Here is a 111,312-nt window from a genome sequence, read left to right as displayed (position 1 = left end):
GACGTCCTCGTCGACATCGCGACGCTGACCGGCGCGATCAAGGTGTCGCTCGGCGCGATGCTGTACGGCGGCCTGTTCGCGACCGACGACGCGCTCGCGGACAACCTCGCCGACGCCGGCCGGATCTCCGGCGAGGAGCTCTGGCGGATGCCGCTGCCGGCCGAGTACGAGGACCTGATCGCGACCCCGGTCGCGGACTCGGTGAACAGCTCGAAGGGCCCGGGGTCGATCACCGCCGCCCTGTTCCTGAAGGCGTTCGCGGGCGACGTCCCGTGGGCGCACCTGGACCTGTCGTCGATCGCCGAGTCGCCGTCCGAGAACTTCGAGTACTCGACCGGCGCGACCGGCGCGGGCGCCCGCCTGCTCAGCACCTGGCTGTCCTCCGCCGCGCCGGCCTCGGGAATCATCTGAAGCGCGCGCAGAGGAAGTCGACGATCCGGTCGCGGGCCGGTTTCGCCTGCGGGACCAGGCCGGGCATGCTGATGAAGGCGTGCCCGGCCCTGTCGTGTTCGCTGACCTCGACCGGGGAGCCCGCCGCGCGTAACTGGTCGGCGTACACCCGGCCGTGGTCCGCGACGGGGTCGAGGGCCGGGATCACGATCAGCGTCGGCGGCAGGCCGCCCAGGTCGTCGGCGTACCGGGGTGACAGCTGCCGGGGATCGGTGCCTTCCGGTACGGCGAGGCGGCGGAAGAACTCGAGGCCCTCCCGGGTGAGCGTGGGCGTCTCCGGGTACTGCGCGACCGAGTCGTAGTCGAGCGCCGTCGAGGTCACGTCGACGCACGGGTTGACCAGCACCTGCGCCCGCAACGACAGGCCGGCGTCCCGGGCCCGGAGCGCGGAGAGCGCGGCGACCATCGACCCGGCGCTCTCGCCGGCGACCGCGACGCGGGTCGGGTCGACACCCCAGTCCGCGGCGTGCTGGAACACGTGCCGTAGGACGTCCCAGCCGTCGTCGACGATCGCGGCGAGCGGCGTGTCGTGGTCCATCAACCGGTGCTCCACGGACACCACGACCGCCGACGCGCGGGCGGCCAGGTGGCTGTTGATCCAGTCGCACTGCACCGCCGTACCGACGTAACCGCCGCCGTGGACGTGCAGCACGAGCGGGAGCTTGGTCCGGTTGGCCGGGCGGTACACCCGGACCCGGAGCGTGCGGTCGGCGAGCTGGACCTGTTGCCAGCTGATCGTGACGCCGCTGTGCGGGAAGCCCGTCAGCAGGTGCGCGAACCGGGAGGTGACGATCCGGTGCGCGGCCTCGCCGAAGGCGGCCAGGTCCGCGGGCGACATCGTGCGGTAGTCGGGCTCCTTGCGGAGCGAGTAGACCAGGCGGACGCCCAGCGGCGGCCGGTGCGGCTGGTCTGTCGGCGTAGTGGCGGCGGTCTTGAGCATCGGGCACCGTCCTGCGGTTTCGCTACGATTAGTATCGATACCGAAGGTAGCATAACTAGGTAGGGTGGGCCCATGGCTTCCAGCACCCGGCCGCCCGGCCGGCCCCGGTCCAGCGTCGACGCGGAGGTGTTCGCGGCGACGCTGCGGACGATCGACGAGCTCGGGTACACCCGGGCCACGGTCGACCGGATCGCCGCCGCGACCGGGATCGCGAAGACGACGATCTACCGCCGCTGGCCGTCGAAGGGCGCACTGGTCACGGCGACGCTGGTGGACTCGTTCGGCCCGTTGCCGCTGACCGGGAAGGACCGCGACGCGGACGTCGCCGCCGCGATCCGGTACGGCGTCCGCGCGGTCGCCGAGCCGGGGGTGGCCGCGGCGTTCGCCGGGGTGTTCACCGACGCGATCGGGGATCCGGCGCTCCGGGAGATCCTCGCCACCCAACTGCAGGACCCGTACCGGAAGGTCCTGATGGAGGCCCTCGGGCTGTCCGAGCAGCGGGTGCTGTTCGTGATCGACGTGGTGATCGGGACGCTGCTGCACCGGATGGGCATGACCGGCGAGCCGATGGTCGAGGCGGACGTCCAGGACCTCATCCGGATGCTCCAACGCGAACTCCGCTAGCTTTTCGGAGCTTTTCCGTCGCTCAGCGCCGGAAAAGTTCCGGGAAGCGGGTGTTCAGACCGTGTCCAGCTCGGCGACCGCGTCCGCCGGGAGGACGAGGTCGCGGGCGGCGACGTTCTCGCGGAGGTGGTCGAGCGAGGACGTGCCGGGGATGACGACGCTCGTGCTGGAGCGCTGCAGCAGCCAGGCGAGCGCGACCTGCTGCGGCGTGGCGTCCAGCCGGGCCGCGACCTTCGCGAGCGTCTCCGACTGCAGCGGGCTGAACCCGCCGAGCGGGAAGAACGAGGCGAACGCGATGGTGTGCTCCGCGCAGTACTCGACGATGTCGTCGTCCTCGCGGTTGACCAGGTTGTAGAGGTTCTGCACGGTGACGAACGGCGCGATCGCCGCCGCCTCCTGGAGCTGCGGCATCGTCACCGCGCTCAGCCCGAGATGCCTGATCAGCCCCTCCTGCTGGAGCTCGGCGAGCACGGTGTAGGGCTCGGCGATCGAGTCGTGGTTGGGCTCCTCGCGGGCCGCGGTCCGCAGGTTCACCACGTCGAGTACGTCGAGACCGAGGTGCTCGAGGTTCTCGTGGACCTGCCGCCTGAGGTCGTCCGGTTCGAGGGCCACGTCCCAGGACGCGTCCGGGCCGCGCCGGGCGCCGACCTTGGTGACCAGGTGCAGGCCTTCCGGGTACGGGTGCAGCGCCTCCTTGATGATCTCGTTGACCACGGCCGGGCCGTAGAAGTCGCTGGTGTCGATGTGGGTGACGCCGAGCGCGACGGCCTCCCGCAGTACGGCGATCGCCTGGTCGCGGTCCTTCGGCGGCCCGAAGACGCCGGGGCCGGCCAGCTGCATAGCGCCGTACCCCATCCGGGTGATGGTGAGGTCGTCGGCGAGGGTGATGGTTGAGTTCGTCATGTCTCCACTGTTCGTCGGCGGGCGCGGAACAGGGAGTACCCCGTCGTTCCTGGTAGTGACAGGGCACAGGCTGTCACGGCGCAGCCGGTCTACCGTGGAGGCATGGAGAACGCGCTGGGCGACTACCTGCGGGCGCGGCGCGAACAGGTCCGGCCCGAGGAGGTGGGGATCCGCAGCGTCGGCCTCCGCCGGGTGCCCGGGTTGCGCCGCGAAGAGGTCGCGATGCTCGCCGGGATCAGTTCGGACTACTACCTCCGCCTCGAGCAGGGCCGGGACCGCAACCCGTCGGTGCAGGTCCTCGACGCGCTGGCCGACGTACTGCGGCTGGACGCGGACGCGCGGGACTACCTCCTCAGCCTGCTGCAGCCGGTACGGCGGGAGCCTCGCGCGGAGCTCGCGCCGGAGAGCATCGTCGAGCTGATCGACGGCTGGCCGAACAACCCGGCGTACGTGCAGAACAAGTACACCGACGTGCTGGCGGTGAACGCGCTCTGCGCGGCGCTCTCGCCCAACTACCGGGTCGGCGTCAACCTGCTGACCGCGGTCCTGCTCGATCCGCGCGAACGCGAGCTGCGCCGGGACTGGGAGGACCTGTCCGAGGAGGGCGTCGCGGTACTGCGCTCCGAGCTCGGGCCGAACGTCGACGATCCGCGGCTGAAGGAACTGGTCGGCGAGCTCTCGGTCCGCAGCGAACGGTTCCGTCAGCTGTGGGCGCGGCACGAGGTCCGCCCGCGCCGCGGCCGCCTCAGCCGGCTGACCCATCCGGAGGTCGGCGACCTCGACCTGCGCTCGGACAAGCTGACCGTGGGCGGCACCGACAACGTGACGCTGGTCGTCTTCCACGCCGTCCCCGGATCGCGCGACGCGGAGTCCCTCGCCCTCCTCGGAAGCCTGGTCGCCCGGCTGGGAGACGTGCCTAGGCCTGCCGAGCGAAGGCCCGAATGATCTCCGGGTACGCCGCGAACGCCGTACCGGTGTGGTCGACCGCGCCCATCGAGTGCACCGTCACGTCGCCGCCGCGCCGCCTGAGCGAGGTCGCGCACGAGTCCGCGTTGGCGGCTACGACGTCGGTGTCCTTCGTCCCGCTGTACAGGTGTACCGGAACCCGCGGCGTCCAGTCCTGGCAGACCTGATCGGCCGCTTGGATCGCCCGCAGCAGCCGCCCGGTCGGGTGCTGCAGCCGCGCGGCGAACTCCGGCGTGAACAGCTTCCCCGGCGACCCCGGCAGCCCGGCGACGATCTCCTCGTCGCTGTGCGACCCGTCGAACAACCCCTCGACGGTCGACGCGTACGGCGCCTGGAACGCCTGCCGCGGGTCGTCGTACAGGCCGACCGTCCGGTTCCACGCGGTCACGAGGTACGCCAGGTAGAACGTCGCGGTCGGCGGGATGACGCGCCCGTCGAAGGCGGCCGGCAGTTCCTCGCCGAGCAGGTCGTACGGACCCGCCACCGCGCGCAGCGCCCCGAGCCGGAACGGGCCCACCTCGCCGCGGCTCAACGCCCGGCCGAACGCGAGCGACGCCCGGCCGCCCTGCGAGAAGCCGGTGACCAGAACGTCCCGCTTGAACGCCACGCCGTGCTGCGCCGCGAACCTACGTGCCGCGAGCAGGAGATCCGCCGAGGCCGACGTCTCGGTCTTCGTGTCGAGGTACGGGTGCGGGCCCGGGCCGAGCCCGAGGCCGAGGTAGTCCGGTGCCACCCCGACCAGCCCCTGCCCGGCGAACAGCGCCGTGACCAGGCGATCCGTCGACGTCGGGTCGACCGACGCCGGGGCGGCCTTGGTCGCGTTCGTGCCGTGCAGGTACTCCGCGACGGTCAGCGCACCCTTGCGGCCGTCCGGAAGCACGACGATCCCGCTGGCCGTTGTCGGGCGGCCGTGGGCGTCGGTGGTGCGATAGATCAGCCGGTACGCCGTGACGGCGTACGACGACTTCGGTGCGCCGGGGAAGTCCGCTGCCACCGCGTCGAGCTGAGCTGGTGTCAGGTGGGCGATCGGGGTTGCCGAGGTACGAACAACTGTGCTCTGCGGAGGGTGCCCAACCGCGCCGAACGCAGCGACTGGGTAGGTGAACAACGCAGCGGCGGCGAGGGTAGCGGCGAGGGTCTTGGTCAGGCGTGACGTCATAGACCAAGCCAACTGCCGCACGCCGCCGCGCAGAATGGTGTGAGATCCCGGGCGTGGGTGGGGTTATGCCTACCTGAGCAGGTTGTTGTACAGCTCCACCGTGCGCTGCGCTACCGCGTCCCAGCCGAACTGGGAGACCGCGCGCTCGCGTCCGGCCTTGCCCATCGCCGCGGCGCGGGCCGGGTCGTCGACGAGGGCGTTGATCCCGTCCGCGAGCTCGCGTTCGAACGTGTCGGTGTCGTTCTCGTCGTACGGCACCAGGATGCCGGTCACGCCGTCGTCGACCACCTCGGGGATGCCGCCGACCGCGCTCGCGACGACCGCGGTCTCGCAGGCCATCGCCTCCAGGTTGACGATCCCGAGCGGCTCGTAGATCGACGGGCAGCAGAACGCCAGCGCGTGCGTGAGGACCTGGCGGACCTCCTCGCGCGGCAGCATCTCGGACACCACGAACACGCCGTCGCGCGCCATCCGCAGGTCCTCGATCAGCGCGTCGGTCTCCGCCTTCAGCTCGACCGTGTCGGCCGCGCCGGCGAGCAGCACGAGCTGCACGGACGGGTCCAGCCGCAGGCCCGCGCGGAGCAGGTGCGGCACGCCCTTCTGCCGGGTGATCCGGCCGACGAACGTCACGTACGGCCGGTCCAGGTCGACGCCGAGCCGCTCCAGGACAGTCGTCGACGGATCCGGGTGGTAGAAGTCGGCGTCGATGCCGTTCGAGATCACGTGCACCCGGGACGGATCGATCGACGGGTAGCAGTCCAGTACGTCGTCCCGCATCCCGCGGCTGACCGCGACGACGGCGTCGGCCGCCTCGTACGCCGTCCGCTCCGCCCAGCTGGACAGCCGGTACCCGCCGCCGAGCTGCTCGGCCTTCCACGGACGCCGAGGCTCCAGCGAGTGCGCCGTCACCACGTGCGGTACGTCGTACAGCAGCTTGGCCCAGTGGCCGGCCATGTTCGCGTACCAGGTGTGCGAGTGCACGAGCTGCGCGTCCCCGACCGCCGCGGTCATGGTCAGGTCGGTGGAGAGGATCCGCAGCGCGGCGTTCGCGGTGGGGATCCGCGGGTCGTCCTCGGAGTGCGCGGTCGCGCCTTGCCGGGGCTCGCCCATGCAGTGCACGTCCACGTCGATCAGCCGGCGTAGCTCGCGGACCAGGAAGTCCACGTGCACCCCGGCCCCGCCGTACACGTCCGGAGGAAACTCACGCGTCAGGATGGCGACCTTCACAATCTCCGACCATAGGTCATCAGGCCACCTGTGTCGGCACCCAGAAGCGCAGCTTTCCGTGTCGTTCGTCTTCCAGTTCGCCACCAGCTGCCTCGATCACCTTGCGCGAGGCGGTGTTGTCCACATCGCAGGTGACCAGTGCCGGGTCGATTCCGAGGGCGGCCGCGATCGGGAGTGATTGGGCGAGCATCTGGGTTGCGTACCCCTTCCGGCGCGCGGACGCCCGGACCCAGTACCCGATGTGGCCCCCGACCTCGGTGAGCGCGGGCGTCAGGTCGTGACGGATCGACAGCCGGCCGAGCAGCTCGACGCCGTCGACGAACCACAGCACGGTCTGGTGCACGATGCCGGGCGGAAGCACGGTCTCCGGCTCGGCCTCCCGCCGGATCGCCTCCACCAGGTACCGGAACGCGGCCGGATCCGCGGCCCGTTCCCGGGTCCACAGCTCGTCGTCCTCGGCGACCGACTTCGGCCCGAGCCAGTACAGGTCCTCCGGGGCGAGCTCGTCCCAGGCCTCGAGGAACGAACGGTGAACGGCAACGGTCGGAACGACGAGCATCGGCATCTTTACAGTGTCGCGACACTCGCAACCGCTTATGCACCGGGGCGTCCGGAGCTAAGGTGCGGACATGGCAAAGGCGCCCAGAGTTCTCGGAATCGTGCTGGCCGGCGGCGAGGGGAAGCGGCTGATGCCGCTCACGGCGGACCGGGCCAAACCGGCCGTGCCGTTCGGCGGCAGTTATCGGCTGATCGACTTCGTGCTGTCGAATTTGGTCAATGCCGGCTATCGAAATCTCTGCGTGCTGACCCAGTACAAGTCGCACTCGCTCGACCGGCACGTCACGCTGACCTGGCGGATGTCGACGTTCCTCGGCAACTACGTGACCTGCGTCCCGGCGCAGCAGCGGCTCGGTCCGCAGTGGTACCAGGGCAGCGCGGACGCGATCTACCAGTCGATGAACCTGATCAACGACGCGGACCCGGAGTACATCGTGGTCTTCGGCGCCGACCACGTGTACCGGATGGACGCCTCCCAGATGGTCGCCGCGCACATCGAGCGCGGGAACGGCGTCACGGTGGCCGGCATCCGGGTGCCGCGGGTGGAGGCGACCGAGTTCGGCGTGATCAAGACCGCCGCGGACGGGCACCTGATCGAGGAGTTCCTGGAGAAGCCGGCCGACCCGCCCGGGCTGCCGGACTCGCCGGACGAGACGTTCGCGTCGATGGGCAACTACGTGTTCACCCGCGACGTGCTGGTCGAGGCCCTCCGCAAGGACGCCGCCAACCCGGCCTCCCGGCACGACATGGGCGGCGACATCGTCCCCATGCTCGTTGCCGAGGGCAAGGCGGGGGTGTACGACTTCCAGGAGAACGACGTACCGGGGGCGCTGGACCGGGACCGTTCGTACTGGCGGGACGTCGGGTCGCTGGACTCGTACCACGAGGCGCACATGGACCTGGTGTCGATCCAGCCGGTGTTCAACCTGTACAACAACGAGTGGCCGATCTTCACCTCGCACCCGCAGCTGCCGGGCGCGAAGTTCACCGACGACGCGACCGTCGGCGAGTCGATCGTCTGCCAGGGCTCGATCGTGTCCGGTGCGCACGTCGACCACTCGGTGCTCGGGTCGAACGTGGTCGTCAACGCCGGTTCCGACCTGCAGAACTGCGTGATCATGGACAACTGCAAGATCGGCCGCGACGTCGTGCTGAAGAACGTCATCCTGGACAAGAACATCGTGGTCCCGGACGGTACCGAGATCGGCGTCGACCCGGACTACGACCGGCAGCGCGGGTTCACGGTCTCCAAAGGCGGCGTGACCGTGCTCGGCAAGGGGCAGGTGATCCCGTCGGCCGTCGCCCCGGCCGCGACGGAGGTCGCTGAAGCGTGACGCTGTCCGAGGCGGGTGCGCTGGAACTCGATGCGGCCGACCCGGGGCATCGGGAGCTCTTCGACGTACCGCCGGCGCAGGGCGGGAAGTACCCCGAGGTGGCGTACTTCGCCGGGAACTCGCTCGGCCTGCGCCCGAAGGCGACCCGGACCGAGCTGCTCGAGGACCTGGACGCGTGGGCCGCGCTCGGCGTCGAGGGGCACCTGGACGCGGCGCGGCCGTGGCTGCCGTACCACGAGCTGCTGACCGGTCCCGCCGCGCGCCTGGTCGGTGCGCTGCCGAGCGAGACGGTCGTGATGAACTCGCTGACCGTCAACCTGCACCTGCTGATGGTGTCGTTCTACCGGCCGACCCGGTCGCGGCACCGGATCGTGATCGAGGACGCGGCCTTCCCGTCGGACAGTTACGCCGTACGGTCGCAGGTCCGGTTCCACGGGTACGACCCGGAGGACGCGGTGATCCGGCTGCGGCCGCGGCCCGGGGAGGACAGCCTGCGGACGGCGGACGTGGTCGAGCAGCTGGGCGGCGACGTGGCGCTCGTCCTGCTCGGCGGGGTGAACTACCTGACCGGCGAGTTGATGGACATCCCCACGATCACGAAGGCCGGTCACCTGGCCGGCGCGGTGGTCGGGTGGGATCTCGCGCACGCGGCCGGGAACGTGCCGTTGTCCCTGCACGACTGGGATGTGGACTTCGCGGCGTGGTGCTCGTACAAGTACCTGAACGCCGGGCCGGGCGCGTTGGCCGGGGCGTTCGTGCACGAGCGGCATCTCGGTGCGGACATGCCGCGGTTCGAGGGGTGGTGGAGCACGGAGGCCTCGACCCGGTTCGAGATGCGGCCGGAGGCGCGGCCGCCGGCGACCGCGGACGCGTGGCAGGTGTCGAACCCGCCGATCTTCTCGATGAGCCCGGTGCGGACGTCGCTGGAGCTGTTCGACAAGGTCGGTATCGGCGTACTGCGGGAGCGGAGCCTGCGGTTGACCGGGTGCCTCTCGGAGTTGCTGACGGGATTCGAGGTGATCACCCCGGCGGATCCGGCGCGGCACGGTGCGCAGTTGTCGGTGCGGGTCCCGGGCGGTGCCGGCGCGTTGTCGCGGCGGCTACGGTTCGAGTACGGCGTGATCGCGGACGCGCGCGAGCCCGACGTCCTGCGGCTCGCGCCGGTGCCGCTCTACTCGACGTACCACGACTGCTGGCGCGCGGCCGCCGCACTGACCGAGGTGATGGAATGAAGGTCGCGATCGTCGGAGCCGGGCTGACCGGGTCGCTGCTCGCCTGCTACCTGGCGCGGCGCGGGCTGTCGGTGACGCTGTACGAACGGCGGCCGGATCCGCGGGTGGCCGAGGTCGAACGCGGGCGGTCGATCAACCTGGCGATCTCCGAGCGCGGGCTGGACGCGCTGCGGCGGATCGGGCTGGTCGACCAGGTGATGGCGGACGCGCTGCCGATGAAGGGCCGGATGATCCATCCGGTCAGCGGACCGCTGGACTTCCAGGCGTACTCGGCGTCCGGGGAGCGGGCGATCAACTCGATCAGCCGGGGCGTTCTGAACAACGCGCTGCTGTCCGCGGCGGCGGCCGCCGACGGCGTGACGGTGGAGTTCGAGCACCGGTTGGTGGAGCTCGACTCGGCCGCCGGCGAGCTGGTCTTCGCGACGCCTGCGGGGAAGGTGTCGGCGTCGGCCGATGTGGTGCTCGGTGCCGACGGTGCGGGGTCCGCCGTTCGGGAGCAATTGCTTGCCGAGGGCGTCGTTGCGGAGAACGTGGAGTTCCTGGACTACGGGTACAAGGAGCTGTCGATCCCGAGCGCAGGTGGGGAGTTCGCGCTGGATCCGGGCGCGTTGCACATCTGGCCGCGCGGTACGTCGATGATGATCGCGCTGCCGAACCCGGACCGCTCGTTCACCTGCACGCTCTTCTGGCCGGCCGGGTCCTTCGACGCGCTGACCAGCACCGACGGGATCTCGGCGCATTTCCGGGAGAACTATCCCGATCTGTTGCCGTTGGCCCCTGATCTGGTCGACGACTACCTGAACAATCCGGTCGGCGTCCTGGGCACGGTCCACACCCTGCCGTGGCAGGCGCACGGCCGTACCGCGCTGCTCGGCGACGCGGCGCACGCGATCGTCCCGTTCTACGGCCAGGGTGCGAACTGCGCGTTCGAAGACGTCGTCGAACTCGACCGCTGTCTCGACGACACCGGCGGCTCCTGGGCCCGGGCACTTCCGCTCTTCGAGGCCCGCCGCCGGGAGAACACCGAGGCGATCGCGGAGATGGCCCTCGCGAACTTCGTGGAGATGCGCGACAAGGTGGCGTCCCCCGTCTTCAGGTTGCAGAAACAACTCGAGCACACCCTCGAACGCCTCCTCCCCGGCAGGTACGTCTCCCGCTACGAGTTGGTCTCCTTCACCACCACCCCCTACGCCGAGGTCCAGCACCGGGTCCGCCGCCAGCATCAGGCGCTGGGGGTGGGCGCGGCGGCCGCGGCGGGTGTACTGCTGGGACTCGCCCGGAGGCGACGGAAATGAGCCTGTGGTCGCCTGACCTGCTGACCGGGCAACCGGCGTCCGTCGGGGTGCTGCGGCATTTCGTGGACGGGGCGTTCGTGGAGAGTACGGCGCGGTTCGCGAAGGTTTCGCCGGTGACGGGGGAGCAGATCTTCGAGGTGTGTGAGGCCGACGCGGGGACCGTGGACGCGGCGGTGGACGCCGCACGGGCGGCGTTGAAGGGCCCGTGGGGGCGGATGAGCGAGCAGGAGCGGGCCGTCGTGCTGCGGCGGGTCGCGGACGGGCTCGAGCGGCGGTTCGAGGAGCTGGTGGCGGCGGAGGTCGGGGACACCGGGAAGTCGATCGGCCAGGCGCGGACGTTGGACATCCCGCGCGGTGCGGCGAACTTCCGGGCGTTCGCCGACTTCGCGACCACGGTGCCGACCGAGTCGTACACCACGACGCTCCCGGACGGACGGCGCGCGCTGAACTACGCCGTACGGAAACCCGTCGGTGTCGTCGCGATCGTCGTACCGTGGAACCTGCCGTTGCTGCTGCTCACCTGGAAGGTCGCCCCGGCGCTTGCCTGCGGCAACACCGTGGTCGTGAAGCCCTCCGAGGAGACCCCGTCCTCGGCGACCGTACTCGCCGAAGTGATGGCGGACGCCGGCGTACCGAACGGCGTCTTCAACCTCGTCCACGGCTTCGGGCCGTCCTCGGCAGGCGAGTACCTGACCAGGCATCCCGGCGTCGACGCGATCACCTTCACCGGCGAGTCCGCGACCGGCACCGCGATCGCCAAGGTCGCCGCGGACCGCGTGAAGGCCGTCTCGTTCGAGCTGGGCGGCAAGAACGCCGGCCTGATCTTCGCCGACGCCGACCTGGACGCGGCCGTCGAGGGCTCCGTCCGCTCGGTCTTCACCAACGGCGGCCAGGTCTGCCTGTGCACCGAACGCCTGTACGTCGAACGCCCGGTCTTCGATGCCTTCACGTCTCGCCTCGCGGCACGCGCCGCCGAACTCACGTACGGCTGGCCCGCCGACGAGGCCACGACCAACATGCCGCTGATCTCGAAACAGCACCGCGACAAGGTCCTCTCGTACTACGACCTGGCCCGTCGCGAAGGTGCCGACGTACTCACGGGCGGCGGCGTACCGACGTTCGGCGACGCCCGCGACGGCGGCTTCTACGTGCAGCCGACCGTCGTCACCGGCCTGCCCGCCGACGCCCGCACGAATCGGGAAGAGATCTTCGGCCCGATCTGTCACGTCGCGCCTTTCGACTCCGAGGCGGAAGCGTTCGCCCTCGCGAACGACTCCGACTACGGTCTCGCCGCCACCGTCTGGACCCGCGACGTGGGCCGCGCCCACCGGGCCGGCGCCGCCCTCGACGTCGGCCTGTGCTGGGTCAACACGTGGTTCCTGCGCGACCTGCGGACGCCGTTCGGCGGGGTGAAGCTGTCCGGTGTCGGACGGGAAGGCGGGCGGCATTCGGTGGACTTCTACACCGAGACCACGAACGTCTGCGTGGAGCTGTCATGACCCTCGTGCCCGGGAAAGCCACGCCTAGAGGCAGGTTCCCGCATGTGCGGGTGAGCGGTGGGTTCGCGTTCGTGTCGGGGACGTCGAGCCGGCGGCCGGACAACTCGATCGCCGGGGCCTCGGTGGACTCGCTCGGGACCGTGTCGCTGGACATCCGGGTGCAGACGCGGGCCGTGCTGGACAACATCCGGGACATCCTCGGCGCCGTCGGCGCGGGGCTCGAGGATCTGGTCAGCGTGACGACGTACCTGGTGTCGATGAACGACTTCGGGGGGTACAACGAGGTGTACGGCGAATTCTTCGACGAGTCCGGGCCGGCCCGGACCACCGTCGCGGTCCATCAGCTGCCGCATCCCCAGCTGCTGATCGAGATCCAAGCGGTTGCGGCGATCCCGCAGCCTTCGAAGGAGGAGTAGGGCATGGCGAACCTGAAGTCGACGAACTTTCCGCAGTGGATCGAGGACAACAAGCACCTGCTCAAGCCGCCGGTCGGCAACAAGCAGATGTTCCCGACCGGGGACGACTTCATCACGATGGTGGTCGGCGGCCCGAACCAGCGCACCGACTTCCACGTCGACCCGTACGAAGAGTTCTTCTACCAGATCTCGGGTGAGCTCAAGGTCAACGTGATGACCGACGACGGCCCGGCGACGGTCGCGGTGAACGCCGGCGAGATGTGGGTACTGCCGCGGAACATGCCGCACTCGCCGCAGCGCGGCCCGAACTCGATCGGCCTGGTGATCGAACGGGTCCGGGAGCAGGGCACGCTGGAGAAGTTCCGCTGGTACTGCGCGAACTGCAACGGCATCGTGCACGAGGTCGAGCTGCAGGTGAACGACATCGTCGAGGACCTGCCGCCGGTGTTCAAGGCGTTCTACGACAGCGAGGAGGCCCGCACCTGCCCGAACTGCGGCACGGTGCACCCGGGTAAATGACGGTCGACGTCCACACCCATCTGGTCCCGCACGGCTGGCCGGATCTCGCCGCGGCCTGCGGCGGGGACGGCTGGCCGTGGCTGCGGATCGACTCCGAGCGGGCCGCGATGATCATGGTCGGTTCGACCGAGTTCCGGCCGATCGGACCGCAGGCCTGGGATCCGGCGGTCCGGCGTACCGACATGGATGCCGACGGCATCGATCTGCAGGTGGTGTCGCCGACGCCGGTGTTCTTCTCCTACGAGCGACCCGCCGCGCAGGCGGTCAAGCTCGCCGAGATCTTCAACGACCTGACGCTGGAGACGCTCGCCGGCGATCAGCGGTTCGTGCCGTTCTGCCAGGTGCCGTTGCAGGACCCGGACCTGGCCTGTGCCGAGCTGGACCGGGCCCGCGCGGCCGGGCACGTAGGCGTGGAGATCGGCAACCACGTCGGTGACAAGGACCTCGACGACGCCGGGATCGTTGCCTTCCTCAAGCACTGCGCGGAGACCGGCACGCCGGTCCTCGTGCATCCGTGGGACATGCCGGGCGGCCCGCGGCTGGACCGCTGGATGGCGCGCTGGCTGACCGGGATGCCCGCCGAGACGCACCTGTCGCTGCTGGCGATGATCCTCGGCGGGGCCTTCGACGCGCTGCCCCGATCACTGCGGATCTGTTTCGCGCACGGGGGCGGGAGTTTCGCGTTCTGGCTCGGCCGGCTGGAGAACGCCTGGCACCGGCGCGGCGACATCGTCCGCGGTTGCTCGGAGCACCCACCGTCGGCGTACCTGGACCGGATCCTGGTCGACACGGTCGTGTTCGAATCAGCGCCATTGCGGCTACTTGTCGATACCTTGGGGGAAGACCGCGTTCTGGTCGGCAGTGACTATCCCTATCCACTGGGTGAGCGGCCGGTCGGGGAGGTGGTACGGAAGTCCGGCTTCCTGACCGCGGAGCAGCAGCACAAACTGATGACGGCCAACGCCCTGCGCTACCTCGGGAGGTCTGGATGAGTGAGGACCGGTCGGTACTGTCGCGCAAGGCGCCCGATCCCGATCAGGAGCTGCGGTACGGCGACCACGAGGACCAGGTGATCGACTACTGGCACGCCAAGGACTACCGGCCACTCGTGGTGTTCATCCACGGCGGGTTCTGGCGGCCGGAGTACGACCGAGTGCACGCCCGCTCACTAGGCGCCGCCCTGTCCGACCAGGGCTGGCCCGTGCTACTGCTGGAGTACCGCCGTCAGCCTGGCAACCCGGACGCGGCCACAGCTGACATCCGTACGGCGTTGGACGCGCTACCGGACCTGGTGGACGTCCAGGCGGGGTACGTGCTCATGGGCCACTCCGCAGGCGGCCAGTTGGCGCTCTGGGCCGCGGCCACGCTCAACCCGGTCCGCCTCCGCGGTGTGCTCGCCCTGGCACCGGTAGCCGACCTGCTGATGGCCGACCAGCAGAAACTCGACAAGGGCGCCGTACAGGACTTCATCGGCGCCGGAGTCCGCAACGACCTGGATCCGGTCCACCTCCCCGCACCGATAGCCCCGGTCACCCTCATCCACGGTGTCAACGACTCGGTAGTCCCCATCTCCCTCACCGAGTCGTACTACAGCGCCCACCCCACGTCCCACCTCCACCGCGTCGAACACTGCGGCCACTACGAACTGATAGACCCCCAGTCCGACCCCTGGCACGAAGTAACCACCGAACTGACCCGCCTGACCAGCTGAGCGGAGCTACTTCAGGCGCTTGGCGGCGGTGAGCAGGCCTTCGGAGGTGGGGAGGAGGGCGGAGACCAGGGTGTCGTCGTCGCGGACGGCGCGGATCAGGTCCCGGAGGGCCATCGTGTCGGCGTCGCGGTGAGCGGGATCGGCGACCTTGCCGCCGGTGAGGACGCCGGCGAAGGCGACCGTGCCGCCGGGGCGGAGCAGGCGGAGGGCCTCGTGCAGGTACGCCGTGTTCTCGCGGCGGTCGGCGTCGCAGAACACCAGGTCGTAGTGGCCGTCGGTGAGCCGGGTGACGACGTCCAGGCCGGCGCCGGCGATCAGCCGGAACCGGTTCGACGCGACGCCCGCGTCCAGGAACGTCTTGCGGGCGAGCCGCTGGTTCTCGGCGTCGATGTCGACCGTGGTCAGGGTGCCGTCGGAGCGCATCCCGCGGAGCAGCGCGAGACCGGAGACGCCGGTGCCGGTGCCGATCTCGACGACCGCCTTCGCACCCGCACCCGCGGCGAGCAGGCTCAGCGCGGCGGCCGTGCCCGGCCCGATCGGGACGACACCGCTGTCCGAGGCGCTCGCCCGCGCACCGGTGACGACCTCGTCCTCACCGGTGTAGTCCTCGGCGTAAGCCCAGGACGTCGGGTCGATGCCGGTGGCGATGGCGTCCTCCCAGTGGTCGGCTGCGTGATGTGCGGCTGCTGTACCCATGCTGAACCGAAGCCTAGCGGTTGGAGGTGCGCTTTCCGTGCTGCACGCGCGGAGGCTGCGCACTCCTGCTCATAACAACCTTGCCCTGATCAGATATGATCGTCTCATCGAGACGTGGCTCACCTGGTGAGGGAGGTGTGTTGAGTTGAGGTCAGGCCCGGATGACGTCGATGCCGGCTTCCTTGAAGACGGCCAGCTGGCTCTCGTCGGCCTGGGCGTCGGTGACCAGGGTGTCGATCTCGCTCAGCTCGCAGATCCGGGCGAAGGCGCGCTGCCCGAGCTTGGAGGAGTCGGCGACCACGACGACCTTCGCGGCCCGGCTGACGATCAGCTGGTTGATGTTCGCCTCGCCCTCGTGATGGGCGGTGGCGCCGGTCTCGTCGATGCCGTCGACGCCGATGAACGCGATGTCCAGCGACAGGTCGGACAAGATCCGGTGCGACAGCGGCCCGATCATCTCGTAGGACTGCGGCCGGGCGACGCCGCCGGTCAGCACCATCTTCACGTGCGGCCGGACGATCAGCTCGTTGGCGATGTTCAGCGCGTTGGTCACCAGCGTGAAGGCCGGCTCCCCGTGCTCCGCGGACAGCTCCGGCCGGGTGGCCAGCGTCCGCGCCACCTCGGAGATCGTGGTCCCGCCGTTCATCCCGATCACCATGCCGCGGCGGACCAGCGTGGCCGCCGCCTGCGCGATCCGCTGCTTCTCGGACGCGAAACGCGCAGTCTTGTAGCGCAGCGGCAGGTCGTACGACACCGCGTTGGCCACCGCGCCGCCGCGGGTCCGGGTGAGGAGTTGCTGCTTGCCGAGATGGTCCAGGTCACGCCTGATCGTGGCCGCGGACACGTGCAGCTGCTCGGCGAGCTCGTCGACGTCGATGGCGCCCTTCTCGGCGAGCGATTCGAGCAAGGTGTTGAGGCGTTCATAACGCTTCACCCGGGGCTCCTCCTTCACACAATCGGTCAGCCGGGTGGCGGCTGGTTGGCACCATTCGATCACGTTCGAGCAGTTTCGACCATGACAAGTGCGGAGACGACATGACCCAAACGCCATTCGTGAGCAGTGAGATCGCCACTCAGCCGGAGCTCTGGCGACAGGTCTCGGAGGGTTTCGCGCAGTACGGCAGCGCACTTCCGAAGGCCGGACAGCGGGTCGCCGCGGTCGGCTGCGGTACGTCGTGGTTCATGGCGATGGCGTACGCCGCGCTGCGCGAGGACCTCGGCCAGGGCGAGACCGACGCGTTCGCCGGATCCGAGTTCCCGGCGGACCGGAGGTACGACGCGGTCGTGGTGATCAGCCGCTCCGGTACGACCACCGAAGTACTCGACCTGATCCGTGCCACCGACCTGCCGACCGTGGCGATCACCGCGACCGCCGGGTCGCCGATCTTCGACCTTGCCGACCAGACCATCCTGCTGGACTTCGCCGACGAGCAGTCCGTCGTACAGACCCGGTTCGCGACCACGACGCTGGCGCTGCTCCGCGCGTCGCTCGGCGAGGACCTGTCGAAGGCCGCCGCGGACGCTCAGACCGCGTTGACCCTCGACGTCGACGACCTCGCGAAGCTCGAGCAGGTCACGTACGTCGGCACCCGCTGGACCGTGGGTCTGGCGCACGAGGCCGCGCTGAAGCAGCGGGAGGCCGCGTCGGCGTGGACCGAGGCGTACCCGGCGATGGACTACCGGCACGGCCCGATCGCGATCGCGCAGCCCGGCCGCGGTGTCTGGATCTTCGGCGAGGCCCCGGCCGGCCTGGTCGACGACGTCGCCGCCACCGGCGCGACGATCGTGCAGCACCCCGAGCTGGACCCGATGGCGTCCCTGGTGGTCGCCCAGCGGGTCGCCGTCGCCAAGTCACTCGCCCTCGGCCTGAACCCGGACCAGCCGCGCAGCCTGACCCGCTCGGTCATCCTCGACGATCAGCAGTAGATCCTCCCGAACAACGCGAACAGCGTCGCCGCCGGATCGGTGTTCGGCAGCGGGTTGTACGACAGCGTCGCGTGTTTCGTCGTGCCGTGCAGCGAGTACGTCGTGTACCCGAGCAGCTCGCCGCTGTGGCCCTCGACCGCCTTGCCGCACGGTAGGTGGAAGCGCTGCAGTCCGAGCCCGTAGTCGAAGAGCGGGGTTGCGGAAACGTAGCCCCGCATCTCGCCGAGCGTCCTGGCGGTGAGCAGCCGCCCGCCGAGCAGTGCGTCGAAGAACCTGTTCAGATCGCCGGTCGTGGCGATCATCTCGCCCGCGGCGCCGTCGAGGGACGGGTTCATCAGCGTCGCGTCGACCAGCCTGCCGTCGACCTCGGCGTACCCGCGGGCGTGCGGTACCGGGAGACCGGGGCGATCGCCGGGAACGCTGGTCCGCGTCAACCGCAGCGGATCGAGGATGCGGCGGCGGACCTCCACGCCGTACGGCTGTCCGGTCAGCTTCTCGATCAGCAGGCCGGCGATCACGTAGTTGGTGTTGGAGTAGTGCCAGCCCCCTCCCGGCTTGAAGTACGGCTGATGCTGGAACGCGACCGCGAGCAACTCCTCCGGCTCGTAGTGCCGGAACCGGTCCGCGCCGCGCCAGCGGTTCGTCGAGTAGCCGGCGTCGTGGGCGTAGTCGTAGATGCCGCTGGTGTGGTTGAGCAATTGCCGGACGGTGATGCGGCCACCGTCGGGCACCAGGCCAGGCAGGTAGCGGTCGATCGGTTCGTCGAGCCGCACCCGGCCCTCGTCGACGAGTTGCAGTACGACGGTGGCGACGAACGTCTTGGTGACGCTGCCGATCCGGAAGTACCCCGACGGTACGGCGGCACCTGCCGCGGCCCGCGTCCCGTCGACGGCGAGCAGGGCGGACGACGCTGCTCCGTCGTCGACGAGCCGGTGGAGTTCGGCGTCCGGGAAATTGGTGCCGGAGGCAATCATCACGGTGGTCAGGGTGGCGGCGAGTACGTTCATGCCAGGAGGTTATGGGCGCGCTAAGCCCTGCCGACAGGGGGCTTTCCACCGGATCGACCGGGGGACAACCCCACCTTCGACAGGCCGCCGAGGAGTGCCGCGACGACCAGGCCGAGGCCGGCGACGACGAGCGCGAGACGTGTCCCGGTTGCCGGGACCAGCAGTCCGGCGGCGGCCTGGCCGAGGGCGGAGGTGCCGACGCGGAGACTGGCCGCGGTGGTGCTCACCCGGCCCTGGAGGTCCGGCGGGCTGTACTGCTGCCGCGCCGCGAACATGGCCGGCAGGGTGGGACCTTCGGCGAGGCCCGCGGTGACGGCGAGGGCAATCAGCACAGCGAAGGACGCGGCGAGCGACCACGTGCTGAGGACCAGCCCGTACGCCGCGACCGACAGCATTACGACGTACTCCGGGCGCAGCTTCAACCGGCTGAGCAGGAGCGCCGTGGTGACGCTGCCGAGCTCGACCGCCGTCCAGAGGTAGCCGGCGGCGGATCGGGGCTGTCCGAGGGACGGCATGTGCAACGGCAGCGCGATCAGCAGGATGCCCGTGCAGCCCATCAGGAGGGTGGTCGTCACGGTCGAGGCGCGCAACGGCGGCGTCCGCGCGAGGTGCCGGAGGCCGCCGATCACCGACGCGAGGAACGGCTCGCCCGAGGCGCCGACGGGCGGGAGCGCCGGCAGGCGGGTGATCGCGACGATGCTCAGCACGGCGGCGCCGACGATCACCACCACGGCCGCGTCGACCGAGACGGCAGCGGCCAAGGTGGCCGCGGTGGCGGGTCCGGCGATCGCGGCCGCGCTGAAGCTGACGGACTCGAAGGCGTTCGCCCGGGCCAGGCGCTGTGGGCTGAACAGGCTCGGCAGCATGCTCGTGAAGCCGCCGCTGACCATCGGCAGCGTCGCGCCGGCGACTGCGGCCAGCGCCGGGGCGATCCAGTCGGGACCGCGCCCGACGGTCGTCAGCAGGACGAGCATGACGGCGGCGAGCGTCGCCTGGTTGACGGCCAGCGCGCTGCGGCGGTGCGGCGTACGGTCCAGCCAGGCACCGAGCAGGGGACCGGTGACGATCGCGGGGAGTGCGTACGCGGCACCGGTGAGGCCGGCGAGGGCCGGGCTGTCGGTACGGTCGAGGACCAGCAGCACGAGCGTGAACGCGACCATCTCGTCGGCGAACCGGGCCAGCGTCGCCGCCAGGTAGTAACTGGGCACGCCGACCTCCAAGTAACGCAATAAGGAGTGTTACGCGTTACAATAACAAAAGCGTTACGGGAGGAGTCCAGTGGAAATTCAGTCCCCGGACCGGCTGATCCGGCTGGCCGTCGACTTGGTGAACACCCGCACCCGGGAGCCCGAGGCACTGACCTCGACGGCCGAGCTTCGGGACTTCCTGCTCGGGCACGGTGAGCCGGAGCCGGTCGAGGTCGATGCGCGTGACCTCGAGCAGGTCCGAGCGGTGCGGGAGCGCTTACGTCCGGTCTTCGAGGCGGCCCCGGATGCCGCGACGCGGGTGCTGAACGGGGTGCTGGAGGAGTACGCCGTACGCCCGTACCTGTCGGATCACGACGGCTCGCCGTGGCATCTGCACGTCGCGGAGCCGGAAGCTTCCTGGGCGGAGTGGCTCGCGGCGACGACGGCTCTCGGATTGGCCACGTTCGCGGCCGGCCACGGGTTCGAGGCGCTCGGGGTCTGTGCCGCAGCGGACTGCGAGCGGGTCTTCGCCAACGCGGCCGAACGGCGCCCTCGACGTTTCTGCACTCCCCGCTGCGCCACCCGCACCCGGGTCGCGACTCATCGCGCCCGTCGGACCTGATCGAACCCAAATCGTTGCGAAAGCAGTTTCGCCTGAGGTCTGGTGTTTGCGAAAGCGCTTGCGCTACCGTGCGGAAACGGTCGGCCTGCTGACCGACATCCCCGCAGAGGAGTTCCGATGAACAGGTTTGCAATCCGTTGTGCTGCAGGGCTTTCCGTGCCGTTCCTGCTCGTGGCCTGCTCGAGTGCGCCGTCCTCGGGCGGTGATTCCGGTACCGGGTCGAGCCCGGGCGGACAGGTCACGATCACGGTCGGTGACCGGCCGCCGAGTTCCGACCCGGAGAACCGCAAGCAGTTCGACTCGCGGGTGGCCGGCTTCGAGAAGGCCAACCCGGACATCAAGCTGAAGCCGGTCGAGACGATCTGGGACGCGACCACGTTCCAGGCGCAGGCCGCCGGCGGGCAGCTCCCCGACGTACTGAACGTGCCGTTCACCGAGCCGCAGGGCATGATCGCCCGCAAGCAGGTCGCCGACCTGACCAAGGTGCTCAAGGACGACGGTCTGCTGGACCAGCTGAACCCGAACGTGCTGAAGATCGCCCAGGACCAGTCCGGCAACGTGTTCGCGGTGCCGACCGCGGCGTACTCGGTCGGCCTGGTCTACAACCGCGACCTGTTCACGAAGGCCGGGCTGGACCCGAACAAGCCGCCGGCGACCTGGGACGAGGTCCGCGCGGACGCCAAGCTGATCGCGCAGAAGACCGGTCAGGCCGGCTATGCGCAGATGACCACGAAGAACACCGGCGGCTGGATGTTCACCACCCAGACGTACGCGTTCGGCGGGTCGATCGAGAACGCGGACGGCAGCAAGGCGACGTTCGACGACGCCCCGTCGAAGGCCGCGCTGCAGGCGCTGCACGACATGAAGTGGGTCGACAAGTCGATGGGTCAGGCAGTGCTCTACGACATCGACGGCATCTCCAAGGCGTTCGCGGCCGGCAAGATCGGGATGTACATGTCCGCCCCGGACGCGTACCACACGCTCGTCGACATCAACGGCCTGAAGCCGTCCGCACTCGGCGTCGGCCCGATGCCGCAGCAGGACGGCGACCACGGCACGCTGTCCGGTGGCAGTGTGCAGATCGTCAGCCCGAGCGCCACCGACGCCGAGAAGGCCGCGGCGATCAAGTGGATCCGGTTCAACTACCTGAACAAGTACGTCGACGAGACCGCCGCGGTGACCAGCGCCAAGAACGGCGTGGCGGCGAAGCTCCCGGTCGGCGTACCGGGGCTGCCGGTGGTCGCGGCCGACCAGTACTCGAAGTACCAGTCCTGGATCAAGCCGTACGTCAACGTCCCGCTGGAGAACTTCGCGCCGTACACGAAGGTGGCGGCCGGCCAGAAGATCATCGCCGAGCCGCCGGTGAAGGCTCAGGAGGTGTACGCCGCGCTCGACCCGGTCGTGCAGACCGTACTGGGCAACGAGAAGGCCGACATCTCCGGGCTGCTCAGCAAGGCCGCGGCCACCGTGGACGCGAAGCTCGGGCGCTGAGTTGCTCCGCCGTCTACGCAACGGAGTACCGGCAGTGCTGTTCGCACTGCCGGTGCTCCTGGTCTTCCTGGTCTTCTCGTGGGGCCCGATCGTCAAGGGTCTGGTGATGAGCCTGCAGCAGACCAACCTGGTCGATCCGGTCAAGTGGGTCGGGCTGGAGAACTTCAAGTACGTGCTGACCGACCCTGGTGTCGGTCAGGCGTCCTTGAACACGCTCTGGTTCACCTTGCTGGCCTTGCTGTTCGGCTTCCCGGTGCCGGTGCTGCTGGCGATGTTCCTGTCCGAGCTGCGTGGCAAGTCGTGGCTGTACACCACGCTGGCGTATCTGCCGGTCATCACGCCGCCTGTGGTCGCCATCCTGCTCTGGCGGTTCTTCTACGACCCTTCGTCGACAGGCATGTTCAACAGCATCCTCGGCACCGTGGGGCTCGGGCCGTACCCGTGGCTGGACAGTCCGTCGTCGGCGATGCCGTCGATCGTGCTGGAGGCCACCTGGGCCGGTGCCGGCAACGCAGTGATCATCTACCTGGCCGCACTGACGTCGGTACGCGCCGACCTCTACGAGGCGGCCGAGCTGGACGGTGCCGGAGTCGTACGCCGGGTGTGGCACGTCATGCTGCCGCACCTGCGGGGCGTACTGCTGTTGATGCTCCTGCTGCAGGTGATCGGGACGATGCAGCTGTTCACCGAGCCACTGCTCTTCACCGGTGGCGGACCACAGGGGTCGACGATGACGATTCTGTTGCTCATCTACAACTACGCCTTCGTCAACGGGGACTACGGCGCGGCCACCGCGTTGAGCGTCCTCCTGGCGCTGGCACTCGCCGTACTGTCGGCTGTGTTCCAGCTGGCGACCCGTGGTTGGAGCACCGAGTGAGTGACGAGCGCGGCGCGCTGTCGGATGCGGACCGCAAGCTCACACACATCAGGGTGCCGTTCGTGATCGGACAGGTCGTCGTACTGCTCGGACTCCTCGTTGCCGGGCTGGGGCCGATGCTGTGGTTGCTCAAGGCAGCTATCTCGCCGACACAGGACAGCGTCCGCTCTCCGCTCGGCTGGTTCCCGTCCGGGCGCGTGGAGTGGCAGAACCTCGCTACCGCGTGGCAACAGGGCCACATCGGCTACTACCTCACCAACACCGCCTACATCGCAGCAGGTACGGCGGTTGTGTCGCTGATCGTCTGTACGACGGCCGGCTACGTGCTGAGCGTGTTACGACCGCGTTGGGGTGTGCTGTTGTCCGCACTGATCCTGGCAACGCTGTTCGTCCCGCACATCGTCTCGCTCGTCCCGCTGTACCTGACCGTGCTGAAGCTGCCCCTTGTGCACACCAACATCACCAACACGTTCTGGGCGGTGTGGCTGCCACCGGCGGCCAGTGCGTTCAACGTGCTGGTCGTGAAGCGGTTCTTCGACAGCATTCCCCGTGAGTACTTCGAAGCGGCGCGCATCGACGGCGCCGGGTCGGTCCGGGTGTTCACGTCGATCGTGCTCCCGCTGTCGCGGCCGATCCTCGGTGTGGTCGTGCTGCTCAGCATCATCTCCTCGTGGAAGGACTACCTGTGGCCCCTGCTGGTGCTGACGAATCCGGATCTGCAGCCGGTCTCGGTGGCGTTGCCCAAGATCGCCAAGGTGACGGAGCTCAACATCCAGTTGGCGGGGCTGTTCCTGGCGCTGCTGATCCCGGTGCTGCTGTTCCTGGTCTTCCAGCGAGCATTTCTGCGTGGCGTGGGCCTGTCTGGGGGAATCAAGGCGTGAAACGTGTTTTGGTCACCGGTGCCGACGGCTCGATCGGCCGTGCCGCGGTCATCGGCCTGCAGCAGGCCGGGTACGACGTGACCGGCCTGTCGCTGCGCTACGACCACACCAGTACGGCGGACCGTCCACTGGTCGGTGATGCGCGGTCGGCGACGGACGTGGCCGCCGCGCTCGACGGTGTGGACGCAGTACTGCACCTGGCGGCCATTCCGCATCCCAGTCTCGGTACGCCGGAGGAGGTGTTCGAGAACAACGTGGCGGCGACGTTCAACGTGCTGGCGCAAGCAGGGCAGCAGACGATACGCCGGGCCGTGATAGCGAGCAGCATCAACGCGTTCGGCGTACCGATGAACGTGAACGACGTGACACCGGCGTACTACCCGCTGGACGAGGAGGTGGAGGCTGACATCGCCGACGCGTACTCCTTGTCCAAAAGCGTCGACGAGCAGAGCGCACGGATGGCCTGGAGGCGTTGGGGGACCAACGTGATCGCCTTACGGTTCCCGCTGGTCAAGAGTCGCGAGGAGCTGTTCAAGTTCGCGGCCGCGGCTGACCGGGACCCGTCGATCATGGCCCGGGAGGGTTGGGCGTACCTGGACCTGCGGGACGGCGTACGGGCGATCATCGCCGCGCTGGAGTCACCCGTGGCCGGGGCACATGTGGTGGGCCTGGCAGCCGACGACATCCTGATCGACCGGCCCACCGACGAACTGCTGCGCGAGTACGCGCCGACCGTGCCGTTGCGCCGGCCTGTCCAGGGACGTGACTCGCTCGTCGACACCAGCCGGGCGCGCGAGCTGCTGGGATTCGTCCCGCGGCACTCGATCCACGATCAGACGGTGTCGGCCATGACCACGTGAGGTTCGACGTACTCGACGCCGGGCTCGAGGTCGCCCTCGAGGAGGCGGTTGGCGACGCGGCGGCCGATCTCCTCGAGACCGACGTCGATCGTGGTCAGGTGCCGGGTGCCGCGCTGGTCGTGCATCAGGCTCTCCCAGTTGTCGACGCCGATCAGTGCGACGTCGCCGGGCACCTGCCGGCCGCTGGCCCGGATGACCCGTTCGACGCCGCGGCCGATCGCGTCGCTGCCGCAGAAGATCGCGTCCACGTCCGGCACCTCGGTCAGCAGGTCGGTCGCCGCCTGCTCGCCCCACTCCTCACGCCAGCGGCCGAAACGGACCGGTGCCGCCCACTCGAGTCCGGCCTCGGCGAGCAGCTGCTCGGCGCCCTCGGCGCGGCGCTGCGCCGCCATGTCGTGCGGCTCCGCGGTGAGGTGCGCGATCCGGCGCCGGCCGTTCGACAGCAGGTGGCTGATCGCCAGCCGCCCGATCGCGTGGTCGTCGGCGGTGATCGTGGTGTCCCGCGGATCCTCGGGGACCGTGAACGCGTTGATCACCGGAACGTCGAACCGGCTGGTGAACGACGGGGTACGGAACGACGTACTGGTTCCGATCACGATCACCCCGTCGATCCGGCGGGCCCGGAGCTGCAGGATGCTCTCGTTGACGTCGTGCTGCTCCTCCATCCGGGCGTCGTACAGCAGGATCGCCTGCTCCTTCGCGCCCAGCTCGGTGGCAGCGGTGGCCAGCACCACCCGGGTGAACGGGTTCGACGCGCGGTGCGTGAGCACGCCGATGGTCTGGCTGCGCCCGCGGGCGAACGAGCGGGCGAGCGCGTTGTGCCGGAAGCCGAGCCGGTCCGCCGTCACCCGCACGTGCTCGCGGGTGGCGTCGGAGATCCGGTCGGTGCCGTTCAGCGCCTTGGACGCCGTCGACAGCGAGACTCCGGCCGCGGCGGCCACATCGGACAACGTGATCACCTGGTCGGCCATCTTCCCATCGTAGTCAGCTCCGAGCCGTTGACACGGGGCGCGCCGGGGATCAAGGTGTGATGTGCGAAACCGCTTTCGCTCACCCGAGAGGAGCATTCGATGACCCGTCGCCGCACCGGCGCAGTCAGTCTGCTCACGGCCGGCCTGCTGCTGGCCGCCGTACTTCAGTCACCCGCCCGCGCCGCGACCGCCGCCGCGCCGACCCTCACCATCACGCCGACCACGGTCGGCAACACGTTCACCGTCGGCCAGCAGGTGAAGCTGGGCTTCAGCACCGACGCGGCCACTGTCAACTGGACGGTCCGGAACGCCGACGGCACCGAGGTCGCCAAGGGCTCCGCCGCTGCGTCCGCACTGAACGGCCAGCTGCCCCTGTCGATCAGTACTCCCGGCTGGTACCAGACCGACCTCAGGGCGATCGCCGCGGACGGTACGACGACGCTCGGCGGCACGGACTTCGCCGTACTGACACCGCACGACTTCTCCACGTCGACCGACACCCGGATCGGTACGGCGACAGCGTTGGGGTTCGGGGGAGTCGCCAACCCCGGGCTGGACGCCGTACCGCTGCTGGCGAACGGTGGCATCTCCACTGCGCGCGACGAGGCCTTCTGGGCGGCCGCCGAGACCACCAAGGGCGTCATCCAGTTCCCGCAGAACGTCAAGAACTACAAGGCCGCGCTGGACGCGAACCACGTCGACTTCCTGAACATCCTCGACTACGGCAACCCGCTCTACTACCCGGACGAGGCGCCGTCGACCGACGAGCAGCGGGACGCGTTCGCGCGGTACGCCGTCGCGGCCGTCGACGAGTTCGGGACCGAGCACACGACGTACGAGCTGTGGAACGAGTGGAACCTGCGCGACCCGAACGGCGCGGCCAAGGCCAGCCCGGAGAACTACGTCGCGCTGCTGAAGACCGTGAGTGCAGCGGTACGGGCGAAGCACCCGGACGTGAAGCTGACTGGTCCGTCGCTGGCGGTCATCAACGACTGGCAGGGCTGGTTCACCAAGTTCGCCGACCTCGGCGGGCTGGACTACGTGGACGCGGTCACCATCCACCCGTACGTGCAGCCGCTGGACCCCGAGGCCTCTGTGGCGTACGTGAACACCATCCGCAGCATCATGGCGGCGCACGGCTCCACCAAGCCGATCTACATCACCGAGCAGGGCTGGGCGACCGGTACGAACCCCAGCGCGGTGTCGGAGCCCGCCCAGGCACGTGACCTGATCCGCGGCCAGTTGCTGGCCTACGGCAACGGTGTGGCGCGCTACAGCTCCTACAACTTCATGGACTCCGGCAACGACCCGTCCAACGTCGAGCACCGGTTCGGCATGGTGCGCAACCGGCTCGACGCCCGCGGTGCGCTGGTGCCCAAGCCGTCGTACGTCGCCACCGCCGTCCTGGCCAGGCAGATCGACGAGCTGCCGCTGACCGGGCAGACCCGGTTCGGCACCAACGGGTACGACGTGGCGTTCAACGCCGGCGGAGGACAGAGCGTGCATGCGGTCTGGTCGACGACGCCAGGGCTGGTGAACCTGGCGGCACCTGCCGGTTCACAGGTCCAGATCACCAGCTTGTACGGCGAGACGTCCACGCTGACGGCTGACGCCGGCGGGCACGTGTGGGTGAGTGCCGGGCCGGACCCGTTCTACGCGCGCGGTGCTATCAGCGGTGTGGCGCCGTCCAATCGCTTCGCGTTGTCGGTGGGCCCGGAGATCGCCGGCGACGCGCCCACGGGGACGCTGACGTTCAGCAACCCGGATGCTGTTGCGCACTCGTTCACTGTCGCGGCTGGTGGGGCTGAGACGAGTGGGTCGGCCGCTGCTGGTGCTACTGCGACCGCTGCGGTCAGCTACCCGGCGCAGGACTCGACCGGAGCTCGCACGTACCGGGCAACAGTCAGCGTTGACGGGCAGGCCGTCGCGCTTGTGTCCACGACCGGTGTGGCGAAGCCACCGTTGTCTGTGACTGGCTCACACGTGTTGAACGGCAGTGGAAAGGACCTGCTGCGGTTCCGGGTCACCAACGCTTCCTCGCATGCGATTCCGATCGCAGGGCTGGACTGGGCGTCTGGTACGGCGTCCGGGACGTTGCTGGCCGATGGCACGATCGCTCCGAATGCCACGCAGGAGGTGGACGTGCCGATCACCCTGACAGGCAATTCCAGCTGGTCCGCGAGCGTCAGGCGCGTCGGAGAGGCGGATGTTCGCGCCGCTGGTGTGCTGAAGCCCGTGACGGCGCCAACGGTCGCCAGCCGGTACACCGTGAAGCTGGACGGGACGATCGACTCGGTGGTGGCTTCTCAGCCGGCGATTGCGCTGGACGGGACCGGTACGCCGCCCGTTACCGGCTGGGGCGGTCCTAGCGACCTGTCGGGGAAGCTGTGGCTCACGCACGACGACGAGAACCTGTACCTGTCTGCTCAGGTCACCGACGACGTGTTCTCGCAGCCCAACCGCGGCGGGAACATCTGGGGCGGGGACGGCATCCAGCTCGGCATGACAGCCGGTGCGCCAGGTGAGGCCAACGCGGCACAGGAGATCGGTGTCGCGTTGACGGATGCCGGTCCGGTCGACACCTGGCGCTGGACGCCGACCAGCCAGACCGGTGTACCGCCGGGCGTCGTGGCCAAGGTCGTGCGGGACGAGGCCGCGCACACCACGACGTACGAGCTTGCGGTGCCGTGGAGCACGCTCGGGTTCGCGGCCAAGGACCGGCTGCTGTCGGCGACGGTCGTCGTGAACGAGAACGACGGTACCGGCCGCCGCGGCTGGCTGAGCTGGGGCAAGGGGGTCGCGGAGACCAAGAACCCTGCTCTGTTCAACGCAATTCGCCTAGACCCGGTTGCCGCCCGGTAACCGCCCATTGACTCGGCGTAGGTGCCCTGGAACCGCTGCCTGAGGGGCACCTGCGCCGAGCTCGACCCGCACGCCTAGGATCGGTGCTGGGAAACGGGAGGAGGGCGAGTTGAGTCACACCGTGCTGGCCGAGCTGGTGGCCAACGTGTTGAAGGTCACGGCCAAGGCCGGGGACACGGTGCGGCCCGATGACACCCTGGTCATCCTGGAGTCCATGAAGATGGAGATCCCGGTGCTGGCCGAGGTGGCCGGTACCGTCGCCGAACTGAGGGTCGCCGAGGGCGAAGTGGTCCGCGACGGCGATCCGATTGCCGTGATAGACGAGAAGTGATTCAACCGAAATGCCGTCCTGCGCGTCTTTACAGGTGAAGCCGGTGGCCGGGAACTTCCGGTTGCGGCGCCGCGTTGAGCCGTCGTACGAACAAACCAGGGTCCGACCCGGGTTTTCCCGACGTGCGCAGAGGACGGTGACCGCGGCACCATGGCCTTCACGCTCATTGCCGAGAGGACCCAGGGAGGCGTCGCGGTGAAGCCGTTCGACACCCCGACCATGCCCGCGCCGGACGTGCTGCCGTCCTGGGACGAGATCGTCCGCACACACTCGGCCCGCGTCTACCGCCTGGCGTACCGCCTGACCGGTAACAAGCACGACGCCGAGGACCTCACCCAGGAGGTCTTCGTCCGGGTCTTCCGCTCGCTGTCGTCGTACACGCCGGGCACCTTCGAGGGCTGGCTGTACCGGATCACGACGAACCTGTTCCTGGACGGCGCCCGCCGCAAGCAGCGGATCCGCTTCGACGGCCTGCCCGAGGACGCCCACGACCGGCTGCCGGCCAAGGGCGAGGGGCCGGCCGAGAAGCTGGACTCCGACCTGTTCGACCACGACGTACAGGACGCGCTCGACGCGCTGCCCGAGGACTTCCGCGCCGCCGTCGTGCTGTGCGACATCGAGGGCATGACGTACGACGAGATCGCGGACGTCCTGGACGTGAAGCTCGGCACCGTCCGGAGCCGGATCCACCGCGGCCGGTCGATGCTGCGCAAGCACCTGGAGCACCGGGCCCCGCGGTCCGGCCAGACCCGCGTCGGCGGGCCGCCCACCGACGGACAGTTCGACGGGGGTGACCTCGGATGACGCACCCGCTGGACAAGCTGAGCGCCGTCGTCGACGGTGAGCTCGACCACGACTCCCGGGACAAGGTCCTCAGCCACCTGGTCGGCTGCGACACCTGCCGTGCCGAGGTGGACGCGCAGCGCCGGCTGAAGGCACGGATGGCCGCGCTGGAGACGCCGGACGCGCCGACCGACCTGATGCAGCGCCTGATGGGCGTCTCCTCGTTCTCGACCGAGCCGCGCGAGGAGGTCCGCCCGGTGCTCACCCCGGCGGTCAGCCTGTTCCCGCAGCGGTCGGCGTTCCCGGCCGGGCGGTCGGGTGGCACCCGGCCGGGGACCACCCGCTCACGCTCCCGCCGCCGCACCGGCGTGCTGGGGGCAGCCGGCTCTGCCGCCGCCGTGGCCTCCCTGCTGGGTACGGCGTTCGTCGTCGGCGACCCGTCCCGCTCGGAGCAACCGCCGGCGCTGCAGCCGCCGGTCGCGAGCTTCTCCTCCGACCACGCGACCACGTCCGGCGGAGCGCCGTTCGCGGACCCGGTCGCCCTGATGAGCACGTACAGCCCGACGGGGTATGCCGGGCTGGGCTCGACGCTGCGGCCGGTGGCCCTCTCAGGGCGCTGACCTGTGAGCCTCTCCCGGCTCGCCATTCTGGTCAGCACCGCCCTGATCGGTCTCGGCCTGCCCACGTCCGCCGCCGCCGTACCCGAGGTCTCCAAGGCCGATTCGCCCACTGCGGTCAGCTGGCTGCGCAGAGCGGCCGCCGCGCCGAACCACGTCTCGTACCACGGCACTCAGATCATCACCTCCTGGGGACCGCAGGGTGCCAGCTCGGCGATGTTCGACATCGTGCACGCGGCGTCGCAGGGGTCCGAGATCAGCGTGCTCGGGTCGTCCGCGCCCGGAGCGAAGGCGTTCGTGCAGCGGGCCACGACCACGGACGCCGCGATCGACGGCGGGCCGCTGGCGTTGCTGCAGTCGACGTACCAGCTGGTCGACAAGTGCTGCACCGACCTGATCGGCCGGGCCGCGATCCTCGTCGAGGCGCTCCGGGAGGACCAGACGCTGGCCGCCCGGTTCTGGATCGACAAGGCCACCGGGCTGTTGCTGCAGCGGCAGCTGTTCAGCGCGGACGGCAAGACGATGGTGCGGGCGACCGTGTTCACCGAGCTGGAGATCGAGAGCTCGGAGTTCCTCGGGCACCTGCCGCCGATGCTGCCCAGCGGTGTCGAGTCGGTCGGCATGGGCAAGGTCGACGACCTGCGCTCCGCGGGGTGGGTGTGCGCACCGGACCTGCCCGCCGCGCTGAAGCTGTACGACGTGCACCAGGACACCGCCAACGGGTCCCTGCAGTTCTCGTACTCCGACGGGCTGTTCAACGTGTCCGTGTTCGAGCAGCGCGGCGCTCTGGATCCGTCCGCTGTGCAGGGGTACAGCACGACTGACAGCCCGGGGGTCTACCTGCGGTACGGGATGCCGTCGTACGTGGTCTGGTCGTCCGGGGGCATCGTCTACACGCTGATCGGTGACCTGCCGCCGGACCAGCTCGGACAGGTGGTCAGGTCGTTCCCGCACGACCTGCCGGAGAGGCTGTCCGCGATCCAGCGGCTGGGGACCGGGCTGGCGAAAATCGCGACCTGGCTCACTCCGATGGGTGCACTGTCCGCGAAGCTGGGATAATCAGATCTGGAAGCACCTCCGGTTATCCCCGGGCAGGGCTTCCGACCGACGACCACGACGAAGACGTGAGGCGGGGACCGTCAATGAGCGACGACGCCGAGCCGACAGTTCCGAACCCGGCAACCGCGGAACCAACCGCACCCCTGCCGGTCACCCCTGCCTCCGCAGACCCCCTCGCCAACGCCCCTCGCCCCGCAGCAGGCGGCCCCGCCGCCCCCGGCTCGCCGTTGTCGGCGTCGGCGCCGCCCGCGCCTGGGGTGGGGGCGATGCCTCTTCAGGCTCCGGGGTCGGATGCGGCCTATCGGCAGACGATGGGTGGACGGTCCACCACACAACGTAGTTTCGGGCGGCCGGAGCCGCAGCAGGGCGGTTTCCGCCCGCTGTACCAGGGACAGGCCTGGCCGACCGAGCAGCCGCCGTACCGTCCCGCGTACCTCCCGCCGCCACCGGCCGACTGGCACCAGCAGCAGGCCCGCTCGTACACGTCCGAGCCGCCGAAGGTGAACCGCGTCATCACGATCGCCGCGCTGGTCGCCCTCGTCATCGGCGTCCTCGCCGGCGCCGGCGCCGCCACCGCGGTGGTCGCCCTGGACGGCAACAACGCCCCGATCGCCCAGCAGCCCGACCCGCCGATCGGCACCGGCGCCGACCCGCGGATCAAGACCGGCTCGGTGTCCGCGGTCGCCGCCACCCTGCTGCCGAGCGTCGTCCAGTTGAAGGTGCAGGGCGCGGACAACTCCAACGCGACCGGCTCCGGCTTCGTGATCGACAACCTCGGCCACATCCTGACCAACAACCACGTGGTCGAGTCCGCGGCCAAGGGCGGCTCGATCCAGGTCGTCACCAACGACAACAAGACCGCGACCGCGCGGCTGGTCGGCCGTTCCCCGGCGTACGACCTGGCTGTCGTCCAGGTGGCCGGGCTGACCGCGCCGTCGGTGCAGTTCGGCCGCTCGGAGGCGGCGATCGTCGGGCAGGACGTGGTCGCGATCGGCTCGCCGCTCGGGCTGGCCGGCACCGTCACCTCGGGCATCATCTCGGCGAAGAACCGCCCGGTGACGACCGGCGACGACACAGGCCAGGCGTCGTCGTACATCAGCGCGCTGCAGACCGACGCGGCGATCAACCCGGGCAACTCAGGCGGTCCGCTGGTCGACATGAACGCGCGGGTGATCGGCATCAACTCCGCGATCGCCACGGTCGCCGGCGCGGGCGAGGGACAGAGCGGCAGCATCGGGCTCGGGTTCGCGATCCCGATCGACCAGGCCCGGCGGACCGCGCAGCAGATCATCGCCACCGGTCAGGCGTCGTACCCGGTGATCGGGGCCAGCGTCGACATGACGTTCGAGGGCGGCGGCCGGGTCAGCGCGGTGACGCCGCGTTCGCCGGCCGCGAAGGCCGGGCTGCGGGTCGGCGACGTGATCACCGCGATCAACAACCAGGCGGTGGACAGCGCCGAGGTACTGATCGTGGCGATCCGCACCCATCAGCCGGGGGAGGCGGTCCGACTCGCGTACGAGCGCGCCGGACGGTCCCGCACGGTTACGCTCACTCTCGGCCAGCAGATCGGCTGAGCGGACGTTTGAGGCGCCACAGCCGGTCTGGGGATAGGCTGGCCCGGGAACGTACGGAGAGGTGAGGACATGTTCGGCATCGGACCGCTGGAACTGGTCGTGATCGCGATCGTCGCCGTACTCGTCTTCGGACCGGACCGGCTCCCGGAGTTCGCCCGGACGGCGGGCCGCCTGCTGCGCCAGGTCCGGCAGATGGTCAACAACGCGCAGAACGACCTGCGCAGCGAGCTCGGCCCGGAGTACGCCGACCTCGAGCTCCAGGACCTGAACCCGAAGAACTTCGTCCGCAAGCACCTGCTCGACCCGATCGAGGACGAGGTCAAGTCCGTCACCGAGATGAGCAGCGACGACACCCCCCAACGCCTCCCGGCCGGCGCCAAGCCCCCGTTCGACCCCGAGTCGACCTGATCACCTCCGCCGGAACAGCAGTCCGGTAGCGATCGCACCCGCTACGGCGGGCAGGAGGGCGAGCAGGCCCCAGAGCGGCGGGTACGGGTGGACGCCGTACTCCGATGCCGCGAGCAGCGTGATGCCCAGCGAGGCCGTCAGCAGTACGACGAGTACGCCGACGCCGGCCGCGATCAGGCGGTGTGAGGGGGCCAGCCCCGCGACGAGCAGCCAGAGCAGGGCGTTGACGACGGCAACGCCGTACAGCGCGCCGTAGAGGGCGCCCTCGGACGCGTGCTTGCCGTACGCCGCGTACCCGCCCGACGCGTGCTCGAACAGGCTGCGGCTGCCGGTCTGGTCGACGATCGCGATCACGGCGACCAGGACCGAGAGGCCGACGGCGATCAGCGCTGTGCGCTTTTCTGAAAGTGACTGTCTCATGCAAGTGACTGTACGAACGGCAGTGGCGCACGGTCAAGAGTTTTAGACAGTCACTTGCTGAAGCGCGGAACTGTCTCTAGGGTCGGGGCATGGCTACCGGTCTGCGGGAACGCTGGCGTGTGAAGGCGCGGCGGACGATCCAGGAGCGTGCGCTCGACCTGTTCGACGAGCGCGGGTTCGGCGCGGTGACGATCGAGGAGATCGCTGCCGCGGCCGAGGTGTCGCCGTCGTCGGTGTACCGGTACTTCGGCACCAAGGAAGGGCTGATCGTCGCCGACGAGTTCGACACGATGAGCGAGGAGGCGCTGCGGGAGCTGTTCGACCCGGCGGACCCGGTCGGGACGATGACCCGGATCGTCCGCGACTACGAGGCCGTCCCAACCGACGGCAGCCCGGACGACCGCGAGCCGATCCCGTGGCGGCGGATCCGGTACTTCTTCAGCGAGCCGTCCGTGCGGACCGCGTTCTGCGCGTCACTGGACCGCGCGAGTCAGCGGATCGCGCCGCTGATGACCGGCGGGCACCTCAGCGAGACTCAGGCGCGGGTGGCCGCGAACGCACTGGTCTTCGGGTACTTCTCGGCGCTCGAGCAGTGGTACCTGGACGGCGGGGTCAGGCCGGTTGCAGAGTACGTCGCCGAAGGGCTCGACGTACTCCGTCCGATCTGGTCAGCGGCCGGCGGGGGAGAGGCCTAGCTGACGGCCGACGAGCCCACGTGGCTTGCCGCCGAGCGTCGCGGCGATCTTGTCGAGCATCTGCGCGGCCGGAGTGTCCGGGTCCGCCATCGCGAGCGGCTGACCGAGGTCGCCGCCGGAGCGTAGCCGCTCGTCGAGCGGGATCTCGCCGAGCAGCGGGATCTGGTACCCGAGCCGCGCGGACAGGGTCTCCGCGACCCGGGTGCCGCCGCCGGAGCCGAAGATCTCGATCCGGTGCTCCGGGCCGCAGTGCGGGCAGGGCAGGTACGACATGTTCTCGACCACGCCGGCGACCCGCTGGTGCACCATCTGCGCCATCGTGCCGGCCCGCTCCGCCACCTCGGCGGCGGCCTCCTGCGGGGTGGTCACGACGATCACCTCGGCACTGGTCAGCCGCTGGCCGACCGAGATCGCGATGTCGCCGGTGCCCGGCGGGAGGTCCAGCAGCAGTACGTCGAGGTCGCCCCAGTACACGTCCGCGAGCATCTGGACGAGCGCGCGGTCCAGGATCGGGCCGCGCCAGGCGACCACCTGGTCGCGCTTCGGCTTCAGCATGCCGATCGAGATCACCTTCACGCCGTGCGCGGGCACCGGCATGATCATGTCGTCCACGGCGGTCGGGCGCTCGTCGGCGACCCCGAACATGGCCGGCACCGAGTGGCCGTAGATGTCCGCGTCCAGAACGCCGACCGACAGTCCCTGGCGGGCCATCGCGACCGCCAGGTTGACGGTGACGGACGACTTGCCGACGCCGCCCTTGCCGGACGCGATCGCGAACACCTTGGTCAGCGAGTCCGGCCGGGAGAACGGGATCTCCTTCTCGGCCACGCCGCCGCGCAACTGGGTCTGCAGGGCGGCCCGCTGCTCGGCCGACATCACACCGAGGTCGATCTCCACCCCGGTGACACCGTCGAGCTTGCTGACCGCGGCCGTGACGTCGCGGCGCAGCGTTTCCTTCATCGGACAGCCGGCGACGGTCAGCAGGACACGTACGGCGACCACGCCGTCGTCCCGCACGACGACGGACTCGACCATCCCCAGGTCGGTGATCGGCTTCTTGATCTCGGGATCGAGCACTCCACCGAGCGCCGCGGTCACCTGCTCAGCAGTGGCAGCCATGCCCCAAGGCTACGTGCTCGGCCCGGTACACCCGACCACGGTCCATGTGACGCTCACTTCACAGGCCGGGGGCGCCGTAGATGGGGAACCAGCGGGAGAGGTCCTGTTCGAAGTTCAGGTCGGCGCCCACTACCGACTTGATCTGGAGCTCCTTGGCGTTGTCGCGGCGGTCGGTGCCGACCGGGGCGAACGGGTACCAGGAGCCGCGTTTGTAGAGGTAGACCAGGCCCAGGGGCTCGGTGCCGTTGGTGAAGGCGACCAGGGTGCACAGCAGCGCGCTGCCGAAGCCGGCGTCGACCAGGGACGTGTTGACGGCGTGCAGGTCGGTGACCAGCGTTTCCAGGTCGTCGGGCGCGGTCTGCCGGACCAGCCAGGTGAAGCCGTACGAGTCCGTCGTACTGGTGAACTTGCCGTTGTCGAGGGCGAGCAACTTGTCGACCTCGTCCCGCAGCGCGGTGAACCCGCCGCCCTCGGCCGCCTTGAAGCACACGGAACCGCTGCCGGTCGGACGGTAGTCGGCCGCGGTCTCCAACGTGATCGCGGCCGACGGAAGCGAGAACAACTGATCGAGGTTCGGCGGCACAGCCTTGCTGCGCCCGAGCAGGATGTCGAGAAGACCCATAGCCCTAAGCTTGCTCGCCCAGCTCGCGGGAGAGGGTACCGAGGCGCTCGAGGCGTGTCTCCAGGGACGGGTGGGTCGAGAACAGGGCCGAGACGCTCTTGCCGCCGGCGATCGCCGGGGCGAAGAAGAACGCGTTGAAGGCCTGTGCCTGGCGCAGGTCGCGCGACGGTATCCGGGCGATGTCCCCGCTGATCTTCGTCAACGCGGAGGCCAGCGTGGACGGTCTTCCGGTGAGCATCGCCCCGGCCCGGTCGGCCGCCAGTTCGCGGTAGCGCGACAGCGCCCGGGTGAGCAGGAACGAGATCGCGTACACCGCGACAGAGACCGCGATCACGGTCAGCATCACCAGCGCCGCGTTCTGGTCCCGGTTGCCGCGGCCGAGGCCGCCGTACAGCCCGAAGCGGGTGATCAGGCCGGCCAGTACGCCGAGGAACGACGCGATCGTCATCACCGCGACGTCCCGGTGCGCGACGTGCGAGAGCTCGTGCGACAGCACGCCCTCCAGCTCGTCCTGGTCGAGCCGGCGCATGATGCCGGTGGTCACGCAGACAACGGCGTTGTTCGGGTTCCGGCCGGTCGCGAACGCGTTCGGCAGGTCGACGTCGGCGATCGCCACCCGCGGCTTCGGCATGTCGGCCAGCGCGCACAGCCGGTCGATCGTGCCGTGCAGCTCCGGCGCCTCCTCCGGCGTCACGATCCGCCCGTGCATCGCGTACAGCGCGATCTTGTCGGAGAACCAGTACTGCACGAACAGCATGCCGCCCGCGATCACCACAGCCAGGACCGCGCTCCGGGTCAGTGCGATCAGCACACCCACGAACGCGACGTACAGCAGTCCGAGCAGGAAGCTCGTGATCACCATCCGGCTGGACAGCCCACGGTCAGGCGCGAATCGAGTTTTCATCCCACGTCCTTTTCCTCACCTGATAGTGAGAGTAGCTCGGGGTCAAACCCGATCGTCCTCGCGCGTGTCCAGATCCGCCAGCAGCGACCGCAGCTCGGAACGCAGGAAGTCCCGGGTGGCTACTTCGCCGACCGCCATCCGCAGCGACGCCATCTCGCGGGCCAGGAATTCCATGTCCGCACGGGTCCGGGCGTCGACGTCCCGGTCCCGCTCGTACTGCACCCGGTCGCGGGCCTCCTGCCGGTTCTGCGCGAGCAGGATCAGCGGGGCCGCGTACGACGCCTGCAGGCTGAGCGCGAGCGTCAGGAAGATGAACGGGTACTGGTCGAAGCGCAGGCTCTCCGGGGCGAAGATGTTCCAGCCGATCCAGAACAGGATCGTCACGGTCATGTAGACCAGGAACTGCCCGGTGCCGAGGAAGCGGGCGATCCGCTCGGACAGCCGGCCGAACGCGTCCGCGTCGTACGCCGGCCGCGGCACGAACGTCCGCCGCCAGTCCCGAGGTACGTCGAGCCGGGTACTCCCGCGGAGCGTCCTGCGGTCGTCACGTGCCATCGTGGCCCACCTCCTGCGGCGTGTCCGGGTGATCGTGCTCCCGCCAGTCGTCCGGGAGCAGATGGTCGAGTACGTCGTCCACGGTGACCGCTCCCAGCAGCCGGCCCTCGTCGTCGAGCACCGGCGCGGCGACCAGGTTGTACGTCGCGAGGTACTTGCTGACGGTCTGCAGGCTGTCGTCCGGACGTAGCCCGTCCAGGTCGGTGTCGAGTGCCGCGGACACGAGCTCGGACGGCGGCTCCCGGAGCAGCCGCTGGATGTGGCCGATGCCGATGAACCGGCCGGTCGGTGTCTCGAGTGGAGGCCGGCAGACGTAGATCATGGCGGCCAGCGCCGGGCTGAGGTCCGCGTTGCGCACGTGGGCGAGCGCATCGGCCACGGTGGCGTCCACCGGCAGGATGACCGGCTCCGACGTCATCAGACCGCCGGCCGTGTGCTCCTCGTACGTGAGCAGCCGTCGTACGTCTTCGGCTTCCTCCGGCTCCATCAGCGTCAGCAGGCGCTCGGCGGTTTCAGTAGGCAGCTCGGCGATCAGGTCGGCCGCGTCGTCCGGGGACATCTCCTCCAGCACGTCCGCGGCGCGTTCGGTGTCCAGACCGTCCAGGATCTCCACCTGGATGTCCTCGGGCAGCTCTTCGAGTACGTCGGCAAGCCGCTCGTCGTCGAGCGCCGCCGCGATCTCCTTACGGCGCTTGGCGGACAGGTCGTGCAGTACGCCGGCCAGGTCGGCCGGGCGCATCGACTCGAAGGCCGCGAGGATGTGGGTCGCGCCCTGGCCTTCCTCCACCTGCGTGAACCCGCTGACGTCGGTCCAGTCGAACACATGCGTCTGGCCGCGACGCCGGAACCGCTTGGAGCCCTCCCGCACCGCCACTTTGGTCAGTAGCCAGTCCCTGGTCCTCCACTGCTCCATGGCCATGTCGAAAACCACCGCGGTGGCGCCCGTGTCGGCGATGGTGACGGTCCGGTCGAGCAGTTCGCCCAGGACGAGTACTTCGGTCGGCCGTTGCTCGAAGCGCCGCATGTTCAGCACGCCGGTGGTGATGACGTGCCCGACGTCCACGGAGGTCACCCGGGTCATCGGGAGGAAGATCCGGCGCCGGGTGAACACCTCGACGACCAGGCCGAGGACCCGTGGCGGCTGGTCGCCCTGGCGCATCATGGCGACCACGTCCCGCACCTTGCCGACCTGGTCGCCGTTGGGGTCGTACACCGGCAGCCCTGCGAGCCGAGCGACGTACACCCGAGACGGTGATCCAGTCATGCCGGAAGGCTAACCCGCCGAGCCGGAGTCTCGGCTGAGGACGCTTCGTAGACTTTCTCCCTCGGGAGCGGACGAAGTGGGGTGGGGATGCTGGGAACCACCGGGCTGGGTGTGGACGAGGAGACCGCGTACCTGGACCTGGTCCGGCGTGGTGCCGCGGCGCCCGCAGACCTGTGCAGGCGGCTCGGCCGACCGCTGCCGGACGTCCAGCGGGCGATCGACGTACTGCTGGCCGAAGGGTTCGTGCACCGTACGCCGCCTCCGGGTGAGCTGATCGTCGCGGTGCCGCCGGAGCTCGCCGTGGACCAGCTCGTCCGGCGTCAGGAGGAGGAGTTCGAGCGGATCCGGAAGGCGGCGTACCGGCTGGCCGCCGAGGCGACCCGGCAGGGCGGAGTGCGGCGGACCGAGGAGCTGATCGAGATCGTCACCGGCGAGGCCGCGGTCGCGCTGGCGTTCGACCGGGTGCAGCGGACCGCCCGCGCCGAGATGCGCGAGCTGGTCGCCCCGCCGTACGTCGCGACGGCCGAGGTGAACCGGACGCAGCTGGACCGGCAGGGCGCGGGCGTGACGTATCGGGTGGTCTACGACAACTCCGCGCTCGCCGACGCGGTACTGGCCGCGAGCGCGGTCAGCCATGTACGGGCGGGCGAGCAGGCCCGGATCGCGGACGGGCTGCCGACCAAGCTGGCGATCGCCGACCGTGAACTGGCACTGCTGCCGCTCGACTGGGCCACCCCTGCACAGGACGCGGCCCTTCTGGTGCACGCGTGCAGCCTGCTGGACGCACTGGTTGCTCTCTTCGAGACCGTGTGGAACAGGGCGAGCCCATTGAGCGTGACCGACTCGGACGGGCTGAAACCCGAAGAGGCCATGTCCGCCGAGGACAGGCACCTGCTGTCGTTGCTGGTCGCAGGACTGACCGACGACGCCGCGGGCACACGTTTGGGTATCAGCCGCCGCACCGTTGCCCGACGCGTCCAGCAACTGATGGAGCAGACGCACTCCCGGTCCCGCCTGCAACTCGGCTGGCACGCCCGGGACCGCGGCTGGCTCTGAGAGGTTGTCTAGGGCAACTAGCTCAGTTTGGGGCGGCGGCGGATCGGGCGGTGCAAGGTTGCCGGTGGCTTGCCCCGGGTGGTGGCTCTGGTCGGTGCCGGAGCCTCCGCGCGGGGCGAGTCGTCGGACACGCCGGTGAATTCGCCTGTGGGCACCAGGACGAGGACATCGGCCTGCGTGCGCCAGCGATCCAGCTGGGTGTCCAGGTCGGCGGCGTTGAGCCGCTCGGTCCGTAGCACCTGGGTAGCCGCGGTCCACTCGTCGCTGCCCGGGTCCAGGCGCCGTACCGTCGCCGTCCAGCTCGCCAGCCGGTTCATGGCGGGCTTGGCCGGTACGACGACCGTGACCGAGCCTGCCGTTGCGAGTCCGGGGAGTGGTTGCTCGGCACCGTCCGCCGAGTCGGCCAGTACGACGTACTGCCCGTCGACGTTCGCGAACCACGCCGGAACCGCGCGCCGGCCGTCCCAGGCCAGCCAGACCAGTCCGGCCTTCTTCATCACGGCGGCGATGTCCTCAGCACTCTCAGGGCTCACAGGTCCAAGTGTCACACGGTGAATCGGGACACACTGGCAGGGGAAGTGAGCCGGGTCACCGGGCCGGCGGCGGCGGACGCCGTACGCTGCCGGTGACCGGTGGGTAACCGAGCGGAGGTCGACCGTGGTGGACAAGGTGACGGACAAGGGTTTGCGCAGCAGGCGGTCGTGTCTGGCCACCCCGGGGTCGAACCCGCGGTTCCTGGAGAAGGCGAAGGGGCTGGACGCGGACCAGGTGTTCCTGGACCTCGAGGACTCGGTCGCACCGCTGGCCAAACCGGACGCCCGGAAGAACATCGTCGCCGCGCTCAACGAAGGCGGCTGGGGCAACAAGCTCCGGGTCGTCCGGGTGAACGACTGGACCACCGAGTGGACGTACGCCGACGTGATCGAGGTCGTCGGCGGCGCCGGTGCGAACCTCGACTGCATCATGCTGCCGAAGGTGCAGACCGCCGAACAGGTGGTCGCGCTGGACCTGCTGCTCAGCCAGCTGGAGAAGGTGCACGGGTACGAGCCCGGCCGGATCGGCATCGAGGCGCAGATCGAGAACGCGCTGGGGCTCACCAACGTGAACGCGATCGCGACCGCCTCGCCGCGGGTGGAGACGATCATCTTCGGTCCGGCCGACTTCATGGCGTCGATCAACATGAAGTCGCTGGTCGTCGGCGAGCAGCCGCCCGGGTACGACGTCGGCGACGCGTACCACTACATCCTGATGCAGATCCTGATGGCGGCCCGCGCCCACGACAAGCAGGCGATCGACGGCCCGTACCTGCAGATCAAGGACGTCGACGGCTTCCGCCGGGTGGCCGGGCGCTCGGCCGCCCTCGGCTTCGACGGCAAGTGGGTGCTGCACCCCGACCAGATCGCCGCCGCCAACGAGGTCTACTCCCCGCGCCAGGAGGACTACGACCACGCGGAGAACATCCTCGACGCCTACGACCACTACACGTCCGCCGCCGGCGGCGCCCGCGGCGCGGTCATGCTCGGTGACGAGATGATCGACGAGGCCAGCCGCAAGATGGCCCTCGTCATCTCCGCCAAGGGCCGCGCCGCCGGCCTCACCCGCACCGACGTCTGGCAGCCCCCGGCCGACCTAGGGCGTGTCTGACAATTCCCCGCCTACTGCGGGGCACTCGGCACGGCATCTCGCCGCACCGAGCACCTCCTCGCTACGGCGCGGAATTGTCAGACACGCCCTAGACCTGCGCCATGATCGCCAGCAGCTGACCGTCGGGGTCGGGGAAGAACGCCATCCATTCCTCGACCCCGTCGTCGTGTTTGTGGATCAGGTGCGGCGCGGCCTCGAACTCCACCCCACGCTCCCGAAGCTCGTCGTAGGCCACGTTGATGTCGGCGACCCGGAAGTAGAGGATCGACTGCTCACCGCGGTCGTCGGTGGCACGCAGGAACAGCCGGGTCCCACCACAGTCGAAGAACGCCAGATCCCCGAACGTGTAGAGATGCGGCAACCCCAGCACCCCGCCGTAGAACTCCGTCGCCGTGCCGATGTCACTCACGAGCCGCGCGATCTGCCCGATCGCCCCCAGCTGCACCATCTCCGTACCTCCCTGACCCCGTAGGGAACTGTCCACCGGCACCCCGCGCCACGTCCGGAGCTCGGCCCGCCGGTTCAGGCCGAGCTTCCGTACCGCGTTCGCGACGTGGAACTTCACCGCGTCGACGCTCACTCCGCGCCGCTGCGCGATTTCCCGGTTCCGCATCCCGTGCCGGACCGCGTCCACGACCTGCCACTCGGCCGGGGTCAGGACGTCGGGGTGCCGGGGCCGTCCACGTGTGCCCACAAGCACAAGCTAGTGCCTGGGGGCGCGAATTACCCTCCCCCTAGTGCGTCCACACCTTGTAGATGCGGATCGGCTTCGCGGGCGGGCCGTCCTGGTCGGGGTCGGCGATGCCGGCGGCGACCATCCGGTCGAAGGTGGACATGCCGGCGATCACGTGGCCGAGGACCGTGTAGTTCGGGGCGATGTGGGCGAACGAGTGGACGACGAAGAACTCCGACCCGTTGGTCCCCGGTCCCTGGTTGCCGTAGGCAACGGTGCCGCGTTCGTAGGTCTCCTGGCCGGTCACCTCGTCGGGGAACTTGTACCCCGGGCCGCCTTCCTCCTGGCGGTAGATGTCGCCGCACTGCAGCACCCCCAGCCGGGCCGAGTTCGTCAGCCGGAAGCACTGGGTCGCGTCGTAGAACCGGCTTCGCACCAGATGCACGAAGTTGTGCACGCCGCAGGGCGCGTTCGCGCGGTCCATCCGGACCACGAACGGTCCGTAGTTCGTCACGAAGTACACGTCCACCGTGCCCTTGGCGCGGGCGTTCGCGGACGGGATCCGGACCGGCTTCGCGGCCGGGTTGTCCGGCGTCGGAGTGAACTCGCACTTCACCACCGGGCGCGGGTGCCGGTCCGGCGCGGCGGAAGCGGTGGTTGTGGTCAGCGTTGTCGCGACCAGCACGGCCGCGAGCAGGGCGGGAAGCTTCATCCACCCACCGTAGTACTCCGATCGCTGTCCGCAGAGGTTTCTGAAGCTTTTCGTCGTGGGCTCGATCATCCGGCGGTTCGCCGCCTAAGGTGATCCGGTCCGCTGCGGAAGGTGAGTGTGTGAACGGCGAGGTACTGGCAGGTCGGTACCGGTTGCTGACCCTGCTGGGCAGGGGCGGTGCGGGTGAGGTGTGGCAGGCCGAGGACACGGTCCTCGACCGGCAGGTGGCGGTGAAGCTCCTGCGCAGCCTCGACGGCGACCCGATGGACGCTGTCGACCGGTTCCGGGCCGAGGCTCAGTCGGCCGCTCGACTGACACACCCCAACGTGGTGGCGACGTACGACGTCGGCGCCGAGGGCGACCACGTGTTCCTGGTGATGGAGCTCGTCCAGGGCCCGGACCTGGCCAAGCTCATGCGTACGTCGGGACTCCCTCCCGCCGGTCTGGTCGAGAAGATCGCCGTCCAGGGGGCCCGCGCGCTGGACGCCGCGCACGAGGCCGGCATCGTGCACCGCGACGTGAAGCCGGGCAATCTGCTGCTGGCACCCGACGGCACGCTCAAAATGACCGACTTCGGCATCGCCAAGCGCGCCGGCAACGAGACGACCGGCCTGGGCGTCCTGCTCGGTACGGCGTCGTACGTGTCGCCGGAGCAGGTCCGTGGCGAGCCTGCCACCCCTGCCAGCGACTGGTACTCGTTCGGCTGCGTTCTGCACGAGCTGCTGACGGGTACGCCGCCATTCAGCGGGCCGACCGCCGACGTGGTGATGCGCCAGCACCTGGAGGCACCTCCTCCGCTCGTGACACGCACCGACGTACCGGCTGAGCTGGCTGGGCTGGTCACGCACCTGCTGGCCAAGAACCCGGCAGAACGGCCGTCCTCGGCCGCTGACGTCACGGCACTGCTTGCGGCGGCCAACCAGACCCAGGTGCTCGCCTACCCGCCGGCTGCTGCAGCTGAGGTCGTCGGGGTCGGGAAGTGGGAAGAGGACGAAGCGGAGACTCGCATACACCGGGCGCCGGGCCGCCGCGGGTTCCCACTGGCAAAGGTGGGAGTGGCCGCGGGCTTGGTGGTGGCTGCTCTGGTGGGCGCGCTGTTGCTCCGTTCAGGTCTGTCCAACGACCAGCCCACTGCACAGGCCGGCGGTACGCCGTCTGTGCCGGTGCAGAAGGCCACGGTCGCGCCCAAGACGACAAAGACCACCACCACACCCGAGCCGACACCAACGCCTACGAAGACGACGCCCACCAAGAAGCCGACGCAGAACCCGCGGGCCGTCCTGGTGCAGCGGCTCCGGACACTGGCCGCGCAGGTCCGCGCGACACAGCAGCAGGGGAAGAACAGCAAGCCTCCGCGTGACGCTGCCCGCCAGTTGGACGAGGCTGCGCAGGCGGTTGACCAGGGAAACCTGCAGTCCGCCGCACAGCACTTCTACGAGGCGCGGCAGCGGCTGTCCGAGGCCGAGCAGCACCACCGCTGGCAGGCCACCCAGCAGATCGTCACGCTGTTCGTGACGATCGGGAAGTCCCTGCCGCGACCCGGCGGCAACAACAACGAGTGAGCCACGCGACCTCTTACGGGTGGCCGGTGTCACAGCGGGTGTCAGGCTGGTACCACGATACTCACTGGTACGCGGGCCAAGGAGGCGCAGGATGAGCAGGTTGCAGCAGACCGACGGGCTGACCGACATCCAGGAGGAGATCCTGAAGACGGTCCGGGCCTTCGTCGAGGCCGAGATCCTCCCGGTCGCCACCGAGCTCGAGCACCGCGACGAGTACCCGACCGAGATCGTCGAGGGCCTCAAGGAACTCGGCCTGTTCGGGCTGATGATCCCCGAGGAGTACGGCGGACTCGGCGAGTCGCTGCTCACCTACGCCCTCTGCGTCGAGGAGATCGCCCGCGGCTGGATGAGCGTCTCCGGCATCATCAACACGCACTTCATCGTCGCGTACATGCTGCTCCAGCACGGGACCGACGAGCAGAAGCAGAAGTACCTGCCGCGGATGGCCACCGGCGAGGTCCGCGGCGCGTTCTCGATGTCCGAGCCGGGTTGCGGGTCGGACGTCTCCGCGATCAAGACCAAAGCCACTCGCGAAGGCGACGGCTATGTCGTCAACGGCCAGAAGATGTGGCTGACGAACGGCGGCTCGTCGACGCTGGTCGCCGTACTCGTGAAGACCGACGAGGGGCAGGACTCGGTCTACAAGAACATGACCACGTTCCTGGTCGAGAAGGAGCCCGGGTTCGGCGAGGTCGACAAGGGCCTGACGGTGCCGGGCAAGATCGAGAAGATGGGCTACAAGGGCGTCGACACCACCGAGCTGGTGTTCGACGGGTACCGGATCGACGCCGGGCAGATCCTCGGCGGCGTACCGGGCAAGGGTTTCTACCAGATGATGGACGGCGTCGAGGTCGGCCGGGTGAACGTCGCCGCCCGCGGTTGCGGCGTGGCGCGTCGGGCGTTCGAGCTGGGGATCTCGTACGCGCAGCAGCGCGAGACGTTCGGCAAGAAGATCGCCGACCACCAGGCGGTGCTGTTCCGGCTCGCCGACATGGCCGTGAAGGTCGAGGCCGCGCACGAGCTGATGGTGAAGGCGGCCCGGAAGAAGGACAGCGGGTCCCGCAACGACTTCGAGGCCGGCGTCGCGAAGTACCTTGCCAGCGAGTACTGCGCCCAGGTCGTCGAGGACTCGTTCCGCATCCACGGCGGCTACGGCTTCTCCAAGGAGTACGAGATCGAACGCCTCTACCGCGAGGCCCCGATGCTCCTGATCGGTGAAGGGACGGCCGACATCCAGCGCATGATCATCGGCCGCCGCCTCCTCGAGGACTACAAGCTCTGACCGGCCTGCCCGGCGCGCTGGGTCGACGGGCGGGGCGGTGCCGGTCGGCCCAGCGCGCATTGGGGCAGGGCTTGCGGGGACGGGCTAGGCGGGGGCCCGTCCGGGGATCGGGGCCGGGACGCGGCCGGAGCCGTGGCCGGACAGTAGCCAGATGCCGAGCTGGGTGATCTCGTGCCGGACCGAGGCGCCCGACCGGCGGGTGGTGATCAGCCCGGCCTCCCGCAGGACGGTCGCCTGGTGACTGGCGGCTGCCGGGGAGATCTTGCAGCGCTTCGCCAGCTCGGTCGTCGTACACCCGCTGACGGTCGCTTCCAGCGCGGCTGCTCGGGTCGACCCGAGCAGGGACCCCAACGGGTCACTCGACGGCGCAGCCTCCGTCGACGCCTGCCGCAGGATTCCGGGCGCGTGCTGGATCGGGTACACCAGGATCGGTTTCAGGTCCGGGTCCCGCAGCTTCGTCGGTACCTGCCAGCAGAACGCCGAGGGCTGCAACTCGATTCCCCTGCCATCGAGATACAGATCACGGTCGTTCATGTCCAGCACCTGCAGCACCGGTGCGACCCACCGGACCCGCGGGTGCAGCGAAGAAAGCAGCCGGTGGACGCCGTACCGCGCGAGCGTCTCGCCGCGGTGCGCGTGATCGGCGGACACGTGCGTGCCGATCGACTTCCAGTACGGCCGGATGGCCACGTCGTGGTACGTCCGGATCGCCCGGCCGAGCTTCTGCATTGACGTCCGGTCGCCGTGTGCGAGCTCCCGGGTCCACGGTGACGCCGGGCGCCACTTCTGCAGCAGGTCGAGCTGGCTGCGCACCTGGTGCCGCGGTGTCGCCAGCGTCTGCTCCAGCGCGGCGTCGAAGTCCGGCGCGGACTCGGCCGGGGTCAGGAAGTCCGGCGAGTATCCGCGCGCCGGGGTCAGCTCGAGCAGCAGCCGCATCTGGTCCGGACCGACCGTCGTACGCACGTGGCGGCGCCAGTCCTCGAAGATCAGCCGGCCCTCCGAGTGCTGGAGCATGTGCAGGCTCAGCAGCACCTCCCAGAGCGGTGCCGGCCTGGTGGCCACCGTGACCCGGGTCAGGTCGCGCGGCGTGAAATGGATTCGCAGCATCGCAGTCCCCTCCCGTTCCAGGCTGTCACCACGGCCCCCGGCGTCGATCGCGGAAAGTAATCGATTCCTGACCGAACGCGACCTGGGAATTCAATCAAGGCAGGGGAGCGGGCGACAACCGTTTGAACAATCCAATCAGGTAGTACTCCTGGCCATGGCAAAAGGTTGCCACTTCACCTCAACGCACTGAGCGGCGCCGGAGGTTCAAAGCCAGTGGTTCCGCTTGAACAATCGGTAAAGGGTGAAACAAGCGCAGACCATCACGCCGAGCACCACGAAGTACGCGTACTTGAGCCGCAACTCCGGCATGTAGTCGAAGTTCATCCCGTAGATCCCGGCGATCATCGTGGGTACGGCGAGGATCGCGACCCACGCGGAGATCCGGCGCATGTCCTCGTTCTCGGCCACCTGCACCTGGGCCAGCCCGGCCTGCAGGATCGAGCTGAGCAGCTCGTCGAACGAGATCACCTGCTCCTTCACCCGCTGCAGGTGGTCGTCGACGTCGCGGAAGTAGTTCCTGGTCTCGTCCGCGATCAGCGGGTGCCGGACCGTCGCCAGTGCGCGCATCGGCCCGGTCAGCGGCGCCACCGCCCGCTTGAGCTCCAGCACCTCGCGTTTCAGCTGGTACACCCGGTCGATGCTGCGCCAGCCGCGCGGCGTGAACATGTCGGTCTCGATCAGGTCGATGTCGGCCTGCACCGCGTCCGCGACCTCCAGGTACCGGTCGACGACGTGGTCGGCGATCGCGTGCAGTACGGCGCCGGGCCCGGTCGCCAGCCGGTGCTGCTCCTGCTCCAGGGCCTGCCGGAGGCCGGTCAGCTCGCTGTGTTCACCGTGGCGGACGGTGACCACGAAGCCGGGGCCGCAGAACACCATCACCTCACCGGTGGCCACCACCTCGCTGGTCGCGGTCAGGTCCCCGTGCGGGACGTACGTGACCGTCTTGAACACTGCGAACAGCGTGTCGCCGTACCGCTCGAGCTTGGGCCGCTGGTGCGCCTCGGACGCGTCCTCCAGTGCCAGCGGGTGCAGGCCGAACTCGGCGCCGATGATCGCGAGCTGGTGGTCCGTCGGCTGGAACAGGCCGATCCAGACGAACCCCTGGCCGCGGCGCGCCCGGTCGAGGGCCTCGGTGTACGAGTCGACCCGGTCGTCGCGGACACCGTCCCGGTACAGCCCCCAGTCGACCAGGGCACCCTCGAGCTTGCCGCGGACCACCTCGTCGGACGGGCGTCCGGCAGCTCCGCCGCGGCGGGCGAGCACTCGTCCCACACGGCGTGTCGCGCCCATGTCCCATCGTCGCCCGGCCATCAACGGCGAGGCTATCAAGACGTGGTAACCAGCCGTCCGCAATGATGGGGGTTGGAAGCACGTGGAGAGGAACGACGATGACCGCGCAGGGCATGCCCTCGATGGACCCCAGGCCGACCGGTCTGACGATCGGGACCTACGACACCTATCGGGAGGCGCAGCGAGCAGTCGACTACCTCTCGGACGAGAAGTTCCCGGTCGAGCACACGACCATCGTCGGCAACAACCTCCGCCAGGTCGAGAAGATCACCGGCCGGCTCACCTGGGGCCGGGCGCTCACCGCCGGTCTCGCCAGCGGCGCCTGGTTCGGCCTGTTCGTGGGTCTGCTGCTGGGGCTGTTCACCACCAACAACTGGATCGCCGCGGTGCTGACCGGTGTGGTGCTGGGCGCGTTCTTCGGTCTGGTGTTCGGCGGGCTGAGCTACGCGCAGTCGGCCGGCCGGCGGGACTTCACCTCGCGGACCGCGGTGGTGGCGACGACGTACGACGTACTCTGCGACTTCAAGTTCGCCGAGGAGGCGCGCAACCACCTGGCCAAGCTGGCCCTGAAGGGCGAGGTGCACCCGCTGCTGCCGAACCAGACCCTGCAGCAGCCGAACGACTGAGGTGACGTAGATCTCGCGCAAGTGAGAGCCAGACCACGGTCCGGAGGCGCCCGGACCGGGCAGCATGGGGAATCCAGCGGCGAGGAGGATCCGGGATGCAGTTCGGGCGCAGCTACGAGGAGTTCGAGGTCGGGGCGGTCTACAAGCACTGGCCGGGCAAGACGGTGACGGAGTACGACGACCACCTGTTCTGCCTGCTGACGATGAACCACCATCCGCTGCACCTGGACGCGAACTACGCCGGCGAGACCACCCAGTTCGGCAAGAACGTTGTGGTGGGCAACTACATCTACTCGATCCTGCTCGGCATGTCGGTCCCGGACGTGAGCGGCAAGGCGATCGCGAACCTGGAGATCGAGTCGCTCCGGCACGTCGCGCCGACCTTCCACGGCGACACGATCTACGGCGAGACGGTCGTCCTGGACAAGTGGGAGTCGAAGTCCAAGGACGACCGCGGCGTCGTCTACGTGGAGACCAAGGGTTACAAGCAGGACGGCACCGTCGTCTGCCTGTTCCGCCGCAAGGTCATGGTCCCGAAGAACAACTACCTCGAAGCCCGCGGCGGCGAACAACCCGGCCGCCCGGTGCCCGCCTCAGACCAGTGACGGGGCCGGCGCCCTCGTCCGGCTGATCGCGAGCGTGGCCCCGGCGACCACCGTCCACAGCAGGTAGACGAAGTACGTGAAGAAGAACGGTGCCGCGACACCGCAGATCCCCGCGACCAGGCAGAACACCCGCAGCCAGCCGGGCAGCCCGGCCCGGAACGCGAGCACGATCGCGACCACGCCGACGAGCAACGCCGGCGCGCAGACCGCCAGCAGGTTGCCGATCTCGGTGATCGTGTAGATCACCGGATGCGGTACGCCGGTCCGCACCGGCTCGCCGCCCTCGGCCATCGCGACCAGGACGCCGCCGCTGACGAACGCCCCGGTGACGCTGGTCGCGGCAGCCGCGATCGCGAGGGAGCGGAGCTGGTCGGCGATCCGCCGGAGTCCGGTGCCGAAGACAACGAGTCCGAGCGCGGACAGGGCGCCGACGTACCAGAGCGTGAAACCGGCGACGGCGTGCGATCCGGTGATGTACCGGGTGATGCCGGCGTCGTCGTAGCCGCCGCCGGGTGAGCCGGAACCCAGGAACGCGATCGCGGTCCCGGCGCCGTACCCGAGCAGGCCGAGGCCCGCGGATCGGGGAATGGTGTGCATGATGCCTCCTTCACGAATTCGGACGCCTCGACGGTAGGGACGGCGTACCCCGGCCGGCGTCGGTCGCGGTGACGGTTCCGCGGTCCGCACCCGGGCCGATGAGACGTCGTCCGAGCGGATGACGCGGACCGGCGTACCGCGGGCTTACCGTCGGAAGATGAGCCGTCGGAGGATGAGCCGCCGGAGCTGGGTCTTCGACGCGGGGATCGCCCTCGTCGTCGCGGTGCTCGGTGTGCTCGAGGTCGTCCGCGGGCTCGACGCGACCCATCGGCAGGGGCCGCCGTGGGCCGAGATCACGGTGTACGTCGTGACCGGCCTGCTGCTCGTCGTACGCCGGGTCCGTCCGCTCGGCTGCCTGGCCGCGATCGTGGTGGTGAGCCTGGTCGAGTTCGCGATCTTCGGCTCGCCTGAAGGCGGCGGAGTGATGCTGCCCGCGCTGATCGCCGCGTACACGGTAGGCCGCCGTACCGACGGCCGGCGATCCTGCTGGGGCCTGGTGCTGGTCGTCGTGCTCTGGCTCGGATGGTCCGGGCTGGACCCGATGAACACGTCCGCGCGGCTGCGGGTCGCGGCCCTGATCTGGCTGTCCCCGTGGGTGATCGCGTGGCTCGTCGGTGCACTGGTCCGGGCCAGCCGGCAGGCGACGGAGCAGCGGCGGATCGCCCGCCGTGAACGTGCCGCCCAAGCAGTGGCGGGGGAACGGAACCGGATCGCCCGTGAGCTGCACGACGTCATCGGGCACAGCGTCAGCGTGATGACCGTCCAGGCGGCCGCCGTACGGCGAAGGCTCACGCCCGAGCAGTCCGTCGAGCGGGAGGCGCTGGAGACGGTCGAGGCGCTCGGCCGTGAGGCGCTGACCGAGATGCGCCGGATGGTCGGCGTACTGCGGCAGGACGGCGATCCGGTCGCCGACCGGGAGCCAGCGCCCGGGCTGGCCGAAGTCGAGCGGCTGGTGCAGAAGTTCCGGGCCGCGGGGCTTCCCGTGCAGGTGACAGTCAGCGGACGAGCCCGGCCGCTCTCGCCGGGGCTCGACCTGACCGCGTATCGCCTCGTACAGGAAGGACTCACGAACACGCTCCGCCATGCGCTGCGGCCGACCGCCGCGGAGGTGTCGATCGGGTACGACGCGGACCGGCTACGGCTCGCCGTACGCGACGACGGGGCTCCGGTCGGGATCGGCCCGGAGGCCGGCCACGGGCTGCTCGGGATGCGCGAACGCGTCCAGGTGTACGGCGGTGAGCTGACCGCGCGGCCGGGCGCCGACCGCGGGTTCGAGCTGGTCGCGACGCTGCCGTTGGAGCGGTCGTGATCCGGGTCCTGCTGGTCGACGACCAGGTGCTGGTCCGTCGCGGCTTCCGGCTGATCCTCGAGATCGAGCCGGACCTGGAAGTGGTCGGCGAGGCGGCGAACGGGATCGAGGCCGTGGCGCTCGCCGCGGAACTGCGTCCCGACGTCGTGCTGATGGACGTCCGGATGCCCGAGCTCGACGGGATCGGCGCGACTGCCCGGATCACGGCCGCCGGGGGACCGCGGGTGGTGATGCTGACGACGTTCGACCTGGACGAGTACGTGTACGACGCGCTGCGGGCCGGAGCCAGCGGGTTCCTGTTGAAGGACGTTCAGCCCGAGCTGCTGGTGGCCGGCATCCACGCCGTACTGGCCGGCGACTCGCTGCTCGCACCGTCGGTCACCCGGCGGATGATCGAGTCGTACCTGGACCGCCCGCGGACTCCGGACCGGGACGCGCGGGATCGCCTGCGGGCGCTGACGGTCCGCGAGACCGAGGTCCTGCACCTCCTGGCCGGCGGGCTGAGCAACGCGGAGATCGCCGCGCGACTCGTGGTCTCCGACACCACGGTCAAGACCCACGTCGCCCGGATCCTGATGAAGCTCGCCCTCCGCGACCGCGTCCAGGCCGTCATCTTCGCCTACGAGCACGGCCTCGTGATCAGCCGCGGAACCCCCATGACGCCCGGTCCCGTGGCAGGGAACGGGATCGGGCGCCAGGTCGGAGAGACGTAAGGGTCAGTTCAGGAAGAGTTCGATCACCGGGACGAGGACGTTCGGCTTCTGGATCGGGAGCTTCAGCGTCAGTGTCTCCGACGACACACCGCCCATGGTGGTGTTCTGGGCCTGCTGGTGCGGGTCGTTGACGATGCGCTTGATCTCGGACGCGTCGTTCAGGAGCTGGGCGTACTTGACCTTGCCGGCCAGGCCCTGCAGGTGGATGTGGCCCATCGGCCAGGAGAACAGGTGCAGGTACAGGCGGTTGCCCTTCTGGGTGAACCGGCAGTCCGCGGGAGCCTCGTACTCCGACGCCGGCCGCGCACCGCGGATCGAGCGCTCGTGCAGCCGCATCCACTCACCGATGGACGCCAGCGTCGCCAGTGCGCGCGGGTCGAACTCGCCACGCCCGGTCGGGCCGACGTTCAGCAGCAGGTTGCCGTCCTTGGAGACCGAGTCCACCAGCATCTTCACGAGCGTCTCGGGAGACTTCCAGTCCAGGTTGTCCCGGTCGTAACCCCAACTGCCGTTCAGCGTCTGGCACGCTTCCCACAGCACCGGTACGCCGTCGCGCTCCATCGGACCGTCCGGCTGGTACTGCTCGGGCGTCACGAAGTCGCCGGGGATGTCCAGCCGGTCGTTGATCAGGATGTCCGGCTGCAGCTCCCGCACCATCGCCATCAGCTCGACGGATCGCCAGTCGTCGCGTCCCTTGCCGTGGCCGTCGCGTCCGTCGGGGTAGTTCCGGCCCGGGTAGGAGAAGTCGAACCACATGATGTCGACCGGCCCGTAGTTCGTCAGCAGCTCACGGGTCTGCGCGTGCAGGTAGTCGGCGTACACCTGGACGTCCCGCCCGGCCGCCTTCGCGATCGCCTCCTCGTCGTCGCGCTGCGGGTGCACCAGGTCGATCGGGAACTCCGGGTGGTGCCAGTCGATCAGCGAGTGGTAGAAACCGACCCCGAGGCCCTCGGCCCGGCACGCCTCGACGAACTGCTTCACCAGGTCCTTGCCGGCGCCCCAGGCGGTGTGGGCGACCGTGTAGTCGGACACCTCCGAGTCCCACAGGCAGAAGCCCTCGTGGTGCTTCGTCGTCAGTACGGCGTACTTCATCCCGGCCTCGCGGGCCGCCCGCGCCCACTTGGACGGGTCGTACAGGTCCGGCTCGAAGTGGTCGAAGTACGGCTGGTAATCCTCGTCGGTGAGCCGCTCGTAGTTCTTCACCCACTCGTGGCGGGCCGGCAGCGAGTACAGCCCCCAGTGGACGAACAGGCCGAACCGCCAGTCGCGGAACTTCTCCACCGAAGCCGCAGGTGGCGTGTCAGTCATGTGTTTCTCCTTAGGATTAGCGGCCACCCAGTCCGGTGACGAGCAGGCCGCGGACGAGGTGTTTCTGCAGCAGGACGACGAGCAGCACGGTGGGCACCATTGCCATCACCGATGCGGCCATCATCAGGTTCCACTGGGTGCCCTGCTGGCCGACGAACTGCGCCAGGCCGAGCGGGACGGTGCCCTTGTCCTCGACGCTGTTCACGATGATCAACGGCCACAGGAAGCTGCCCCAGAAACTGATGAAGGTGAAGACGGTCAGTACGGCGATCGCGGGCCGTGCGAGCGGCAGCATGATCCGCAGGAACGAGCGGAACGGCCCGCACCCGTCCACCCGGGCCGCCTCCTCGAGCTCGGCCGGGACGGTCAGGAAGAACTGCCGCAGCAGGAACGTCCCGAACGCGGTGAACGCCCACGGCAGGATCAGCGCCCAGTAGCTGTCCACCCAGCCGAGCGACTGCATCAGCCAGTACATCGGCACGATCAGCACCTCCTGCGGCACCATCAGCGTACCGAGGAACAGCACGAACAGTTGCTCCCGGCCCCTGAATTTCAGCCGCGCGAAGGCGTACGCCGACATACTCGACGCGCACACCACGACCAGCGTCCCGGTGACCGCGACGAACAGGCTGTTCAGGAAGTACTTGCCGAACGGCGCGAACGTGAACGCGTCGGCGTAGTTCTGCCAGCGGATCTGCGACCCGAACAGGTGCGGCGTCGGCGTGAACACCTCGTCCGCGGGCTTCAGCGACGTGGAGACGGCGTACACCAGCGGGCCGAGGAAGACGATCGCGACCGCGACCAGCAGGACGTGGGAGACCACCCGGCGGAGATTCTCAGACGTCATAGTTGACCCACTTCCGCTGGCCGACGAACTGGATCGCGGTGATGCCCATGATGATCACGAACAGCACCCATCCGGCCGCCGACGCGAGTCCCATGCTGAGGAACTGCCAGCCCTGGTTGTAGACGTACATGACGATCGTCTGGGTGGCGACACCCGGACCGCCCTGGGTGAGGATGAACGGCTGCGCGAACACCTGGAACGACGTGATCAGCGTCATCGTGGTGGCGAAGAACAGCGACGGCGTGATCATCGGCCAGGTGACGTACCGGAACCGCTGGAACGGGCCGGCGCCGTCGATCTGCGCGGACTCCAGCTGGGACTGCGGCACCTGGTCGATGGCCGCGGAGAAGACCAGGAAGTTGTACCCGAACCCCTGCCAGATCGACATCGCGACGATCGCCGGCATCGCCCAGTTCGAGGAGCCGAGGAAGTTCGGCGCGTGGATCCCGAACCAGCTGCCGAGGCCGGCGTCGAGCAGTCCGCCGGGCTGGAACAGCAGCCGCCAGACCATCACGTTCGCGACCATCGGGGTCATCACCGGGATGAAGAACAGCACCCGGAACGCCTGCCGGCCCTTGATCTTCGGGCCGAGCCAGGTGGCCAGCCCGAGCGAGACGATCACGTTCAGCGGTACGTACAGCACCACGAACAGCGCGGTGTTCAGGACCACGCGGCGGAACACCGGGTCGCCCAGCAGGTGCGAGTAGTTGCCGAAGCCGAGGAACTTCCGGTCGCCGAACACCGGCCAGTCGAACAGGCTGATCGCGAGCGCCATCGCGGTCGGGAACAGCGTGAAGAGGGCCAGCCCGCCGAGACTCGGGGCGAGGAACACCGACGCGTACCGGCCGTCCTTGCGAAGCGCGGGCCGGCGCCCCGGCCGAACACTCTCGGCCGGGGCGACGGTTTCGTTCACGGTCACCATCAGGACCCAGCGCCCGCCTGGTCCTGGATGGTCTTCAGCGCCTGGTCCGGCGGGATCTCACCGTTCAGCGCCTGGGTGCCGAACCGGGTGAGCAGGTCGTTGACCTGGACCCAGTTCTTCGAGGTGACCAGCGGGACCGAGTGCTCCGACGCGTACTCGATGACCTCCTTGGCCTCCGGGATCTTGGCGGCGGTGAACCAGGCCGGGTGCGCGGCGGTCCGGGCCGGGTACGCGCGGCCCGCCGAGGCCAGCGTGGTCAGCGGCTTCTCGCTGGTCATCGACATGATCGCCTGGAACGCGGCGTCCGGCGTCTTGCAGGACCGGGAGATCCCGAACCCGGAGCCGGCCGTGAAGGTCTTGGACCCGTCCGGCCCGGCCGGGATCGGCGCGATCCCGAGGTTGAACTTGACCTTGCCGAGGGTGTCGATCAGCGACCACGGCCCGTTCAGCTGCATCGCGGACTTGCCCGAGGTGAACTGGGTGGTCTCGAAGTCGCCGTTGCCGGACGGCACCTGCGGCGCGATCTTGTCGGTCCGGACGAAGTTCGCGTACGTCGTGAACCCGTCGACGAACTTCTGGTCGGTGAGGTTGAGCTTGCCGTCGGCGAGCGGCTCCGCGCCGGTCAGCGTCCGTACCCAGGAAGTCACACCGAGATCTCCGGGCGACGTCACCAGGCCGGTCCGGCCCCCGGTCGTGAGCTTCTTCGCGGCGGCCTCGAACTCGTCCATCGTCCAGCCGGGCTTCGGGTCCGGGACGCCGGCGGCCTTGAACAGGTCCTTGTTGTAGAAGATCACCATCGGGCCGGAGTCGTACGGGATCGCGATCTGCTTCCCGTCCGACTTCAGGCCGTCCATGATCGGCTTGTCGAAGTCCCCGGCCTTGAGCCCGTACTTCTTCATCAGGTCGTCGAGCGGCAGCATCGCGTTCGCGTACGACGCCAGCCGGAGCGACTGCATGCCGATGATGCACGGCGCCTTGCCGCTGGCCAGCAGGGTGCCGATCTTGGACCAGTAGTTGTTCCAGTCCGTGCCCTGGAGCTTGACGGTGATGCCGGAGTGATCGACGTGCGCCTGGTCGGCGACCTTCTGCCACGCCGCCTGGTCCGCGGTACCGCCGATCCAGAACTGCCAGGTCAGATCGGCCTTGTCGGCCGACCCGGACCCGCTGCTGCCGCCGTTCCCGCCACCGCAGGCGGCCACGGCGGTCAGGGCCAGCACCGCGCCGGCCGCGGTCAGCCAGCGGCGTGCCCGCGCTGGTCTTCCTCTCATCCTGACCTCCAAGGAAAGCTGTGAGTCATCCGATCAATATGTTGGATCTTTGAGCGGAGTCAACAGCTCGGCACCTTATTTCAGGAAGAAAACGAAGGCGCCACGCTCTAGCGGTCGACCTAGACGTCCGATGTATGGTCCGGATACATCGGACCTATCAGGGGTTGGGAGGGATGCTGTGGCGGTCACCGATACCGCGATCGAGGCGATCAAGCAGATGATCGTGAGCGGCGAACTGCAGCCCGGCGACCGGCTGCCGCGGGAGGCCGACCTGGCCGCGCGGCTCGGCCTGTCCCGGAACTCGCTGCGCGAGGCGGTCAAGGCGCTGGCGCTGATCCGGGTCCTCGAGGTCCGGCAGGGCGACGGCACCTACGTGACCAGCCTGGACCCGGCGCTGCTGATGGAGACGATGGCGTTCGTCCTGGACCTGCAACAGGACGCCTCGGTGCTGGAGTTCTTCGAGGTACGCCGGATCCTCGAGCCGGCCGCGGCCGCCCGGGCGGCGCTGCGGATGCCGGACACCGAGGTCACCGCGATGCGCGCACTGCTCGACGACCTCGGCGAGGACCCGTCGGCGGACGACCAGCTGGCCTGCGACGTGGAGTTCCACCGGCTGCTCGCGATCGGCAGCGGCAACCGGGCACTGGCCTCGATCATCGAGAGCCTGCGGCAACCGACCTACCGGGCCCGGATCTGGCGCGGCCTGACCCAGACCGGAGCGGTGCACCGCTCGCTGGCGGAGCACCGCTCGATCCTGGACGCGATCGCCGCCCGCGAACCGGAGGTCGCCCGAGCCTGGGCGACCGTCCACATCGCCGGCGTGGAGCGCTGGCTGAACGAGATGGTCAGTCCCGAGCCGGACGCAGCTCCAGCAGTACTGCGGACGGCATCGGCAGCGTCACCTCGACCGACGATCCGTCCCATTCGGCAGCGGCTGTGACCAGCTGCGTCCGCTCGGCCAGGTCGGCCAGCTCCGCGTCGCTCGGCCAGTCGGGAAGACCCGCGGCGGCGGTGGCGACGTCCGCGGTGCCGATGGCGAGCGCGGTGGTGCTGACCTGCCAGGTCGGGTCCACGCCGGGGAACTGGACGCGCACCGCTCTGGTCAGCGCACGATCGCCGGCGGCTTTGGTCTGGTCGAGTGTCAGGTTCCACAGCAGTACGGCGATCCGGTCGCGGTCGCGGGACGCCCACGCCTCGACGAGACTGCCGCCGCCGTCACCGTCGTACGTGACCGGCAGCTCGACCGGCCCGAGGCGGCTGAGCAGGGTCAGTGCGTGGTACCGCGGTTTCCGCAGGCCGCCGACGGTCTGCAACCCGAACCCGCCGTGCAGGAGCCGCGGCGGCCGGCCGAGTTCCTCGAAGTGGTCGGAGGCGACCCAGTACGAGAGCGCGTCGATCCGGCCGGCCGCGGACCGCATGCCGCGGAGCAGGAACACCCCGGAGAACACCGAGTCGTTGATCGGGTTGAAGTGCGTCGGCGTCACGCCCCACTCGGTCCACAGCACCCGCGCGTCCGGGAACCCGTGCCGCTCCAATGACGCCCGTACGTCGAGCGGCGGGCTGCCGTAGGTGTGCGTCGACACGAAGTCCACCGGGGTGTCGTGCTGTGCCGCGTGCGCCAGCAGGTCGTCGACCCATCCGGCCGCGGCCGACGACGGGCCGCCGACCTGCAGGCGTGGATCGACGGACTTCACGGCGGCTGCGGACACGTCGTACAGGTGCAGGTACTCGGCCTTCGTGCCGGACCAGAACACCTCGAGGTTGGCCTCGTTCCACACCTCGAAGTCCCAGGTCAGCACCTCGTCCAGCCCGTACCGGTCGACGAGGTGCTGGACGAGGGCCCGCACCAGGCCGTGCCAGCGCTCGTACGACGCCGGCGGCGAGATGATCGCGCCGTACCCGAAGATCGTCCGGTCCGGGTCGCTCGCCAGCTCGCGCGGCATGAACCCGAGCTCGACCACCGGCCGCAGCCCGATCCCGAGCAGCTTGTCGTAGATCTGGTCGACGACCGAGAAGTCGTAGGCGTCGCCATCGACAACGTGGGTGTCGTCGTGGAAGATCGCGTGTGCGCGCACCGTCCGGACGCCGAGCTCGTCGTGCACCCGGCGCAGCGCGTCCTCGAGTTCGGCGCCGATCTCGTGGCCGCCGGTCAAGTCCTTGCAGAGCAGCTGACTCAGCCGTTCACTGCCGATCATCGGTGTCCACGGCTTCGCCAGCTCGGTGCCCTCGGCAACCACGTCGACGGTCACGGTGACGGTCGGGGAGATGCTCCCGGCAACCAGCGGTACGGCGCCGACGGTGTGGCTCGGCCGTCCGTGGGCGGTCACCTCGGGCACGCTCGCGACCGCGTAGCGGTACGGCGTACCCGGAGTGCACGTGGTGTCGACGTACGGCGGCGACGGGACCGAGAGCACGTCGCCGCTGTGGTGGTCGACCGGTTCCAGCGGACCGTGCGCACCGGCTCCGCGAAGGATCAGGTAGCCGGCCGCGCCGTCCACCGGCGACCAGTCGATCGTCACCTGGCCGACGCCGCCGACCGCCCTGATCTCCTTCGGCGGATCGAGCTCCGGGAAGGCGAACGCGCGCTCCTCGTCACTGCGAAGGGCGATCCGTTCGTCCCAGTCGGTCTTGGCGTCTTCCTGCATCTACAGAACTCCCGACTCGAACTGTTCCATCGCGATCAACGGCCGGATCCGCTGCTCTACCGTCCGGCTCGCGAAGCTCCGCCGGATCAGGTCGTTGCCGAACACGTTGCCGATCGCACCCATCACCATCGCCTGGTCGAGCGACAGGTACCGCTTGGCGATCAGCCCGGACTTCGTCGCGACCGAGTCGTAGAACCCGCCGGCGCCGTACGCGTGCAGCGTGTCCTCGATCTTGCTGAGGTTGTCGATCGCCTGCCGCGGTGCGTACGCCATCGCGAGGAACGCCGCGTGCGGGGTGACCACACCGTCGCCGTACGCCGGGTTCGGGTTGGTGCCTTCGCGGCAGCCCTCGAAGCCCGCGTCGTAGTTCGTGCCCTCGAGGTCGGACGGGTAGCCGCCCGGGTCCATCCCGATCGGCTCGACGCCGTAGACGGAGTACCCGCCCTTCGGGTTCGACGCGGGGGAGAAGCCCCAGTAGCCGTACTTCGCGTCGTCCAGCCCGTGCTCGATCTGCGCGCGCACCGTCAGCGGGTGGTTGATGCCCCAGCTGCGCGGCGCCCAGGTCGCCTCCGGTACGAACAGGTCCGGCATCAGCGACTCGAACATGTCACCGCCCCAGGACGGCACCAGCCGCATCCCGCGGTACTCGTACGTGCCCTCGAAGACGTCCAGGCCGAGGTACGTCCGGTGCACGCCCTTCGGCTTCTGCTCCACCCACGACCAGTCGCACGTGTCGGGGAAGGTGCGGTACGTCGCGAAGTACTGCGTGTGCGGGACCTGGTCGAGCGCGAACCCGACGTAACCGGCGATCCGGGCCTCGGTGTTGCAGGTGTCGTAGTGGAACTTGCGGTAGTACACGTCCGGGCCGACGCCGGCGTGGTTGCCCTTGTCGGTCTCCTCGTCCGGCGGCGGGGTCTCGAAGAAGCCGCCGCGCATCAGGCCCCCCGGGCGGGCCGCGGGGTTGTAGTAGTACTTGAAGTTCATCCGGTTCAGCAACAGGTCCGCGAGGGCGCGGGCGCCGGGCTCCGCGTTCCGCACGACCATCAGCGCGCAGGCGAACCAGGCGTTGTCGACGCTGGACACGAACGGCGTGATCGGCCGGGTGCCGTCGGGATCGACGTACCGCACCTCGCCGGTCGCCTCGTCGTACCAGTTGAAGTACATTCCGCTCGGCACGTGGTGCACGGCGTTCTTCATCGTCGTCAGCGTCTGCGTGATCCGGCGCAACGACTCCCGCGGCGAGATGATCCCGAGGTGTTTGGCGACGACCGTGCTCCACAGATAGCCGCCGATGTTGGTCGGCGAGGTGTAGTTGCTGCGCACCGGGTTGCTGACGGACTCTCCGATGTTGTCGGCGGGCAGCCCTGTCCGCTCGTCCGTCATGGCAACGATGCTGCGCCAGGTGTCCCGCGCCCATCGCCCCACGAGAGCCCGGTCGGCAGGGCTGGGAACCCAACGGCTGTTGGTTGTTCCTCCGAATGCGGGTGATGCGACCCCCGCAAGGCCGATTGCTCCGGTGGAAGCGAGCAGAGTACGACGACTGATGAAGGCGGTCATCTGAGGTCTCCTACTTGAGTCCGGTAATGGCGATGCCCTTGGTCACATGCCGCTGGAACGCCAGGAAGATGACGAGCACCGGTACGACGACCACGACCGCGCCGGCCATCAACAGGCCGTAGTTCTGCGCGTTCTGTCCGGTGGAGTACAGGGCGAGGGCGACGGGCAGGGTGTACTTGTCCTCGGTCTGGGCGATCACGAGCGGCCAGAGGAAGTTGTTCCACGATCCGAGGAACGTGAGGATGCCGAGCGTGGCCAGCGCCGGGCGGGTCAGCGGCAGCATGATCCGGGCGAAGATCCCGAGCTCGCTGGTCCCGTCGACCCGGCCGGCGTCCATCAGGTCGTCGGGCAGCCCGAGGAAGAACTGCCGCATCAGGAACACGCCGAACGGCGAGACCAGGAACGGCAGGATCAGCCCCGGGTACGAGTTCGCCAGGCCGGCGTTCGTGACCAGCACGAACAGCGGCACGAACGTCACCATGCCCGGGATCATCAGGGTCGCCATGACCAGGACGAACAGCGCGTTGCGTCCCTTGAAACGGAGCTTCGCGAGCGCGTACCCGATCATCGAGCAGAACGTCAGGTTGCCGGCCGTCACGGCCAGGGCGACCAACGCCGAGTTGAGGAAGTACCGCGGGAAGTTCGCCTTGCTGAACAGCTCCCCGTAGTTCTGCGTGGTCGCCTCCTGCGGCCACCAGGTAGGCGGCACCCGCAACAGCTCGCCCTGCGTCTTGAAGCTGCCGAGCACCATCCACAGGAACGGCGCCGCGACCGCGACCAGCCCGAGTACTCCGATCAGGTAGATCCACCAGGTTCGGCGCATCATTTCTCCCTCAGCAGCCGGAACTGGATGAACGTGACCACCGCGATGACGACGAACAGGATGTACGCCATCGACGTCGCGAGACCGTAGTTGCCGAAACCGAACTGCTGGTAGGCGTACATCGAGACCGACGTCGTGCTGTCCAGCGGCCCGCCCTGGGTCATCACCATCGGCTCCTCGAAGAACTGCAGGTACCCGATCCCGGTGGTGACAGTGGTGAACAGGATCGTCGGGCGGAGCAGCGGCACGATCAGGTACCGGAACCGTTGCCAGGAGCCCGCACCGTCGAGCTGACCGGCCTCCTCCACGGACTGCGGGATGCCCTGCAGCCCGGCCAGGAAGATGATCATCGCGGACCCGAAGTTCCGCCAGACAGCCATCGCGATCAACGACGGCATCGCCCAGGTCGTCGACCCGAGCCAGTTCGGTCCCTGGATGCCGAACCAGCCGAGCACGGTGTTCACCAGACCGTTGTCCGGCGACAGCACGAACCGCCAGATCACCGCGATCGCGACGATCGAGGTCACGACCGGCAGGTAGTAGCCGACCTTGAACAGTGCCTGGAACCGCTTGACCCCACGGTCCAGCAGCACCGCCGCGGCCAGCGCGACCACCAGCGTCAGCGGCACGCCGAGCACGACGAAGTACGCGGTGTTGAACGCCGCTTTGCGGAACGTCTCGTCCGACAGTGCCTTGGCGTAGTTGTCGAACCCGACCCCGTTCACGGCGAACGGCGTCCGCAGGTCCCGCTGCCGGATGTCGGTGAAGCTCATTCCGAGCGAGCCGAGCACCGGGCCCGCTGTGAACGCGAGGAACAGGACCACGAACGGCAGCACGAGTACCCAGGCAGCGACGGCCTCGCGACCGGCTCGCTGCCGCGGACGCCCGGGCGAGGCGGACCGCCGTACCGCCCGGGGCTCCTTCTCGGTGACGAGGGTCATCTGATCAGCTGCCGCCGGTACCGATCGCCGTCGCCTTCGACTGGATCGCCTTGGCGGTGTCGGCGGGAGACACGTTCTTCCGGACCATCTTCTCGGTCTCCGCGTCGAACGCGGTCGCGACCTGCTCCCAGTTCACGATCGCCGGCGGCGCCTTGGCGTCCTCCAGCTGCTGACCGAACACCGGCAGCAACGGATCCGAGGCGATGCTCGGGTCCTGCCAGGCGCTCTTCACGGCGGGCAGATCCGACGACATCTTGAACCAGGCGGCCTGCGTCTTCGAGTCGGACAGGAACTTGACCAGCTTCCACGCGCTGTCCTTGTTCTTCGACGACTTGAACACCACGAAGTCCGACCCGCCGACGAACGACGTCGACGTCTTGTTCTTCGGCATTCGGAACACGCCGATGTTCGGCTTGATCGCGTCTCCGCCGGCCTTGGCCACCGAGCCCGCCATCCACGGACCGGAGATGAACATCGGCACCTGCCCGTTGACGAACTGCGCCTCGGTCTGGTTCGGCGGCAGGTCCGTCCCGGCCAGCTTGTCGGTGAAGAAGCTCTTGTAGTACTTCAGCCCCTCCTGCATTTCCGGGCTGTCCAACGTGAACTTCTTCTGGTCCGCATCCGTGATGCTTGCGCCCGCCGACCAGGCGAACGGCATCACGACCTGCCACGAGCCGGCCCCGACGCCCAGGTTGATGCCGTACTTCGCGCCGGCCTTCTCCTTCATCGCCTTGGCCATCGCCTTCAGGCCGTCCCAGTCCGTCGGCGGGGTGCTGAAGCCGGCCTTCGCGGCCAGGTCCTTGCGGTAGAACACCAGCCGCGTCTCGACGTACCAAGGCACGCCGTACTGCGTCCCGCCGACCTTCGTCGTGTCGAGCGCGCCCTCGTAGAAGCCGGAGTTGTCGAAGCCCTGCGGTGTCGGGTCGAGCGCGCCGAGGTCGGCGAACTCGCCCATCCAGGTGGTGCCGACCATCGCGGCGTCCGGTGGCTTACCCGCGGCGATCGCGGTGGTGAACTTGTCGTGTGCGGCGTCCCACGGGATCGGCGTCACGGTCACGTTGACGCCCGGGTTCGCCTGCTTGAACTGGTCGATCAGCTTGGGCAGGTTCTCGCCCTCGGTGCCCATCGCCCAGACGGTCAGGTTGCCGGTCGCCGGTCCTTCGCTGACCGTCGTGGTCGGCTGCGAACCGGAGCCGGTGCCGGTGTCGCTCGAGCGGCCGCAACCGCCGAGCGCGAGCGCCGCCGCGGTCAGTGCAGCGCTGCCGATCACCAGCCGGCGGCGGATGCTGTGGGTGAACATGTGCTGACTCCCTCACTCGGTTACTGCGTGCATCCCCCGGTTGGTGCCGCAGCTGTCCCGCAGCACCAGTTGTGTTGCCAGTACGTCGTTCCGCGCCCGCGTGCGCACCCCGGTCACTCGCTCGTGCAGCCGCTCCGCCGCCGTCCGCCCCAACTCGGCCATCGGCTGCCGCACCGTCGTCAACCCCGGCGACACGTACCGCGCCGCCATCACGTCGTCCCACCCGGTCACCACGATGTCGTCGGGTACGCCGACGCCGTGCGAGGTCAGTGTGGTCATCGCGGCGAGCGCCAGTTCGTCGTTCGCGCACACCAGCCCGTCCGGGCGGCCGCGGCCGGATTTGATTGCCTGGAGCACCGTTTCGGCGAATTGCCGGCCTCCCACTTCGGTCAGCGGGACGCGCGCGGGTGCCGGTGCCTCCAGTCCCCGGTTCCGCAGGGCTTTCGCGAACCCGACGTACCGCTCGGAAACGTCGTACGAACCGTCCGGGTCGCCGACGAAGAGCAGGTTCGTCCGGCCGTGGTCGAGCAGTCGCGTGGTCAGTTGCTCCGCGCTGCCCGCACTCTCGCTGCGGACCGAGTCGCAGCCGGCCACCGGTGCGTGGGCGACCAGCACGACCGGAACTCTGGCGCCGCGCAGGTCCTGGATCGTGGCCAGGTCCAATGCGTTGCCGTGGACAACGATCCCGTCGACCCGGCTGGCCAGGTCGCGGACGCTCCGGCGTGGATCCGGGTTGCCGTGCATGACCGTGATGACGACGCTCTGGCCGTGCTCGCCGGCCCAGCGCTCGTACCCCATCAACCAGTCGGCGTAGAACGGACCGGCCAGGTCGGGCAGGACCAGACCGTGCGCTTCGTGCCGTTGGACGGCGAGGCTCCGGGCGGCCCGCAGCGGTACGTAGTTCAGCTCCTGCGCAGCCTGGTCCACCCGCGCCCGTGCCTTCGCCGACACCGGTCCGGTCCCTTGCAGGACGCGCGAGACCGTCGCGATCGACAGCTTCGCGCGGGCCGCGACGTCGTAGATCGTCGCCGGCCGGCCAGTGGGTCCGGTAGGCATCGGGGTCGCTCCTGGGCGAAAGTGGAAGCGCTTACAGTTTGAGTACCTTGCCCTGGATCGTTCGAACGGTCAAGACCTCGTGGTGGGTCTGAGAGGATGCACGCGTGACCACAGAGGAGCGAGTGGACCGGGTCTTCCTGGTCCGGCACGGGGAAACCGAGTGGAGCAGGTCCGGGCGGCACACGTCCGTCACCGACCTCCCGCTGACGCCCGAGGGCGAGCGCGTCGCCGCGAGTCTGAAGGAACGGCTGGCGGGGGAGTCCTTCGACCTGGTGCTGACCTCACCGCGGCAACGCGCCCGGCGTACGGCGGAACTAGCCGGCTTTCCGGACGCGCAGGTCGACGAGGATCTGGCCGAGTGGGACTACGGCGACTACGAGGGCATCACCACCGCCGACATCCGCAAGACCGCGCCCGGCTGGACGATCTGGGACAGCCCCGTCCCGAACGGCGAGACGCCCGAGCAGGTCGCCGCCCGCCTCGACCGCGTCAACGCCCGCCTGGCCGCGGTCCCCGGCGACGTCCTGGTCTTCGGGCACTCGCACGCCCTCCGGTCGCTGACCGCCCGCTGGCTCGAACTCCCGGTCACCGAAGGCCGTCACTTCGTCCTCGACACCGCCACCATCTCCACCCTCGGCTGGGAGCGCGACGCCCCCGCCATCCTCCACTGGAACAGCTGACCCGTTCCGGTCGAGGTCCCGCCACCGCTGGTGTCGAACGAGGTGGATCCGGCCGTCGAGCTCCACGCGGCCTTGGGCCCGGCTTTTCGGAACTTAGTTGCCAGTAGGTGCCGAAAAAGTTCCGGAAAGGCGGGAGACGAGGGTGTCTGCGCGGGCGTGGCGGTGGGTGGGGCGGAGGCGGGTGGTCTGGTTCAGGACGGCTTGGCCGTGGAGGGCGCTCCACAGCACTTCGGCGAGGGTCTCCGTGTCGCCGTCGGCGAACGGTTCGACGGCGGCGACGAACTGGTCGAACGCGGACTTCAGTGCGGCGGGGCTGTCCGGCGTACCGAAGGACAGTGCCGTCGGGCGGACGAACATCGCCTCGTAGACGGCCGGGTGATCGGCCGCATAGTCGAGGTACGCGTGCGCCAGAGCGGGTAGCCCGCCGGCCTCACGAGCTTCGCGCAGTACGTCGGTCAGCTCGGCGATGCCCTGGAGCGCGACGGCGTCGGAGATCGCGTTCATGTTCTTGAAGTGGCCGTAGAGCACGGGCTGGCTGTAGTCGACGGCCTCGGCCAGCCTGCGGGTGGTGACCGCGTCCCAGCCGTCGGTCTCGGCCAGCTCGCGGGCGGTACGCAGGATCAGCTCACGGCGCTCCTCGCGGGCCCGCTCGCGGCGTGACGTCGTCGGCATGGATCGAATACTAGCACCGCTAGACAATCTAGCGACGACAGGGTTAGCATCGCTAGGAAAATTAGCGCTGCTAGATCAGAGGAGTTTCACGATGCGCCGCTTCACCACCGTCCTGACCGTCCTGCTCGGCGTCTTCCCGCTCACGTTCGGCACCCAGTTCCTGGTCGCCGGGCACACCGCCGCCCCGAGTTTCGGCATCGCCGAGTGGCCGACCGGCGTCGCCGCCGGGTACTTCGCGGTGAAGGGCATCCGCGACATCGTCCTCGGGCTGAACCTGCTCACGCTGTTCGCGCTCGGCCAGCGCCGCGCCACCGGCATCCTGATGGCGATCACCGCGCTGATCCCGATCACCGACATGATCACGGTCTTCACCCACGGCGGCCCGGCCGCCACCGCGCTCGGCGTGCACGGACTGACCGCGCTCGTGATGCTGTTCGACGCGTTCCTCCTGATCCGCGAGCGTCAGTCGGCCGAGGTGCTCGAGCCGGTCCACTCGTAGAAGTCGATCGTGCAGTACTCGCGGAACCCGAGCGACTCGTACACCGGGCGCCCGGCCGCGGACGATCCGAGTACGGCGTACTCCGGGCCGGCGTCCCGGAGTACGCCGTACGTGACGGCCGCCCCGATCCCGCGGCGTCGCACAGCGGGGAGGGTCATCACGAAGTACAGCCCGGCGACATCCGCGCCGAGGAACACCGTGGCGGTCCCCACCGGCGCGCCGTCGAGCCGGGCGAGGTAGTGCCGCCACGGGTCGCGGTACCCGAGCTTCCGGTACGTCGACGCCACCCACCGCGCCTCACGCTCGCCCTCGCCGAACCCCTGCCCGAGCGTCGCCTCCCACACTGCCAGCGCGTTGTCGTCCGCGACCCGCGTGATCGACAGCCCTGGTACGTCGCGGGGCGCCTCGAGTTCGGCGATCCGTACGGCCATGCCCGGCTCCGACCCGGCGGGCGTGAAACCGGCCGCGGTCAGCGCCGTACGGTCGATGTCCATCGACGGACCGACGTGCCAGGTGCCCGGGACGTCGTACTTCTTCAACTCCGCAAGGGATTCCGCGATCACGTCGGAGCCGGACGCGCGGACGACGGCGTTGTGGTAATCGATGGGCGACCCACCGATCGTCCAGGTCGCGCGGTCGTCGGCGCGCTGTGAGCCGCCGCCCGCCGCGCCCATCGCCATCAGTAGCCCGGCCGCGTTCTCCTCGATCGCCCGTACGACGTCCATCCGCCCAGTCTGGGGGTCAGCCGAAGAAGTCGCGAGCCCATTCCCGGAAGGTGCCCGCGGGCCGGCCGAGGACGCGTTCGACGTCGTCGGTGACGGTCTCCTCGCCGCCCGAGCGGATCAGCTCGGCACCGCGGAGGGCGACCGTCACGACCGCCTCGTCCAGCCCGGCGGCGCGGAGCTGCTCCGCGTAGATCTCCGGCGGTACGTCGACCACGCTCAACGGTGATCCGAGTACGTCGGAGAGCACCGCGACCTGGTCGGGGACGCTCAGGAGTTCGGGGCCCGTCAGTGTGTAGGTCTGCTCGTGGTGATCCGACAGCAGCACCTCCGCGGCGACCGCGGCGACATCGCGCGGATCCACGAAGGCGTGCCTGCCGTCACCGGTCTGGTTCGGGATCGGGTGCCCGGCCTCGATCGCGGGGAGCCAGCGCAGCACGTTCGAGGCGAACCCGGCGGGCCGCAGGATCGTCCAGGTCAGTCCGCTCTCCCGGACGGCGCGCTCGCCGGCCGCGTGCCAGTTCGCCGGCATCTGCTCGTCGGTGCTGCCGATCGCCGACAGCTTCACGATCTTCCGTACGCCGCTGTCCACCGCCGCGTCGACCAGCGCCCGGTCGTGCGCCGGGACCCACGGACCGGGCGCGGTCAGCGCGAACACCGTGTCCGTCCCGTCGATTGCCTTCCGCAACGAGTCCGGGTCGTCGAAGTCGCCCTGTACGAAGGAGTCGTGGGGCTTCCGGGTCATGCCGCGCACCGGCGCCCCGCGGGCCTCCAGTTGCCGGACGAGTTCACTGCCGATGGTGCCGGTCGCACCCGTAACCAGAATCATGCCCGCCACCTTGCCGACGGTCCGGCGACCGGGGATAGGAACTTTCGGTACTACGGAACGCGCCCGCCGGCTGGTTACGCTCGAAGCGTGCACCCGTGGATCGAGACCGTCACGCTGACGCCGGCGACCACGCCGATCACCGTCCTCCCGCCCGACCCGGCGACCACGGTGGTCTGGCGGATGACACCAGCCGGCGACAGCGACGTACTGGTTGCAGGCCCGCGTACGTCGGCGGCGTACCACCCGACCAAGGACCTGCCGGTCTGCGTTCGCCTGCGGATCCGCCCGGGCGGGGTCATCCCGCTGCTGGGCACGTCGCCGGACCAGTTGGTCGACCAGGTAGTACCACTCCACGCCCTCTGCGGCCGCTCGGCAACCACACTCGCCGACGAACTCGTCACCTACCGCCACGAGCCCGACCAGGCGGCGCAGGTCCTGCAGGACTACCTGATTGCCCGGCTGCCGTCGCGGCTGCCGACCCAAGTGGTGCTGGTCCGCGATGCGGCCACGGAGCTGACGGCCCCGCCGCCCGGCGCGGCGATCTCGCCGGTGGACGCCGCTTGCCGGCGAGTGGATGCGGCTGCGGCCCGGCTCGGGGTCAGCGAGCGGTATCTGCGGCGCGTGTTCCGCCAGGCGGTGGGTGTTTCGCCGAAGCACTTCGCGCGGATCGCCCGCGTACGCAGGGTGATCGGCACCCGCCACTCCTGGGCCGACACCGCGGCGTACGCCGGTTACACCGACCAGTCGCACCTGATCGCCGACTTCCGCGCCCTCATGCACGTCACCCCACGGGCCTACGCCACCGGAAACGTCCCACTCAGCACCTGCTGAGGGCCTAGGGCAACGCGTTCCACTGCTCCAACGTGGAAACCAGCAGACTCGTGGTCGGCAGCGAGATGAACTCCGACCGCGTGACGAACCGGGCATCGGACGCGTCGTCGCCGGCCGTGAGTGTCCCGCCGACGGCCGTCGCCTCGTAGTCGCGGATCACGTACAGCTGCCCCCGCGGCCCCGGGCGTTCCACCTCGCCGACCAGGTCGCCGACGACGACCCTCAGCCCGGTCTCCTCCGCCACCTCCCGCGCGACCGCGGCCGGGTCGTCCTCGCCGGGTTCGACGCGCCCGCCCGGGATCGACCACAGTCCCCGCCCCGGCTCGTTCGCACGACGTACGACGAGGAGCCGGTGCTGCTCGTCGTACACCAGGGCCCCAACACAGTCGACGCGCTCCATGCACCCGAAGGATAGAGGCTCTGTGTACAACTACCAGGCCTCGTCGGTGAACGCGGATAGCATCAGCGGTGACACCGACCCCGCGAAGGGACTAGGCCAGCTCGTGCGCATCGACCTGCACACCCACTCGAACCGTTCGGACGGCACCGACCCGGTGGACGTCCTGATCAGGCACGCGCAGCAGGCCGGGCTCGACGTGATCGCGCTCACCGACCACGACACCGCCGACGGCTGGGCCGAGGCGCGGCGCGCCGCCGAGGAGCTGGGGATCGGGTTCGTGCCGGGGCTGGAGATCTCCTGCAAGCTGAACGGGATCAGCGTGCACCTGCTCGGGTACCTGCCGGACCCGTCGTACGCGCCGCTCGCGAAGGACCTGCGGATCGTTCGCGAGGGCCGTACCGACCGGATCCCGGCGATCGTCGCCCGGCTGAACAGCATCGGCGTACCGCTCACCGTCGAGGAAGTGCTCGCCCAGGCGACCGGTACGCCGTCGGTCGGCCGCCCGCACGTCGCCGACGCCCTGGTCGCGAACGGCACCGTGGCGAACCGCACCGAGGCCTTCGACAAGTACCTCGCCGACGGGCGCGCCGGCCACGTCTCGCACTACGCGCTCGAGCCGGGCCACGCGATCGACCTGGTCCGGGAGGCCGGCGGCGTCCCGGTGATCGCCCACCCGTGGGGCCGATCGAGCTACAAGGTGATGACCGAGGACACCCTCGGCCGGCTGGTCCAGGACCACGGCCTGGCGGGGATCGAGGTCGACCACCAGGACCACTCGCCGGAGTCCCGGGAGGCGCTGCGCGCGATCGCGCGGAACCTCGGCATGATCTACACCGGCTCCAGCGACCACCACGGTCTCGGCAAGATCGACCACGACCTCGGCGTGAACAGCACCGAGCCGGAGCAGTTCGACCGGTTGCTCGAGATCGCCAAGGCCAACGCCGTCTCCGCCGACGCCGCGGTACCCGAGGCCTACCTCCCGTGAGCGGTGTCATGAACGTCGGGCTGTTCACGTCGGTCTTCGTCACGCTGTTCGTGATCATGGACCCGCCGGGCACGGTCCCGTTGTTCATCTCGCTGACCGCCGGGCAGTCCCGCGCGGTGCGGAAGAAGGCGGCCTGGCAGGCGGTGCTGGTCGCGTTCGGCGTGATCGTGGTGTTCGCCGCGTTCGGGCAGCAGATCCTGAAGCACCTCGGCATCACGCTGCCGGCGCTGCAGTGCGCGGGCGGCCTGCTGCTCCTGCTGATCGCGCTGCAGCTGCTGACCGACACGGCCGAGGACCCGGTGCAGACCAAGAACGTGAACATCGCCTTCGTCCCGCTCGGTACGCCGCTGCTCGCCGGCCCGGGTGCGATCGTCGCGACGATGGTGTTCGTGCAGCGCGCCAACGGTTCGCTGCCGGACGTGGTCGCGATCTCGGCCGGGATCGTCGCGATCCATCTGGTGATGTGGCTGACGTTGCGGTTCTCCGGCGTGATCATGCGGATCCTCGGCGAGAACGGCGTACTGCTGATCACCCGGATCGCCGGCCTGCTGCTGAGTGCGATCGCCGTCCAACTGGTCGCCGGGGCCGTCCGCGACTTCATCAAGGCGGGGTGAGCATGCTTCCTGGGATGCCGACCCGGCTGTTCGTCGCGACGCCGACGAAGCTGCTGACGTTCGCCGACTGCAAGCGGAAGTACCGGTACACGTACCTCGAGACGCCGCGCCCGCCGAAGGGGCCGCCGTGGGCGCACAACACGGTCGGCGCGATCGTCCACGAGGTACTGGCGGACTTCTTCGGCCGCTGGCCCGCGTCCCGCCGGACGCCGGACGAGGTGGTGGCGAAGATGCGGTCGAGCTGGCGGAGCGAAGGGTTCCGCGACGAGCAGCAGTCGCTGGACTGGCGCGACCGCTCGACCGAGATGGTCCTCGGGTACCTGCGGGACTCCGATCCGTACTACGAACCCCGCGGCGTGGAGCGCACCGTCGCCTTCACCACCGAGCGGGCGTCCCTGCGCGGCCGGGTGGACCGGATCGACGAGCGCCCGGCGCGGGACGGCAGCGGCGGCACCGAGCTCGCGATCGTCGACTACAAGACCGGTCGGCGTCCGCTGACCTCCGTCGACGCGCGCTCCTCGCTGGCGATGGCGCTGTACGTGCTCGGGGCCCGGCGGGTGCTGCACAAGCCGTGCACGCGGGTCGAGCTGCACCATCTGCCGACCAACACCATCGCGGCCGCCGACCACGACGACGCGTCGCTTGCCCGGCACCAGAAACGCGCCGAGTCGATGGCCGACGACGCGGCCGCCGCCGAGGCCCGGTGGGCCGAAGGCCTGACCCCGGCCGAGGCCGACGAGGCCTTCCCGCCCGAGCCGTCGCCCCTGTGCGGCTGGTGCGACTTCGCCAAGATCTGCCCCCAGGGCCGCCGCGAGTCCCCGACCCGGGACCCGTGGGCAGGCCTCGACGACGGCGACCAGACCCCGGTAGCCGACGCAGGCTGACCGCTGTCGGGCGGCATGTCAGCGCCGTGTGCGTGCGGTGCCAGCGGGTGGGTGAACCCTGAGGGTGGACGAAAGGGGTTCGGAAGCATGGGTGCGAAGACTGTGAACAAGCTGGCGGTGCCGGGGGCGACGCTGCACTACGAGATCGCCGGATCGGGCCCGGTGCTGCTGCTGATCGCCGGCGACGGGGCGGACGCGGGCGTCTACTCCGGCATCGTCGGACAGCTCGCGGCGGAGTACACGGTCGTGACGTACGACCCGCGCGGCAACTCGCGAAGCCGGTACGACGGGAAACCGGCGGACGAATCCGTCGCGCAGTCGGCCGCCGACGCGCTCGCACTGATCGACGCGGTCGCCGGTGACGAGCCGGCCGACGTGTTCGGCAGCGGCTCCGGCGCGATCACCGGCCTCGAACTGATCACCCGGCACCCCGATCGGGTCCGGATGCTCGTCGCGCACGAGCCGCTGTGCACCGAGGTACTCGCGGACGCCGCCGACGCGCGGGCGTTCTTCGAGGAGGTCTGCAGCACGTACCACGAGGACGGGCTGACCGCGGCCGACGTGGTGTTCATGATGGGCACCGGGATGGACGGCGACGCGATGCCACCGATGGTCGACCTGCTGCCGGAGTACCGCGAGCTCGCGGAGCGGATGCAGGCGAACGCGGCCAACTTCTACGAGCACAAGCTGTTGCCGTACACCCGGTACGTCCCGGATCTCCCGGCGCTGAAGGCGGTCGCGGACCGCGTCGTACCGGCGGCCGGGCTGGAGTCGTACGCGCACCTGCCGGCGCGGCCGATCGGCGTCATCGCCGATCAGCTCGGCTGGCCGGTGGTGATGTTCCCGGGCGGGCACGGCGGCTACTCCAGCCACCCGGCGCCGTTCGCGACCCACCTCGCACAGCTGCTCAAGACCGACACCTTGTAGGTTTCCCCCGGCACCGGTCCGGGCGCGGGTCTGAGGGGTCCCGCGCCCGGACCGGTTATTTGTTTGACGATTGCGCCGGGGGCGGCGTACCGTCCCTCTCCTGCCTTGACAATCGGCGTGGATCAACCATGCCGTCACAGTGGTGTCCGAACCCCCGGGTCGTTCTCGAACCGGGGCGGTTCTGCGTGCCGCTGTGCTCTCGGACACCACCTTTGCGGTGCGAGAGGAGGTAGTGGTGGGTGTCTACTGGGCGATCGCCGTACGGTCCTTCCGGCGGTTCTCGACGTACCGGATCGCCACCGTGTCGGGCGTGTTCACCAACTCGGTCTTCGGGTTCATCCTCTGCGGCGTGTACCTGACGCTGTGGCGCGAACGGCCCGGGCTCGGCGGGTACGACGTACCGGACGCGCTGACGTTCGTCTGGCTGCAGCAGGGGATGCTCGCGCCGGTCGGGATCTTCGGCGCGACCACGACGAACGAACTCGGGGAGCGGGTCCGCAGCGGTGAGATCGCGGTCGACCTGTACCGGCCGACGCAGCTGCTGCTGTGGTGGCTGTCGGTCGACCTCGGGCGCGCGGTGTTCCAGCTGCTCGCCCGCGGCGGTATCCCGATGGTGATCGGTGCGCTGGTCTTCGACCTCAAGTTCCCTTCCAGTGTGTGGCTGTGGCCGGTGGTGGTGGCCGGGCTGGTGCTCGGGATCGTGGTCAGCTTCACGATCCGGTACCTGGTCGCATTGTCCGGGTTCTGGATCACGGACTCGCGCGGGATGGAGCAGCTCGCGCTGGTGCTGTCGCTGTTCTTCGCGGGCACGATCCTCCCGCTGGTCGCGTTCCCCGGCTGGATCGGTGTGGTCGCGCGCGCGACGCCGTGGGCCGCGACGATGCAGGTGCCGATCGACATCTGGCTCGGCCGGAACCCGGGCGGCACCGGCCAGGCGCTGCTCTTCCAGCTGGGCTGGCTGTTGGTGTTGCTGCTGACCGCGCAGCTCGTCACCTCGCTCGCGACCCGGAAGGTGGTGATCCAGGGTGGTTGAGCGGGTGCTCCGGGCGCCGGCGCAGTACTGGCTGCTGATCGTGATGTGGATCCGGTCCGTGCTGGCGTACCCGGCGTCGTTCGTGCTGATGCTGGTCGGGTCGACGCTGGTCAACCTGACCGACTTCGTCGCGGTGCTGATGATGTTCAGCCACATCACCGCGTTCGGCGGGTTCACCTTCGGCCAGATGGCGTTGCTCTACGCAACGTCCTCGATGGCGCTCGGGCTCGCGGACCTGATCACCGGGTCGGTCGAGCGGGTCGGCGAACGGATCCGGACCGGGGCGTTCGACGCGTACCTGATCCGGCCGGTGCCGGCGCTGCTGCAGACCGCGGCCGACGGGTTCGCGCTCCGCCGGCTGGGCCGTCCGCTGCAGGCCGGGACCGTGCTGGCCATCGCCCTGAGCAAGGTCGACATCGACTGGTCGGTTGCCCGCGGCATCGTGTTCGTGGTGTCGGTGGTCACCGGGGCGATCATCTTCGGGTCGCTGTTCGTGCTCGGCGCCGCGTTCCAGTTCGTCTCGATCGACTCCGCCGAGCTGGCGAACTCGGCGACGTACGGCGGGCAGGCGCTGACCCAGTTCCCGTTGACGATCTTCGGCAAGGAGATCGTCCGGGCCGTCACGTTCGTCGTACCGCTTGCCTTCGTCAACTATTACCCGGTGCTGTTCGTGCTGGGCAAGCCGGCGCCGTTGGGGTTGCCGTCCTGGATCGGTCTGCTGTCGCCGCTGGTCGCCGCGGTGATGGTCGGGCTGGCGTCGCTCGGGTGGCGTGCCGGCCTTCGTCGCTATCGCAGTACAGGGAGCTGAGCTGTGTCAGTCATCGAGTTGCAGGATGTGTCGCGGACGTTCACGGTCTCGTCGCGGACCGGGCTCCGGCGTACCCGCCGTGAGGTGCGGGCGGTCGACGGGCTGTCGTTCACCGTCGAGCCGGGGGAGGTGGTCGGGTACATCGGCCCGAACGGCGCCGGGAAATCCACCACGATCAAGATGCTGACCGGCATCCTGGTGCCGTCCGGCGGCACGATCCGGGTGGCCGGCGTCGACCCGTCGAGGCACCGGCTGAAGCTGGCGAAACGGATCGGCGTGGTGTTCGGGCAGCGGACGACGCTGTGGTGGGACCTGCCGCTGAAGGACTCGTTCGCCGTACTGCAGAAGATGTACGACGTACCACTCGCGCGGCACCGGGAGAACCTGGCGACGTTCGTCGAACTGCTGGACCTGCGCGACCTGCTGGACGTCCCGGTCCGGCAGTTGTCGCTGGGCCAGCGGATGCGCGGCGACATCGCGGCCGCGCTGCTGCACGACCCGGAGATCGTCTACTTGGACGAGCCGACGATCGGGCTGGACGTGATCAGCAAGGCCCGGCTTCGCGAGTTCCTCGCCGAGGTGAACGCGGAACGGCGTACCACGATCATCCTCACCACCCACGACCTCGACGACATCGAGGCGCTCTGCACCCGCGTGATGGTCATCGACCACGGCCACCAGATCTTCGACGGCACCCTCAGCGGCCTGAAGTCCAGCCAGTCCGCCCCGCGCACCCTGATCGTGGACCTCGCCACCTCACTCCCACCCGTCGAGGTCACCGGCGCCACCGTCACCAAGGTCGACGGCCCCCGCCAGTACCTGACCTTCCCCACCACGACCAGCGCCGCCCCGTTACTGGCCGAGCTCGCCGCCAACTACCCGCTCGTCGACCTCTCCGTCTCCGAACCCACCATCGAGTCCGTCATCACCCAGCTCTACACCGTCCCCGGCTCCGTCGACTAGCCAAGATCAGCAGCCAACGAGGCGAAGACAATCTCCGGATCCATCCCCTCAGGATCCTCCCGCCACCGCCGCACCGAATCCGCGAACTCCCCCTCGTCCACCGTCCCGACCCCGGCCGCGATCAGCCGCTTGGCCTCCGCAATCCCGATGTCGACGTACTGCAAACCGTTCAGGAAGTAGTAGTCATGCCGGGCACCCTCGTTGTAACGCGTCAGCGTGCCGTCTACTCGTTGGACCCGGCGGCCATGGCGAGAACGTCGGCCGGCGGCAACGGACTCTGGTCGGCGCGCCACATCGCGATCGTGTCCGGGTCGTCGAGCGTGCCGACACCCTGCGCGATCAGGCGTCGGGCCTCCGCGGTGCCGATCTCGTCGTACGTGAAGTTGCGGACCATGTAGAAGTCGTTGCGCAAGGCATTGTTGTTGTGGAACATCCCGGTGTTCGCCACGTACGTGTACATCACCTCGTGCGCCAGCGCGGCGACCCACACCTGGCGGTCGTCTTCCGTGACCAAGTAGAGCTTCATCGCGCGATCCCATCCGTCTTCTTGTCGAGGGTGGTGGAGCGTGGCATGTGCTGTCCGCGGGGTGCTGCTCTCCGTCGAGTGGCTGCCGGATCCTGCCTGGAGTCACTGTAGTTGTTGACAGCAACGCGTGCTCCGGCCAACTGCGTCAGCCCGTCGATCCCTCGCGGGGGCTTCAAAACCTCCGAGGCTTCGGCGCAGCGGCGTCGTGCCTCGGCACGTTCGTCGGGCGTCGCGGTAGAGCTTCGCTCGATCTCGTACCACCGCGTTGTCGCCTCCTTGACCTGAGCGGACGCGACGGAGTGGAACTGGACTTCGATCCTCGGACAACCAGGGATGGTCATGCCGGCGTGCAGACCTTTGTATCTCGAACCGTCGGTGTACGAATGCATCGCCGTTCGGACCCGCCAGTCGTGATCGTTGAGCGCGTCGGCGGTACGCCGGGCGGCCGCCACCAGTTCGTCCGGACTCTCGGTCAGCACCGTGTACCGCAGCAGGTCGTCGATCGGGCGCCGTGAGTCGGCGGCGCGCCAGTCCACGATCTTCCGGGCGAGGGAGTCTGGGGACTTCACGCGGCGGTCGAGTTGGTACGGGGTGGTCCCTGGTGGGAGTGCGGCGAGGAACTGGCTGGTGACGGTGGGCTCGACTGTGGTGGCGTGTTCCAGGAGTTGCAGGCTTTCACGGGTTGCCCGGTCGCCGTACAGGCGGGCGATCTCGGCTGTGGAAGGCAGGCTGTCGCCCCAGTTGAGTGGGCGCGAGGCCTCGAAGGCCTGGTGGAGGCTGGTGGGGTCGCATGGGGGCGGCATCTGGTTCTCCCTGAGCTGTCGTCCTTGGACGGTAGAGACCTGGGGAGGGGTTGTGGGGTGGGTTTGGGGGATCTGTGGATAACTCGGGTGGGTTACGGAATGGGGTGGGTGGGTGACGTGGGGGTGGTGGGGGTCGTTGTGTGCGGGTAAGGAGCCGGGCGGATGTGCGGGATCGGGGGTAGAGACGGTATGCCGACGATGGTGGGTGCGGTGGTGGGGGTTTCGGGGCCGCCGCCGGGGGACGTGGTGGGGTTCGGCGACTGGGTTCGGCCTTGGCTGGGGGCGATGGCGCGGTTGGCGGGGCGGTTGGCGGTGGGGGCCGACCGGGACGAGGTGGTTCAGGACGCGCTGGCGCGGGCCTGGCGGAAGCGGGGGCAGTACGACGCTTCGCGGGGTACGCCGGCCGCCTGGTTGCTGGTGATCACCGCGGATCAGGCGCGGAAGGCGGTACGGCGGACCCGGCCGGGGCTGGTGGCGCTCTGGGACGGGGAGGACTGGGAGCGGCCGGAGCTGGATGCCCGGACGGACGTGGAGGACGCGATCGCGGGGTTGCCCTCGCGGCAGCGGCTGGCGGTGGACTGCTACTACTTCGCGGAGCTGTCCACCGCCGAGACGGCCGCGGTGATGGGGTGCTCCGAGGGCGCCGTGAAGTCGGCGTTGTCGGATGCCCGGGCCCGGCTCCGGGTCCGGCTGGAGGTCAGCGAATGAGTGTGGAGGCTGTGCGATGAACCCCGTCGACGAGATGGACGACCTGCTCAAGCGCGCGGGCGCCCGCTGGCGGGCCGACCAGGTGCATCCCCCGGAGCCTGATCTGGAGCGTATTGTCGACGGCAAGCGGAAGAGCTGGATTCCCGCGGTGGTCGCCGCGAGTGTTGCCTTGGTCGTCGCGGGTGCTCTCGCCGTACTGCCGAACAACACCGCAGGAGGGGTCGCGGCGATGAACAGCGAGCCATCCACAGCGCCGTCCCTGCTGGTCAAGCCAGGGGACCGCGTGCAGGTCAGCGGCCTGGTGATCGCAGCGCCGGGCACGACGCCGGTGTTCTGTGCGCTCGAGGACGGGTTTGGCGTCGGCTACGCGCCAGGAGACGAACCGGCGCCGACTTGTGCGCCGGAGTTCTCGATCGCGCTGACAGGGGTTGATCTGGATCGGCTCAGCGACGCGAAGACGACGAGGGGCGTGCGGAGCGGGCGAGCGAAGCTGGTCGGGATCTGGGGCGACCGGACGATCGACGTCCAGGAGCAGTCGGCGCCCGAGGCCCGGACCCCGTGGACGTTCCCGAAGCTGCCGTGCCCGGCGCCGGACGGCGGTTGGGTGTCGAAGCCGAGCAACATCTACTCACCCGCGGTGACCGCGTTCCTGGACGCCCACGCCGACCAGATCTACGGGCCGGTCATCCACTACCCGAACGGCCACTCGCGGAACGCCCCCGTGGTGATCATGGTGGGTGTCGCACACGGTGACCTGGACGCGTTCCGGACGGCCTTCGAGAAGGTGTACCGCGGGAACCTCTGCGTCGCGCCGGTGCTGCTGAGCCGCACCGACAACGAGCGGATCCAGAGCGCGCTCGTCGAGCTGACGTCGGACAAGTCGCTCGGCATCCTGGCTGTCGCCGGTTCGGGCCCGACCGGCGGCCGGATCGGGGTCCCGCTGATCGCGTACACCGAGCAGGTGCGGTCCGCCTTCGCGCCGATCGGCCTCGACGACATCGAGGTGGAACCGATCGTCAAGCCGGTCGCCTGACCGCGTCGGTAAGAATCTTTCGACCACGGTCGAAACGGCGGACGTCACCGTCGTCCCATGTCATCGTGTGAGCATCCGTCCGCCCACGGTGAGGTAGGGACCCATGGCCAAGTTTGCGACCGCCGCCGTCGGAGTTGCCACGTTGGTGGTGTCGGCGTTCCTGCCGATCGCCGGTGACCACGTCGCCGCCGGTACGGCGACCACCGGCGCGGCAGTCGCCGACGTACAGTTGCCGGCCCCGCCGAACACGGCGCGGAACCCGGTCCGGGAGAACGCCGCCGACCCGTGGATGGTGTTTGCCGAAGGCAACTACAACCTGCTGTACACCCACGGGGACAAGCTCGTCGGCGTGACGGCGCCCTCGGTCGACGGCCTGGCCGCCGCCCCGGAGCAGACGCTCTGGCAGCCGCCGCCGGGGGAGGCGTGCTGCAACCTGTGGGCGCCGGAGATCCACCAGCTCGACGGCAAGTGGTACCTGTACTACACCGCCGACGACGGTACCGACTCGCAGCACCGGATGTTCGTCCTCGAGGCCGACCATCCGATGGGCCCGTACGCGTTCAAGGCCAAGCTCGACACCGGTGACTACCACTCGATCGACGGCAGCGTCCTGCAACTTCCGGACGGCCGCCTGTACCACCTCTGGTCGAGCGGCCGCCCCGACGGGCAGAACCTGTATATCGCCCCGATGAGCAACCCGTGGACGATCAGCGGTCCGCCGGCTCTCCTGGCCCGTCCCGACCAGCCGTGGGAGCAGAACGGCCGGAAGGTGACCGAAGCCCCGAACGCCCTTGTCCACAACGGCAAGGTGTACGTCTACTACTCCGGCAGCGCCTGCGAGTCTCCCGACTACGCACTCGGCCTACTCGAACTCACCGGCACCGACCCGCTGGACCAGAGCGCCTGGACCAAGTCCGGCCCGGTGTTCAAGCGCAATGACGCCAACTGGGTCTTCGGCACCGGCCACAACGGCTTCTTCACCTCCCCAGACGGCAAGGAGACGTGGCTCGTGTACCACGCCGTCACCAGCTCCAGCGGTACGCCGACCGGCAGTTGCAGCGCGGGCCGCTCCGTACGGATCGGCAAGGTCACGTACGACGCAGCCGGCAAGCCCCAACTCGGTACGCCGGCCGCCGCCTGGACCACGATCACGCTGCCCTCGGGAGATCCGGGCGCCGACATCGTTGCCGACGGCCTCTACGAGATCTCCCCGAAGAACGCGCCCACGAACCGGCTGGAGGTGGACGCGTGCTCGGCCGCCGACGCCGCGACCGTCCAGGTCTACACCCGGATCGCGGACAGCAGATGCCAGAAGTGGCGACTCAGCTACCTCGGCGACGGCTCGTACAAGTTCCTCAACAACGACAGCGGAAAGGCGCTCGACGTCGCCGGATGTTCCGGTGCGAACGGCGTCAAGGTCATCCAGTGGCCGTACTGGGGCGGTGACTGCCAGGAGTACTACCTGGACGCGATCGGCAACGGCTACTACAAGGTGACGTCGAAGGTCGGCGGCCGCACCCTGGACGTCGGCGGCTGCTCCACCGCCCCCGGAGCAGACGTCGACGTCTGGCCGTACTGGCAGGGCGACTGCCAGCAGTGGAAGCTGGAGAAGGTCGGATGAAGCGCTGGATCGCGGCCCTCGCCGCCGTCGCCCTGGTCGCCTTCGGCCAGCACGCGACCGCCAAGGAACAACAGCAGACTCAGCAGGCCTTTCCGGACGTGAAGACCCGGACGAAGGGCATCATCCCGCCGGGCGGCATGCTCAGCTCGAAGACCGGCGGGAACACCATCGACGCCGAGCTCCGCGAGGAGACGCCGCGCGCCGACGGCCGGCACCACTACGACTCCCGCAAGCTGGTCGAGCGCCTGAAGGCGATGCACGTCAACACGTACCTGTTCGGCATCTGGGAGTCGCCGACCGACTGGGACGACCTGCGCAGCGAGTTCGCGCCGCTCGCCCGCGCGGCCGGGATCGACATCTGGGTGGATCTGGTCCCGCCGAGCGAGTGCCAGACCGACCGGCCGGAGGGCGCGTACCTCGAGGGCTACTGCTCGCGCCCGTTCAAGCTCGACTTCATCGCCTGGGCGCGGAACATCGCCACGCTGTCGCTGCAGTACCCGAACATCAAGGCCTGGCAGGTCGACGACTTCCTGGTCGCCGAGAACGCGAAGCTGTTCACGCCCGACTACCTCGGCAAGGTCAAGGCGACCCAGGACGCGATCAACCCGAACCTCGGCCTGCTCACCACGATGTACCGCTGGGACTACAGCGACGCGAACCTCGACCGGCTGGCCCCGTACATCGACGGCGCGATCTTCCCGTACCTCGGCGGCTCACAGAGCGCCAGCGACCCGCGGTACGTCGCCGCCCAGCTCGACGAGCTCCGGGCCAAACTCAACCCGCGGCACCTCGACCTGATCCTGCTGCTCTACACCGACCGCTTCCTCGACGCCGCGCTGCCTCCGACTCCGGAGGCGGTGAACCAGGAGCTGAAGCAGGCGATGCCGTACGCCGCCGACGGCCGGATCGGCGGGATCATCGCGTACGGGGCCCCGGTGAACTACGACCGCCGCCCGACGATCGCCTCGAACAACCTGGCGCAGACCGGTGACGGCCGGCTGAGCTTTGCCCAGGGCAACTACACGACCGCGGCCGCCGGCGGGTACGCCGAGGCGTCCCAGCAGGTCACCGTCGACCCGAACGCGGGCAGCTGGAAACTCGACTTCGCGACCTACGACCAGGTCAGCCGGACACCGTCGAAGTCCGGGAAGCTCTTCAAACAGGTGCTGGTCGACGACAAGGTCGTCTGGCAGTCCGACGTCGCCGACGAGTTCGGCTTCACCTGGGCCCCCGCCTCGGTCGACCTGACCGCGGCGCTGAAGGGCAGGACGACGGCCAAGCTCAGCCTCCGCCTGTACGCCCAGGCCGCGGCGAACTTCCCGATCGACGTCGAGTTCGACAGCCTGGTGCCGACCGGGTTCACCGTGCAGAACTTCGGTTTCGAGGACGTCAACCCGGCGACCCGTGCGTGGCAGCTCAACCAGCAGAGCGCGAGCATCGTCGGCTCGTTCGAGAAGGTCACCCCGCACCAGGCGAAGGACGTGTACGACGTGATCTCCGCGGCGTTCGCCGGCGCGGACGCTCCCGCCGTACCGACGACGCCGTCCGACCCGATCCCGAGCAACCTGCCGCGGACCGGGGCGCCGTACCAGCCCGGTGGCGCGAACACGATCCACAACAGCGCGATGTACGGCAAGGGCCGGTTGAGCCTGTTCGTGCCGGAGAAGACCGCGACCGGGACGAGCACCTGCATCTGGGCCGAGCAGCGGATGGCGGTGGACCCGAACGCGCCGCGGTACGAGATCTCCTGGTGGGACTACGACGAGTACGCCGCCGACCTGTTCGGGTACCACCTGAAGCAGGTCCTGATCGTCACGTCGAAGGGCAAGAAGCTGCTCAGCAACGTCGACGCGGCGAGCGCCCCGAAGCTGTGGATGAACGGTCAGGGCGGCTGGGGACCGATCGACGTCACCGAGTTCGCCCGCGGCGAGAGCTCCGTCGTCCTGCAGTTCGCGCTCTGCGAGCAGCAAGGCGTCGGCGACTACATGATCGACGTCGGGTACGACGACATCACCGCCGTCGGGCTCACCGTGACGAACGGCGACTTCGAGCAGGGAACCACCGGATGGACGATCGTGAGTCCCCATCCGGGCATGCAGGCCAAGGTCGTCACCGCACCCTGACCCAATACTCCTGGAGGCACCGCCATGCCGCCCCGCCCCACACTCCTGCTGGCCGCCGCAGCATTGGTTGCCCCAACGCTCACCATCCCTCCACCGACGGCGACCGCCGCCCTCGCGTCGGCCGCGCCCACCGCGGCAGCCGCGGTCGCGGCGGCTGGCAAGGGGGCAGTTGGCTGGGAGACTTTGCGGCAGCTCGACCGGCTGCCGTACCTGTCACCCGGCACCAGCACCCGCCAGTTCTCCAGCTTCGCGCGCGACGGCAGCAACGCCGACGGCGGCCCGTCGGCCTGCCTGCGCGAGACCGCGGCCGGCTGCGTGATCGCCGAGGACTCCGGCCCGGGCGAGATCGACTCGATCTGGTTCACCAGGCTGCGCAACGGCATACCGGACGTGACCGACACCGGCACGATCACGATCACGCTGGACGGGACGACGATCCTCAACAGGTCGCTGAAGGACGTGACCGACGGCGCGGTGGGTGCGCCGTTCGTGTATCCGCTGGTGGCGAACGCGAGCCAGGCCGGCGGCGGGTTCCAGATCAAGGTGCCGATGCCGTACACGCGGTCGATGCGGATCGTGGTCCAGCACAACCCGAACTACTACCACGTGAACTACCGGCACTTCCCGGACGCGGACGGCGTCACCACGTTCTCGATGTCCGACCCCGCGAACGACGTACTCGACAAACTCCGGGCAGCCGGTACGGCGGACCCGAAGCCGGCCGCGCCCGGTACGACGACCGCCGGGCAGACGCATGCCCTGGGCAACGGTCAGGAGGTCTCGTACGGCAGCCTGCAGGGACCCGGTGCGATCAGCGCGCTGAAGCTGCGGTTCGTCGGGGTGAAGCCGTCGGACGCGCAACTGGCCGGGCTCCGGTTGAAGATCGCGTTCGACGGGCGGACCACCGTGGACTCGCCGGTGGGGGAGTTCTTCGGGACCGGCCTCGGCGCGTACGCGGTGAAATCGCTGATGTTCGCCGCCGACCCGGCGCCGGGCGGCTGGTTCACGGCCTGGTGGCCGATGCCGTACCGCGAGTCCGCGACCGTCTCGCTGGTCAACCGGAGCGGCGCCGCGATCGGTGACGTCGAGGTTCAGTTGAGCAGCGCGCCGGACGCCAAGTGGACGGACGACCTGCTGCCCGGCGGCCCGGCGGCCTACTTCACGGCGGTGTCGCACAGCGGCCGGACCGCGTGGGGCGACGACTGGCAGGTCGCGAACCTGACCGGGCGTGGCAAGCTCGTCGGGATCGCGCAGACGATGTCGATCGGCGCCGAGATGGGGACGAACCGCGGGTACCTCGAGGGCGACGAGCGGGTGTACGTCGACGGGTCGCTGTCCCCGCAGCAGCACGGCACCGGGACCGAGGACTTCTACGAGGGCGGCTGGTACTTCGCCGGCGGCCCGTTCAGCCGGGCGTTCACCGGCAACACGGCACACGAAGTACAGGCGGCGGGGTGTGCGCGGGAGTGCGACGCGGTCTACCGGCTGCTGCTGAACGAGTCGATGTCGTACGACTCGTCGTTCCGCTTCGGGATCGAGCACGGGCAGCAGAATGACTGGATCGCGGACTACGGCTCGACGGGGTTCCTCTACACACAGCCGACCGTCAGCACCCGGGAGACGGACGCGTTCGACGTCGGGGACGCCGCGTCGCGGACGGCCCACGGGTACGGCGACGACGGCGGGACGGAGGCGGCGTTGACGAGCGTTGCCGAGGGCGATCTGGACTATCTGCCGATGACGGACCGGGTCCGGTCGGGGATCAGCCCGATCAGTTTCCGGATGGCCGTTGACGCTGCGAACCAAGGGGTGTTGCTGCGGCGGACCGCCGACCAGGCGGCGGCGTACCAGGAGGCAGCCGTCACAGTGGACGGCGTACCGGTGGGGACGTGGCGGGAGCCGCTCGGGAACGGGACGATGCGGTGGCTCACGGACGAGTTCCCGTTGCCTGCGTCCGTGACGGCGGGGAAGAGCAGCGTGCAGGTGACGCTGACGCCGACCGGTCCCGCGTGGACTGCCGCGCGCTATGTGGCCGCCACTATCGTCCCGGCCTACCTGCCTGGCGGTACTGACGCACCTGCCGGTGTTACCGCGACCCCGCGGGAGCATTCGGTGCTGCTGAACTGGGACGCCACGCTCGGCGCCACGTCGTACCGGATCTACGCCTCGACCAGCGTGGACGTGCCGATCACGGCGGCGAACCTGGTCGGGTCCTCACCGGTGCCGGCGTACCTGCACAAGGCGGTCCGCGGCAGCCGGTACTACAAGGTGGTCGCGGTGGACGCGGCTGGGAACGCCAGCACACCGACGGCCGCGCTCGCGGCCGCTCCACGACCGGCGACCGTGTCGGACGTCGACGGGGATGGCAAGGACGACGTCGTCACGTTCACCCGCGGCGACACCGCGGATGTATACGTATCCACCGCGACCGGCTCGCGGTTCGACGGCGACGGGCAGCTCTGGCACCCGTCGTTTGCCCCTGGCAACGAGATCCCGCAGACCGGGGACTTCAACGGGGACGGGCGCGACGACATCGTCACGTTCACCCGCGGGACCAAGCACGAGGTGTGGGTCGCGCTGTCGAACGGCGTGAACGGCTACCTGCCCGCGGAGCGCTGGCACACGTTCTTCGCGCTCGACGGCGAGGTCCCGATGGTCGGCGACTTCAACGGCGACGGCAAGGACGACATCGTCACCTTCACGCTGGGGACGACGCACGACGTGTACGTGTCGCTGTCCGACGGGACGAAGTTCGTGCAGACGAGCTGGCTGTGGCACGGCGACTTCGGGCTGCCCGGCGAGGTCCAGGACGTCGGCGACTTCGACGGGGACGGACGTGACGACATCGTGACCTTCACCCGCGGGACAACGGCCGCCGTGTACGTCGCGCTGTCCGACGGCAAGTCGTTCCTCGGGACCGGGTGGAAGTGGCACGGGCACTTCGCGGTCGGCACCGAGACTCCGGACGTCGGCGACTACAACGGCGACGGCCGCGACGACATCTCCACCTTCACCGGCGGTACGGCGGGAGACGTGTACGTCGCGACCTCGACCGGCGGGTCGTTCACCGGCGACGGGGACGTGTGGCACAGCTCGTTCGCGTACAACGCCGAAGTCCCCGGGTCCGGGGACTTCAACGGGGACGGGCTGTCCGACATCGTCACGTTCACCCGCGGGACCGCCGCCGACGTGTACGTCGCGACGTCCAACGGCCACGACTTCGTACCGGATCCGCAGGCGCCGCTCTGGCACGACCACTTCGCCGCGGGCACCGAATGGCCGGCGCCGTCGGCGCTCAGACCGTCCTGAGGGTCGGGTAGTCGTGGAAGAAGTCGACGAGCATCCGGGCAGTCTTCGCCGGCTGGTCGATCGCTGGTGAGTGACCGGCGTCCGGGATCACCTCGGCCTCGACGCCCAGCGCGGCAGCCATCGCCTGCTGCGCTGGGATCGGCCAGCCGTCGTCGGTCGCGCCGTACAGGACCTGCTTGCGGACACTGGTCTTCGCCAGCTGGTCGGTCTTGTCCTCGGCGTCTGTCAGCCGGCGGGTGATCTCGGCCAGGCTCAGCGGCACGTTGCTGGTGAACCGCTTCCGGAGGAACGCCGCCACGTCCTCGGGCGGGGCGACGTACCCGGGAGCCTTGCTGTCGTGGTCGAGCTTCAGGTCGTACACCTGCTCGATCGGCAGGTTGTCCAGGCCGTACGCGAGCATCTGCAGGCTCTGCAGCGTGGCCTCGTCGGTGAACGCGCCAGGGCCGGAGCAGAGCAGGCTGATCGTCGAGAACACCGACGCGTCGGTCAGCACCGCCTCCCGCGCCACGAGCCCACCGAACGAGTGCCCGACCAACTGGCTGAACCCGCCGAGCGCCTTGCTCATCGCTACGACGTCCGCGCCGAGCTCCGCCAGTGAGTAGGCCGCCCTGTCGGCCGGGCCCGCGGTCTCGTACTGCCCGCGCTGGTCGACGGCGACCGTACGCCAGCCGTAGCGGCACAGGTGGTCTACGAGCGGCGTGAAGTCCTCCTTGCTGCCCGTCCAGCCCGGCACCAGCAGCACCGTGCCGAGCGGCGTGCCGATCGACGGCACGGCGGTCAGCGTGGCGAACGAGCCCCGCTCGGTCTCGAGTGTCACGGGGTGCACCCCGTCGGGCAGCGTCAACGTACGCGGCGTACTCACAGGTAGAAAGACTAACCGGTCACCGCACAACCCGCCCCCCGAGCGGAGCGAGGGGGCGGGGTTCTTCAGGCTTCGCAGTGCGGCACAATGGCCGCGTGCCTCGCACTCTTGCGGTCGCGAATCAGAAAGGCGGCGTGGCCAAGACGACCACCGTCGCCACGCTCGGCGCGGCCCTGGTCGAGCTCGGCCTCCGCGTGCTGCTCGTCGACCTGGACCCGCAGGCTTGTCTGACGTTCTCGGTCGGTATCGATCCGGAGGACCTGGACAAGTCCGTCCACGACGTGCTGCTCGGCGGCGTCCGGGCGCGCGACGTACTGATCGAACTCGAGGACGGACCGGACCTGCTGCCGGCGACGATCGCGCTGGCGACGGCGGAGGTGCAGCTGGCCCGGGAGAGCGGCCCGGAGCAGGTACTGCGGACCGCGCTCCGCCCGCTGCGCCCGGCGTACGACTGGATCATCGTGGACTGCCCGCCGACGCTCGGACTGCTGACGGTGAACGGGCTGTCCGCCGCCTCGGACGTACTGATTCCCTTGCAGTGCGAGACATTGGCACATCGTGGCGTAGGGCAACTACTCGACACCGTGCACGACGTCCAGCGGCTGACGAATCCCGGACTGCAAGTGCTAGGGGTGCTGCCGACGCTGTACGACGGGCGGACGACACATGCGCGGGCCGTGCTCGAGGGGATCGCGGACACGTACTCGTTGGACGTGCTGCAGCCGGCGATCCCGAAGTCGATCCGGTTCGCGGAGGCGCCGGCGATCGGTGAGACCGTGCTGACCACGGCGCCGACCTCGCCCGGTGCGAAGGCGTACCGGGCGTTGGCCGAAGCGCTGGCTCACTGACTGGCGGGCTGCTTACGCAGCTTGTGGCGGAAACGCCACAGCGGTACGGCGATGATCGCCAGCAGGATCAAGAACGGGAGGAGTGCGCCGGCTGCGGTCGCGAGGGCTGAGAAGACCGCGGCGAACGCATGCCATCCGCCCTTGAGACCGGCGACGAAACCGGTGTCCTTCTTCGGCTCGGGCGGTGCCGGTTTCCCCTTCTCCGTCAGGGTCAGCGTGAGGGTGGCGAGGTCGGTCTGCAGCGAGAGGTTCTTCTGCTTGGCCAGCAGGGCTTCCAGGTCGGACTCGCGACGGGTGAGCTCGCTCTCGACCGAGACGATGTCGCCGATCGTGTTCGCCTTCGTCATCAGCGCACGCATCCGATCCAGGCTCGCGCGCTGCGACTCGATCCGGCTGGCCACGTCGACGACCTGCTCGGTGACGTCCTGGGACTCCTGGTGGATCTGGAGGCGCTTGCCGATGTCCGAGAGTTGCTGGATCGCGGTCTCGAACGACTTGGTCGGCACCTTCAGGACCAGGTTCGACCGGGTGATGTTGCCGTCCTGGTCGCTGGCGGTGTCCTCCGACGCGACCTGGCCGTCGAGACCCGCGATCGCGGTGACAGCCTTCTGCCGCATCGCCGACACGTCGTCCCCTTCGACCGTCAGCGAGCCGGTCTTGATGATCGCGCGGGTGATCGTGGGATCGCCCTGCCCGGCCGACTTCCCCTGCGCGGCCGACTTCCCCTGCGCGGCCGACTTCCCCTGCGCGGGCGCCTGCGGCTTGCCCACCGCCCCTGAATCCTGCTTGGCCGGCGCGGCCGCACCACTACTCGCATGCTCGTCGTTCGAGGCCCCACCACACCCGGCCAGCACCAACACCCCGACCACAACAGCAACCAGCTTGATCCGCCCCATCACCCAGCCCCTCTCGTTGTGATTACCGCCTTAGGACGGTCAGCACGGGGCTGGGTGTTGCAGCTTCAGATCACCGTTCGGAAACGTTCGGGTGGCCGGCCGGGTCGGAGCCCGGCCGGCGTCACCTCATTCGGGTGCTTTGAACAGCGGTGCGGACGCGGTCTTCGTGGCTCGCTTGGCCGGAGCCTTGGTCGCCTTCGCAGCAGCCTTCTTGGCCGGCTTCGCAGCAGCCTTCTTAGCCGGCGCCTCCGCAGCCGCCTTAGCCGTCTTCCGGGCCGGCTTGACCGGCGTCTCCGCAGTCTCGGCTGCCTTGGCAGCCGTCTTCCGTGCCCGCTTGGCAGGCGCCTCCGCGGTTTCGGTCACCTTGGCGGCCGTCTTGCGGGCCTGCTTGGCCGACGTATCCGCGGTCTCGGTCGCCTTCCGCGCCTGCTTGACCGGTGCCTCGGCGGACTCAGGGGCCTTCTTGGCGGCCGTCTTGCGGGTCCGCTTCGCGGGGGCCTCCACGACTGCCTCTGGCTCCGTGGCGGCTGCCTTTCGCGTACGCGCCCGCTTGACCGGTGCCTCAACAGTCGGCGCTTCAGCAGCGGGTGCTTCAGTCGCCTTCTTTGCGGTGGTCTTGCGGGTCCGCTTCGCAGGAGCTTCCTCGGTCGGCTCCGGCGTACCGGCAGCTGCCTTCCGCGTGCGCGTCCGCTTGACCGGCGCCTCAGCAGCCGGTCCTTCAACAGTCGGCGCTTCAGCAGCGGGTGCTTCAGTCGCCTTCTTCGCGGTGGTCTTGCGGGTCCGCTTCGCAGGAGCCTCCTCGGCCGCCTCCGGCGTACCGGCAGCTGCCTTCCGCGTGCGCGCCCGCTTGACCGGCGCCTCAGCGGCGGGCGCCTCTGCAGCAGCCACCTCCGTGGCAGGCGTGTCAGTAGCCGGGGTGGCTGCCTTGGCCGCCGTCTTCCGTGTGCGCTTCGCGGGTACTTCTTCGGCGGCTACCTCGACAGGCTCGACCTTCGGGGCGGCCGTCTTCCGCGTGCGGGTTCGCTTGGCCGGCTGTTCCGCAGGCGTGTCGACCGCGACCGGCGCCTCAACCGACGCCGTCGGCTCGGCAACCTCCGCGCTCGGCTGCTCGGCAGCTACCTCCGGAGTGGCCTTCGCCTGCAGGGACTCGCCGGAGCGGCGGTTGCGGTTGCGCTTGCGGGACTTCCGGGCCGGCGCCTCGTCCGCGACGGTCGGCGGCACCTCGGTCTTCGTCGTCACATCGGCGAGTTCCTCGACCGGCTGCCCGGCGCGCGTCCGCTTACGGGTGCGGTTGCGCTTGCGGTTCCTGCTCCGGCCGGAGCGTTCGCCGTCGCCCTCGGTGTGCTCGCGGCGGCCCCGCTGCTCGCGCTGCTCGCGTGGTTCGCGGACCTCGTGGGACTCGCGCGCCGCACGGATCCGGCCCTTCGCCTCGGACGGGATGCCGAGGTCGTGGTACAGCTCCGGCGAGGTGGAGTAGATCTCCTGCGGCTCGTCGTACGGCAGGTCGAGCGCCTTGTTGATCACCTTCCACCGGGTGAGGTCCGGCCAGTCGACGAACGTGACGGCGATACCGCTCGCCCCGGCGCGCCCGGTGCGGCCGATCCGGTGGATGTAGGCCTTCTCGTCCTCGGGGCAGGTGTTGTTGATGACGTGCGTGACGCCCTCGACGTCGATCCCGCGGGCCGCGACGTCGGTGCAGATCAGTACGTCGACCTTGTCGCCGCGGAACCGGGTCAGCGCCCGCTCCCGCGCCTGCTGGTTCAGGTCGCCGTGGATCGCCGCCGCCTTGAACCCCCGGTCCTGCAGGTCGTCGGTCAGCCGGGACGCCTCGCGCTTGGTCCGGCAGAAGATCATCACCCGGCCGCGGTCCTCGGCCTGCAGGATCCGGGCGACGACCTCGGGCTTGTCGAGGTCGTGGGCGCGGTACACGAACTGCGCCGTGGTCGGCACCATCTGAGTGTCTTCGTGCGACTCCGCGCGGATGTTCAGCGGGTGCCGCATGTGGGTGCGCGCCAGGCCGATCACGGCCGACGGCATCGTTGCCGAGAACAACATCGTCTGCCGCAGCTCGGGCGTCTTGCGAAGGATCCGCTCGACGTCCGGCAGGAAGCCCAGGTCGAGCATCTCGTCGGCCTCGTCGAGGACCAGGACCTTGATGTGGCCGAGGTCCAGGACACCACGGTTCGCCAGGTCCAGCAGGCGTCCCGGCGTACCGACGACGACGTCGACGCCGTTCTTCAGGGCATCCAGCTGCGGCTCGTACGCGACGCCGCCGTAGATGGTCAGGACCCGGACGGAGCGCACCGTGGACGCGGTCACCAGGTCCTTGGCGACCTGGATGGTCAGCTCGCGGGTCGGCGTCACGACCAGCGCCTGGGGCTTGCCGGGCGCGGCCAGCTCCTCGTAGTCGGCCTCGCCGGGCGAGATGGTGCGCTGCAGCAGCGGGATGCCGAAACCGAGGGTCTTGCCGGTACCGGTACGCGCTTGCCCGATCAGGTCGGTGCCCATCAGGGCTACCGGGAGGGTCATCTCCTGGATCGGGAAGGGTTCGACGATGTTGACGCGGTCGAGCGCGTCACAGATCTCGGGGAGCACCCCGAGCTCTCGGAAGGTGGTCAGGCTGATCGCCTCTCACATGCTTGTGCGGACAGATGCTCTGTGGCCGGGCGCCTGGGGCCGAACAGCCCCGATCGTGAGGCGCGGGGACACTGTGCAAGCACCTCGCACCAGCTTGCCCATGTGGGCGCGTCACCGGCGAATCGCCCACCAGTGTAACCACAGCAGCTGTCAACGCCGCCCCGTGTGGCATGCGCCACTGCCCCGCGAACCCCGACACCGTCCCGAGCACCCCCACAACCCTTTCCGTTCCTTGCCCTTCCGCACTCAGCCCCAGGCCCCCCGACACGGCGCCAGACACCCTCCACCGCCGTGTCCCGCCCGGTGGGTCTCCGCGCCTCAGGCGTGGGTTGCCCGACGCGGTGCCGGGCACCGTCTACCGCCGTGTCCTGTCCGGTGGGTCTCCGCGCCTCAGGCGTGGGTTGCCCGATGGGGTGCGGGGCACCGTCTACCGCCGTGTCCTGTCCGGTGGGTCTCCGCGCCTCAGGCGTGGATTGCCCGATGGGGGGCCGGGCACCCCTTCATCACCGATCTTCTGTCCGATGGGTTTCCGCGCCCGAGACGCGGACTGCGTGATCGGGTGCCGGGCAACCCCTTCATCACCCATTTCCTGTTTGTCGGTTTTCCGCACTCGGGCGTGGGTTGCCCGATAGGGTGCCGGGCATGGAGCAGACGGCCTTTGACGACCCCGCCTACCGGGCCGCGGCGGTGGACCTGCTGGGTGTGCTCGCGTACGGCGAGCTGACGGCGTTCGAGCGGATGGCCGAGGACGCCAAGCTGGCGCCGACGCTGGACGACAAGGCGGAGCTGGCGGCGCTGGCGACCACCGAGTTCGGGCACTTCCAGCGGCTCCGCGACCGGCTGGTGCAGCTCGGCGTGGACCCGATGGACGCGATGCGGCCGTTCGTGACGCCGCTGGACGCGTTCCACGACCACACCGCGCCGTCCGACTGGCTCGAAGGCCTGGTGAAGGCGTACGTCGGGGACGGCCTGGCGAACGACTTCTACCGGGAGATCGCGTCGTTCGTGGACGCCGGGACCCGGGCGCTGGTGCTGGACGTGTTCGCGGACTCCGGGCAGGCCGAGTTCGTGGTGGACCGCGTCCGGGCCGCGATCGACGAGGACCCGAAGCTCGGCGGCCGGCTCGCGCTGTGGGGCCGGCGGCTGGTCGGCGAGGCCCTCAGCCAGGCGCAGCGGATCGCCGCCGACCGGGACCCCCTGGCCGCCCTGCTGGCCGGCAGCGTCGACCGCCCCGGCCTGGACCTGGCCGCGATCGGCCGGATGTTCACCCGCCTCACCGAGGCCCACACCGCCCGCATGACCGCCCTCGGCCTCCAGGCCTAACCTCCGGGCCTGACCTCGCGCGCTCCCGCCAGGCCCGACCTCCAGGCCTGACCTCGCGCGCTCCCGCCAGGCCCGACCTCCAGGCCTGACCTCGCGCGCTCCCGCCCCTGCCGTTCCGCACCTCCCCGAGCCCTCCTGTTTCCGCACAACCCTCCACTTGAGGGGGCAACCCTGGCAAGGCGGCGGACGCCTGCCTCGAGCAGGGCAACTCCGCGCAGAGCTGCGACCCGCGCCGGGCGGGGCGGGCCCGGGCCGGGCGACGGTCGCCTGCGCCGGGTCGGCCGGCTGCGGGTGGGGCGGCGGGGGTCTGTGTCGGGTGGGGTGGTGCTTCGTGGGGCGGCGGGGGTCTGTGTCGGGTGGGGTGGTGCTTCGTGGGGCGGCGGGGGTCTGTGTCGGGTGGGGTGGTGCCGGGCAGGGCGACGGCCGCCTGCGTCGGGTGGGGTGGTGCCGGGCAGGGCAACGGCCGCCTGCCCTGGGTGGGGTGGCGGCCGTTGGGTGGTGCCGGGTCAGGCGGTTTTGGCCTTGCCGTTGCGGGCGGAGATGATCGCGATGACGATCGCGGCGCAGACGACCTGGATCAGGTACTGGATCCAGTCCGGCCCGGGAGTGTCCTTGACACCCAGGAAGTAGGCGATCAGACCACCGATGAAGGCGCCGATGCCGCCGCCGAGGATGGTCCAGCCGAGGCTGATGTTCTGCTTGCCGGGGAGCACCAGCCGGGCCAGCGGCCCGAAGATGATGCCCGCGATGAGGCTGACGATGATCATCCAGATCCAGTAACCCACGATTCCTCCTAGAGGGTGGTTGACCTGCGTCTCGCCTGGTGCCCCGTGCACCAGACCACTTCGAACGCAGGTCTACCGCCATCGTGCCCGCTGGGAGACCCCGTGCAACCCGGACACGCGCGACTGTGTCCGGAACGCGATCAGATCGCGCCGAAGCCGACCTTGCGGGCCGAGACCTCGCCGATCTCGACGTACGCGAGCCGGTCGGCCGGTACCAGCACCTTCCGGCCCTTGTCGTCGGTCAGCTCGAGCAGACCGGACTTCCCGCTGAGCGCGTCCGCGACCAGCTGCTGAACCTCTTCCGGGCTCTGCTCGCTCTCCAGAACCAACTCGCGACTGGCGTGCTGTACGCCGATCTTGACCTCCACGAAACCCTCCGGGCACACGCTCCGACCGGCGGCTCTCGCCGGTGACGCTTCGAGCCTATCCGCTGCCGGCGCCGGGCCCGCACCCGTCCGCCCAGAGCAGAACCTCCGAGGTGAACCTCCGAGCAGAACCGCAGGCGGACCCTCGGGCGGAACCTCAGCCGTCGGTCCGGGGGAACCCGCGAATACCGCGCCAGGCCAGCGAGGCGACCAGGTCGGCGGCGTGTTCCTGGGGGAGCGTCGGGTTGCCGGCACCCAGCCAGTACCGGGCGCTGACCTGGGCCATGCCGACCAGGCTGACCGCCAGCACCATCGACTGCTCGCGGTTCAGGCCGGCGTCGGCGCTGATCACCTCGGAGACCGCCTCGGCGCACGCGTGGGTGACCCGGTCGACCCGCTCGCGGACGGCCGGCTCGTTGGTCAGGTCGGACTCGAACACGAGCCGGAAGGCGCCCTGCGCGTTCGCCACGTAGTCGTAGAACGCGTGCATGGTGGCGGCGACCCGGAGTTTGTTGTCCTCGGTCGACTTCAGCGCGTCCTGGACGGAGGCGACGATCGCGTCGCAGGAGGTGTCCAGCAGCGCGAGGTACAGCTCGAGCTTCCCGGGGAAGTGCTGGTACAGGACGGGCTTGGACACGCCTGCGCGGTCCGCGATGTCGTCCATCGCGGCGGCGTGGTACCCGTTCGCGACGAAGACCTCCTGGGCCGCCTCGAGCAGTTGCGCGCGGCGCGCCAGCCGGGGCAGGCGGCTGCCGCGTTTGGGTGCGGTCTCCGGTGTCGTCGACACGGCGGGCTCCTTCGGTGGTGCGCTCCGGCGGCGGTCTGGGTCCGGCGCCAGGTCGTTCCACGAATCCTACCCACCGGTCTTCCCGGCCAGTAGCTTCCCCGCCGTCCAGGTTTCCATCGTGGTAGAGCGAGGAGGTTCCAACGTGGTAACGATCACGTGTCTCAGCGGTAGTCGTCCTCGTCTCCGGCGTCGCTCACATCGTGCCGCTGTTCCTCGACGTCGGCCGGGTCCGCCTCGTTCGGCAGGTCGCCGTCGCCGGTCTCGTCGTCCGTCACGGCTGAACCCGTGCGCTGCTCGAGCACGTCCGCCTCGGGCGCGTCGTCGGGCAGGTTGCCGTCGCCCGGACCTTCGTAGTCGGTCTCGCTGGTCATCCGGCTCGTCTCCTTCCGGTCAGCTCTGCGGTAGTGGTTGCGGGTCGTCGTACAGGCCCTCGAGTACGTCGCCGTACTCCTCGATCCTGGCCAGTACGTCGTGCGGCAGGAACTTGAGGTCCTCCGGTGTCGTCGCGCCGGCCACCTCGTCCCAGTCGATCGGTGTCGACACACGCGGTTCGTCGGCGCCGCGGAGCGAGTACGGCGCGAGCGTGGTCTTGGCGCTGGCGTTCTGGCTCCAGTCGATGAAGACCTTGCCGGGCCGGAGCGCCTTCGTCATGTTCGCGGTGACGTTCTCCGGCAGGGCCTCCGCCAACTGCTCGGCCAGCTGCTTCGCGAAGGCACTGGTGTCCTTGGACGACGCGGGCTCGATCGGGACGTACAGGTGCATACCCTTGTTGCCTGAGGTCTTCGGCCAGCCCTCCAGGTCGTAGTGGTGCAGCAGTTGCCGCAGGGCCAGCGCCACGTCGCAGCACTCGACGATCGAAGCTCCCGGGCCAGGGTCCAGGTCGAACACGACCAGATCGGCCTGCGGGTCCTTGCCATGGTCCGACAGCCCGATCCGCCACTGCGGGACGTGCAGCTCGAGCGCGGCCAGGTTCGCCAGCCACACCACGGTCTGTACGTCGTCACAGATCACGAAGCTCGCCTCGTCGCGCCCGGTCGAGCTCCCGGGGGTCGGAAGTGTCTCGGTCCGCACCCAGGCCGGCGTACCGCGGGGAGCGTTCTTTTCGAAGAAGAACGCCGCATCCGTCCCGTCAGGCCACCGTTTGCGGGTCAGTGGGCGGTCGGACAGGTGTGGCAGCAGCAACGCCGCCACCTGGTGGTAGTAGTCGATCACCTCGGCCTTGGTGAAGCCGGTCTGTGGATACAGCACCTTGCCGAGGTTGGTGAGCTTCATGGTCTGCCCATCGACCTCGGTCGTCAGCTGCTGCTGCGCACCCGCCATGACTCCCAGTCTCCACCAGCGAACCGTTCTAACATTGGTCCTGTGGATAGCTACGGGCCAGTAACCGGGGACGCCGTACCCGTGGAACTTCAGGAGTGGCCGGAGCGGCGGGTGCCGGTCGCAGGGGTGGATCTGCTGGTCAGGGACCTGCCGGCTGCCGCGCCGGACCTGCCGCCTGCGCTGTTCGTGCACGGCCTCGGCGGGTCGTCGCTGAACTGGACGGCGCTCGGGCTGCTGCTCAAGGACACCATCAGCGGTATCGCGCCGGACCTTCCCGGTTTCGGTCGTACGCCGTTGTCGGGCGTGACCGGGATCACTGAGCAGGCCGACGTACTCGTGCAGCTCCTGGAGCGGGAGTACGACCGGCCGGTGCACGTGTTCGGGAACTCGATGGGTGGGGCCTCGTCGGTGGCGCTGGCTGCGCAACGCCCGGACCTGGTGGCGTCGCTGACCCTCGTGTCGCCGGCTCTGCCGCATCCGCGCGTGTCTGCGAGCGCCCTGTGGTTCACGGCACTCGCAACGCCCCGGCTAGGTCCTGCTGTGCTGGAGCGGACGCAGCGGCTGCCGTTCGACCAGCGGTTCGAGGCGTCGCTGGCGATGGTCTTCGGCGACCCGCGGGCGCTGCCGCCAGAGGTGCGCGCGGCGTACGAGGCAGAGCTCCATCGGCGGGACACCGACCCGTGGAGCCGGCAGGCGACTGTTGAAGGTGCCCGCAGCATTCTGCGCTCGTCACTGGCGAGACCGCGCCGGTCGTTGTGGGCGGACGCGGCCGCGGTGCAGTGCCCGGTGTTGTTGATCTACGGCGGCAAGGACCGTCTGGTGGACGCGCGGATCCGCACCAAGGCTCAGCGCGCGTTCCCGAACGCGCACCTGCTCTACCTGCCGCAGTCCGGGCATGTGGCGCAGATGGAACACCCCGAAGAGGTGGCCCGCGCGTTCCGGCACCTGATCGCCTGACGTGGCGATCGAAGGGATTCCGACGCGCCACTGAGACACGACCGAAGGTCTCTTCAGGTCAACTTGGGCGCGTGATTGGCAGAACCGCCCGAAATCTGTCGTTGGGGATCGCCGTACTACTGGGGGTTGGGTCGCTTCCGGCGACCGCCGCGCCGCCAGTTGTTGCTAAAAGCAACCAATGGGACGTGCGACCGCTCGCAGACGGCTATCAACTGACCCTGCACCTCGACGCGCCGGCACCGCTGCGCGCCTCCCTTCCGCTGCTGGAGGTCGACGGTACGCCGCTGGGCGTCGCCAAACAGTCGCCCGACCGCAGGACGATGACCCTGGTCACCACGGACCCGGCCGTCCGGACAGCACGCGACGTACGACTGGTCTGGTCCGGTGACCTGGGCAAGGAGGCGAGCAAGGGCCGAGGTATTACTGCTGCGGCCGGCCCGACCGACGCCTACTGGCTGAAAGCGCGGCGTGGACCGTTGCTGCCGGCCGACCCGGGCGCATTGGGCAAGTACAAGGTCGACACCGCCGAGTACAACCTTGGCGACGAGGCCGTGTACCTGCCCGGCCTCAAGCACCGGTCTGAACTGCTCGGCAAGGTGTACACGCCGCGCGGTGCGATCGGGCCGCGGCCGCTGGTCGTCTTCCTGCACGGCCGGCATCAGAACTGCTACGGGGATCCCGCAGACCCCAATAGCCTCGACAAGCCGTGGCCGTGCCCCAAGGGGATGAAGCCGGTCCCCAGCTACCGCGGGTACGACGGTCCCGCGACAGCATTGGCCAGCAACGGCTACCAGGTCGTTTCGATCAGCGCCAACGCCATCAACGGCTGGGACGGTGACGCGTACGACGCGGGCGCACAGGCGCGGGCCGAGCTGATCCTGGACCACCTGGCGCTCTGGCAGAAGTGGTCGACGGTCGGCGGCGGGCCGTTCGGTACCCGCTTCGTCGGCAAGGTCGACCTGCAGAACGTCGGCCTGATGGGCCACTCGCGTGGTGGCGAGGGCGTTGCCCGGGCCGCCGTACTCAACGCGGACCGCGGTGGCCTGTACGGCATCCGCGCGGTACTGCCGCTCGCTCCCACGGACTTCGCACGTGCCACGGTGCCGGGCGTTGCCATGAGCGTCGTACTGCCGTACTGCGACGGAGACGTGTCCGACCTGGAAGGCCAGCAGTTCTACGACGACACCAGGTACTCCGTGACCGGCGACACCGCGCCGCGGTCGACCGTGACGGTGCTGGGCGCGGACCACAACTTCTTCAACACCGAGTGGACGCCAGGGCAGTCGGTTGCGCCGTCGAACGACGACTGGGCCGGCGACGAGAAGGAGTCGCCCTGTGGTGCGAAGACACCGAGCCGGCTGACGGCGAAGCAGCAGCAGGCTGTCGGAACGGCATACATCGCAGGCTTCTTCCGCCTGCAGTTGGGACACGAGCGGCAGTTCCTGCCGCAGTTCGACGGCTCTGACGCGCGGGCCGAGTCTGCCGGGAAGGCCGTCGTCCGGGTGGTGTCCCAGGCGCCGCTGGCGTCGCGGGAGGATCTGAACCACTTCGACACGGCTCTACCGGCCGGAGCGGTCAGCGGGAAGGCTACGGCGACTGTTTGCGCCGGTGTGACCACTACAGAGGTCAAGGCTGCGTTGCCGACGTGCATGACTACCGACGACTGGGCCAACGCTCCGCACTGGACGACCGCCTGGTTCGCCTCGAAGACACCGACCACTGCGGTCACCAAGCTCAAGTGGAGCGGTAGCAACGGGGTAGTACGTGTTGCTGTACCTGCATGGAAGCGTGACGTACGGCGGTTCGCTGCGCTCACGTTCCGCGCCGCACCGGACCCGGCGGGCAAACCGACGACGGACTTGACCGTCGGTGTGGTCGACGGGCTCGGGCGCGCGGCAGCCGTACCGGTGTCTACCGTCAGCGACGCGCTGGTACGGATGCCTGGCGCGAACGGCAACGGGTTGCCGAAGAACCTGCTGAGGACGGTACGGATCCCGTTGACGTCGCTGAAGGGCGTGGACCTTAGCGACGTACGCAGCGTGGAGCTACGGACAGACAGGGTCGCCACGGGGTCGGCGTACGTGAGTGACTTGAGCTTCTCCAGCCCCGGGCTCGGGCTGTCGGCGCCGGCGGTCCTACTGCCGAAGGTGTCCGCTTCCAACGTCACGGTGAAGGAAGGGAACAAGGGCACGCACAACGTGGACTTCTGGGTCCGCCTGTCGCGGCCGAGCCTCCGGCCGGTCACGGTGTACGCCGAGACCAACGGTGAGCTGGGGGAGTCTGTCAGCGAAGTAGCGCGCCGGCTGGTGTTCAAACCGGGGCAGGTACGTCAAAAGGTGACTGTGCCGATCACGGCGAACACCCGGGACAGCTACGACCTCCCGTTCAGCCTGGTGCTGTCCGCACCACATAACGCGTTGCTGAACGAGTCGTTCGGGCACGGTCTGGTCCTGGACGACGACCCGACGCCCAAGCTGACCCTGGGCAACGTGAAGACCGTGGAGAAGGCGGGCGTCGTCGACTTCCCGGTCAGGCTGTCCGCGCCGAGCGACAAATACATCACCTTCTCCGGGGTGCTCAAGGACGGTACGGCGGTGATCCGGAAGGACTACGCCAGCGTCAACGACGACGCCACCCGTCCGGCGGTCCGCGCCATCGACGGGTACGTCGAGCCGGGGACGACCACCGGCGAGCTCCAGGTGAAGATCCTCGACGACAAGGTCAAGGAGCCTGCCGAGACGTTCAGCGCGGTGATCGGTACCGTCGACGGTGCCGTGCTGAAGGTTCCGACCACGCTCACCGTCACGATCACCGACAACGACTGAGACGGAGGTCCCGGGATGTGGACTCTGTCGGGGGCTGTTGGGATAGTGCGGGAACATGGAGGCGGGACAGATGGTTGAAAACCGGAGATCCCGTCCGACGTCTTCCTGAGGAGCCGACACGTGTCACTGCCACCGCTGGTCGAACCGGCCGACGAGCTGACGATTGACGAGGTGCGGAGGTATTCGCGGCACCTGATCATCCCCGAGGTCGGGATGGCCGGGCAGAAGCGGCTGAAGAACGCCAAGGTGCTGGTCATCGGCGCCGGCGGTCTCGGCAGCCCCGCGCTGCTCTACCTGGCCGCCGCCGGAGTCGGCACGCTCGGCATCGTCGAGTTCGACACCGTCGACGAGTCCAACCTGCAGCGCCAGGTCATCCACGGCCAGTCCGACGTGGGCAAGTCCAAGGCGCAGTCCGCCAAGGAGTCCATCCTCGAGGTCAACCCGTACACGAACGTCGTCCTGCACGAGACCCGGCTGGACAACGACAACGTGTTCGAGATCTTCGAGCCGTACGACCTGATCGTCGACGGCACCGACAACTTCGCCACCAGGTACCTGGTCAACGACGCCGCGGTGCTGCTGCACAAGCCGTACGTCTGGGGCTCGATCTTCCGCTTCGACGGCCAGGTCAGCGTGTTCTGGGCGGACAACGGCCCGTGCTACCGCTGCCTGTACCCGGAGCCCCCGCCGCCCGGCATGGTCCCGTCCTGCGCCGAGGGCGGCGTGCTCGGCGTGCTCTGCGCGTCGGTCGGCGCCGCGCAGGTCACCGAGGCGATCAAGCTGCTCACCGGCATCGGCGACCCGTCGCTCGGCCGGCTGAACATCTACGAGGCGCTCGACCTCAACTGGCGTTCGCTGAAGGTCCGCAAGGACCCGAACTGCGCCATCTGCGGCGAGAACCCGACCGTCACCGAGCTGATCGACTACGAGAGCTTCTGCGGCGCGATCACCGAGGAGGCGGCCGACGCGGCGGCCGGTTCGACGATCTCGGTGAAGCAGCTCAGCGAGTGGATCAAGCTGAAGGAGAACGGCGAGAAGGACTTCGTCCTGATCGACGTCCGGGAGCCGAACGAGTACGAGATCAACCGGATCCCGGGCTCGGTGCTGATCCCGAAGGCGGACTTCCAGACCGGTGTGGCGCTGGAGAAGCTGCCGCAGGACAAGCAGTTGGTCTTCCACTGCAAGTCCGGCGTCCGCTCCGCCGAGGTCCTCGCCATCGCCAAGGGCGCCGGCTTCTCCGACGCGGTGCACGTCGGCGGCGGTGTGGTCGCCTGGGTCGACCAGATCGACCCGAGCCAGCCGTCGTACTAAAAACAAAAAGCAACAAGAGCCGCGCCTTCGGCGCGGGGTGTGGTGGGCACGGCGCCTTCGGCGCGGGGTGGGGATGGGTCCCGCGCCGTCGAGGGGGTGTGATGGGTCCCGTGCCTTCGGCGGGGGTGTGATGGGTCCCGCGCCTTCGGCGTGGGGTGTGGGTCCCGTGCCTTCGGCGGGGGGCTTGTACTAGAACGGCATCCTGCATGAGGCGACCGCCTCAATGGCCGCTGGGTCACCAGTGACCATTGGGGCGTCGTCGCGTCCGGACAGCGTTCGCATGTATCCGACCGCGTCCACCGCGGCGCGACCCACCGGCGTACCCCTCCCGAGTCGGTAGGTCCCACCTCCCGCGCCGGTCAGCTCCAGCTCGACCGCGGGTCGATCGCCCCACCACGGGCCGTCGATCACGTCGTACATCACCTGCGCGACGAGCTCCCCGCCGTACGGACCGACGTCGAACGGCCGGCCCAGCGCCTGGCAGACGTCGTCGCGGTGCATCCACAGGTCCCGCGCCAGCAGGATGTCGTGGATGTACCCGAGGTTCATCCGGAATCCGTTGAACGTCATCGACATCCGCCGCAACAGGCCGGGCTCCGTCGAGATCCGCTCCGTCGCCTTCCCCCACACCTCGTCGAACGACGTCCGCAGCCGCGCCGGCGGCGTACCGCGGTGCTCGTCGGCCTGCACCATCATGTGCGCGTCGATCCGCGGCACGTCCGGATAGACCTGCTTCGCCTTCCGGTACCGCCGTGGGAACGACGTCAGCTTGTTCACGTCCTCCGCCTGCCCGATCAGGTGCCCGGCGACGTCCGCGACGTCCCACTCGTCGCAGACCGTACGGCGCTGCCATTCGTCCCCCTCGATCGACGCGAGCAGGCCGTGCCACGCCTGGAGCTCGGCGTCCCGGTGGATCCGGCAGCGCGCCCGGTCGGCCCGCCCGATCTGCTCCGCGAGTACTGCGGTCATCTCTTCCCCCTGGTAGGTGCGTAGTGCTGGTAGAACATCTCGAGCACGGTCGGCAGCATCCGGATGAAGCGCCCGTCGTCGAACGAGACGTCAGGTTCGTTGGCCATCTGCTGCGAGAGCAGTCCGGCAGTGAGCGACGTGTACAGCGCGACCCCCTCGTCGGACGCAGCCTCCGGGTGCAGGTAGCCGGCCTCAGCCATGGCCTTCAGGTGCTCCCGGAGGTCCTGCAGCGTTTCCTGCGCCGGTGCGTACGCCGCCGGGCTCGGCTCGAAACCGGGAACCGTCCGCCAGAACATCAGCTGCGCGTACACCTGGTTCTCGAGGCACCAGCGGCAGAACGCCGTCGCCGCGACCAGGCTGAGTTCGCGCGGATCGTCCGTCGTCGCGCCGGCGAGCGCCTCCCGGTACGCGTCCCGCTGCAGCTCGCTGCCGCGCTGGAACAGCGCGTCGTAGATCGCCTTCTTCGACGGGAAGTACTGGTACAGCGACGGCGGCTGCATGCCGAGCCGCCGCGCCACCGCGGACAGGCTGAGCGCCGCGACGCCCTCGCTGCTCATCAGCTCGATGGCGACGTCGAGGATCTCGGCGATCGTCGCCTGGCGACGGCGGGTACGGCGGTCCGGCGCGGCAGTGCTCATACCTTGAGGAAAACCTAATGGCATTAGGGATGTCAATACCTCGTAGACTGTCCCCGGTGGCGCGTACTGTCTGAAGGCATGTGCAGAAACATCACCGTGCTCCGGGGACTCGAGCCGTCCGCGACCTCCGAGGAGATCTACGCGGCCGCATTGCAGTACGTCCGCAAGGTGACCGGCGTCGGCTCGCTGAGCGCGACCACCCGCGGCCCGATCGAGCGCGCGGCCACCGAGGTCGCCCGCATCACCGAACAGCTCCTCGAGGAGATGCCGGCCCGCCGCACCCCACCGCAGACCGTGCCGCCGTTGCGCCGACCCGAAGTCCGCGCCCGCCTCGGCCTGGACTGAGGGGTAGTGTCGCCCTCGGGAAACGGTTACCTCTGAGGGAGGCGCGGGATGCGGTTCGCGATCAAGACCAGGCCGGAGCACACCACCTGGCAGCAGATGCGGGACGTGTGGGTCGCGGCGGACGAGTTCGAGATCTTCGAGTCCGCCTGGCACTGGGACCACTTCTACCCGCTCACCGGTGACATGCAGGGGCCGAACCTGGAGGCCTGGACGACGCTGGCCGCGCTCGCGCAGGCGACCTCGCGGATCCGGCTCGGCTGCCAGGTGACCGGGATGATCTACCGGCACCCGGCGGTGCTCGCGAACATGGCCGCGACCACCGACATCATCTCGGGCGGCCGGCTCGAGCTCGGCATCGGCGCCGGCTGGAACGAGATGGAGACCGCGGCCTACGGCATCGAGCTGTACGGGCTGAAGGAGCGCTTCGACCGGTTCGACGAGGGCACCCAGGCGATGATCGCGCTGCTCACCGAGAAGGTCGCGAACTTCGACGGCAAGTACATCAAGCTCACCGACGCGTACTGCAACCCGAAGCCGGTGCAGACGCCGCACCCGCCGATCACCATCGGCGGCAAGGGCCCGAACCGGACGCTCCGCGCGGTCGCGAAGTGGGCGCAGCAGTGGAACGTCATCGTGCCGAACCCGCAGGAGTGGAAGACGCTCAAGGACGTGCTGGTCCAGCGCTGCGAGGAGGTCGGCCGGAACGTCGACGAGATCACCTGCTCGGTGAACGTTCGGATCGACCCGGACAGCCCGCTCGACAAGGCGGTCGCCGAGGCCGCGGCGTACGGCGAGGCCGGCGTCGACCTGGTGATCATGAACCTGCCGCTGGACGCACCGCCGTCGGTCCTGGAGCCGCTCGCGAAGGCGCTCGCCCCCCTCGCCTAGATTGTGCCTGTGGATCGGGAGGAGTACGTCGAGGCGGTGCTGCAGGCGGTGGAGTCGATCCCGGAGGGCAGCGTCGCGACGTACGGCGACATCGCCGAGTACGTCGGCCAGGGCGGACCGCGGCAGGTCGGCGCGATCATGCGCGAGTACGGCGCGAGCGTGCCGTGGTGGCGGGTGATCCGCGCGTCCGGCGTACCGGCCGACGAAGTGGGTGACGAGCAACTGCACCGGCTCCGGTCGGACGGCGTCCGAATCACCAACGGCCGCGTGAACCTGCGCGAGGTCCGCTGGAACCCCTAGCGCATGTCTACTCGCCGTACATCGGCGTGCCTTCCTGCGAGGTGCGCAGGAAGTAGACCGGGTCCTTGAACGTGCCGGGCACCTTGCCCAGCGCCTGGATGACCGTGGCGGTGCCGTTGGCGTGCCCGACGGCGTACAGGTACGCCGACCCGCTGTCCCGGTCGACGGCGGCGAGCAGGGTGCTCTGGGTGCCGCACTTCTCCGCGACGATCGCCTCGAAGCCCTGCCAGGTTGCCGTCCGGACGGCCTTCACCACGGGCTTCAGCGGTGACGTGACCGGGATCCGGATCGTGTACAGCGCGCCGCCCCGCGTCGTCGCCAGCAGCGTGTCGTACGTCGCGGTCTGGCTGATCAGCGTCATGGTCTTGACCGCGGAGAAGCCGGCGTACGTCCCGAGCGCGTGGAAGCCGGTGTTGTCGTTCTTCCACCGGTACAGCACGCCGTCGTTGCGCAGCCCGTACAGGTACTCGCGGGTCGGCTCGGCGCCCTTCGGGTAGCCCGACCGGGCGAGCTGGGTGAAGTCGCCCATCCCGTCCTGGATGTTCCCCTGACCCCACCACGGCCCGTCCGCCGGCCGGGCGATCAGCGTGCTGTAGAGCCAAGTGCCGTAGATCGCGTAGCCGCGGTCCACGATGCCGTCGTGGCTGTCGTACGAGAACTCCCAGGTCGCGCTGGCCTTGGTGGCCCCCGGGTCGGCGACCTGCGGACCGACCCGGCGTTCGCTCGCGACCGGCGGGCTCGCGGCGGACAGGACCTGGTCGACGTAGTTGCCTCCGCTGGTGATCGAGCCGAGATCGAGCGAGCAGATCGACGCGATCTTCGGGTTCGTCGCGCTGGTGTCGGCAGATGCAGTGGCGGTCCCGAGACCTGCCAGCAGAACAGCCGTCCCCAGGAGGGCGGCGCTGTGCCGCATCGTCCTCATTCGGTGCTCCTTGTTCGTCGAGGGTGCCTTCGAGGAGGTAGATGCGGAGCGCAGCCGGAAAGTTACGGTGCGCCCGTTTGGAAAAACGTCGGTGGGATCTGTTGAGATGGGGCGATGGTCAGCAGACAGGGTTCCCGGTACCGGTTGGTGCGGGCCGAGGGGCGTACGGCGGAGACCCCTGTCCTGGATGCTGATCAGCAGGCCGTGGTGGATCACCCCGGAGGGCCGTTGCTCGTGCTCGCCGGACCGGGGACCGGGAAGACGACGACGTTGGTGGAGGCCGTCGTCGACCGGGTTCGGAACCGTGGGCTGAGTCCGGACGAAGTGCTGGTGCTGACCTTCGGGCGGAAGGCCGCGACCGAGCTGCGCGACCGGATCACCGGGCGGCTGGGACGGACGACGCGGGTGATGCCGTCGATGACGTTCCACTCGTTCTGTTACGCGTTGCTGCGGCGGTTCACGCCGGCGGACGCGTTCGACGTACCGCTGCGGCTTCCGTCGGGGCCGGAGCAGTCGTTGCGGTTGACCGAGGCGCTGTCGGGCAGTCGTGAGGTCGGCGCGGTGCACTGGCCGGGCAGTCTGCATCCGGCGTTGAAGACGCGCGGGTTCACCGACGAGGTGCAGGCGGTGATCGGCAAGGCACGGCAGCTGGGGCTGGACCCGGAGGACCTGTCCGCGATCGGGCGGTCGGCGGAGCGGGCCGAATGGGTCGCGGTCGGGGACTTCTTCGAGGAGTACCTGCAGGTGCTCGACGCTGAGCAGGTGCTGGACTACTCGGAGCTGATCCATCGCGCGGTGATCCTGGCGCAGCAGCCGTCGGTGCAGGCGAAGCTGCGGACCGAGTTCAAGGCCGTCTTCGTCGACGAGTACCAGGACACCGACCCGGGGCAGACCAAGCTGCTGCAGGCGATCGCGGGCGACGGGCGCGACCTGGTCGTGGTCGGCGATCCGGATCAGTCGATCTACACGTTCCGCGGCGCGGACGTGCGCGGGCTGCTGCGGTTCACCGACGAGTTCCGGACCCGGGACGGCGCGGAGGCGGCGCAGATCGCGTTGGGTACGACGCGGCGTTTCGGGACCACGCTGCAACGCGTCTCGCGGAACGTCGTGAACCGGCTCGGCGTGCCGGGTTCGCTGGACCGGGACACCTTCGAGCGGTTCCGGAACCCGGATGCGTCGTCGTGTGTGTACGGCCCGGGAAAGGTCGAGGCGAACCTGTACTCGACGAGCGGGGCCGAGCTCGAGCACATCGCGGACCTGCTCCGCCGGGCGCACGTCCAGGACGGCATCGGGTGGAACGAGATGGCCGTGCTCGTCCGGTCCGGCAGCCGCTCGATCCCGCCGCTGCGCCGGGCGTTGGCGGCGGCCGGGATTCCCGTCGACGTCGCGGGCGACGAGTTGCCGCTGTCGCGGGAGCCCGCCGTCCGGCCGATGTTGCTGGCGCTACGGGCCGTCGCGGATCCCGAGACGCTCACCGTCGACGTCGTCCGGGCGTTGGCGCTGTCGCCGTTGGGGGCGATGGACGCGGGGCAGTTGCGGCGGCTGGCCCGGGTACTGCGGCGCCGCGACCGGGAGGCGGCGGGCGGTCAGCGGTTGCCGCGGTCGTCGGACGAGCTGCTGCGCGAGGCGTTGCTGAATCCGTTGCTGCTCGACGAGGAGGCGTCGCCGGCCGAGGCACGGTTCGCGGCGCTGGGCGAGCGGTTGCTCAAGGCAAGGAACATCGTGACCGCGGGCGCCGCACCGGACGAGGTGATGTGGTCGCTGTGGTCGGACTCGCCGTGGCTGCGGAGGTTGCGCGGCCAGGCCGGCGCCGGCGGCGAGACGGCGCGGACCGCGAACCGGGACCTGGACTCGCTGTGTGCGCTGTTCGACGCGGCCGGGCGGGCCGAGGAACAGGTCGGTTTCAAAGGGGTTTCGGCGTTCCTGTCCGAGCTGGAGTCGCTGGACATCGCGGGCGACAACCGGTTCGACGGGACCTACCGCGAGGCCGGCGTACAGCTGATGACCGCGCACCGGTCGAAGGGTTTGCAGTGGCGGCTGGTCGTGGTGGCGTCGGTGCAGGAGGGGCAGTGGCCGGACCTGCGGCGGCGCGGGTCGTTGCTGGAGCCGGACCGGTTGGGGCCTGACGGTCTGATCGACCCGTTGTCGGCGGGTGCGCTCCTCGCCGAGGAGCGACGGTTGTTCTACGTCGCGATCACCCGGGCGCGCGAGCGGCTGATCGTCACCGCCGTACAGGCGCCGGAGGCGGACGGTGATCAACCCTCCCGATTCCTTGCCGAGCTGGACATTCCTTTGAAGTTGGTGGCGGGGCGGCCGCGCCGGCCGTTGTCGCTGCCCGGTCTGGTCGCGGATCTGCGGTGCGTGCTGGCGGATCCGGCGTCGTCGCCCGCGTTGAAGCGGGTCGCGGCGGATCGGCTGGCGCAGCTGGCCGACGCTGTGGACGACCGGGAGCAGGCGTTGGTGCCCACGGCCGACCCGGCGCGCTGGTGGGGCGTGCGGGAGCGGACCGAGTCGGTGCGGCCGATCGCGGATCCTTCGCAGCCCGTCCCGCTGTCAGGGAGCGCGCTGACGACGATCGTCGACTGCCCGTTGCGGTGGTTCCTGACCCGGCGTGCGGGTGGGGAGACGCCGAGTACGTCGGCGATCGGGTTCGGCATGGTGCTGCACACGCTGGCGGACGCGGTCGCGACCGGGACGCTGCCGCCGTCGGTCGACGAACTGAACGGCTGGCTCGACAAGGTGTGGACGCAGCTCGACTTCGAGTCGGCGTGGATCTCGGACCGGGAGCGGGCCGAGGCGGAGCAGGCGTTGCGGCGGTTCGTCGCGTGGCACCAGGGGCGGCCGGACCGGACGTTGGTCGGCACCGAGGTGGACTTCGACGTACTGCTGCCGGACGCGGAGCACCCGTCGGTCCGGGTGAAGGGCCGGATGGACCGGATCGAGACCGATCCGGAGGGGACGGTCCGCGTGGTCGACCTGAAGACCGGGCGGAACATCCCGACCAAGCCGGCGCTGGCGCGGCACGTGCAGCTGGCGATCTACCAGCGCGCGATCAACTCCCGCCAGCTGAAGAAGCTCGGCGAGAAGGCGACCGCCGGCGGCGCCGAGCTGGTCCATCTCCGCCACGACGACAACGGCGGCTTCCCGAAGGTCCAGCACCAGGGGCCGCTGGAGACCGACGAGGACGGCCGGACGTGGCTCGACGAGGCCGTCGACGACGCCGAGAAGATGATCCGCTCCGAAGACTTCGTTGCCACCCGCAACGACGGCTGCGCGCGCTGTGAGGCGCGCGCGCTCTGCCCGATCCAGCCCGAAGGCCGGGAGATCGTCTGATGGCTGTCGAGCTGCGCACCACCGCCGAGTTGTGCGATCTGCTGGGGATTCCGTTCTCCGATCAGCAGTTGGCGGCGATCACCGCGCCGCTGGCGCCGGGGGTGATTGTCGCGGGGGCCGGGTCGGGGAAGACGACCGCGATGGCGGCGCGGGTGGTGTGGCTGATCTGTACCGGACAGGTGAAGCCGGAGGAAGTGCTGGGGCTGACGTTCACGAAGAAGGCGGCGAACGAGCTCGACGTCCGGATTCGCGAGGACCTGACGAAGGCCGGCGTCCTCGGCTCGACACTGCCCAGGGACCAGCACCCGATCCTCGCCGCACACCTGCGCAGCAACATCCCGAACTGGGAACCCGAGGAGCCGGGCGAACCGGTCGTCTCGACGTACCACGCCTTCGCCGGCACGCTGATCGCCGAGCACGGGCTGCGTCTCGGCCTCGAGCCGGACTCGCGGGTGCTGGCCGATGCCACCCGGTTCCAGCTCGCGGGGCGCGTCGTCCGCCGGTCCGCCGGGCCGATCCGGTTCGCGTCGCATCACGTGCCGACGCTCGTCAACAGCCTGCTGGCCCTCGACGGTGAGCTCGCGGACCACCTGCTCCGGCCGGACGACATCCGCGAGCACGACGACGCCGTACGGCAGGAGGTCGCCGCGGCGCGGAAGCAGACGGTCGAGGTGCGGAAGCTTGCCGAGACCGCGTTGAAGCGTGGGGAGATCCTGCAGCTCGTCGAGGAATACCAGGCGTACAAGGGGGAGCGGGGCGTCGTCGACTTCGCGGATCAGATGGCGCTCGGGGCGCGGCTGGCGGAGGAGTGCCCGGAGGTCGCGGCAGTCGAGCGCGCGCGGTACAAGGTGGTGCTGCTGGACGAGTATCAGGACACGTCCGTGTCGCAGCGGCGGATGCTCACCGCCTTGTTCGCCGCCGGTGACGGTCGCGGGCACCCGGTGACAGCGGTCGGCGACCCGTGCCAGGCGATCTACGGCTGGCGCGGCGCGTCCGTCGCGAACCTGGACGAGTTCCCGGCGCACTTCCCGCAGGCCGACGGTTCGCCGGCGTCGCGATACGTGCTCAGCGTCAACCGCCGGTGCGGCAGCCGCATCCTCGCGGCCGCGAACGAGCACGCCGCCGAGCTGTACGAACAGCACCCCGGGGTGATCCCGCTCGAGGCGCCGGTCGACGCGCCCGAGGGCGCGATCACGGTCGGGCTGTTCGAGACGCGTTCGCAGGAGATCGAGTGGGTCGCGGACGCGATCGTCTCCGCGCACAACACCCGGAACCGCCGCTGGAAGGACATCGGCATCCTGATGCGGACGAACGTCGACCTCAGCGCGGTCCACGAGGCGCTGATCGCGCGCAAGGTCCCGGTCGAGGTCGTGGGGCTGGGCGGACTGCTCGCACTGCCCGAGGTCGTCGACGTGGTAGCGACTCTGCAGGCGGTCAACGACCTGACCGCGAACGCGGCGATGCTGCGGATCCTGACCGGCCCGCGGTACCGGATCGGCCACCGCGACCTCGCCCTGCTCGCCAACCGCGCCCGGATGCTCGCCGACGGCGGCTCACAGCCCCAGGCCGACGATCTGGTGTCCGCCCTGGACGCCGCTGTCGCCGGGATGGACTCGACCGAGGTCAGTTCGCTCGCCGAGGCCGTCGACGATCCGGGGCCGCTGGAGTACGCGCCGGAGGCCTTGGTGCGCTTCAAGGAGCTGTCTGTCGAGCTTCGCGAGTTGCGCGCGCACGCGGGGGAGCCGTTGCTGGATCTGGTCCGCCGGGTGATCAGCACGATCGGCCTGGACGTCGAGCTGACCGCGACGCCCGACCACGTCGACGCCGGACGCCGCGACCACCTCGCGGCGTTCCTGGATGCCGTCGGCAACTTCGTGTCGACCGAGTCCGACGGTTCGCTGGACGGTCTGCTCGCGTACCTGGCCGCCGAGGAGGAGTACGCCGCCGGTCTCGACCTCGCCGTACCGAGTGAGGCCGACTCGGTGAAGCTGCTGACCACGCACCGGTCGAAGGGGCTCGAATGGCCGATCGTGTTCGTGCCGACGCTGGTGTCGAAGGTGTTCCCGTCGGACCGCGGCCGGGACAAGTGGACGACGAACGCGAAGGTCCTACCGTGGCCGCTGCGCGGTGACGCGGACACGCTGCCGGACATCCACGACCTGACGAACGCCGGGCTCAAGGTGTTCTCCGACGAGTGCAAGGACATGAACGCGCTGGAGGAGCGCCGGCTCGGGTACGTCGCGTTCACCCGCGCGAAGGAACTGCTCGTCGCGACCGGCCACTGGTGGGGCCCGACGCAGAAGCGCCCGCGCGGACCCTCGTCGTACCTGTCGACGCTGAAGAAACACGCCGGTGAGCGGGTGGTGCGGTGGGCCGAGCAGCCCGACCTGTCCGACGAGAACCCGGAGCTAGCGGAGCAGACCCAGGCACCGTGGCCGGCGCCGTACGACCGGGACGCGTTCCAGCGCCGGCTCGACGCGGCCGCCCTGGTGCAGCAGGCCCGGGCCGAAGGTCCGTCTGCTGATGCCGAGGAGTCGCTGCTGCTCGACGAACAGGCGACCGTGGCGCGGTGGGACTCCGAGATCGAGCGGTTGTTGTCAGAGGCAAAGGAAAGCCGGAGCCGGAAGGCGTACGACGTGACGCTGCCGGCCGCACTGTCCGCGACCCAGCTGATGCGCCTCGCGAAGGACCCGAACGGCCTGGCCGCGGACCTCGCCCGCCCGATGCCCCGCAAACCCAACCGGGCGGCACGGTTCGGCACCCGCTTCCACGCCTGGGTGGAGAGCTACTTCGGCCAGCAGCTCCTGCTCGACCCCGACGACCTCCCCGGCGCCGCGGACGAGGACATCGTCGACGACACCGACCTCACCGACCTGATGGACGCCTTCCGCGACGGCCCGTTCGGCGACACCACGCCGTACGAGATCGAGGCCCCCTTCGCCCTGGCCCTCGACGGCCGGGTGATCCGCGGCCGCATCGACGCCGTCTACCAGCTCGTCCGCCCGGACGGCTCCCGCGGCTACGACGTCATCGACTGGAAAACCACCCGCGGCGAATCCGCCGACCCCCTCCAGCTCGCCATCTACCGCGTCGCCTGGTCCGAACTCCTCAACATCCCCCTCACCCACATCACCGCCGCCTTCTACTACGTCCGCACCGGCGACATCATCCGCCCCGACAACCTCCCGGACAAACAAGAACTCATCGACCTGCTGAACGGCTGAGCTGCTGGACAGCCAGGTCTGCCGGCGCCTGGAAACCCGGTCTTTGTCAGCTGCACAGGGTTGCTGGGGTGAGGGTGATGGGGAAGGGGTGGATGGCTTCGAAGGATTCTTCGGACTGGAGGACGGCTTGGCAGGTGTAGCCGGTGGGGGTGAGTTCGAGGATGGTGAGTTCTTGGGTGGTGGGGTCGAGGAGCCAGTAGGACGGGATCCGGTGCGTCTCGTAGAGGGCGCGTTTGAGGACCACGTCCGTGGTGCGGGTGGTGGCGGAGATGACCTCGACCGCGAGCACGGGTGGCTCGGTGACCGGGGTGTCGCGGTGGCAGACCATGAGGTCGGGGCGGAGGGTTGTGGTGGGGGTCGGGCGGAAGGGGAGGGAACCGACAGCCACCAGGAGATCCGA

110 protein-coding genes (2 of these 110 only partly in view) are annotated in these 111,312 nt (G+C 69.4%); 59 read left to right on the top strand and 51 right to left on the bottom strand.

What is annotated here, in order from left to right; translation table 11 throughout:
- A protein-coding gene (locus tag AB0M51_RS31335; RefSeq protein ID WP_344193044.1) for a leucyl aminopeptidase family protein crosses the window boundary here: on the top strand, positions 1–411 show its 3' end. It extends 1,035 nt beyond the left edge of the window; only the last 411 of its 1,446 coding nucleotides appear in the window; its start codon lies off the left edge, out of view; it ends in the stop codon at positions 409–411.
- On the opposite strand, the gene AB0M51_RS31330 is transcribed toward AB0M51_RS31335, so the two are convergent.
- On the bottom strand, positions 404–1,390 hold the full coding sequence (locus AB0M51_RS31330) for an alpha/beta hydrolase (protein WP_344193046.1): 987 nt from the start codon (positions 1,388–1,390) through the stop codon (positions 404–406). The two genes, AB0M51_RS31335 and AB0M51_RS31330, sit on opposite strands and share 8 nt — an antisense overlap.
- A 72-nt stretch (positions 1,391–1,462) precedes the next feature.
- On the opposite strand from AB0M51_RS31330, the gene AB0M51_RS31325 reads away from it, so the two are divergent.
- On the top strand, positions 1,463–2,014 hold the full coding sequence (locus tag AB0M51_RS31325) for a TetR/AcrR family transcriptional regulator (protein ID WP_344193048.1): 552 nt from the start codon (positions 1,463–1,465) through the stop codon (positions 2,012–2,014).
- 54 nt (positions 2,015–2,068) lie between these two features.
- Here the strand turns inward: AB0M51_RS31325 and AB0M51_RS31320 are convergent, their stop codons facing one another.
- The gene (locus AB0M51_RS31320) at positions 2,069–2,917 is read right to left on the bottom strand and encodes an oxidoreductase (protein WP_344193050.1); all 849 of its coding nucleotides are present in this window, start codon (positions 2,915–2,917) and stop codon (positions 2,069–2,071) included.
- A gap of 102 nt (positions 2,918–3,019) precedes the next feature.
- Between AB0M51_RS31320 and AB0M51_RS31315 the strand changes: the two genes are divergently transcribed.
- A complete protein-coding gene (locus tag AB0M51_RS31315; protein ID WP_344193052.1) occupies positions 3,020–3,862 on the top strand; it encodes a helix-turn-helix transcriptional regulator in 843 nt (280 codons plus the stop codon).
- On the opposite strand, the gene AB0M51_RS31310 is transcribed toward AB0M51_RS31315, so the two are convergent.
- The 3 genes from AB0M51_RS31310 to AB0M51_RS31300 all read right to left on the bottom strand — a co-directional run bounded on the left by AB0M51_RS31310 (position 3,834) and on the right by AB0M51_RS31300 (position 6,834).
- Positions 3,834–5,042 carry a hypothetical protein gene (locus tag AB0M51_RS31310; protein WP_344193054.1) on the bottom strand — a complete coding sequence of 403 codons (1,209 nt, stop codon included), beginning with the start codon at positions 5,040–5,042 and terminating at the stop codon, positions 3,834–3,836. The two genes, AB0M51_RS31315 and AB0M51_RS31310, sit on opposite strands and share 29 nt — an antisense overlap.
- Positions 5,043–5,111: 69 nt before the next feature.
- Complete coding sequence (gene glgA, locus AB0M51_RS31305) at positions 5,112–6,269, bottom strand: glycogen synthase (protein WP_344193056.1); 1,158 nt, start codon at positions 6,267–6,269, stop codon at positions 5,112–5,114.
- A gap of 19 nt (positions 6,270–6,288) precedes the next feature.
- Entirely contained in the window at positions 6,289–6,834 is a 546-nt protein-coding gene (locus tag AB0M51_RS31300; RefSeq protein WP_363751657.1) for a GNAT family N-acetyltransferase, read from the bottom strand.
- 64 nt (positions 6,835–6,898) lie between these two features.
- On the opposite strand from AB0M51_RS31300, the gene glgC reads away from it, so the two are divergent.
- Genes glgC through AB0M51_RS31260 form a run of 8 tightly spaced genes read left to right on the top strand, consistent with a single transcriptional unit; the run spans position 6,899 to position 14,833 of the window.
- Positions 6,899–8,161, top strand: a complete 1,263-nt coding sequence (gene glgC, locus AB0M51_RS31295) for a glucose-1-phosphate adenylyltransferase (RefSeq protein WP_344193061.1) — start codon at positions 6,899–6,901, stop codon at positions 8,159–8,161.
- Entirely contained in the window at positions 8,158–9,393 is a 1,236-nt protein-coding gene (gene kynU / locus AB0M51_RS31290; RefSeq protein ID WP_363751655.1) for a kynureninase, read from the top strand. The genes glgC and kynU overlap by 4 nt, the downstream gene beginning before the upstream one ends.
- Complete coding sequence (locus tag AB0M51_RS31285) at positions 9,390–10,688, top strand: NAD(P)/FAD-dependent oxidoreductase (protein WP_344193067.1); 1,299 nt, start codon at positions 9,390–9,392, stop codon at positions 10,686–10,688. Before kynU ends, AB0M51_RS31285 begins: the two co-directional genes overlap by 4 nt.
- Positions 10,685–12,187, top strand: coding sequence for a 2-hydroxymuconic semialdehyde dehydrogenase (locus tag AB0M51_RS31280; protein ID WP_363751652.1), 1,503 nt, complete (start codon positions 10,685–10,687; stop codon positions 12,185–12,187). The genes AB0M51_RS31285 and AB0M51_RS31280 overlap by 4 nt, the downstream gene beginning before the upstream one ends.
- Positions 12,184–12,603, top strand: coding sequence for a RidA family protein (locus AB0M51_RS31275; protein ID WP_363751650.1), 420 nt, complete (start codon positions 12,184–12,186; stop codon positions 12,601–12,603). The genes AB0M51_RS31280 and AB0M51_RS31275 overlap by 4 nt, the downstream gene beginning before the upstream one ends.
- A gap of 3 nt (positions 12,604–12,606) precedes the next feature.
- On the top strand, positions 12,607–13,122 hold the full coding sequence (locus AB0M51_RS31270; RefSeq protein WP_363751648.1) for a 3-hydroxyanthranilate 3,4-dioxygenase: 516 nt from the start codon (positions 12,607–12,609) through the stop codon (positions 13,120–13,122).
- Complete coding sequence (locus AB0M51_RS31265) at positions 13,119–14,114, top strand: amidohydrolase family protein (RefSeq protein ID WP_363751646.1); 996 nt, start codon at positions 13,119–13,121, stop codon at positions 14,112–14,114. Before AB0M51_RS31270 ends, AB0M51_RS31265 begins: the two co-directional genes overlap by 4 nt.
- Positions 14,111–14,833 (top strand): alpha/beta hydrolase, encoded by a 723-nt coding sequence (locus AB0M51_RS31260; protein WP_344193079.1) that lies wholly within the window; start codon positions 14,111–14,113, stop codon positions 14,831–14,833. The genes AB0M51_RS31265 and AB0M51_RS31260 overlap by 4 nt, the downstream gene beginning before the upstream one ends.
- Before the next feature lie 6 nt (positions 14,834–14,839).
- Here AB0M51_RS31260 and AB0M51_RS31255 read toward each other — a convergent pair whose 3' ends face one another.
- Together AB0M51_RS31255 and AB0M51_RS31250 are read right to left on the bottom strand one after the other, a co-directional pair.
- The gene (locus tag AB0M51_RS31255) at positions 14,840–15,529 is read right to left on the bottom strand and encodes an O-methyltransferase (RefSeq protein WP_344193083.1); all 690 of its coding nucleotides are present in this window, start codon (positions 15,527–15,529) and stop codon (positions 14,840–14,842) included.
- 151 nt (positions 15,530–15,680) lie between these two features.
- The gene (locus AB0M51_RS31250) at positions 15,681–16,463 is read right to left on the bottom strand and encodes a DeoR/GlpR family DNA-binding transcription regulator (RefSeq protein WP_130384025.1); all 783 of its coding nucleotides are present in this window, start codon (positions 16,461–16,463) and stop codon (positions 15,681–15,683) included.
- Between the two features lie 101 nt (positions 16,464–16,564).
- Here AB0M51_RS31250 and AB0M51_RS31245 point away from each other — a divergent pair, with 101 nt between their 5' ends.
- Positions 16,565–17,455: an SIS domain-containing protein gene (locus AB0M51_RS31245; RefSeq protein ID WP_363751643.1), complete on the top strand. Its 891-nt coding sequence runs from the start codon at positions 16,565–16,567 to the stop codon at positions 17,453–17,455.
- Here AB0M51_RS31245 and AB0M51_RS31240 read toward each other — a convergent pair.
- Both AB0M51_RS31240 and AB0M51_RS31235 read right to left on the bottom strand, forming a co-directional pair.
- Positions 17,446–18,462 carry a serine hydrolase domain-containing protein gene (locus AB0M51_RS31240; RefSeq protein WP_344193089.1) on the bottom strand — a complete coding sequence of 339 codons (1,017 nt, stop codon included), beginning with the start codon at positions 18,460–18,462 and terminating at the stop codon, positions 17,446–17,448. The two genes, AB0M51_RS31245 and AB0M51_RS31240, sit on opposite strands and share 10 nt — an antisense overlap.
- Before the next feature lie 20 nt (positions 18,463–18,482).
- Entirely contained in the window at positions 18,483–19,670 is a 1,188-nt protein-coding gene (locus AB0M51_RS31235) for an MFS transporter (protein ID WP_344193091.1), read from the bottom strand.
- A 70-nt stretch (positions 19,671–19,740) separates the two neighbouring features.
- Here AB0M51_RS31235 and AB0M51_RS31230 point away from each other — a divergent pair, with 70 nt between their 5' ends.
- From AB0M51_RS31230 to AB0M51_RS31210, 5 genes are all read left to right on the top strand, one after another.
- Entirely contained in the window at positions 19,741–20,271 is a 531-nt protein-coding gene (locus AB0M51_RS31230) for a CGNR zinc finger domain-containing protein (RefSeq protein WP_344193093.1), read from the top strand.
- Between the two features lie 117 nt (positions 20,272–20,388).
- The gene (locus AB0M51_RS31225) at positions 20,389–21,762 is read left to right on the top strand and encodes an extracellular solute-binding protein (protein WP_344193095.1); all 1,374 of its coding nucleotides are present in this window, start codon (positions 20,389–20,391) and stop codon (positions 21,760–21,762) included.
- A gap of 34 nt (positions 21,763–21,796) precedes the next feature.
- Entirely contained in the window at positions 21,797–22,639 is an 843-nt protein-coding gene (locus tag AB0M51_RS31220) for a sugar ABC transporter permease (protein WP_363751639.1), read from the top strand.
- The gene (locus AB0M51_RS31215; RefSeq protein WP_344193097.1) at positions 22,636–23,520 is read left to right on the top strand and encodes a carbohydrate ABC transporter permease; all 885 of its coding nucleotides are present in this window, start codon (positions 22,636–22,638) and stop codon (positions 23,518–23,520) included. Before AB0M51_RS31220 ends, AB0M51_RS31215 begins: the two co-directional genes overlap by 4 nt.
- Positions 23,517–24,380 carry an NAD(P)-dependent oxidoreductase gene (locus tag AB0M51_RS31210; protein ID WP_344193099.1) on the top strand — a complete coding sequence of 288 codons (864 nt, stop codon included), beginning with the start codon at positions 23,517–23,519 and terminating at the stop codon, positions 24,378–24,380. Before AB0M51_RS31215 ends, AB0M51_RS31210 begins: the two co-directional genes overlap by 4 nt.
- On the opposite strand, the gene AB0M51_RS31205 is transcribed toward AB0M51_RS31210, so the two are convergent.
- Entirely contained in the window at positions 24,353–25,351 is a 999-nt protein-coding gene (locus AB0M51_RS31205; protein WP_344193101.1) for a LacI family DNA-binding transcriptional regulator, read from the bottom strand. The genes AB0M51_RS31210 and AB0M51_RS31205 overlap by 28 nt on opposite strands.
- A 99-nt stretch (positions 25,352–25,450) precedes the next feature.
- Between AB0M51_RS31205 and AB0M51_RS31200 the strand changes: the two genes are divergently transcribed.
- The 7 genes from AB0M51_RS31200 (at position 25,451) to AB0M51_RS31170 (ending at position 32,985) form a co-directional block, all read left to right on the top strand.
- A complete protein-coding gene (locus tag AB0M51_RS31200) occupies positions 25,451–28,213 on the top strand; it encodes a sugar-binding protein (protein WP_344193103.1) in 2,763 nt (920 codons plus the stop codon).
- Between the two features lie 121 nt (positions 28,214–28,334).
- Entirely contained in the window at positions 28,335–28,544 is a 210-nt protein-coding gene (locus tag AB0M51_RS31195; RefSeq protein ID WP_344193106.1) for a biotin/lipoyl-binding carrier protein, read from the top strand.
- A 219-nt stretch (positions 28,545–28,763) separates the two neighbouring features.
- The gene (gene sigE / locus AB0M51_RS31190; RefSeq protein WP_344193528.1) at positions 28,764–29,348 is read left to right on the top strand and encodes an RNA polymerase sigma factor SigE; all 585 of its coding nucleotides are present in this window, start codon (positions 28,764–28,766) and stop codon (positions 29,346–29,348) included.
- Entirely contained in the window at positions 29,345–29,947 is a 603-nt protein-coding gene (locus AB0M51_RS31185; protein ID WP_344193108.1) for a zf-HC2 domain-containing protein, read from the top strand. Before sigE ends, AB0M51_RS31185 begins: the two co-directional genes overlap by 4 nt.
- Positions 29,948–29,950: 3 nt before the next feature.
- On the top strand, positions 29,951–31,003 hold the full coding sequence (locus AB0M51_RS31180; protein ID WP_344193110.1) for a transcriptional regulator: 1,053 nt from the start codon (positions 29,951–29,953) through the stop codon (positions 31,001–31,003).
- Between the two features lie 266 nt (positions 31,004–31,269).
- A complete protein-coding gene (locus AB0M51_RS31175; RefSeq protein WP_363751634.1) occupies positions 31,270–32,577 on the top strand; it encodes a trypsin-like peptidase domain-containing protein in 1,308 nt (435 codons plus the stop codon).
- 69 nt (positions 32,578–32,646) lie between these two features.
- Positions 32,647–32,985 (top strand): sec-independent translocase, encoded by a 339-nt coding sequence (locus AB0M51_RS31170; protein WP_344193114.1) that lies wholly within the window; start codon positions 32,647–32,649, stop codon positions 32,983–32,985.
- Here the strand turns inward: AB0M51_RS31170 and AB0M51_RS31165 are convergent, their stop codons facing one another.
- Positions 32,986–33,405, bottom strand: coding sequence for a hypothetical protein (locus AB0M51_RS31165; protein ID WP_363751632.1), 420 nt, complete (start codon positions 33,403–33,405; stop codon positions 32,986–32,988). It abuts the gene before it with no gap.
- An 89-nt stretch (positions 33,406–33,494) separates the two neighbouring features.
- Here AB0M51_RS31165 and AB0M51_RS31160 point away from each other — a divergent pair, with 89 nt between their 5' ends.
- Positions 33,495–34,100, top strand: a complete 606-nt coding sequence (locus tag AB0M51_RS31160) for a TetR family transcriptional regulator (protein ID WP_344193118.1) — start codon at positions 33,495–33,497, stop codon at positions 34,098–34,100.
- On the opposite strand, the gene AB0M51_RS31155 is transcribed toward AB0M51_RS31160, so the two are convergent.
- The 5 genes from AB0M51_RS31155 to AB0M51_RS31135 are packed head-to-tail and all read right to left on the bottom strand — an operon-like array spanning position 34,074 to position 38,564.
- The gene (locus tag AB0M51_RS31155) at positions 34,074–35,219 is read right to left on the bottom strand and encodes a P-loop NTPase (protein WP_363751630.1); all 1,146 of its coding nucleotides are present in this window, start codon (positions 35,217–35,219) and stop codon (positions 34,074–34,076) included. The genes AB0M51_RS31160 and AB0M51_RS31155 overlap by 27 nt on opposite strands.
- Positions 35,220–35,277: 58 nt before the next feature.
- Positions 35,278–35,841 carry a hypothetical protein gene (locus AB0M51_RS31150; protein WP_363751628.1) on the bottom strand — a complete coding sequence of 188 codons (564 nt, stop codon included), beginning with the start codon at positions 35,839–35,841 and terminating at the stop codon, positions 35,278–35,280.
- A 4-nt stretch (positions 35,842–35,845) separates the two neighbouring features.
- Positions 35,846–36,745 (bottom strand): zinc metalloprotease HtpX, encoded by a 900-nt coding sequence (gene htpX, locus AB0M51_RS31145; RefSeq protein WP_344193124.1) that lies wholly within the window; start codon positions 36,743–36,745, stop codon positions 35,846–35,848.
- A 42-nt stretch (positions 36,746–36,787) separates the two neighbouring features.
- A complete protein-coding gene (locus tag AB0M51_RS31140) occupies positions 36,788–37,300 on the bottom strand; it encodes a DUF1003 domain-containing protein (RefSeq protein WP_344193126.1) in 513 nt (170 codons plus the stop codon).
- The gene (locus tag AB0M51_RS31135; protein WP_363751625.1) at positions 37,290–38,564 is read right to left on the bottom strand and encodes a CBS domain-containing protein; all 1,275 of its coding nucleotides are present in this window, start codon (positions 38,562–38,564) and stop codon (positions 37,290–37,292) included. The genes AB0M51_RS31140 and AB0M51_RS31135 overlap by 11 nt, the downstream gene beginning before the upstream one ends.
- An 87-nt stretch (positions 38,565–38,651) precedes the next feature.
- On the opposite strand from AB0M51_RS31135, the gene AB0M51_RS31130 reads away from it, so the two are divergent.
- Positions 38,652–39,620 carry a helix-turn-helix domain-containing protein gene (locus tag AB0M51_RS31130; protein WP_344193130.1) on the top strand — a complete coding sequence of 323 codons (969 nt, stop codon included), beginning with the start codon at positions 38,652–38,654 and terminating at the stop codon, positions 39,618–39,620.
- Between the two features lie 17 nt (positions 39,621–39,637).
- On the opposite strand, the gene AB0M51_RS31125 is transcribed toward AB0M51_RS31130, so the two are convergent.
- Entirely contained in the window at positions 39,638–40,153 is a 516-nt protein-coding gene (locus AB0M51_RS31125) for a hypothetical protein (protein WP_344193132.1), read from the bottom strand.
- A 127-nt stretch (positions 40,154–40,280) separates the two neighbouring features.
- Here AB0M51_RS31125 and AB0M51_RS31120 point away from each other — a divergent pair, with 127 nt between their 5' ends.
- Positions 40,281–41,264: a CoA ester lyase gene (locus AB0M51_RS31120; RefSeq protein WP_344193134.1), complete on the top strand. Its 984-nt coding sequence runs from the start codon at positions 40,281–40,283 to the stop codon at positions 41,262–41,264.
- Positions 41,265–41,352: 88 nt separating this feature from the next.
- Here AB0M51_RS31120 and AB0M51_RS31115 read toward each other — a convergent pair whose 3' ends face one another.
- Positions 41,353–41,958, bottom strand: a complete 606-nt coding sequence (locus AB0M51_RS31115) for a LuxR C-terminal-related transcriptional regulator (RefSeq protein WP_325035809.1) — start codon at positions 41,956–41,958, stop codon at positions 41,353–41,355.
- A gap of 40 nt (positions 41,959–41,998) precedes the next feature.
- The gene (locus AB0M51_RS31110; RefSeq protein WP_344193138.1) at positions 41,999–42,649 is read right to left on the bottom strand and encodes a peptidylprolyl isomerase; all 651 of its coding nucleotides are present in this window, start codon (positions 42,647–42,649) and stop codon (positions 41,999–42,001) included.
- A 119-nt stretch (positions 42,650–42,768) separates the two neighbouring features.
- On the opposite strand from AB0M51_RS31110, the gene AB0M51_RS31105 reads away from it, so the two are divergent.
- Together AB0M51_RS31105 and AB0M51_RS31100 are read left to right on the top strand one after the other, a co-directional pair.
- Positions 42,769–44,211, top strand: a complete 1,443-nt coding sequence (locus AB0M51_RS31105; RefSeq protein ID WP_344193140.1) for a serine/threonine-protein kinase — start codon at positions 42,769–42,771, stop codon at positions 44,209–44,211.
- A gap of 91 nt (positions 44,212–44,302) precedes the next feature.
- A complete protein-coding gene (locus AB0M51_RS31100; RefSeq protein ID WP_344193142.1) occupies positions 44,303–45,493 on the top strand; it encodes an acyl-CoA dehydrogenase family protein in 1,191 nt (396 codons plus the stop codon).
- A gap of 84 nt (positions 45,494–45,577) precedes the next feature.
- On the opposite strand, the gene AB0M51_RS31095 is transcribed toward AB0M51_RS31100, so the two are convergent.
- Together AB0M51_RS31095 and AB0M51_RS31090 are read right to left on the bottom strand one after the other, a co-directional pair.
- The gene (locus tag AB0M51_RS31095) at positions 45,578–46,600 is read right to left on the bottom strand and encodes a winged helix-turn-helix domain-containing protein (protein ID WP_344193144.1); all 1,023 of its coding nucleotides are present in this window, start codon (positions 46,598–46,600) and stop codon (positions 45,578–45,580) included.
- A gap of 204 nt (positions 46,601–46,804) precedes the next feature.
- Positions 46,805–47,911 (bottom strand): magnesium and cobalt transport protein CorA, encoded by a 1,107-nt coding sequence (locus tag AB0M51_RS31090; RefSeq protein ID WP_344193146.1) that lies wholly within the window; start codon positions 47,909–47,911, stop codon positions 46,805–46,807.
- Between the two features lie 77 nt (positions 47,912–47,988).
- On the opposite strand from AB0M51_RS31090, the gene AB0M51_RS31085 reads away from it, so the two are divergent.
- Both AB0M51_RS31085 and AB0M51_RS31080 read left to right on the top strand, forming a co-directional pair.
- Complete coding sequence (locus AB0M51_RS31085; protein ID WP_344193148.1) at positions 47,989–48,516, top strand: general stress protein; 528 nt, start codon at positions 47,989–47,991, stop codon at positions 48,514–48,516.
- 95 nt (positions 48,517–48,611) lie between these two features.
- A complete protein-coding gene (locus tag AB0M51_RS31080; protein WP_344193150.1) occupies positions 48,612–49,121 on the top strand; it encodes a MaoC family dehydratase in 510 nt (169 codons plus the stop codon).
- On the opposite strand, the gene AB0M51_RS31075 is transcribed toward AB0M51_RS31080, so the two are convergent.
- On the bottom strand, positions 49,110–49,718 hold the full coding sequence (locus AB0M51_RS31075) for a hypothetical protein (protein WP_344193152.1): 609 nt from the start codon (positions 49,716–49,718) through the stop codon (positions 49,110–49,112). The two genes, AB0M51_RS31080 and AB0M51_RS31075, sit on opposite strands and share 12 nt — an antisense overlap.
- 157 nt (positions 49,719–49,875) lie before the next feature.
- Here AB0M51_RS31075 and AB0M51_RS31070 point away from each other — a divergent pair, with 157 nt between their 5' ends.
- Complete coding sequence (locus AB0M51_RS31070; protein ID WP_344193155.1) at positions 49,876–51,027, top strand: sensor histidine kinase; 1,152 nt, start codon at positions 49,876–49,878, stop codon at positions 51,025–51,027.
- The gene (locus AB0M51_RS31065) at positions 51,024–51,740 is read left to right on the top strand and encodes a response regulator transcription factor (protein WP_344193157.1); all 717 of its coding nucleotides are present in this window, start codon (positions 51,024–51,026) and stop codon (positions 51,738–51,740) included. Before AB0M51_RS31070 ends, AB0M51_RS31065 begins: the two co-directional genes overlap by 4 nt.
- A gap of 3 nt (positions 51,741–51,743) precedes the next feature.
- On the opposite strand, the gene AB0M51_RS31060 is transcribed toward AB0M51_RS31065, so the two are convergent.
- The 4 genes from AB0M51_RS31060 to AB0M51_RS31045 are packed head-to-tail and all read right to left on the bottom strand — an operon-like array spanning position 51,744 to position 56,085.
- Positions 51,744–53,048: an alpha-L-fucosidase gene (locus AB0M51_RS31060; protein WP_344193159.1), complete on the bottom strand. Its 1,305-nt coding sequence runs from the start codon at positions 53,046–53,048 to the stop codon at positions 51,744–51,746.
- A 16-nt stretch (positions 53,049–53,064) separates the two neighbouring features.
- Positions 53,065–53,895, bottom strand: coding sequence for a carbohydrate ABC transporter permease (locus AB0M51_RS31055; RefSeq protein WP_344193161.1), 831 nt, complete (start codon positions 53,893–53,895; stop codon positions 53,065–53,067).
- On the bottom strand, positions 53,885–54,814 hold the full coding sequence (locus AB0M51_RS31050) for a sugar ABC transporter permease (protein ID WP_344193163.1): 930 nt from the start codon (positions 54,812–54,814) through the stop codon (positions 53,885–53,887). Before AB0M51_RS31050 ends, AB0M51_RS31055 begins: the two co-directional genes overlap by 11 nt.
- Positions 54,815–54,816: 2 nt before the next feature.
- On the bottom strand, positions 54,817–56,085 hold the full coding sequence (locus AB0M51_RS31045; protein ID WP_363751616.1) for a sugar ABC transporter substrate-binding protein: 1,269 nt from the start codon (positions 56,083–56,085) through the stop codon (positions 54,817–54,819).
- Positions 56,086–56,263: 178 nt separating this feature from the next.
- Between AB0M51_RS31045 and AB0M51_RS31040 the strand changes: the two genes are divergently transcribed.
- Positions 56,264–57,025 carry a FadR/GntR family transcriptional regulator gene (locus tag AB0M51_RS31040; RefSeq protein WP_363751614.1) on the top strand — a complete coding sequence of 254 codons (762 nt, stop codon included), beginning with the start codon at positions 56,264–56,266 and terminating at the stop codon, positions 57,023–57,025.
- Here the strand turns inward: AB0M51_RS31040 and AB0M51_RS31035 are convergent.
- From AB0M51_RS31035 to AB0M51_RS31010, 6 genes are read right to left on the bottom strand one after another with little or no spacing between them, the layout of a single operon-like run.
- On the bottom strand, positions 56,931–58,730 hold the full coding sequence (locus AB0M51_RS31035; RefSeq protein WP_363751612.1) for a xylan 1,4-beta-xylosidase: 1,800 nt from the start codon (positions 58,728–58,730) through the stop codon (positions 56,931–56,933). The genes AB0M51_RS31040 and AB0M51_RS31035 overlap by 95 nt on opposite strands.
- A complete protein-coding gene (locus tag AB0M51_RS31030; protein WP_363751611.1) occupies positions 58,731–60,287 on the bottom strand; it encodes a glucoamylase family protein in 1,557 nt (518 codons plus the stop codon). It abuts the gene before it with no gap.
- Positions 60,288–60,297: 10 nt separating this feature from the next.
- Positions 60,298–61,110, bottom strand: coding sequence for a carbohydrate ABC transporter permease (locus AB0M51_RS31025; protein WP_344193175.1), 813 nt, complete (start codon positions 61,108–61,110; stop codon positions 60,298–60,300).
- Positions 61,110–62,051, bottom strand: a complete 942-nt coding sequence (locus tag AB0M51_RS31020; protein WP_344193177.1) for a sugar ABC transporter permease — start codon at positions 62,049–62,051, stop codon at positions 61,110–61,112. The genes AB0M51_RS31025 and AB0M51_RS31020 overlap by 1 nt, the downstream gene beginning before the upstream one ends.
- Positions 62,052–62,055: 4 nt before the next feature.
- Positions 62,056–63,351: a sugar ABC transporter substrate-binding protein gene (locus AB0M51_RS31015; protein ID WP_363751608.1), complete on the bottom strand. Its 1,296-nt coding sequence runs from the start codon at positions 63,349–63,351 to the stop codon at positions 62,056–62,058.
- Positions 63,352–63,363: 12 nt separating this feature from the next.
- Positions 63,364–64,407 (bottom strand): LacI family DNA-binding transcriptional regulator, encoded by a 1,044-nt coding sequence (locus AB0M51_RS31010; RefSeq protein ID WP_344193180.1) that lies wholly within the window; start codon positions 64,405–64,407, stop codon positions 63,364–63,366.
- A gap of 104 nt (positions 64,408–64,511) precedes the next feature.
- Between AB0M51_RS31010 and AB0M51_RS31005 the strand changes: the two genes are divergently transcribed.
- Positions 64,512–65,087, top strand: a complete 576-nt coding sequence (locus AB0M51_RS31005; protein WP_344193182.1) for a histidine phosphatase family protein — start codon at positions 64,512–64,514, stop codon at positions 65,085–65,087.
- Positions 65,088–65,180: 93 nt separating this feature from the next.
- Here the strand turns inward: AB0M51_RS31005 and AB0M51_RS31000 are convergent, their stop codons facing one another.
- Positions 65,181–65,759, bottom strand: coding sequence for a TetR/AcrR family transcriptional regulator (locus tag AB0M51_RS31000; protein WP_363751605.1), 579 nt, complete (start codon positions 65,757–65,759; stop codon positions 65,181–65,183).
- A gap of 91 nt (positions 65,760–65,850) precedes the next feature.
- On the opposite strand from AB0M51_RS31000, the gene AB0M51_RS30995 reads away from it, so the two are divergent.
- Positions 65,851–66,258, top strand: coding sequence for a DUF4267 domain-containing protein (locus AB0M51_RS30995; protein ID WP_344193188.1), 408 nt, complete (start codon positions 65,851–65,853; stop codon positions 66,256–66,258).
- Here the strand turns inward: AB0M51_RS30995 and AB0M51_RS30990 are convergent.
- Complete coding sequence (locus AB0M51_RS30990) at positions 66,222–66,983, bottom strand: GNAT family N-acetyltransferase (RefSeq protein ID WP_344193190.1); 762 nt, start codon at positions 66,981–66,983, stop codon at positions 66,222–66,224. The two genes, AB0M51_RS30995 and AB0M51_RS30990, sit on opposite strands and share 37 nt — an antisense overlap.
- Before the next feature lie 16 nt (positions 66,984–66,999).
- Entirely contained in the window at positions 67,000–67,809 is an 810-nt protein-coding gene (locus AB0M51_RS30985) for an SDR family oxidoreductase (RefSeq protein ID WP_344193192.1), read from the bottom strand.
- An 87-nt stretch (positions 67,810–67,896) separates the two neighbouring features.
- Here AB0M51_RS30985 and AB0M51_RS30980 point away from each other — a divergent pair, with 87 nt between their 5' ends.
- Positions 67,897–68,640 (top strand): helix-turn-helix domain-containing protein, encoded by a 744-nt coding sequence (locus tag AB0M51_RS30980; RefSeq protein ID WP_344193194.1) that lies wholly within the window; start codon positions 67,897–67,899, stop codon positions 68,638–68,640.
- Between the two features lie 4 nt (positions 68,641–68,644).
- Here AB0M51_RS30980 and AB0M51_RS30975 read toward each other — a convergent pair whose 3' ends face one another.
- The gene (locus AB0M51_RS30975; RefSeq protein WP_344193196.1) at positions 68,645–69,040 is read right to left on the bottom strand and encodes an NUDIX domain-containing protein; all 396 of its coding nucleotides are present in this window, start codon (positions 69,038–69,040) and stop codon (positions 68,645–68,647) included.
- Positions 69,041–69,062: 22 nt separating this feature from the next.
- On the opposite strand from AB0M51_RS30975, the gene AB0M51_RS30970 reads away from it, so the two are divergent.
- The 7 genes from AB0M51_RS30970 (at position 69,063) to AB0M51_RS30940 (ending at position 75,254) form a co-directional block, all read left to right on the top strand.
- The gene (locus AB0M51_RS30970) at positions 69,063–70,025 is read left to right on the top strand and encodes a PHP domain-containing protein (protein ID WP_344193198.1); all 963 of its coding nucleotides are present in this window, start codon (positions 69,063–69,065) and stop codon (positions 70,023–70,025) included.
- Between the two features lie 8 nt (positions 70,026–70,033).
- The gene (locus tag AB0M51_RS30965) at positions 70,034–70,639 is read left to right on the top strand and encodes a MarC family protein (protein WP_209696011.1); all 606 of its coding nucleotides are present in this window, start codon (positions 70,034–70,036) and stop codon (positions 70,637–70,639) included.
- A gap of 14 nt (positions 70,640–70,653) precedes the next feature.
- Positions 70,654–71,523, top strand: coding sequence for a PD-(D/E)XK nuclease family protein (locus tag AB0M51_RS30960; RefSeq protein WP_344193203.1), 870 nt, complete (start codon positions 70,654–70,656; stop codon positions 71,521–71,523).
- Positions 71,524–71,610: 87 nt separating this feature from the next.
- Entirely contained in the window at positions 71,611–72,450 is an 840-nt protein-coding gene (locus tag AB0M51_RS30955) for an alpha/beta hydrolase (RefSeq protein ID WP_344193205.1), read from the top strand.
- Positions 72,451–72,685: 235 nt separating this feature from the next.
- Positions 72,686–73,483 (top strand): ABC-2 family transporter protein, encoded by a 798-nt coding sequence (locus AB0M51_RS30950; RefSeq protein WP_344193208.1) that lies wholly within the window; start codon positions 72,686–72,688, stop codon positions 73,481–73,483.
- The gene (locus tag AB0M51_RS30945) at positions 73,476–74,291 is read left to right on the top strand and encodes an ABC-2 family transporter protein (RefSeq protein ID WP_344193211.1); all 816 of its coding nucleotides are present in this window, start codon (positions 73,476–73,478) and stop codon (positions 74,289–74,291) included. The genes AB0M51_RS30950 and AB0M51_RS30945 overlap by 8 nt, the downstream gene beginning before the upstream one ends.
- A gap of 3 nt (positions 74,292–74,294) precedes the next feature.
- Positions 74,295–75,254: an ATP-binding cassette domain-containing protein gene (locus tag AB0M51_RS30940; protein WP_344193213.1), complete on the top strand. Its 960-nt coding sequence runs from the start codon at positions 74,295–74,297 to the stop codon at positions 75,252–75,254.
- Here AB0M51_RS30940 and AB0M51_RS30935 read toward each other — a convergent pair.
- Genes AB0M51_RS30935 through AB0M51_RS30925 form a run of 3 tightly spaced genes read right to left on the bottom strand, consistent with a single transcriptional unit; the run spans position 75,251 to position 76,583 of the window.
- Positions 75,251–75,418 (bottom strand): hypothetical protein, encoded by a 168-nt coding sequence (locus AB0M51_RS30935; RefSeq protein WP_363751599.1) that lies wholly within the window; start codon positions 75,416–75,418, stop codon positions 75,251–75,253. The genes AB0M51_RS30940 and AB0M51_RS30935 overlap by 4 nt on opposite strands.
- A 59-nt stretch (positions 75,419–75,477) precedes the next feature.
- Entirely contained in the window at positions 75,478–75,780 is a 303-nt protein-coding gene (locus tag AB0M51_RS30930) for a hypothetical protein (protein WP_363751597.1), read from the bottom strand.
- The gene (locus AB0M51_RS30925) at positions 75,777–76,583 is read right to left on the bottom strand and encodes a hypothetical protein (protein ID WP_363751595.1); all 807 of its coding nucleotides are present in this window, start codon (positions 76,581–76,583) and stop codon (positions 75,777–75,779) included. The genes AB0M51_RS30930 and AB0M51_RS30925 overlap by 4 nt, the downstream gene beginning before the upstream one ends.
- 189 nt (positions 76,584–76,772) lie before the next feature.
- Here AB0M51_RS30925 and AB0M51_RS30920 point away from each other — a divergent pair, with 189 nt between their 5' ends.
- From AB0M51_RS30920 to AB0M51_RS30900, 5 genes are all read left to right on the top strand, one after another.
- Positions 76,773–77,291, top strand: coding sequence for a sigma-70 family RNA polymerase sigma factor (locus tag AB0M51_RS30920; RefSeq protein WP_363751593.1), 519 nt, complete (start codon positions 76,773–76,775; stop codon positions 77,289–77,291).
- Positions 77,292–77,307: 16 nt separating this feature from the next.
- Positions 77,308–78,324 (top strand): hypothetical protein, encoded by a 1,017-nt coding sequence (locus tag AB0M51_RS30915; protein WP_363751591.1) that lies wholly within the window; start codon positions 77,308–77,310, stop codon positions 78,322–78,324.
- Positions 78,325–78,427: 103 nt separating this feature from the next.
- A complete protein-coding gene (locus AB0M51_RS30910; RefSeq protein WP_363751589.1) occupies positions 78,428–79,945 on the top strand; it encodes a family 43 glycosylhydrolase in 1,518 nt (505 codons plus the stop codon).
- On the top strand, positions 79,942–82,068 hold the full coding sequence (locus AB0M51_RS30905) for a hypothetical protein (protein ID WP_363751587.1): 2,127 nt from the start codon (positions 79,942–79,944) through the stop codon (positions 82,066–82,068). Before AB0M51_RS30910 ends, AB0M51_RS30905 begins: the two co-directional genes overlap by 4 nt.
- A gap of 24 nt (positions 82,069–82,092) precedes the next feature.
- Positions 82,093–85,377, top strand: coding sequence for a DUF2961 domain-containing protein (locus tag AB0M51_RS30900; protein ID WP_363751585.1), 3,285 nt, complete (start codon positions 82,093–82,095; stop codon positions 85,375–85,377).
- Here the strand turns inward: AB0M51_RS30900 and AB0M51_RS30895 are convergent.
- The gene (locus tag AB0M51_RS30895) at positions 85,364–86,239 is read right to left on the bottom strand and encodes an alpha/beta hydrolase (protein WP_363751583.1); all 876 of its coding nucleotides are present in this window, start codon (positions 86,237–86,239) and stop codon (positions 85,364–85,366) included. The two genes, AB0M51_RS30900 and AB0M51_RS30895, sit on opposite strands and share 14 nt — an antisense overlap.
- Positions 86,240–86,334: 95 nt before the next feature.
- On the opposite strand from AB0M51_RS30895, the gene AB0M51_RS30890 reads away from it, so the two are divergent.
- Positions 86,335–87,087 (top strand): ParA family protein, encoded by a 753-nt coding sequence (locus tag AB0M51_RS30890; protein ID WP_363751581.1) that lies wholly within the window; start codon positions 86,335–86,337, stop codon positions 87,085–87,087.
- On the opposite strand, the gene AB0M51_RS30885 is transcribed toward AB0M51_RS30890, so the two are convergent.
- Both AB0M51_RS30885 and AB0M51_RS30880 read right to left on the bottom strand, forming a co-directional pair.
- Positions 87,081–87,983 (bottom strand): DUF4349 domain-containing protein, encoded by a 903-nt coding sequence (locus tag AB0M51_RS30885; protein ID WP_363751579.1) that lies wholly within the window; start codon positions 87,981–87,983, stop codon positions 87,081–87,083. The genes AB0M51_RS30890 and AB0M51_RS30885 overlap by 7 nt on opposite strands.
- Before the next feature lie 126 nt (positions 87,984–88,109).
- Positions 88,110–90,578 (bottom strand): DEAD/DEAH box helicase, encoded by a 2,469-nt coding sequence (locus AB0M51_RS30880; protein WP_363751577.1) that lies wholly within the window; start codon positions 90,576–90,578, stop codon positions 88,110–88,112.
- A gap of 684 nt (positions 90,579–91,262) precedes the next feature.
- Here AB0M51_RS30880 and AB0M51_RS30875 point away from each other — a divergent pair.
- Positions 91,263–91,943 carry a ferritin-like fold-containing protein gene (locus AB0M51_RS30875; protein ID WP_344193237.1) on the top strand — a complete coding sequence of 227 codons (681 nt, stop codon included), beginning with the start codon at positions 91,263–91,265 and terminating at the stop codon, positions 91,941–91,943.
- Between the two features lie 506 nt (positions 91,944–92,449).
- Here the strand turns inward: AB0M51_RS30875 and AB0M51_RS30870 are convergent.
- The 5 genes from AB0M51_RS30870 to ligD all read right to left on the bottom strand — a co-directional run bounded on the left by AB0M51_RS30870 (position 92,450) and on the right by ligD (position 95,200).
- Positions 92,450–92,728 (bottom strand): GlsB/YeaQ/YmgE family stress response membrane protein, encoded by a 279-nt coding sequence (locus AB0M51_RS30870; RefSeq protein ID WP_344193239.1) that lies wholly within the window; start codon positions 92,726–92,728, stop codon positions 92,450–92,452.
- A 140-nt stretch (positions 92,729–92,868) separates the two neighbouring features.
- Positions 92,869–93,096, bottom strand: coding sequence for a DUF3107 domain-containing protein (locus AB0M51_RS30865; RefSeq protein ID WP_344193241.1), 228 nt, complete (start codon positions 93,094–93,096; stop codon positions 92,869–92,871).
- Positions 93,097–93,250: 154 nt separating this feature from the next.
- Entirely contained in the window at positions 93,251–93,880 is a 630-nt protein-coding gene (locus tag AB0M51_RS30860) for a TetR/AcrR family transcriptional regulator (RefSeq protein ID WP_344193243.1), read from the bottom strand.
- A gap of 161 nt (positions 93,881–94,041) precedes the next feature.
- Positions 94,042–94,251 (bottom strand): hypothetical protein, encoded by a 210-nt coding sequence (locus AB0M51_RS30855; RefSeq protein WP_344193245.1) that lies wholly within the window; start codon positions 94,249–94,251, stop codon positions 94,042–94,044.
- Positions 94,252–94,270: 19 nt separating this feature from the next.
- Positions 94,271–95,200, bottom strand: a complete 930-nt coding sequence (gene ligD / locus AB0M51_RS30850) for a non-homologous end-joining DNA ligase (protein WP_344193247.1) — start codon at positions 95,198–95,200, stop codon at positions 94,271–94,273.
- 81 nt (positions 95,201–95,281) lie between these two features.
- Here ligD and AB0M51_RS30845 point away from each other — a divergent pair, with 81 nt between their 5' ends.
- The 3 genes from AB0M51_RS30845 to moeZ all read left to right on the top strand — a co-directional run bounded on the left by AB0M51_RS30845 (position 95,282) and on the right by moeZ (position 100,293).
- Positions 95,282–96,157, top strand: coding sequence for an alpha/beta hydrolase (locus AB0M51_RS30845; protein WP_325039547.1), 876 nt, complete (start codon positions 95,282–95,284; stop codon positions 96,155–96,157).
- A 185-nt stretch (positions 96,158–96,342) separates the two neighbouring features.
- The gene (locus AB0M51_RS30840; protein WP_344193250.1) at positions 96,343–98,982 is read left to right on the top strand and encodes a Calx-beta domain-containing protein; all 2,640 of its coding nucleotides are present in this window, start codon (positions 96,343–96,345) and stop codon (positions 98,980–98,982) included.
- Positions 98,983–99,102: 120 nt separating this feature from the next.
- On the top strand, positions 99,103–100,293 hold the full coding sequence (gene moeZ, locus AB0M51_RS30835; RefSeq protein WP_344193252.1) for an adenylyltransferase/sulfurtransferase MoeZ: 1,191 nt from the start codon (positions 99,103–99,105) through the stop codon (positions 100,291–100,293).
- 189 nt (positions 100,294–100,482) lie between these two features.
- On the opposite strand, the gene AB0M51_RS30830 is transcribed toward moeZ, so the two are convergent.
- Together AB0M51_RS30830 and AB0M51_RS30825 are read right to left on the bottom strand one after the other, a co-directional pair.
- A complete protein-coding gene (locus AB0M51_RS30830; RefSeq protein WP_344193254.1) occupies positions 100,483–101,262 on the bottom strand; it encodes a maleylpyruvate isomerase family mycothiol-dependent enzyme in 780 nt (259 codons plus the stop codon).
- The gene (locus AB0M51_RS30825; RefSeq protein ID WP_344193256.1) at positions 101,259–101,900 is read right to left on the bottom strand and encodes a TetR/AcrR family transcriptional regulator; all 642 of its coding nucleotides are present in this window, start codon (positions 101,898–101,900) and stop codon (positions 101,259–101,261) included. Before AB0M51_RS30825 ends, AB0M51_RS30830 begins: the two co-directional genes overlap by 4 nt.
- A 78-nt stretch (positions 101,901–101,978) precedes the next feature.
- On the opposite strand from AB0M51_RS30825, the gene AB0M51_RS30820 reads away from it, so the two are divergent.
- The 3 genes from AB0M51_RS30820 to AB0M51_RS30810 are packed head-to-tail and all read left to right on the top strand — an operon-like array spanning position 101,979 to position 103,433.
- Positions 101,979–102,245 carry a DUF2277 domain-containing protein gene (locus AB0M51_RS30820; protein WP_130439916.1) on the top strand — a complete coding sequence of 89 codons (267 nt, stop codon included), beginning with the start codon at positions 101,979–101,981 and terminating at the stop codon, positions 102,243–102,245.
- 48 nt (positions 102,246–102,293) lie between these two features.
- The gene (locus AB0M51_RS30815) at positions 102,294–103,133 is read left to right on the top strand and encodes a TIGR03560 family F420-dependent LLM class oxidoreductase (RefSeq protein WP_344193258.1); all 840 of its coding nucleotides are present in this window, start codon (positions 102,294–102,296) and stop codon (positions 103,131–103,133) included.
- Positions 103,134–103,142: 9 nt separating this feature from the next.
- Positions 103,143–103,433: an MGMT family protein gene (locus AB0M51_RS30810; protein ID WP_344193260.1), complete on the top strand. Its 291-nt coding sequence runs from the start codon at positions 103,143–103,145 to the stop codon at positions 103,431–103,433.
- Positions 103,434–103,440: 7 nt separating this feature from the next.
- On the opposite strand, the gene AB0M51_RS30805 is transcribed toward AB0M51_RS30810, so the two are convergent.
- On the bottom strand, positions 103,441–104,355 hold the full coding sequence (locus AB0M51_RS30805) for a hypothetical protein (protein ID WP_344193262.1): 915 nt from the start codon (positions 104,353–104,355) through the stop codon (positions 103,441–103,443).
- A gap of 114 nt (positions 104,356–104,469) precedes the next feature.
- Between AB0M51_RS30805 and AB0M51_RS30800 the strand changes: the two genes are divergently transcribed.
- Together AB0M51_RS30800 and AB0M51_RS30795 are read left to right on the top strand one after the other, a co-directional pair.
- On the top strand, positions 104,470–107,688 hold the full coding sequence (locus tag AB0M51_RS30800) for an ATP-dependent DNA helicase (protein ID WP_344193264.1): 3,219 nt from the start codon (positions 104,470–104,472) through the stop codon (positions 107,686–107,688).
- Entirely contained in the window at positions 107,688–110,912 is a 3,225-nt protein-coding gene (locus tag AB0M51_RS30795) for an ATP-dependent DNA helicase (RefSeq protein WP_344193267.1), read from the top strand. The genes AB0M51_RS30800 and AB0M51_RS30795 overlap by 1 nt, the downstream gene beginning before the upstream one ends.
- 46 nt (positions 110,913–110,958) lie before the next feature.
- On the opposite strand, the gene AB0M51_RS30790 is transcribed toward AB0M51_RS30795, so the two are convergent.
- Positions 110,959–111,312: the 3' portion of a Uma2 family endonuclease gene (locus AB0M51_RS30790; RefSeq protein WP_344193269.1), read on the bottom strand. Its footprint extends 138 nt past the window's final position; the window shows 354 of its 492 coding nt (coding positions 139–492); its start codon lies beyond the right edge, outside the window; it ends in the stop codon at positions 110,959–110,961.

This window comes from Kribbella sp. NPDC051137 (genome assembly GCF_040682535.1).
GTDB classification, from domain to species: Bacteria; Actinomycetota; Actinomycetes; order Propionibacteriales; family Kribbellaceae; genus Kribbella; species Kribbella karoonensis.
The sequence above is the reverse complement of the archived record's forward strand: the minus strand, read 5'-3'. Positions and strand labels throughout refer to the sequence as shown.

Excerpts from the sequence above, each read along its gene's own strand:
- AB0M51_RS31060 (WP_344193159.1), bottom strand. The coding sequence starts at position 53,048 with ATGACTGACACGCCACCTGCGGCTTCGGTGGAGAAGTTCCGCGACTGG.
- AB0M51_RS31055 (WP_344193161.1), bottom strand. The coding sequence starts at position 53,895 with ATGACGTCTGAGAATCTCCGCCGGGTGGTCTCCCACGTCCTGCTGGTC.
- AB0M51_RS31085 (WP_344193148.1), top strand. The coding sequence starts at position 47,989 with ATGACCGCGCAGGGCATGCCCTCGATGGACCCCAGGCCGACCGGTCTG.
- AB0M51_RS31245 (WP_363751643.1), top strand. The coding sequence starts at position 16,565 with ATGACCCAAACGCCATTCGTGAGCAGTGAGATCGCCACTCAGCCGGAG.
- AB0M51_RS31255 (WP_344193083.1), bottom strand. The coding sequence starts at position 15,529 with ATGGGTACAGCAGCCGCACATCACGCAGCCGACCACTGGGAGGACGCC.
- glgC (WP_344193061.1), top strand. The coding sequence starts at position 6,899 with ATGGCAAAGGCGCCCAGAGTTCTCGGAATCGTGCTGGCCGGCGGCGAG.
- AB0M51_RS30955 (WP_344193205.1), top strand. The coding sequence starts at position 71,611 with ATGGGTGCGAAGACTGTGAACAAGCTGGCGGTGCCGGGGGCGACGCTG.
- AB0M51_RS30905 (WP_363751587.1), top strand. The coding sequence starts at position 79,942 with ATGAAGCGCTGGATCGCGGCCCTCGCCGCCGTCGCCCTGGTCGCCTTC.
- AB0M51_RS31015 (WP_363751608.1), bottom strand. The coding sequence starts at position 63,351 with ATGTTCACCCACAGCATCCGCCGCCGGCTGGTGATCGGCAGCGCTGCA.
- AB0M51_RS31100 (WP_344193142.1), top strand. The coding sequence starts at position 44,303 with ATGAGCAGGTTGCAGCAGACCGACGGGCTGACCGACATCCAGGAGGAG.
- AB0M51_RS31130 (WP_344193130.1), top strand. The coding sequence starts at position 38,652 with ATGCTGGGAACCACCGGGCTGGGTGTGGACGAGGAGACCGCGTACCTG.
- AB0M51_RS31020 (WP_344193177.1), bottom strand. The coding sequence starts at position 62,051 with ATGACCCTCGTCACCGAGAAGGAGCCCCGGGCGGTACGGCGGTCCGCC.
- AB0M51_RS30985 (WP_344193192.1), bottom strand. The coding sequence starts at position 67,809 with ATGATTCTGGTTACGGGTGCGACCGGCACCATCGGCAGTGAACTCGTC.
- AB0M51_RS31035 (WP_363751612.1), bottom strand. The coding sequence starts at position 58,730 with ATGCAGGAAGACGCCAAGACCGACTGGGACGAACGGATCGCCCTTCGC.
- AB0M51_RS31110 (WP_344193138.1), bottom strand. The coding sequence starts at position 42,649 with ATGAAGCTTCCCGCCCTGCTCGCGGCCGTGCTGGTCGCGACAACGCTG.
- AB0M51_RS30925 (WP_363751595.1), bottom strand. The coding sequence starts at position 76,583 with ATGCCGCCCCCATGCGACCCCACCAGCCTCCACCAGGCCTTCGAGGCC.
- AB0M51_RS30915 (WP_363751591.1), top strand. The coding sequence starts at position 77,308 with ATGAACCCCGTCGACGAGATGGACGACCTGCTCAAGCGCGCGGGCGCC.
- AB0M51_RS30920 (WP_363751593.1), top strand. The coding sequence starts at position 76,773 with ATGCCGACGATGGTGGGTGCGGTGGTGGGGGTTTCGGGGCCGCCGCCG.
- AB0M51_RS31175 (WP_363751634.1), top strand. The coding sequence starts at position 31,270 with ATGCCTCTTCAGGCTCCGGGGTCGGATGCGGCCTATCGGCAGACGATG.
- AB0M51_RS31270 (WP_363751648.1), top strand. The coding sequence starts at position 12,607 with ATGGCGAACCTGAAGTCGACGAACTTTCCGCAGTGGATCGAGGACAAC.
- AB0M51_RS30995 (WP_344193188.1), top strand. The coding sequence starts at position 65,851 with ATGCGCCGCTTCACCACCGTCCTGACCGTCCTGCTCGGCGTCTTCCCG.
- AB0M51_RS31095 (WP_344193144.1), bottom strand. The coding sequence starts at position 46,600 with ATGCTGCGAATCCATTTCACGCCGCGCGACCTGACCCGGGTCACGGTG.
- AB0M51_RS30855 (WP_344193245.1), bottom strand. The coding sequence starts at position 94,251 with ATGACCAGCGAGACCGACTACGAAGGTCCGGGCGACGGCAACCTGCCC.
- AB0M51_RS31135 (WP_363751625.1), bottom strand. The coding sequence starts at position 38,564 with ATGACTGGATCACCGTCTCGGGTGTACGTCGCTCGGCTCGCAGGGCTG.
- AB0M51_RS30800 (WP_344193264.1), top strand. The coding sequence starts at position 104,470 with ATGGTCAGCAGACAGGGTTCCCGGTACCGGTTGGTGCGGGCCGAGGGG.
- AB0M51_RS31330 (WP_344193046.1), bottom strand. The coding sequence starts at position 1,390 with ATGCTCAAGACCGCCGCCACTACGCCGACAGACCAGCCGCACCGGCCG.
- AB0M51_RS30885 (WP_363751579.1), bottom strand. The coding sequence starts at position 87,983 with ATGGGGCGGATCAAGCTGGTTGCTGTTGTGGTCGGGGTGTTGGTGCTG.
- AB0M51_RS31265 (WP_363751646.1), top strand. The coding sequence starts at position 13,119 with ATGACGGTCGACGTCCACACCCATCTGGTCCCGCACGGCTGGCCGGAT.
- AB0M51_RS31185 (WP_344193108.1), top strand. The coding sequence starts at position 29,345 with ATGACGCACCCGCTGGACAAGCTGAGCGCCGTCGTCGACGGTGAGCTC.
- AB0M51_RS31150 (WP_363751628.1), bottom strand. The coding sequence starts at position 35,841 with ATGGGTCTTCTCGACATCCTGCTCGGGCGCAGCAAGGCTGTGCCGCCG.
- AB0M51_RS30805 (WP_344193262.1), bottom strand. The coding sequence starts at position 104,355 with ATGAGGACGATGCGGCACAGCGCCGCCCTCCTGGGGACGGCTGTTCTG.
- AB0M51_RS31285 (WP_344193067.1), top strand. The coding sequence starts at position 9,390 with ATGAAGGTCGCGATCGTCGGAGCCGGGCTGACCGGGTCGCTGCTCGCC.
- sigE (WP_344193528.1), top strand. The coding sequence starts at position 28,764 with ATGCCCGCGCCGGACGTGCTGCCGTCCTGGGACGAGATCGTCCGCACA.
- AB0M51_RS30820 (WP_130439916.1), top strand. The coding sequence starts at position 101,979 with ATGTGCAGAAACATCACCGTGCTCCGGGGACTCGAGCCGTCCGCGACC.
- AB0M51_RS30975 (WP_344193196.1), bottom strand. The coding sequence starts at position 69,040 with ATGGAGCGCGTCGACTGTGTTGGGGCCCTGGTGTACGACGAGCAGCAC.
- AB0M51_RS31140 (WP_344193126.1), bottom strand. The coding sequence starts at position 37,300 with ATGGCACGTGACGACCGCAGGACGCTCCGCGGGAGTACCCGGCTCGAC.
- AB0M51_RS31045 (WP_363751616.1), bottom strand. The coding sequence starts at position 56,085 with ATGAGAGGAAGACCAGCGCGGGCACGCCGCTGGCTGACCGCGGCCGGC.
- AB0M51_RS31300 (WP_363751657.1), bottom strand. The coding sequence starts at position 6,834 with ATGCCGATGCTCGTCGTTCCGACCGTTGCCGTTCACCGTTCGTTCCTC.
- AB0M51_RS30900 (WP_363751585.1), top strand. The coding sequence starts at position 82,093 with ATGCCGCCCCGCCCCACACTCCTGCTGGCCGCCGCAGCATTGGTTGCC.
- AB0M51_RS30990 (WP_344193190.1), bottom strand. The coding sequence starts at position 66,983 with ATGGACGTCGTACGGGCGATCGAGGAGAACGCGGCCGGGCTACTGATG.
- AB0M51_RS31320 (WP_344193050.1), bottom strand. The coding sequence starts at position 2,917 with ATGACGAACTCAACCATCACCCTCGCCGACGACCTCACCATCACCCGG.
- AB0M51_RS31325 (WP_344193048.1), top strand. The coding sequence starts at position 1,463 with ATGGCTTCCAGCACCCGGCCGCCCGGCCGGCCCCGGTCCAGCGTCGAC.
- AB0M51_RS31070 (WP_344193155.1), top strand. The coding sequence starts at position 49,876 with ATGAGCCGTCGGAGGATGAGCCGCCGGAGCTGGGTCTTCGACGCGGGG.
- AB0M51_RS31025 (WP_344193175.1), bottom strand. The coding sequence starts at position 61,110 with ATGCGCCGAACCTGGTGGATCTACCTGATCGGAGTACTCGGGCTGGTC.
- AB0M51_RS31280 (WP_363751652.1), top strand. The coding sequence starts at position 10,685 with ATGAGCCTGTGGTCGCCTGACCTGCTGACCGGGCAACCGGCGTCCGTC.
- AB0M51_RS31030 (WP_363751611.1), bottom strand. The coding sequence starts at position 60,287 with ATGACCGCCTTCATCAGTCGTCGTACTCTGCTCGCTTCCACCGGAGCA.
- AB0M51_RS31225 (WP_344193095.1), top strand. The coding sequence starts at position 20,389 with ATGAACAGGTTTGCAATCCGTTGTGCTGCAGGGCTTTCCGTGCCGTTC.
- AB0M51_RS30825 (WP_344193256.1), bottom strand. The coding sequence starts at position 101,900 with ATGAGCACTGCCGCGCCGGACCGCCGTACCCGCCGTCGCCAGGCGACG.
- AB0M51_RS31205 (WP_344193101.1), bottom strand. The coding sequence starts at position 25,351 with ATGGCCGACCAGGTGATCACGTTGTCCGATGTGGCCGCCGCGGCCGGA.
- AB0M51_RS31310 (WP_344193054.1), bottom strand. The coding sequence starts at position 5,042 with ATGACGTCACGCCTGACCAAGACCCTCGCCGCTACCCTCGCCGCCGCT.
- AB0M51_RS31010 (WP_344193180.1), bottom strand. The coding sequence starts at position 64,407 with ATGCCTACCGGACCCACTGGCCGGCCGGCGACGATCTACGACGTCGCG.
- AB0M51_RS31275 (WP_363751650.1), top strand. The coding sequence starts at position 12,184 with ATGACCCTCGTGCCCGGGAAAGCCACGCCTAGAGGCAGGTTCCCGCAT.
- AB0M51_RS30960 (WP_344193203.1), top strand. The coding sequence starts at position 70,654 with ATGCCGACCCGGCTGTTCGTCGCGACGCCGACGAAGCTGCTGACGTTC.
- AB0M51_RS30910 (WP_363751589.1), top strand. The coding sequence starts at position 78,428 with ATGGCCAAGTTTGCGACCGCCGCCGTCGGAGTTGCCACGTTGGTGGTG.
- AB0M51_RS30965 (WP_209696011.1), top strand. The coding sequence starts at position 70,034 with ATGAACGTCGGGCTGTTCACGTCGGTCTTCGTCACGCTGTTCGTGATC.
- AB0M51_RS31000 (WP_363751605.1), bottom strand. The coding sequence starts at position 65,759 with ATGCCGACGACGTCACGCCGCGAGCGGGCCCGCGAGGAGCGCCGTGAG.
- AB0M51_RS31200 (WP_344193103.1), top strand. The coding sequence starts at position 25,451 with ATGACCCGTCGCCGCACCGGCGCAGTCAGTCTGCTCACGGCCGGCCTG.
- AB0M51_RS31075 (WP_344193152.1), bottom strand. The coding sequence starts at position 49,718 with ATGCACACCATTCCCCGATCCGCGGGCCTCGGCCTGCTCGGGTACGGC.
- AB0M51_RS31160 (WP_344193118.1), top strand. The coding sequence starts at position 33,495 with ATGGCTACCGGTCTGCGGGAACGCTGGCGTGTGAAGGCGCGGCGGACG.
- AB0M51_RS30815 (WP_344193258.1), top strand. The coding sequence starts at position 102,294 with ATGCGGTTCGCGATCAAGACCAGGCCGGAGCACACCACCTGGCAGCAG.
- AB0M51_RS31170 (WP_344193114.1), top strand. The coding sequence starts at position 32,647 with ATGTTCGGCATCGGACCGCTGGAACTGGTCGTGATCGCGATCGTCGCC.
- ligD (WP_344193247.1), bottom strand. The coding sequence starts at position 95,200 with ATGGCGGGTGCGCAGCAGCAGCTGACGACCGAGGTCGATGGGCAGACC.
- AB0M51_RS30930 (WP_363751597.1), bottom strand. The coding sequence starts at position 75,780 with ATGAAGCTCTACTTGGTCACGGAAGACGACCGCCAGGTGTGGGTCGCC.
- AB0M51_RS31090 (WP_344193146.1), bottom strand. The coding sequence starts at position 47,911 with ATGGCCGGGCGACGATGGGACATGGGCGCGACACGCCGTGTGGGACGA.
- AB0M51_RS31165 (WP_363751632.1), bottom strand. The coding sequence starts at position 33,405 with ATGAGACAGTCACTTTCAGAAAAGCGCACAGCGCTGATCGCCGTCGGC.
- AB0M51_RS30795 (WP_344193267.1), top strand. The coding sequence starts at position 107,688 with ATGGCTGTCGAGCTGCGCACCACCGCCGAGTTGTGCGATCTGCTGGGG.
- AB0M51_RS31155 (WP_363751630.1), bottom strand. The coding sequence starts at position 35,219 with ATGGCTGCCACTGCTGAGCAGGTGACCGCGGCGCTCGGTGGAGTGCTC.
- AB0M51_RS31260 (WP_344193079.1), top strand. The coding sequence starts at position 14,111 with ATGAGTGAGGACCGGTCGGTACTGTCGCGCAAGGCGCCCGATCCCGAT.
- AB0M51_RS30875 (WP_344193237.1), top strand. The coding sequence starts at position 91,263 with ATGGAGCAGACGGCCTTTGACGACCCCGCCTACCGGGCCGCGGCGGTG.
- htpX (WP_344193124.1), bottom strand. The coding sequence starts at position 36,745 with ATGAAAACTCGATTCGCGCCTGACCGTGGGCTGTCCAGCCGGATGGTG.
- AB0M51_RS31240 (WP_344193089.1), bottom strand. The coding sequence starts at position 18,462 with ATGAACGTACTCGCCGCCACCCTGACCACCGTGATGATTGCCTCCGGC.
- AB0M51_RS31080 (WP_344193150.1), top strand. The coding sequence starts at position 48,612 with ATGCAGTTCGGGCGCAGCTACGAGGAGTTCGAGGTCGGGGCGGTCTAC.
- AB0M51_RS30830 (WP_344193254.1), bottom strand. The coding sequence starts at position 101,262 with ATGACCGCAGTACTCGCGGAGCAGATCGGGCGGGCCGACCGGGCGCGC.
- AB0M51_RS31315 (WP_344193052.1), top strand. The coding sequence starts at position 3,020 with ATGGAGAACGCGCTGGGCGACTACCTGCGGGCGCGGCGCGAACAGGTC.